The organism is Halococcus sp. IIIV-5B (genome assembly GCF_003602035.1).
GTDB classification, from domain to species: Archaea; Halobacteriota; Halobacteria; order Halobacteriales; family Halococcaceae; genus Halococcus; species Halococcus salsus.
In genome coordinates, this window is record NZ_QZWE01000004.1 from 1 (window position 1) to 111,351 (window position 111,351).

General features: G+C 66.8%; 121 protein-coding genes. 67 read left to right on the top strand and 54 right to left on the bottom strand.

What is annotated here, in order from left to right; translation table 11 throughout:
* From D3261_RS04100 to D3261_RS04110, 4 genes are all read right to left on the bottom strand, one after another.
* Positions 1–957: carboxyl transferase domain-containing protein (locus D3261_RS04100; RefSeq protein ID WP_304999773.1), on the bottom strand; the 957-nt coding region annotated here is incomplete at its 3' end.
* Between the two features lie 60 nt (positions 958–1,017).
* Positions 1,018–1,173, bottom strand: a complete 156-nt coding sequence (locus D3261_RS19940) for a hypothetical protein (RefSeq protein ID WP_233553882.1) — start codon at positions 1,171–1,173, stop codon at positions 1,018–1,020.
* A gap of 1 nt (position 1,174) precedes the next feature.
* Positions 1,175–2,026, bottom strand: a complete 852-nt coding sequence (locus tag D3261_RS04105; protein WP_120069288.1) for a class 1 fructose-bisphosphatase — start codon at positions 2,024–2,026, stop codon at positions 1,175–1,177.
* Complete coding sequence (locus tag D3261_RS04110; protein ID WP_120069290.1) at positions 2,023–2,820, bottom strand: class I fructose-bisphosphate aldolase; 798 nt, start codon at positions 2,818–2,820, stop codon at positions 2,023–2,025. Before D3261_RS04110 ends, D3261_RS04105 begins: the two co-directional genes overlap by 4 nt.
* A gap of 141 nt (positions 2,821–2,961) precedes the next feature.
* Between D3261_RS04110 and D3261_RS04115 the strand changes: the two genes are divergently transcribed.
* On the top strand, positions 2,962–4,401 hold the full coding sequence (locus D3261_RS04115) for a DHH family phosphoesterase (protein ID WP_120069293.1): 1,440 nt from the start codon (positions 2,962–2,964) through the stop codon (positions 4,399–4,401).
* Here D3261_RS04115 and D3261_RS04120 read toward each other — a convergent pair.
* The 3 genes from D3261_RS04120 to D3261_RS04130 form a co-directional block, all read right to left on the bottom strand.
* On the bottom strand, positions 4,398–4,694 hold the full coding sequence (locus D3261_RS04120; protein WP_120069296.1) for a PRC-barrel domain-containing protein: 297 nt from the start codon (positions 4,692–4,694) through the stop codon (positions 4,398–4,400). The genes D3261_RS04115 and D3261_RS04120 overlap by 4 nt on opposite strands.
* A gap of 89 nt (positions 4,695–4,783) precedes the next feature.
* Positions 4,784–4,972 (bottom strand): HEWD family protein, encoded by a 189-nt coding sequence (locus tag D3261_RS04125; protein WP_120069299.1) that lies wholly within the window; start codon positions 4,970–4,972, stop codon positions 4,784–4,786.
* Between the two features lie 97 nt (positions 4,973–5,069).
* Positions 5,070–6,701, bottom strand: coding sequence for a catalase (locus tag D3261_RS04130; protein ID WP_304999774.1), 1,632 nt, complete (start codon positions 6,699–6,701; stop codon positions 5,070–5,072).
* 227 nt (positions 6,702–6,928) lie between these two features.
* Between D3261_RS04130 and D3261_RS04135 the strand changes: the two genes are divergently transcribed.
* From D3261_RS04135 to D3261_RS04145, 3 genes are all read left to right on the top strand, one after another.
* On the top strand, positions 6,929–7,483 hold the full coding sequence (locus D3261_RS04135) for a class I SAM-dependent methyltransferase (protein ID WP_120069773.1): 555 nt from the start codon (positions 6,929–6,931) through the stop codon (positions 7,481–7,483).
* Between the two features lie 93 nt (positions 7,484–7,576).
* The gene (locus D3261_RS04140) at positions 7,577–8,167 is read left to right on the top strand and encodes a class I SAM-dependent methyltransferase (protein WP_120069302.1); all 591 of its coding nucleotides are present in this window, start codon (positions 7,577–7,579) and stop codon (positions 8,165–8,167) included.
* Between the two features lie 66 nt (positions 8,168–8,233).
* On the top strand, positions 8,234–9,013 hold the full coding sequence (locus D3261_RS04145; protein ID WP_120069776.1) for an SDR family NAD(P)-dependent oxidoreductase: 780 nt from the start codon (positions 8,234–8,236) through the stop codon (positions 9,011–9,013).
* 6 nt (positions 9,014–9,019) lie between these two features.
* Here the strand turns inward: D3261_RS04145 and D3261_RS04150 are convergent, their stop codons facing one another.
* Positions 9,020–9,877 (bottom strand): alpha/beta hydrolase, encoded by an 858-nt coding sequence (locus D3261_RS04150; protein WP_120069304.1) that lies wholly within the window; start codon positions 9,875–9,877, stop codon positions 9,020–9,022.
* A gap of 57 nt (positions 9,878–9,934) precedes the next feature.
* Positions 9,935–10,390, bottom strand: a complete 456-nt coding sequence (locus tag D3261_RS04155) for a hypothetical protein (RefSeq protein ID WP_120069307.1) — start codon at positions 10,388–10,390, stop codon at positions 9,935–9,937.
* 102 nt (positions 10,391–10,492) lie between these two features.
* Between D3261_RS04155 and D3261_RS04160 the strand changes: the two genes are divergently transcribed.
* From D3261_RS04160 to D3261_RS04170, 3 genes are all read left to right on the top strand, one after another.
* Positions 10,493–11,263 carry an NAD(+)/NADH kinase gene (locus D3261_RS04160; protein ID WP_120069310.1) on the top strand — a complete coding sequence of 257 codons (771 nt, stop codon included), beginning with the start codon at positions 10,493–10,495 and terminating at the stop codon, positions 11,261–11,263.
* A 23-nt stretch (positions 11,264–11,286) separates the two neighbouring features.
* Positions 11,287–11,736, top strand: a complete 450-nt coding sequence (locus D3261_RS04165) for a hypothetical protein (RefSeq protein WP_120069313.1) — start codon at positions 11,287–11,289, stop codon at positions 11,734–11,736.
* A 326-nt stretch (positions 11,737–12,062) separates the two neighbouring features.
* A complete protein-coding gene (locus tag D3261_RS04170; RefSeq protein WP_147464925.1) occupies positions 12,063–12,956 on the top strand; it encodes an NAD+ synthase in 894 nt (297 codons plus the stop codon).
* Positions 12,957–12,965: 9 nt separating this feature from the next.
* On the opposite strand, the gene D3261_RS04175 is transcribed toward D3261_RS04170, so the two are convergent.
* From D3261_RS04175 to D3261_RS04210, 8 genes are read right to left on the bottom strand one after another with little or no spacing between them, the layout of a single operon-like run.
* Complete coding sequence (locus D3261_RS04175) at positions 12,966–13,238, bottom strand: hypothetical protein (protein WP_120069318.1); 273 nt, start codon at positions 13,236–13,238, stop codon at positions 12,966–12,968.
* Positions 13,231–13,572 carry a hypothetical protein gene (locus D3261_RS04180; protein ID WP_120069319.1) on the bottom strand — a complete coding sequence of 114 codons (342 nt, stop codon included), beginning with the start codon at positions 13,570–13,572 and terminating at the stop codon, positions 13,231–13,233. The genes D3261_RS04175 and D3261_RS04180 overlap by 8 nt, the downstream gene beginning before the upstream one ends.
* Positions 13,573–13,576: 4 nt before the next feature.
* Positions 13,577–14,398, bottom strand: a complete 822-nt coding sequence (locus D3261_RS04185) for a cytochrome bc complex cytochrome b subunit (protein WP_233553883.1) — start codon at positions 14,396–14,398, stop codon at positions 13,577–13,579.
* Positions 14,398–15,192 (bottom strand): cytochrome bc complex cytochrome b subunit, encoded by a 795-nt coding sequence (locus D3261_RS04190; RefSeq protein WP_120069321.1) that lies wholly within the window; start codon positions 15,190–15,192, stop codon positions 14,398–14,400. Before D3261_RS04190 ends, D3261_RS04185 begins: the two co-directional genes overlap by 1 nt.
* On the bottom strand, positions 15,189–16,097 hold the full coding sequence (locus tag D3261_RS04195) for a ubiquinol-cytochrome c reductase iron-sulfur subunit (RefSeq protein WP_199693919.1): 909 nt from the start codon (positions 16,095–16,097) through the stop codon (positions 15,189–15,191). Before D3261_RS04195 ends, D3261_RS04190 begins: the two co-directional genes overlap by 4 nt.
* A 2-nt stretch (positions 16,098–16,099) precedes the next feature.
* Positions 16,100–16,489 carry a hypothetical protein gene (locus tag D3261_RS04200; RefSeq protein WP_120069324.1) on the bottom strand — a complete coding sequence of 130 codons (390 nt, stop codon included), beginning with the start codon at positions 16,487–16,489 and terminating at the stop codon, positions 16,100–16,102.
* Between the two features lies 1 nt (position 16,490).
* Entirely contained in the window at positions 16,491–17,051 is a 561-nt protein-coding gene (locus D3261_RS04205; RefSeq protein ID WP_120069326.1) for a plastocyanin/azurin family copper-binding protein, read from the bottom strand.
* A 57-nt stretch (positions 17,052–17,108) separates the two neighbouring features.
* On the bottom strand, positions 17,109–17,990 hold the full coding sequence (locus D3261_RS04210; protein WP_120069329.1) for a hypothetical protein: 882 nt from the start codon (positions 17,988–17,990) through the stop codon (positions 17,109–17,111).
* Between the two features lie 87 nt (positions 17,991–18,077).
* Here D3261_RS04210 and D3261_RS04215 point away from each other — a divergent pair, with 87 nt between their 5' ends.
* Complete coding sequence (locus D3261_RS04215) at positions 18,078–18,563, top strand: hypothetical protein (RefSeq protein WP_120069331.1); 486 nt, start codon at positions 18,078–18,080, stop codon at positions 18,561–18,563.
* A 185-nt stretch (positions 18,564–18,748) separates the two neighbouring features.
* Here D3261_RS04215 and nth read toward each other — a convergent pair whose 3' ends face one another.
* The 3 genes from nth to D3261_RS04230 are packed head-to-tail and all read right to left on the bottom strand — an operon-like array spanning position 18,749 to position 21,712.
* A complete protein-coding gene (gene nth / locus D3261_RS04220; RefSeq protein ID WP_120069334.1) occupies positions 18,749–19,432 on the bottom strand; it encodes an endonuclease III in 684 nt (227 codons plus the stop codon).
* A 48-nt stretch (positions 19,433–19,480) separates the two neighbouring features.
* A complete protein-coding gene (locus D3261_RS04225; protein ID WP_120069337.1) occupies positions 19,481–20,098 on the bottom strand; it encodes a DJ-1/PfpI family protein in 618 nt (205 codons plus the stop codon).
* 42 nt (positions 20,099–20,140) lie between these two features.
* On the bottom strand, positions 20,141–21,712 hold the full coding sequence (locus D3261_RS04230) for a DASS family sodium-coupled anion symporter (RefSeq protein ID WP_120069339.1): 1,572 nt from the start codon (positions 21,710–21,712) through the stop codon (positions 20,141–20,143).
* Positions 21,713–21,807: 95 nt separating this feature from the next.
* Here D3261_RS04230 and mvaD point away from each other — a divergent pair, with 95 nt between their 5' ends.
* A complete protein-coding gene (gene mvaD, locus D3261_RS04235) occupies positions 21,808–22,779 on the top strand; it encodes a phosphomevalonate decarboxylase MvaD (protein WP_120069342.1) in 972 nt (323 codons plus the stop codon).
* A 255-nt stretch (positions 22,780–23,034) separates the two neighbouring features.
* On the opposite strand, the gene D3261_RS04240 is transcribed toward mvaD, so the two are convergent.
* Both D3261_RS04240 and D3261_RS04245 read right to left on the bottom strand, forming a co-directional pair.
* The gene (locus tag D3261_RS04240) at positions 23,035–23,217 is read right to left on the bottom strand and encodes a hypothetical protein (RefSeq protein WP_120069784.1); all 183 of its coding nucleotides are present in this window, start codon (positions 23,215–23,217) and stop codon (positions 23,035–23,037) included.
* A 75-nt stretch (positions 23,218–23,292) separates the two neighbouring features.
* A complete protein-coding gene (locus D3261_RS04245; RefSeq protein ID WP_120069344.1) occupies positions 23,293–25,518 on the bottom strand; it encodes a CDC48 family AAA ATPase in 2,226 nt (741 codons plus the stop codon).
* Positions 25,519–25,631: 113 nt separating this feature from the next.
* On the opposite strand from D3261_RS04245, the gene larC reads away from it, so the two are divergent.
* Positions 25,632–26,996, top strand: a complete 1,365-nt coding sequence (larC, locus tag D3261_RS04250) for a nickel pincer cofactor biosynthesis protein LarC (protein WP_120069346.1) — start codon at positions 25,632–25,634, stop codon at positions 26,994–26,996.
* Between the two features lie 3 nt (positions 26,997–26,999).
* On the opposite strand, the gene D3261_RS04255 is transcribed toward larC, so the two are convergent.
* Together D3261_RS04255 and D3261_RS04260 are read right to left on the bottom strand one after the other, a co-directional pair.
* Entirely contained in the window at positions 27,000–27,620 is a 621-nt protein-coding gene (locus tag D3261_RS04255; protein WP_120069349.1) for an NUDIX hydrolase N-terminal domain-containing protein, read from the bottom strand.
* Positions 27,617–28,375 carry a hypothetical protein gene (locus D3261_RS04260; protein ID WP_120069352.1) on the bottom strand — a complete coding sequence of 253 codons (759 nt, stop codon included), beginning with the start codon at positions 28,373–28,375 and terminating at the stop codon, positions 27,617–27,619. The genes D3261_RS04255 and D3261_RS04260 overlap by 4 nt, the downstream gene beginning before the upstream one ends.
* 56 nt (positions 28,376–28,431) lie before the next feature.
* Here D3261_RS04260 and radB point away from each other — a divergent pair, with 56 nt between their 5' ends.
* Positions 28,432–29,127, top strand: coding sequence for a DNA repair and recombination protein RadB (gene radB / locus D3261_RS04265; RefSeq protein ID WP_120069353.1), 696 nt, complete (start codon positions 28,432–28,434; stop codon positions 29,125–29,127).
* Here the strand turns inward: radB and coxB are convergent, their stop codons facing one another.
* Positions 29,128–30,015: a cytochrome c oxidase subunit II gene (gene coxB / locus D3261_RS04270; protein WP_120069356.1), complete on the bottom strand. Its 888-nt coding sequence runs from the start codon at positions 30,013–30,015 to the stop codon at positions 29,128–29,130. It abuts the gene before it with no gap.
* A gap of 112 nt (positions 30,016–30,127) precedes the next feature.
* Between coxB and D3261_RS04275 the strand changes: the two genes are divergently transcribed.
* From D3261_RS04275 to D3261_RS04315, 10 genes are all read left to right on the top strand, one after another.
* Entirely contained in the window at positions 30,128–31,594 is a 1,467-nt protein-coding gene (locus D3261_RS04275) for a heme o synthase (protein ID WP_120069358.1), read from the top strand.
* Complete coding sequence (locus D3261_RS04280) at positions 31,591–32,265, top strand: hypothetical protein (protein ID WP_120069361.1); 675 nt, start codon at positions 31,591–31,593, stop codon at positions 32,263–32,265. The genes D3261_RS04275 and D3261_RS04280 overlap by 4 nt, the downstream gene beginning before the upstream one ends.
* 39 nt (positions 32,266–32,304) lie before the next feature.
* Positions 32,305–32,538, top strand: a complete 234-nt coding sequence (locus D3261_RS04285) for a SelT/SelW/SelH family protein (RefSeq protein WP_120069364.1) — start codon at positions 32,305–32,307, stop codon at positions 32,536–32,538.
* 76 nt (positions 32,539–32,614) lie between these two features.
* Complete coding sequence (locus D3261_RS04290; RefSeq protein WP_120069367.1) at positions 32,615–33,559, top strand: ABC transporter ATP-binding protein; 945 nt, start codon at positions 32,615–32,617, stop codon at positions 33,557–33,559.
* Positions 33,556–34,302: an ABC transporter permease gene (locus D3261_RS04295; protein ID WP_120069369.1), complete on the top strand. Its 747-nt coding sequence runs from the start codon at positions 33,556–33,558 to the stop codon at positions 34,300–34,302. Before D3261_RS04290 ends, D3261_RS04295 begins: the two co-directional genes overlap by 4 nt.
* A 30-nt stretch (positions 34,303–34,332) precedes the next feature.
* Positions 34,333–35,148, top strand: a complete 816-nt coding sequence (locus tag D3261_RS04300) for a class I SAM-dependent methyltransferase (protein ID WP_120069372.1) — start codon at positions 34,333–34,335, stop codon at positions 35,146–35,148.
* Positions 35,149–35,177: 29 nt separating this feature from the next.
* Positions 35,178–36,452, top strand: coding sequence for an FAD-dependent monooxygenase (locus tag D3261_RS04305; protein WP_120069375.1), 1,275 nt, complete (start codon positions 35,178–35,180; stop codon positions 36,450–36,452).
* A gap of 278 nt (positions 36,453–36,730) precedes the next feature.
* Positions 36,731–38,740 (top strand): hypothetical protein, encoded by a 2,010-nt coding sequence (locus D3261_RS04310; RefSeq protein WP_147464926.1) that lies wholly within the window; start codon positions 36,731–36,733, stop codon positions 38,738–38,740.
* Complete coding sequence (locus D3261_RS19675) at positions 38,740–39,357, top strand: hypothetical protein (RefSeq protein WP_147464927.1); 618 nt, start codon at positions 38,740–38,742, stop codon at positions 39,355–39,357. Before D3261_RS04310 ends, D3261_RS19675 begins: the two co-directional genes overlap by 1 nt.
* A gap of 200 nt (positions 39,358–39,557) precedes the next feature.
* Positions 39,558–39,923 (top strand): hypothetical protein, encoded by a 366-nt coding sequence (locus D3261_RS04315; RefSeq protein WP_120069380.1) that lies wholly within the window; start codon positions 39,558–39,560, stop codon positions 39,921–39,923.
* Positions 39,924–40,384: 461 nt separating this feature from the next.
* On the opposite strand, the gene D3261_RS04320 is transcribed toward D3261_RS04315, so the two are convergent.
* Positions 40,385–40,993 carry a DUF420 domain-containing protein gene (locus D3261_RS04320; protein ID WP_120069383.1) on the bottom strand — a complete coding sequence of 203 codons (609 nt, stop codon included), beginning with the start codon at positions 40,991–40,993 and terminating at the stop codon, positions 40,385–40,387.
* Between the two features lie 138 nt (positions 40,994–41,131).
* On the opposite strand from D3261_RS04320, the gene D3261_RS04325 reads away from it, so the two are divergent.
* The 8 genes from D3261_RS04325 (at position 41,132) to thsA (ending at position 48,520) form a co-directional block, all read left to right on the top strand.
* A complete protein-coding gene (locus tag D3261_RS04325; protein ID WP_233553884.1) occupies positions 41,132–41,587 on the top strand; it encodes a hypothetical protein in 456 nt (151 codons plus the stop codon).
* 60 nt (positions 41,588–41,647) lie between these two features.
* Entirely contained in the window at positions 41,648–42,064 is a 417-nt protein-coding gene (locus D3261_RS04330) for a cobalamin B12-binding domain-containing protein (RefSeq protein WP_120069385.1), read from the top strand.
* Positions 42,061–43,134, top strand: coding sequence for a methylmalonyl Co-A mutase-associated GTPase MeaB (meaB, locus tag D3261_RS04335; protein WP_120069388.1), 1,074 nt, complete (start codon positions 42,061–42,063; stop codon positions 43,132–43,134). The genes D3261_RS04330 and meaB overlap by 4 nt, the downstream gene beginning before the upstream one ends.
* The gene (locus tag D3261_RS04340) at positions 43,131–43,694 is read left to right on the top strand and encodes a hypothetical protein (protein WP_120069391.1); all 564 of its coding nucleotides are present in this window, start codon (positions 43,131–43,133) and stop codon (positions 43,692–43,694) included. Before meaB ends, D3261_RS04340 begins: the two co-directional genes overlap by 4 nt.
* 63 nt (positions 43,695–43,757) lie before the next feature.
* Entirely contained in the window at positions 43,758–45,086 is a 1,329-nt protein-coding gene (locus tag D3261_RS04345; RefSeq protein ID WP_120069394.1) for an aminotransferase class III-fold pyridoxal phosphate-dependent enzyme, read from the top strand.
* Between the two features lie 93 nt (positions 45,087–45,179).
* A complete protein-coding gene (locus D3261_RS04350; RefSeq protein WP_120069396.1) occupies positions 45,180–45,761 on the top strand; it encodes a pyridoxamine 5'-phosphate oxidase family protein in 582 nt (193 codons plus the stop codon).
* A gap of 66 nt (positions 45,762–45,827) precedes the next feature.
* Positions 45,828–46,820 (top strand): glycosyltransferase family 2 protein, encoded by a 993-nt coding sequence (locus D3261_RS04355; protein ID WP_120069399.1) that lies wholly within the window; start codon positions 45,828–45,830, stop codon positions 46,818–46,820.
* 134 nt (positions 46,821–46,954) lie between these two features.
* Positions 46,955–48,520, top strand: coding sequence for a thermosome subunit alpha (gene thsA, locus D3261_RS04360; RefSeq protein WP_199693927.1), 1,566 nt, complete (start codon positions 46,955–46,957; stop codon positions 48,518–48,520).
* Between the two features lie 30 nt (positions 48,521–48,550).
* Here the strand turns inward: thsA and D3261_RS04365 are convergent, their stop codons facing one another.
* The 3 genes from D3261_RS04365 to D3261_RS04375 are packed head-to-tail and all read right to left on the bottom strand — an operon-like array spanning position 48,551 to position 50,480.
* A complete protein-coding gene (locus tag D3261_RS04365) occupies positions 48,551–49,162 on the bottom strand; it encodes a trimeric intracellular cation channel family protein (protein WP_120069404.1) in 612 nt (203 codons plus the stop codon).
* Positions 49,162–49,926, bottom strand: a complete 765-nt coding sequence (locus D3261_RS04370) for an S-adenosyl-l-methionine hydroxide adenosyltransferase family protein (protein ID WP_120069407.1) — start codon at positions 49,924–49,926, stop codon at positions 49,162–49,164. The genes D3261_RS04365 and D3261_RS04370 overlap by 1 nt, the downstream gene beginning before the upstream one ends.
* 2 nt (positions 49,927–49,928) lie before the next feature.
* Positions 49,929–50,480: a nicotinamide-nucleotide adenylyltransferase gene (locus D3261_RS04375; RefSeq protein ID WP_120069409.1), complete on the bottom strand. Its 552-nt coding sequence runs from the start codon at positions 50,478–50,480 to the stop codon at positions 49,929–49,931.
* 167 nt (positions 50,481–50,647) lie between these two features.
* Between D3261_RS04375 and lonB the strand changes: the two genes are divergently transcribed.
* Complete coding sequence (lonB, locus tag D3261_RS04380; RefSeq protein ID WP_120069412.1) at positions 50,648–52,684, top strand: ATP-dependent protease LonB; 2,037 nt, start codon at positions 50,648–50,650, stop codon at positions 52,682–52,684.
* Between the two features lie 42 nt (positions 52,685–52,726).
* On the opposite strand, the gene D3261_RS04385 is transcribed toward lonB, so the two are convergent.
* The 4 genes from D3261_RS04385 to D3261_RS04400 form a co-directional block, all read right to left on the bottom strand.
* The gene (locus D3261_RS04385; RefSeq protein ID WP_120069415.1) at positions 52,727–53,968 is read right to left on the bottom strand and encodes a CaiB/BaiF CoA-transferase family protein; all 1,242 of its coding nucleotides are present in this window, start codon (positions 53,966–53,968) and stop codon (positions 52,727–52,729) included.
* Positions 53,969–54,145: 177 nt separating this feature from the next.
* Complete coding sequence (locus tag D3261_RS04390; RefSeq protein WP_233553885.1) at positions 54,146–55,063, bottom strand: ABC transporter ATP-binding protein; 918 nt, start codon at positions 55,061–55,063, stop codon at positions 54,146–54,148.
* A 137-nt stretch (positions 55,064–55,200) separates the two neighbouring features.
* The gene (locus D3261_RS04395) at positions 55,201–56,352 is read right to left on the bottom strand and encodes an iron ABC transporter permease (protein WP_120069420.1); all 1,152 of its coding nucleotides are present in this window, start codon (positions 56,350–56,352) and stop codon (positions 55,201–55,203) included.
* Between the two features lie 11 nt (positions 56,353–56,363).
* On the bottom strand, positions 56,364–57,581 hold the full coding sequence (locus D3261_RS04400; RefSeq protein WP_120069423.1) for an ABC transporter substrate-binding protein: 1,218 nt from the start codon (positions 57,579–57,581) through the stop codon (positions 56,364–56,366).
* Between the two features lie 245 nt (positions 57,582–57,826).
* Here D3261_RS04400 and dpsA point away from each other — a divergent pair, with 245 nt between their 5' ends.
* Positions 57,827–58,384: a DNA starvation/stationary phase protection protein DpsA gene (gene dpsA / locus D3261_RS04405; RefSeq protein ID WP_120069426.1), complete on the top strand. Its 558-nt coding sequence runs from the start codon at positions 57,827–57,829 to the stop codon at positions 58,382–58,384.
* A 61-nt stretch (positions 58,385–58,445) separates the two neighbouring features.
* Here the strand turns inward: dpsA and D3261_RS04410 are convergent, their stop codons facing one another.
* The 3 genes from D3261_RS04410 to D3261_RS04420 form a co-directional block, all read right to left on the bottom strand.
* A complete protein-coding gene (locus D3261_RS04410) occupies positions 58,446–58,625 on the bottom strand; it encodes a hypothetical protein (RefSeq protein ID WP_120069428.1) in 180 nt (59 codons plus the stop codon).
* Positions 58,626–58,706: 81 nt separating this feature from the next.
* Positions 58,707–60,140, bottom strand: a complete 1,434-nt coding sequence (locus tag D3261_RS04415) for an MATE family efflux transporter (RefSeq protein ID WP_120069431.1) — start codon at positions 60,138–60,140, stop codon at positions 58,707–58,709.
* Between the two features lie 521 nt (positions 60,141–60,661).
* Positions 60,662–61,123 carry an MGMT family protein gene (locus tag D3261_RS04420; RefSeq protein WP_120069789.1) on the bottom strand — a complete coding sequence of 154 codons (462 nt, stop codon included), beginning with the start codon at positions 61,121–61,123 and terminating at the stop codon, positions 60,662–60,664.
* Between the two features lie 94 nt (positions 61,124–61,217).
* Here D3261_RS04420 and trpC point away from each other — a divergent pair, with 94 nt between their 5' ends.
* From trpC to D3261_RS04440, 4 genes are read left to right on the top strand one after another with little or no spacing between them, the layout of a single operon-like run.
* A complete protein-coding gene (gene trpC, locus D3261_RS04425; protein ID WP_120069433.1) occupies positions 61,218–61,976 on the top strand; it encodes an indole-3-glycerol phosphate synthase in 759 nt (252 codons plus the stop codon).
* A gap of 29 nt (positions 61,977–62,005) precedes the next feature.
* Positions 62,006–63,244, top strand: coding sequence for a tryptophan synthase subunit beta (gene trpB, locus D3261_RS04430; protein ID WP_199693921.1), 1,239 nt, complete (start codon positions 62,006–62,008; stop codon positions 63,242–63,244).
* Positions 63,241–64,137 (top strand): tryptophan synthase subunit alpha, encoded by an 897-nt coding sequence (trpA, locus tag D3261_RS04435; protein ID WP_120069438.1) that lies wholly within the window; start codon positions 63,241–63,243, stop codon positions 64,135–64,137. The genes trpB and trpA overlap by 4 nt, the downstream gene beginning before the upstream one ends.
* Before the next feature lie 23 nt (positions 64,138–64,160).
* Complete coding sequence (locus tag D3261_RS04440; RefSeq protein ID WP_120069441.1) at positions 64,161–64,955, top strand: 2-amino-3,7-dideoxy-D-threo-hept-6-ulosonate synthase; 795 nt, start codon at positions 64,161–64,163, stop codon at positions 64,953–64,955.
* Here D3261_RS04440 and D3261_RS19945 read toward each other — a convergent pair whose 3' ends face one another.
* Positions 64,956–65,129, bottom strand: coding sequence for a hypothetical protein (locus tag D3261_RS19945; RefSeq protein ID WP_158589350.1), 174 nt, complete (start codon positions 65,127–65,129; stop codon positions 64,956–64,958).
* 65 nt (positions 65,130–65,194) lie between these two features.
* Positions 65,195–65,851, bottom strand: a complete 657-nt coding sequence (locus D3261_RS04445; protein WP_120069444.1) for an HAD family hydrolase — start codon at positions 65,849–65,851, stop codon at positions 65,195–65,197.
* 81 nt (positions 65,852–65,932) lie between these two features.
* On the opposite strand from D3261_RS04445, the gene D3261_RS04450 reads away from it, so the two are divergent.
* Positions 65,933–67,120, top strand: a complete 1,188-nt coding sequence (locus D3261_RS04450) for a 3-dehydroquinate synthase II (RefSeq protein WP_120069447.1) — start codon at positions 65,933–65,935, stop codon at positions 67,118–67,120.
* Position 67,121: 1 nt separating this feature from the next.
* Here the strand turns inward: D3261_RS04450 and rimI are convergent, their stop codons facing one another.
* Positions 67,122–67,586 (bottom strand): ribosomal protein S18-alanine N-acetyltransferase, encoded by a 465-nt coding sequence (rimI, locus tag D3261_RS04455; protein ID WP_120069450.1) that lies wholly within the window; start codon positions 67,584–67,586, stop codon positions 67,122–67,124.
* Between the two features lie 42 nt (positions 67,587–67,628).
* The gene (locus D3261_RS04460) at positions 67,629–67,946 is read right to left on the bottom strand and encodes a cupin domain-containing protein (RefSeq protein ID WP_120069453.1); all 318 of its coding nucleotides are present in this window, start codon (positions 67,944–67,946) and stop codon (positions 67,629–67,631) included.
* Between the two features lie 105 nt (positions 67,947–68,051).
* Between D3261_RS04460 and D3261_RS04465 the strand changes: the two genes are divergently transcribed.
* On the top strand, positions 68,052–69,017 hold the full coding sequence (locus D3261_RS04465) for an aldo/keto reductase (protein ID WP_120069456.1): 966 nt from the start codon (positions 68,052–68,054) through the stop codon (positions 69,015–69,017).
* 38 nt (positions 69,018–69,055) lie between these two features.
* On the opposite strand, the gene D3261_RS04470 is transcribed toward D3261_RS04465, so the two are convergent.
* From D3261_RS04470 to D3261_RS04490, 4 genes are all read right to left on the bottom strand, one after another.
* A complete protein-coding gene (locus tag D3261_RS04470; protein ID WP_233553886.1) occupies positions 69,056–70,096 on the bottom strand; it encodes a hypothetical protein in 1,041 nt (346 codons plus the stop codon).
* 72 nt (positions 70,097–70,168) lie between these two features.
* Positions 70,169–71,071, bottom strand: a complete 903-nt coding sequence (locus D3261_RS04475; RefSeq protein ID WP_120069461.1) for a ferritin-like domain-containing protein — start codon at positions 71,069–71,071, stop codon at positions 70,169–70,171.
* Positions 71,072–71,144: 73 nt separating this feature from the next.
* Entirely contained in the window at positions 71,145–71,864 is a 720-nt protein-coding gene (locus D3261_RS20640; RefSeq protein WP_233553887.1) for a hypothetical protein, read from the bottom strand.
* A gap of 135 nt (positions 71,865–71,999) precedes the next feature.
* Entirely contained in the window at positions 72,000–73,127 is a 1,128-nt protein-coding gene (locus D3261_RS04490) for an NAD(P)/FAD-dependent oxidoreductase (protein WP_120069464.1), read from the bottom strand.
* A gap of 142 nt (positions 73,128–73,269) precedes the next feature.
* Between D3261_RS04490 and cofD the strand changes: the two genes are divergently transcribed.
* The 7 genes from cofD (at position 73,270) to D3261_RS04525 (ending at position 78,919) form a co-directional block, all read left to right on the top strand.
* Positions 73,270–74,271 (top strand): 2-phospho-L-lactate transferase, encoded by a 1,002-nt coding sequence (gene cofD, locus D3261_RS04495; protein WP_120069466.1) that lies wholly within the window; start codon positions 73,270–73,272, stop codon positions 74,269–74,271.
* Complete coding sequence (locus tag D3261_RS04500; RefSeq protein ID WP_120069469.1) at positions 74,271–75,053, top strand: tRNA-dihydrouridine synthase; 783 nt, start codon at positions 74,271–74,273, stop codon at positions 75,051–75,053. The genes cofD and D3261_RS04500 overlap by 1 nt, the downstream gene beginning before the upstream one ends.
* Complete coding sequence (locus D3261_RS04505; protein ID WP_120069471.1) at positions 75,050–75,886, top strand: triphosphoribosyl-dephospho-CoA synthase; 837 nt, start codon at positions 75,050–75,052, stop codon at positions 75,884–75,886. Before D3261_RS04500 ends, D3261_RS04505 begins: the two co-directional genes overlap by 4 nt.
* Entirely contained in the window at positions 75,883–76,467 is a 585-nt protein-coding gene (locus D3261_RS04510; protein ID WP_120069473.1) for a DUF447 domain-containing protein, read from the top strand. Before D3261_RS04505 ends, D3261_RS04510 begins: the two co-directional genes overlap by 4 nt.
* Before the next feature lie 47 nt (positions 76,468–76,514).
* Positions 76,515–76,709 (top strand): 30S ribosomal protein S17e, encoded by a 195-nt coding sequence (locus tag D3261_RS04515; protein ID WP_007692526.1) that lies wholly within the window; start codon positions 76,515–76,517, stop codon positions 76,707–76,709.
* Between the two features lie 68 nt (positions 76,710–76,777).
* Positions 76,778–77,812 carry an aspartate-semialdehyde dehydrogenase gene (gene asd, locus D3261_RS04520; RefSeq protein WP_120069476.1) on the top strand — a complete coding sequence of 345 codons (1,035 nt, stop codon included), beginning with the start codon at positions 76,778–76,780 and terminating at the stop codon, positions 77,810–77,812.
* A 153-nt stretch (positions 77,813–77,965) separates the two neighbouring features.
* On the top strand, positions 77,966–78,919 hold the full coding sequence (locus tag D3261_RS04525) for an AEC family transporter (RefSeq protein WP_120069478.1): 954 nt from the start codon (positions 77,966–77,968) through the stop codon (positions 78,917–78,919).
* Positions 78,920–78,950: 31 nt separating this feature from the next.
* Here the strand turns inward: D3261_RS04525 and D3261_RS04530 are convergent, their stop codons facing one another.
* Positions 78,951–79,907: a D-2-hydroxyacid dehydrogenase gene (locus D3261_RS04530; protein ID WP_120069480.1), complete on the bottom strand. Its 957-nt coding sequence runs from the start codon at positions 79,905–79,907 to the stop codon at positions 78,951–78,953.
* 121 nt (positions 79,908–80,028) lie between these two features.
* On the opposite strand from D3261_RS04530, the gene D3261_RS04535 reads away from it, so the two are divergent.
* Complete coding sequence (locus D3261_RS04535; RefSeq protein WP_120069483.1) at positions 80,029–81,375, top strand: NAD(P)/FAD-dependent oxidoreductase; 1,347 nt, start codon at positions 80,029–80,031, stop codon at positions 81,373–81,375.
* Positions 81,376–81,855: 480 nt separating this feature from the next.
* Positions 81,856–83,316 carry a ribonuclease H-like domain-containing protein gene (locus D3261_RS04540; RefSeq protein ID WP_120069486.1) on the top strand — a complete coding sequence of 487 codons (1,461 nt, stop codon included), beginning with the start codon at positions 81,856–81,858 and terminating at the stop codon, positions 83,314–83,316.
* A 47-nt stretch (positions 83,317–83,363) separates the two neighbouring features.
* On the opposite strand, the gene D3261_RS04545 is transcribed toward D3261_RS04540, so the two are convergent.
* Complete coding sequence (locus tag D3261_RS04545) at positions 83,364–83,573, bottom strand: hypothetical protein (protein WP_120069488.1); 210 nt, start codon at positions 83,571–83,573, stop codon at positions 83,364–83,366.
* A 319-nt stretch (positions 83,574–83,892) separates the two neighbouring features.
* Between D3261_RS04545 and D3261_RS04555 the strand changes: the two genes are divergently transcribed.
* From D3261_RS04555 to D3261_RS04570, 4 genes are all read left to right on the top strand, one after another.
* Complete coding sequence (locus D3261_RS04555; protein WP_120069494.1) at positions 83,893–86,226, top strand: DEAD/DEAH box helicase; 2,334 nt, start codon at positions 83,893–83,895, stop codon at positions 86,224–86,226.
* A 168-nt stretch (positions 86,227–86,394) separates the two neighbouring features.
* Complete coding sequence (locus D3261_RS04560; protein ID WP_394337572.1) at positions 86,395–86,640, top strand: hypothetical protein; 246 nt, start codon at positions 86,395–86,397, stop codon at positions 86,638–86,640.
* 101 nt (positions 86,641–86,741) lie between these two features.
* Complete coding sequence (locus D3261_RS04565) at positions 86,742–86,909, top strand: DUF1931 domain-containing protein (protein WP_120069500.1); 168 nt, start codon at positions 86,742–86,744, stop codon at positions 86,907–86,909.
* A 481-nt stretch (positions 86,910–87,390) separates the two neighbouring features.
* A complete protein-coding gene (locus tag D3261_RS04570; protein ID WP_233553888.1) occupies positions 87,391–89,496 on the top strand; it encodes a DUF11 domain-containing protein in 2,106 nt (701 codons plus the stop codon).
* Between the two features lie 177 nt (positions 89,497–89,673).
* Here D3261_RS04570 and D3261_RS04575 read toward each other — a convergent pair whose 3' ends face one another.
* Positions 89,674–92,727, bottom strand: coding sequence for a PAS domain S-box protein (locus tag D3261_RS04575; protein WP_158589351.1), 3,054 nt, complete (start codon positions 92,725–92,727; stop codon positions 89,674–89,676).
* Positions 92,728–92,968: 241 nt separating this feature from the next.
* On the opposite strand from D3261_RS04575, the gene D3261_RS04580 reads away from it, so the two are divergent.
* Positions 92,969–94,153 (top strand): MFS transporter, encoded by a 1,185-nt coding sequence (locus tag D3261_RS04580; RefSeq protein WP_120069509.1) that lies wholly within the window; start codon positions 92,969–92,971, stop codon positions 94,151–94,153.
* A gap of 70 nt (positions 94,154–94,223) precedes the next feature.
* Here the strand turns inward: D3261_RS04580 and D3261_RS04585 are convergent, their stop codons facing one another.
* Positions 94,224–94,499, bottom strand: coding sequence for a 4a-hydroxytetrahydrobiopterin dehydratase (locus D3261_RS04585; RefSeq protein WP_120069512.1), 276 nt, complete (start codon positions 94,497–94,499; stop codon positions 94,224–94,226).
* Between the two features lie 446 nt (positions 94,500–94,945).
* Here D3261_RS04585 and D3261_RS04590 point away from each other — a divergent pair, with 446 nt between their 5' ends.
* Entirely contained in the window at positions 94,946–95,134 is a 189-nt protein-coding gene (locus D3261_RS04590) for a hypothetical protein (RefSeq protein WP_120069515.1), read from the top strand.
* 57 nt (positions 95,135–95,191) lie between these two features.
* Here D3261_RS04590 and D3261_RS04595 read toward each other — a convergent pair whose 3' ends face one another.
* Both D3261_RS04595 and D3261_RS04600 read right to left on the bottom strand, forming a co-directional pair.
* The gene (locus D3261_RS04595) at positions 95,192–95,401 is read right to left on the bottom strand and encodes a helix-turn-helix domain-containing protein (RefSeq protein ID WP_120069518.1); all 210 of its coding nucleotides are present in this window, start codon (positions 95,399–95,401) and stop codon (positions 95,192–95,194) included.
* 111 nt (positions 95,402–95,512) lie between these two features.
* Positions 95,513–96,019 carry an Lrp/AsnC family transcriptional regulator gene (locus D3261_RS04600; protein WP_120069521.1) on the bottom strand — a complete coding sequence of 169 codons (507 nt, stop codon included), beginning with the start codon at positions 96,017–96,019 and terminating at the stop codon, positions 95,513–95,515.
* 31 nt (positions 96,020–96,050) lie between these two features.
* Between D3261_RS04600 and D3261_RS19950 the strand changes: the two genes are divergently transcribed.
* Together D3261_RS19950 and D3261_RS04605 are read left to right on the top strand one after the other, a co-directional pair.
* Complete coding sequence (locus D3261_RS19950) at positions 96,051–96,224, top strand: hypothetical protein (protein WP_158589352.1); 174 nt, start codon at positions 96,051–96,053, stop codon at positions 96,222–96,224.
* Between the two features lie 61 nt (positions 96,225–96,285).
* Complete coding sequence (locus D3261_RS04605) at positions 96,286–98,004, top strand: formate--tetrahydrofolate ligase (RefSeq protein ID WP_120069524.1); 1,719 nt, start codon at positions 96,286–96,288, stop codon at positions 98,002–98,004.
* A gap of 33 nt (positions 98,005–98,037) precedes the next feature.
* On the opposite strand, the gene D3261_RS04610 is transcribed toward D3261_RS04605, so the two are convergent.
* Positions 98,038–98,520 (bottom strand): universal stress protein, encoded by a 483-nt coding sequence (locus D3261_RS04610; RefSeq protein WP_120069526.1) that lies wholly within the window; start codon positions 98,518–98,520, stop codon positions 98,038–98,040.
* Positions 98,521–98,892: 372 nt separating this feature from the next.
* Here D3261_RS04610 and D3261_RS04615 point away from each other — a divergent pair, with 372 nt between their 5' ends.
* The 3 genes from D3261_RS04615 (at position 98,893) to D3261_RS04620 (ending at position 101,618) form a co-directional block, all read left to right on the top strand.
* Entirely contained in the window at positions 98,893–100,155 is a 1,263-nt protein-coding gene (locus tag D3261_RS04615) for an NRAMP family divalent metal transporter (RefSeq protein ID WP_120069529.1), read from the top strand.
* 113 nt (positions 100,156–100,268) lie between these two features.
* Complete coding sequence (locus D3261_RS19955) at positions 100,269–100,439, top strand: hypothetical protein (RefSeq protein WP_158589353.1); 171 nt, start codon at positions 100,269–100,271, stop codon at positions 100,437–100,439.
* 135 nt (positions 100,440–100,574) lie between these two features.
* On the top strand, positions 100,575–101,618 hold the full coding sequence (locus tag D3261_RS04620; protein WP_120069531.1) for a pentapeptide repeat-containing protein: 1,044 nt from the start codon (positions 100,575–100,577) through the stop codon (positions 101,616–101,618).
* 63 nt (positions 101,619–101,681) lie between these two features.
* On the opposite strand, the gene D3261_RS04625 is transcribed toward D3261_RS04620, so the two are convergent.
* Positions 101,682–102,119 (bottom strand): MarR family winged helix-turn-helix transcriptional regulator, encoded by a 438-nt coding sequence (locus D3261_RS04625; protein ID WP_120069533.1) that lies wholly within the window; start codon positions 102,117–102,119, stop codon positions 101,682–101,684.
* Positions 102,120–102,611: 492 nt separating this feature from the next.
* Positions 102,612–103,373: an IclR family transcriptional regulator gene (locus tag D3261_RS04630; RefSeq protein WP_120069535.1), complete on the bottom strand. Its 762-nt coding sequence runs from the start codon at positions 103,371–103,373 to the stop codon at positions 102,612–102,614.
* 239 nt (positions 103,374–103,612) lie between these two features.
* Between D3261_RS04630 and D3261_RS04635 the strand changes: the two genes are divergently transcribed.
* The 10 genes from D3261_RS04635 (at position 103,613) to D3261_RS04680 (ending at position 110,920) form a co-directional block, all read left to right on the top strand.
* Positions 103,613–104,905: an extracellular solute-binding protein gene (locus tag D3261_RS04635; protein ID WP_120069794.1), complete on the top strand. Its 1,293-nt coding sequence runs from the start codon at positions 103,613–103,615 to the stop codon at positions 104,903–104,905.
* Between the two features lie 119 nt (positions 104,906–105,024).
* The gene (locus D3261_RS04640; RefSeq protein WP_394337573.1) at positions 105,025–105,816 is read left to right on the top strand and encodes a carbohydrate ABC transporter permease; all 792 of its coding nucleotides are present in this window, start codon (positions 105,025–105,027) and stop codon (positions 105,814–105,816) included.
* A complete protein-coding gene (locus D3261_RS04645) occupies positions 105,813–106,676 on the top strand; it encodes a carbohydrate ABC transporter permease (RefSeq protein ID WP_120069540.1) in 864 nt (287 codons plus the stop codon). Before D3261_RS04640 ends, D3261_RS04645 begins: the two co-directional genes overlap by 4 nt.
* Positions 106,673–107,395 carry a hypothetical protein gene (locus tag D3261_RS04650; RefSeq protein WP_120069543.1) on the top strand — a complete coding sequence of 241 codons (723 nt, stop codon included), beginning with the start codon at positions 106,673–106,675 and terminating at the stop codon, positions 107,393–107,395. The genes D3261_RS04645 and D3261_RS04650 overlap by 4 nt, the downstream gene beginning before the upstream one ends.
* Positions 107,392–108,606 (top strand): ABC transporter ATP-binding protein, encoded by a 1,215-nt coding sequence (locus D3261_RS04655; RefSeq protein ID WP_120069546.1) that lies wholly within the window; start codon positions 107,392–107,394, stop codon positions 108,604–108,606. Before D3261_RS04650 ends, D3261_RS04655 begins: the two co-directional genes overlap by 4 nt.
* Before the next feature lie 152 nt (positions 108,607–108,758).
* The gene (locus tag D3261_RS04660; protein ID WP_120069549.1) at positions 108,759–109,307 is read left to right on the top strand and encodes a hypothetical protein; all 549 of its coding nucleotides are present in this window, start codon (positions 108,759–108,761) and stop codon (positions 109,305–109,307) included.
* A gap of 165 nt (positions 109,308–109,472) precedes the next feature.
* Positions 109,473–109,832, top strand: coding sequence for a hypothetical protein (locus D3261_RS04665; RefSeq protein ID WP_120069552.1), 360 nt, complete (start codon positions 109,473–109,475; stop codon positions 109,830–109,832).
* A gap of 132 nt (positions 109,833–109,964) precedes the next feature.
* Complete coding sequence (locus D3261_RS04670) at positions 109,965–110,237, top strand: hypothetical protein (RefSeq protein ID WP_120069554.1); 273 nt, start codon at positions 109,965–109,967, stop codon at positions 110,235–110,237.
* Positions 110,180–110,479, top strand: coding sequence for a hypothetical protein (locus tag D3261_RS04675; RefSeq protein WP_147464928.1), 300 nt, complete (start codon positions 110,180–110,182; stop codon positions 110,477–110,479). Before D3261_RS04670 ends, D3261_RS04675 begins: the two co-directional genes overlap by 58 nt.
* Positions 110,480–110,506: 27 nt before the next feature.
* A complete protein-coding gene (locus D3261_RS04680) occupies positions 110,507–110,920 on the top strand; it encodes an alpha-L-arabinofuranosidase C-terminal domain-containing protein (protein WP_120069560.1) in 414 nt (137 codons plus the stop codon).
* A 58-nt stretch (positions 110,921–110,978) separates the two neighbouring features.
* Here D3261_RS04680 and D3261_RS04685 read toward each other — a convergent pair whose 3' ends face one another.
* Entirely contained in the window at positions 110,979–111,212 is a 234-nt protein-coding gene (locus tag D3261_RS04685; RefSeq protein WP_233553889.1) for a hypothetical protein, read from the bottom strand.
* Positions 111,213–111,351: the final 139 nt, after the last annotated feature.

Here is a 111,351-nt window from a genome sequence, read left to right on the forward strand (position 1 = left end):
GGCGCGTGGCGGTTTCTCGTCCGCGTTGTCCGGGAGGTAGGTGACGAGCTGGGCGACCAGCTCGCGGGCGTGTTCTTCGTCGCGGGCCACGAGATCCGCGCTCCCGGACTCGGTGGCGTGGACCTGCGCCCCGCCGAGCTCTTGGAGGTCGATCTTCTCGCCGGTGACCATCTCGACCATCCGGGGCGAGGCGATCGCCATCGCGGACATCCCCTCGACCATCACCGTGAAGTCCGCGAAGACGGGGGTGTAGGCCGCGCCCGCGATGCACGGCCCGTAGAGCACACAGATCTGGGGCACCCGGCCCGACAGCATCGAGTGGTTGTAGTAGTACTTGCCGATCCCCTCGCGGTTGGCGAAGAACCCGGTCTGCTGGTCGATCCGGCCACCCGAGGAGTCCATCAGGTAGAGCACCGGTTTCCCGGTCTTCAGCGCGCGCTGTTGCATCCGGAGGAACTTCTCGACGCCCTTGCCGGCCATGCTGCCTGCTTTGACAGTGAAATCGTTCGCCATCACGTGACAGTCCCGGCCCTCGAACTCCGCGGCCCCGGTCAGGAGTCCGTCGGCGGGCAACTGGTCGTCGGCGTCGAACTCGGCGAAGCGGCCGTCCTCGAAAGTCAAGCCACCGTCGAACCAGAGGTCGAGCCGGTCGCGGACGAACAGTTTGCCCTGCTCGTCGAGCCGGTCCTTGTACTTCTCGGGGCCACCACGCTCGATCTCGGCGATCTCCTTTCTGAGCTGTTTCTCGCGTTCGGTCGGGCCGAGGTCTCGCTCCGAGGCCGGCTCGTCCGTTCCGCTGGACGCGTCGGCCGCCGATTCCGGGGGGTCAGCGGTCGTCGCGGGCGTTCCGTCGTCGCCGACGTAGACGTCGACCGACTCGCCAACGTGTTCGGCGAGCGCGCTCCCGATGACGCGCGCTTCCTCGTCGCTCGCCCCGCCGCCGATACGGATGTCCATACTCTCCCTGCGCAAGAATTGCGGAAAGCGTTTTCCATGTTCCCGGCGATCGTTCGAGAACTATTCCGCGTCGGTGGGACCGTCGCCCCGCCGTCGGTCCCTGAGCGCGCGGTAGGCCTCGACCGAGAACGCGACCCCGCCGATCGCGAGCGCCCCGAGTGCCAGCACCCACGGTCCACGTTGGTCGTCCGCGGTTCGCGCGTCGTGGTCGGTCACGTCACTCACCGTCCGCGAGCGCGTCTTCGAGCCGGTCGATGAGGGCGCGGTTCCCGAGGTGGACGGGTACGCGGTCGTGGAGGTCGTCGGGCTCGACGTCGAGCAGCGAGCGCTCGCCGTCGGAGGAGGCCCCGCCCGCCGCCTCCACGATGGCGGCCATCGGGTTGGCCTCGAACTGGAGTCGGAGTTTTCCGTCGGGGTTGGATTCGAGCGCGGGGTAGGCGAACACCCCGCCGTAGGTGAGGACCTGGTTCACGTCGCCGATCATCGCGCCGCCGTAGCGGAGTTTGAGCTCCCCTTCGATCTCGCGGGCGTAGTCGGTGAACGCGGGGGTCCAGTCGGGCACCCGCCCGCCGAAGCCGTACACCGTCGGTTCGTCGGGGAGTTCGACGCCCTCGGTCGCGACGTGGCGCGCTCCGTCTTCGACGACGTACTCGGTCGTCTCGCCGTCGACAGCGGCCATCATCGTCGTGATCGGGCCGTAGAGGGTGTAGATCGCGGCCACGAGGTCGTGCCCGCTCGCGGGGAGCGGCGCGTCGTAGACCCCGACGATGGTGCCCATCGAGTTGTTGGGTTTGATGTTCGAGGAGCCGTCGAGCGGGTCGACCGCGACCGCGAGCCCCGAGCCGTCCTCGATGACCTCATCGCGTTCCTCGCTGGCGTAGCTCCCGATACCGTCGATGGCGAGCAGACGCTCTTCGAGCAACCGGTCGGCGTGGACGTCCGCCGCGAGCTGCGTCTCGCCACTGGGGTTCTCGCCGTCCTGGTACTCGCGCCGGCCGACCAGTCCCCCCCTGATCTCGGGGGCGGTTTCGGCGAGGGTGTCGAGGACCGCCTCGACGGTGTCGCTCATTCGGACAGCGCGGCGTCGACCGACGCGCCCTCGTGGATGACGGCCCCGAGCGCGTCGAGGATCTGGGTGGGGTTCTCGCGCTGCCAGACGTTCCGGCCGACGGCGAGCCCCGACCCGCCGGCGTCCATCACGGCCTTCACGTCGTTGAGGAAGGCCTCGTCGGAGACCTTCGACCCGCCGGACATCACGACCTCGATGCCGTTCTCGCCGCCGGCGGCCTGGACGGTGTGCTCCATCGCCTCGCGGCTGCCGGGATACTTGACCTTCGCGACGTCGGCACCGAGTTCGAGCGCCTCGCGGGCGGCGTAGGCGATGGTGTCGCCGCTCGTGTCGTTCTTGAGCCCCTGCCCGCGGGGATACGACCACATCACCATCGGCAGGTCGTGGTCGCGGGCGGCCTCCTGGGCGTCGCGGAACTCCTCGGCCATCGCGATCTCGTTGTTGGACCCGCCGTAGAGGGTGAAGCCGAGCGCGTCGGCCCCGATGTCGGCGGCGTACTCGACCGAGCAGTTCACCGCGCTGTCGGGCTCGCCCATCCAGAGGTTCGAGGTCCCGTTGAGCTTGACGAGCAGGGAGACGTCGTCCTCGTAGGAGGGGTAGTAGCCCTCGGCGAGCCCCTTCTGGACCGCGAGCGAGGTGACGGCGTCGTGAGTGGCGGCCTCGAACACCGTCTCCGGGTCCATCCGTTCCGGGAGGTCGGTGAAGTCCGAGGGGCCGTGTTCGAGCCCGTGGTCGTAGGCGAGGATCAGTATGTTGCCGTCGCGTGCGAGCGGCGAGTTCTCGAGCGGAAGCATCGGTCGGACGTCCGCCGAGGACCGACTAATAGTTTGTGTGAGCCCGCCGAATCCACGCCCCTGCTCCGGCCGGAAAACGATCGTGAGGAACGTCGGGAAACGGATAGGGTATAAGTGTCCCCGTCACAGACGGGACAGATAATGAGCACCGGCATCACGATGGCCTCGATGTCGACCTACGCCATTCTGGGGTGTGGAAGCGTCGGCTACGCCGTCGCCGAGGACCTCGTCGACGAGGGCAAGGACGTCCTCATCATCGACGTCGACGACGGTCGGGTCGAGGCGCTTCGTGACCAGGACCTGAACGCCAAGACCGCGGACATCGGCGACGAGGCGGTGCCGGAGGCGGTCGCCGACCGCGACGTCCTCCTGATCCTCTCGACGGACATCGAGGCCAACCGGGCCGCGATCGAGAACGTCCGGGCCGACGGCAGCGAGCAGTTCATCATCGCCCGGGCGTCGGACCCGGTGACCGCCGACGAACTTCGCGAGGCGGGCGCGGATGCCGTGGTCAACCCCTCGAAGGTGATCGCCGACGCCGCGCTCCGCGCGCTCGAGACCGGGGAACTCGAACACAAGGCCCGCCGGCTCGCCGACGTCCTCGACGACACCGAAGAGCAACTCGCGATCCTCGCGAACGACAACCCGGGCCCGGACTCGATCGCGAGCGCGGTCGCGCTCCAGGCGATCGCCGAGGCCCGCGGTATCGAAGCCGACATCCTCTACGACGGCGAGATCGGTCACCAGGAGGACCGCGCGTTCGTCAACCTGATCGGGGTCGAACTCCTCGCGCGCGACGCGGTGGAGTTCGATGCGTACGACCGCCTCGCGCTCGTCGACCACGCCCAGTCGATGGAGCGGGCGATCGAACGCCCGATCGACGTGCTGATCGACCACCACGAGCCCGAAGAGGAGTACGAGGCGGCGTTCGTCGACGTCCGTGCCGACGTCTCCTCGACCTCGACGATCCTCACGAAGTACGTCCAGGAGTTCGACCTCAACCTCGACGAGGCGGTCGCGACCGCCCTCCTCTACGGGATCCGGGCCGAGACCCTCGACTTCAAACGCGACACCACGCCCGCGGACCTCACCGCGGCCTCGTACCTCTATCCGTTCGCCGACCACGATACCTTAGAGCAGGTCGAATCGCCCTCGATGAGCCCCGAGACCCTCGACGTGCTCGCCGAAGCCATCAGAAACCGCGACGTCAAGGGGTCGCATCTCGTCTCGAACGCGGGCTACATCCACGACCGCGACGCGCTCGCACGCGCGGCCCAGCACCTCCTCAATCTGGAGGGGGTGACCACCTCGGCGGTCTTCGCGATCGACGACGAACGGATCACGCTCTCGGCGCGTTCGAAGGACATCCGGATCAACGTCCGGAACGTGCTCGAGGACGCCTTCGAGGAGGTCGGCGAGGCGGTGGGACACTCGACCGACGCCACGGTCACCATCCCGCTCGGCATCTTCACCGGGCTCGAGACCTCCGACGACAACCGCGAGACGCTGCTCCGGCTCACCGAACAGGCGGTCAGACGAAAGCTCTTCGCCGCGCTCGGCGTCGACGACAACGGGAACTAGGCGGCCGCCTCGGCGTCGCTCTCCTCGTCGGGTTCGCGGAGGCGCTCGATCACGTCGCTCACGAGCACGATGTCGCCCACCGACCGGACCCACCGGAACGGCACGATCACACCGGCAGCACCGCGTGCCCGCCCCGAGAGCGCCTCGCGGTTCAGCCCGCCGACCGCGAGCCCCGTGACGAACTCGGTGTCGAGGTCGAGCCGCACGTCCTCGATCTCGCCGACGTAGGTGCCGTTCGTGGAGTAGACGTCACGGCCGACGAGCGTCCCGATCTCCGTCTGTGTCGCATCCATATCCGGAAGTGCCCCGACGGGAACTTAACTGTTGGCGAGTCGCGGTCATCCCTCGATCGCTCGACGGCGTCCCGCTACGACCGCCGTGGCTACTCGGTCGCCCTCGAATCGTTCTGGAAGGGATTGTACGTGCCGTTGATGTCCCACTCGTGGATACAGTGGGCGTCACCCTCGCGCGCGATCCGCCAGTTGGTCTCCTCGTCGTTCCAGACGTCCTGCCGACCGCACAGCACGCACTCGCGCTCCTGGGGCGGGGAGAGGGGTTCCGGTTCGCTCATACTATCGAATCGGCGGCAGCGGACATTAATCGTACGGGCAGGAGGGCCCGGCGGCGCGATCGGGTCGGGAAATCGGAAGAAAGAAGCCGAGGACCGCTCAGTCGTCGTCCTGGGTCGGCGGCTGGGGCTCCGGCTGATCCTCGACGTCGATGTCGACGAGGTCGTCCACGACCGGGGCGTCGGGGATCTCGTCCTCGACCGCGAGGAGTTCGTCGGCGATGATCGATTCGGGCTCGAAGCCGAGCCCCTCCGCGAGACGGCGACCGATCCCGGGATCGGCCTTGAACCAGTGACGGATCTGGCGTTTCTTGATCGCATCCTCGCTCACGCCGTCCATGTCGCCGACGACGGCCTCGACGAAGCGGTCGCGCTGCTCGTCGTCCATGACCTCGCGAAGGAGGTCGCCGGGCTGTTTGTAGTTGTCAATTCGCTCGCGATGCTGGTACCGGTCGGCGTCGCCCGAGACCGTGAGCGGTGGCTTCTCGACCGCGGGCTGTTCGACCGGGCCGCGGAAGGAGTTCGGTTCGTAGTTCGGTCCGGCTCCGTTGTTGTCGCCCATCCGCATCTTCCCGTCCTGATGGTAGTTGTTCGTCTCCGTCTCCTTCGGCCGGTTGACCGGGATGTCCTCGAAGTTGACGCCGAGCCGGTAGCGGTGGGCGTCGTCGTAGGAGGGGATGCGCCCCTGGAGCATCTTGTCGGGACTGTGGGCGATACCGGGGACGACGTGAGCGGGTGAGAAGGCCGCCTGCTCGACCTCCGCGAAGTAGTTGTCGGGGTTCTCGTTGAGCTCCATCTCCCCGACCTCGATCAGCGGGTAGTCGTCGTGGGGCCACACCCGAGTCAGGTCGAACGGGTTGATGTCGTACTCCTCGGCCTCCGCCTCGGGCATGACCTGGACTTTGAGCGTCCAGGTCGGGTAGTCGCCGTCCTCGATGGCCTCCCAGAGGTCCTGTTTGTGGTAGTCGGGGTTCTCCCCGGCCTTCTCGATCGCCTCTTCCTCGGTGAAGTTCTCGATACCCTGGTCGGTCTTGAAGTGGAGTTTGACCCAGTAGCGCTCACCCTCCTCGTTGTAGAAGCTCAGAGTGTGGCTGGAGTAGCCGTTCATCGTGCGCCACGAGGCCGGGATCCCGCGATCCCCGTAGAGCCACGTCACCTGGTGGAGGGATTCGGGCGAGAGCGACCAGAAGTCCCACTGTGGGGTCGGGTCGCTGAGGTCGTTCGCCGGCATCTTCTTCTGGGTGTGGATGAAGTCGGAGAACTTCGATGGGTCCCGGATGAAGAACACGGGCGTATCGTTGCCCGTCATGTCCCAGTTCCCCTCTTCGGTGTAGAACTTCAGCGCGAACCCGCGCGGGTCGCGAACGGTGTCGGGCGAGCCGCGGGGACCCGCGACCGTCGAGAAGCGCGCGAACATCGGCGTCTCCTTGCCGACCTCGGAGAACATGTCCGCGATCGTGTAGTCGCTGATCTCGTCGTTCGTGACGGTGAAGGTCCCGTAGGCTCCGCCACCCTTCGCGTGGACGACCCGTTCGGGGATGCGCTCCCGGTTGAACTGGGCCATCTTCTCGAAGTAGTGGTAGTCGTCCATCAGCGCCGGCCCGTCCGGACCGGCCGTTCGAGTGTTCTGGTTGTTCGGGACTGCCTCGCCCGAGTTGGTCGTCAGTGCGTCGCGGTCCTCGCCGTCGAAGTCCGCCTCGCCCATCTGGTGTGTGGTTTCGTCGTCGGACATCTCGAATTCCTCTAGCACCACGTTGGTCGCTGAGTCACAAAAATCTGTTTCTCTCGACAACGAATCTTTTCTAATTAGCAAAATAAATTTGCGTGCCGGTGGCTCCAAGGCGGAGTACGTGACGGTCGGGCCGCCGGGTAGGGTTACCGTCCCCCACTACGAGCGCTACCTGGTGGTCGGTTCCACGCGACGACAAGGCTAACCCCGGCGCACGCATGGTCTCGCGCATGGGCTTTCACACGTTCCCGGTCGAGCGGGCCGACGACCTCGACGACGTCTCGCGGTACGCCTCGCTCTCGGTCGACGAACTGGTGTTCGCGCTCGACCCCGACCCCGAGGCGACGGTCGCGGACCTCGGCAGCGGCGTCGGTTTCTACACCGACGACGTCGCGCCGTTCGTCGGGCGGCTCCACGCGGTCGACGTCCAGCCCGAGATGCACGAGGGCTACCGCGAACGTGGCGTCCCCGCGAACGTCGAGCTCGTCACCGCGGGCGTCGACGACCTGCCGTTCGCGGACGACGAGATCGACACCGCGTTCTCGACCATGACCTATCACGAATTCTACAGCGAGGAGGCGCTCGCCGAGGTCGCCCGAGTGCTCCGGCCCGACGGACGGCTCGTGCTCGCCGACTGGACCGCGACCGGCGAGGGGGCCCGCGGCCCGCCGGTCGACGAGCGGTTCAGCGCCGCCGACGTCGTCGACCACCTCGAATCCCACGGCCTCACCGTCGAGCGCGCCGACGACCGTCCCGAGACGTTCGTAGTCACCGCGCGGGCCTGAGCAGAAGGCTCGGAGAACCGTTCGTCATTACCGGTCCAGTGGTCGTCGCGGACGCCGGCATAGCTATCCGTGGATCGAGCCTATCGGGTCGATATGGGAGCAGGAGAAACCGGGTTCGACGACGCCTACGACGGGACGCCGCCGTGGGACATCGGCCGCCCACAGCGCGAGCTCGTTCGGTTGGCCGAGGCGGGGAAGATAACTGGCGACGTCCTCGACGTGGGCTGTGGAACCGGCGAGAACGCCCTCTGGCTCGCCGACCAGGGCTACACCGTCTGTGGCCTCGATGCGTCCCCACGAGCGATCGAGAAGGCCGAGCGGAAGGCGCACGAGCGCGGGGTCGACGCGACGTTTCTGACTCACGACGCGTTCGATCTCGGGGCCCTCGACCGCCGGTTCGACACGGTGGTCGACTGCGGCTTGTTTCACGTCTTCTCCGGCGAGGAGCGCGTGTCGACGTACACCGCCGAACTCCACACCGTGCTTCGACCGGGCGGCCGCTGCTACGTGCTGGGATTTACCGGACACGAACCCGACCATCGAGGCCCCTCGATGACCAGGGCGGAGGTCCGGGCGGCGTTCGCGGACGGGTGGGAGATCGAGAACATCGACGAAGTGGTGTTCGAGACCAACTTCGAGTCGGGCGAGAGTCCCGCCTGGCTCGCCACGGTCACCCGTCGCTGATCCGCGTCGAGCGGAAGCGATCCACGAAGGCGAATCGCTTTGTCGCTGGTGTTCGAGGAGGGAACCATGACCGTCTTCGATGCGTTCAGTCTCGACGGCCGAACGGCGATCGTCACCGGCGGCAACCGCGGCATCGGCCGCGCCATCGCGACCGCGCTCGCGGAGGCCGGCGCGAACGTCGTCGTCGCGAACCGGAACGAGGACTCGGGCGCGGCCGCCGCCGAGGAGATCGCGGCGCGGACGGGGGTCGAGACCCTCGCGGTCGAGTGTGACGTCGCCGACGAGGCGTCGGTCGAGGCGATGGTCGGGGCGGCCGTCGAGCGCTTCGGCGACATCGACATCCTGGTGAACAACGCCGGGATCGTCGTCCACGAGGCGATGGAGGCGATGACCCTGGAGGAGTGGTACGCGGTCATCGACACCAACCTCACCGGGACCTTCCTCTGTTCGCGCGCGGTCGGTCGGGAGATGATCGCGGGCGACGGCGGCGTCATCGTGAACGTCTCCTCGATGTCGGCGTTCATCGCCAACCACCCCCAGCGACAGGTCGCCTACAACACCTCGAAGGCCGGGCTGGAGGGGTTCAAGAACCAGCTTGCCTCCGAGTGGGCGGAGTACGGCGTTCGCGTCAACAACCTCGCGCCGGGCTACATCGACACCGACAACGCCGACCAGGCAAGCGACGCGGTCGCGAACGCCGCCGATACCTGGCGCGACGAGATGCTCCACGACGCGATCCCCGCGCCCGAGACGCTCGGTCCGACGGCGGTCTACCTCGCGAGCGACGCCTCGGCCTACATGACCGGCGAGACCGTCGTGCTCGACGGTGGCTACACCGTCCGCTGAGGCCGCTTACTCCTCGATTAGACCGATTATCGCCGCACAGAGCCGGCTCTCGGGATCGAGGAACCCCTCGATCGCGGAGTAGTGGTCGGCCTCGGGCTGTGGCAACGACCGCCCGTCGAGGCCGTGGTCCCGCCACGCGGCCAGGAAGTCCTCGGACTGGCGGCGGAGTTCGGATGGTTCGTTCTCCCCATAGGTCACGACTAGCGGCGGCGCGCTGTCGGGGATGTGCCGGATCGGGCTGTGGTCTCTGACCTCGCGCCAGGTGAGTTGGAGCTTCGGCTGGAGCCACGTGTAGGGGAACGGTTCGAGGTCGTAGAGCCCGCTGATCGCACACGCGCCCTCGACGACGTCGGTGGGCTTGCCGTAGTCGTCCTCCCAGTCGGTCGTCAGCAGGCAGCCGGTGAGGTGGCCCCCCGCCGAGTGGCCGGAGACGAACAGGCGGTCGGGGTCGCCGCCGTAGGCCGCGATGTTCTCGTGGGTCCAGACGAGGGCCGCGCGGGCTTGGCGTACGATCTCGGAGAACGGAACCGCGGGACAGAGCGCGTAGTTCATCACGACGGTCGTCACGCCTTCCGAGACGGGTCCTCGGGCGACGAAGCTGAAGTCCTCGCTGTGACGGCTGTGCCAGTAACCGCCGTGGATGAAGAGCAGAACGGGTGCGTTCTCCCGGTCGGCAGGGAAGATATCGAGGCGTTCGGGGAGCGTGGGACCGAACGAGACGTCGCGGTGGACGTCGAGGTCGGCGCGGGCCTTCCGGCTCTCCTCGACGTAGAAGTCGGCGTAGCGCTCCGCGTCGTCGTTGCGCTCGCCTACGTTGTACTGTGCGTCGAGCTGGTCCTGAGTCTCGAACTCCCGGTAGAGCATGGAACCGCTATCGGGTAGTCGGTGTTCAGTGTTGTGCGCGTTCGGTGTTCGAGCGGTTCAGAAGTCGGGGAGGTCGTCGGGGGCCTCGTACTCGGCCTCCCAGTCGATGTAGTCGCTCTTGAGCACGTCACAGACCTCCTGGCCGAGTTCGGTGAGGCCGGCGTTGATCGACGACACCGCGTTCCACGAGTCGAGGTCGGGGTGGATGTCGCGTTCCTTCCAGTCCTCTGGGAGGCCGGGTGCGTGATAGCCCACGCGGTCGGCGAAGTCGTCCCAGAAGAAATCGAAGCGCTGGACGAGCCCGAGGTCGCGGACGATGGCGAACTCGCGCTCGGTCATCCCGGTCTCGGCGGCCCACGCGGTGAACGCCTCCTCCCACGCCCCCTCTTCGAGGAACGCTTCGAGCTCGTCGCGTCGGTACTCGTCGCCACCCACGTCGGCGTCGTCGTAGGCGTCGGCGTCGACGCCGGATTCGAGGCTCGGTGGTGACGGGGTCTCGACGGCGAGGGACATGGGGGAGGATGGTGGTCGCGCCGAATAAGCGTTCCCCGATTCCACTGTCACGGCTGCCCCGAGTCCGCAGTCTTTTGGCCTATCGGCGGTAACGATCGATGAATGACTACCAGCGGGCGGGAGCCGGAGGGGGACCGGCCCAGCGTCGGCGTCGTCGCGCCCGGCCGCGAGGCCGGCGGGGTCGTCGACCGGGTTCGCGACGTCGTCGGGGACGTCCTCACCGGGCCCGCGGCCATCGACGCCGAGGCCGTGGTCGCGGTCGGCGACGCCGCGCTCGCGGAACTCGCGGCCGCCGGCGTGTCGATACCCGTGCTCCCGGTCGAGACCCGACTCGACTCGCCGGGCGACCCCCTCGAAACCGGGATCGAACGGCTCCTCGCCGGTGCGGTGGACCTTCGGGAGTACCCGGTGCTCCGGGTCGAAACCCCGGTCGGGGACGGCTACGCCCTCTTCGAGGTGGCCCTCGTGGCCGACGAACCAGCGACCATCTCGGGGTTTTCGGTCGCGACGGCGGCCGGGGCCGACGACGCCGATCCGCTCGCCCGGTTCCGGGCCGACGGCGTGACGGTCGCGACACCCGCCGGCAGCCGGGGCTACGCCCGCGCCGCCGGCGGTCCCGTGGTCGCCGTCGGCACCGATGCCGCGGCGGTGGTCCCGGTCGCGCCGTTCTCGACCGACCCCGACCACTGGGTGGTGCCCCTCTCGGCCGTCTCGGTCACCGTCGAGCGCGAGGTCGACGTGGCGGTCACCGCCGACGGCCGCCCGCTCGGGACGGTCCCGCCGGGAACCGAGGTCGACCTCGTTCGCGACGGCGTCCTCCGGGTCGTCGCGTCCGGCGGGACCGCCGGGACCGGAAAATCAGAAACCTTCTAAAGGGATCCCGTAGAACGTTCGGTATGATCCCGCTGTCGGTGTTCGGGCCGGTGGATACGCTCCTCGCGGGGAGCGACCATCCGCCGATCGTCTTCGTGCTGATCGTGCTCGCGCTCGCCAACGTCGTCACGCGGGCGGTCGCCCATCGCTCGCACGTGAAACAGGCGGACGAGGGCGGTGCGGACGCCATCACGCAGCACCCGGTCCACATCGCGACCACCCTGCTCCTCATCCTCGCCTCGTTCTACCTCGCGACCGTCGAACTCCACTCGGGGATCGTCCTCTCGGTGCTCGTCGTCGGGACCTTCATCGCGGACTTCTTCGAGATCGAAGCCCGTCGGGTCGAGGTCCGCAACGACCGCCCGCTCGGCCGACCGAGCGGGGCCATCGCCGCCTCGGTGCTCATGGTGCTCTACGCCGCCTACATCTCGCTGTTCTTCGTGGTCTCGCCCATCTGGAACGCCGTCATCTGACCCGTCGATTCGCCCTCGACCGATCCGTCCGTCCCAACGCCCACAGCGACCGCCGTACGAGGCGTCCGGCAGCGCACTTTCGCCGGGGGCCGTCACGAGGTGTCGACGGACGGCCCGCCTACACGCTCTTCCCCGAACGATATCGCAAGAAATCAGAATATTCTATCTATTTTCGTCGAATTGCAACCGAGTACGGCGACCGTATGATTTCTTCGAAGGCTTTTTGCTGTGGCATACGCCAACTACGAAAGTGACGAGTGTAAGATACACAGCGATCTGCCCGGATCCAACGCCACCGTTCCGGTATCGTGCTCGGGGGGACGGGGATGATTAGCGCGGTCGACCGCCTTCCGACCGCGTCGTTCACGACCGACGAGGCGGGGCTTCGCTCGCACGCGGAGCGCATCGAGACGTTCATCGTCGAGACGGTCGTTGAGGCGGGGGCCGACGGGGTGGTCGTCGGGATGAGCGGCGGGGTCGACTCGACGCTGACCGCGACGCTCGCGGTCGAGGCGCTCGGCCCCGACCGCGTGACGGCGCTCGTGCTCCCCTCGCTCGGAAGCGGCGACCGCCACATCGAGGACGCCGAGGCGGCCGCGGCGGCGCTCGGGCTCGACGCGACCACGGTCGGGATCCGGCCGCTGGTGGACATGTTCGAGGACGTGGTCGCTCCGCAGGTCGGCGACGACACCGACGACCCCGCGCTCGACAACGCCACCGCCCGGCTCCGGATGACGTGTCTCTACTACGCCGCCAACCACCTGGGTCGGCTCGTCGTCGGCACCAGCAATCGGACCGAACTCCTCTGTGGCTACTGCACCAAACACGGCGACGCCGCAGCCGACCTCCGGCCGCTCGCCGGGCTCTACAAGACCGAGGTCCGCGCGCTCGCGAGCCAGGTCGGCGTCCCCTCTCCCATCATCCGGAAACCCTCGACCGCCGACTTCCGACCGGGACAGACCGACGAGGCCGACCTCGGTGCGCCCTACGGTCTGCTCGACATCATCCTCCACGAACTCGTCGACGAGAACCTCGGGATCGAGGGCACCGCCGACGAGCTCGGCCTCGACCCCGAGACCATCGCGGACTACGCCGACCGCCACCTCGACAGCCGTCACAAACGCCGGCAACCGCCGAGCCCCTCGTTCGAGCGGTCGCTGGAGGGCGAGCTGTTCCACGAACTCGAACACACGACGGACCGGTCGGAGACCCGGAGTTGACGGGACCGACTACGACGACTGTCGGTCGCTCCAGGCCGAGCGGGCCTGCCTCGCGGCGGGGATCACGACCCAGAAGGTGAGCGCACCGAAGATCGCGAACCAGAACAGCGCCTCGCGGGCGGTGAGCGCGATCCCGCCGTAGAGGCTCCCGAGGTCTGGCGAGGGGGCGATGAGCTGGGTGGTGCTCTCGAAGCTCTCGGTGTTGTACCAGCTCGAGAGAACCAGCCACCCGAACAGCCCGCCACAGAGCGCGAAGAAACCCTTGGCGAATTCGTCACTCATTCGTGAAGGATTCGTCGCCATCGTCTTGACTGTTTCCCATCCCCGGGGTCCGAAACCGCGTTCCGAGAACGTAGATCCCCGCACCGAACCCGATCAGAGCGAGCCCGAGGAGGGCGAGCACGAGCGAGACCACGCCCTCGGTCGAGACCCCGAGCGAGCTCAGCACGACCGCGAGCGGACCGACCTCGGCGGTGGCGGCGTCGAGGAACCCGAAGCCCGCGATCACGAAGACGACCGCGAACAGGGTCGAGAAGACGGTGATGGCTTTGTAGACCCGAAGCGGGACCGTGATCTCACGTGGGCCGTCGGAACGGGAGGTGTCGGTTCGGCTCACGACCTCAGCGCGGCGGGCGGAGCCGGTAGTACCGTCGGTTGAGCTCGTACATGTAGCCCTCGCGCATCGTCCGCAACACCGCGTAGGTGATGAAGCCCGCCACGAACGGCAGGAGGAACGCCAGGTCGAACAGGAGGTGGCTGTCGATCCACGTCGGGACGAGGTTCTTGACCGCGAGCGCGCTGATCATGATAGCGAACACGACGCCGAACACCCCGACCGACGCCCAGAACGGCTGCTCGACGGGCCGTCGTGCGCTCCCCTTGTTGAGGAAGGGCACGATGGCGATGATCCCGACGACCACGAGGTTGGCGAGCACGCCGAAGGTGGAGTCCTGCATCAGCTTCTGCCCACCGAGCACGGCGAGCTCGGGGTTGAGCGGCCCGAGTTTCAGGAGGCCGAACGACCAGTAGAGATACCAGTCGGGCAGGATGATCGCCGGGGTCGTGCTCGGGTCGGCCGGCGGGGCGATGTGCGGCGGAAGCGCCGCCGCGAGGAAGAAGATCATCCCCACGAAGAAGCTGGTCAACGAGAGGTTCCGGATCATCTCGTGGGGCCAGGTCGGGAACGCCAGCACGTCGCGCTCGACGTAGCTGGAGTCGGTCCGGAGGTCCTGGTCCTCGCGGCGCGAGCGCTCGAAGTACTCGTAGGTCAGCCGGGGCAGGCCCTGGCGGCGCTCCTTGCGCTCGCCCCACGTCGGCGTCTCGTCGTCGGGCGCGACGATCCCCGCGCCGTCGGCCACGGGGTCGGGTCCCGTCTCGGTGGCCGTTTCGTGCTCGTCGTCGGGTCGGTGCTCGGCGTCGTCGGTGGTGCTGTCTCGGGTCATTAGTGTGGCTCCGCGATCCCCTGCATCCAGACGATCCCGATGTGGACGGCGATCAGGCTCGTCACCACGAACGGGAGGAGGAAGACGTGGAGGATGTACATCCGCATCAGGGTGGCCTGGCTCAACGCGAACCCGCCGAACAGGAGCTGGGCGACCCACTCACCAACGAACGGGATGCTCAGGCTCATCTCGACGCCGATCTGGCCCGCCCAGTAGGAGAGCTGGTCCCACGGCAGGAGGTAGCCGGTGTAGCCGAACACCATCGTGAGGCTGATCAGGACGATCCCGAGGATCCAGTTGAGCTCGCGGGGTTCCTTGTACGCCCCGGTGAAGTAGACCCGGAGCATGTGGAGGAAGACCGCGGCGGTCATGACCTGGGCCGACCACCGGTGGAGGCTTCGGAGCATGAACCCGAAGTTGAGGTCGGTCATGATCATCGTGATGGAGGCGTAGGCCGCCGAGGGATCCCCTGCAGTGGCGGGGGCGTAGTAGAACCCGAGCAGCGCGCCCGAGAGCGCCGCGACGATGTAGGCGATGGTCGAGAAGCTCCCGAGCGCGTAGAGGGGATACCAGTACCAGAACTTGTTGTCGAGGTTGTACTGTTCGGTGTGGCTCTTCGGGAGCTGCATGTTGACCTTGTAGTAGAGGTTCTCGAGGATCTCGAGGTAGTCGACGATCCGCAGCCGCTTGTCGAGCCAGAGCAACACCGTGAGGTAGGTCTCCTCGATCGGGGTCAGCTCCTTGCCCTCCATCCAGTCGGCGTGGTCGCCCTCGTCGCGGGGTTCGAGGCTCATTCGCCCTCACCCGAACTGGTGCCCTCCGAGCCGCCCTCTTCCTCCTCGCCCACGTCGTCCGGCCGTGGGAGCGCGGTGAACTGGATGCGCTCGATGCTGAAGGGGTCGTAGGCCGACTGGTGACACGGACAGTAGACCTCGTTCGCCGCGCCGAAGCGCGCGCTCTGGTCCGAGGACTTGAATCCGGGGACACAGCAGAAGTGGGTGCACTTGTTGAGCCACGCGATGAACCCGTCCTGGGTGCTCGCGTTCACCCACTGGGCGTTCTCGCCACCCGAGGCGAGCTCCTCGATCCGGGTGCTCCGGAGGACCTGTACCGGGATCGTCTCCTGCGGGGAGAGGTCCTGGGAGCGCCAGGTCGCCATCGCGGGTTTGCCGACGCCGGCGGTCCCGATCTCGTTGTTCCAGGTCTCGTAGTCCTCGAAGTCGCTGACGTTGAGCCGGTCGCCGGCGCTCAGGTCGCTCATCCACTCGTAGCTCGACGACTCCGCCACCCGGAAGAAGTTGTCCTGGTCGGCGTCGGGGACGAGCCCCGGGTAGGTCTGGACCCCACAGTACTGGAACCACTCGCTGGAGTAGGTGTAGCCACCGAGCTGGCTCTGGGCGGTGCTGACCTGCTCGCCGTTGACCGTCTGGGTTCGAACTTCGGGCCAGACGCCCTTCAGATAGCCCTCGTCGTCGATCTCGATCGGGATCTGGGGCATCGGACGCGGGGCCGGCCCCGCGGTGTTCTCGATCCCGAAGTACTGGGTCGCACCACCGCCCTGTCCGGACGAGGAGGTGGTGAGCTGGATGGCGGAGGCACCCGTGATGCCCGTCGCGCCGAGCGCCGAGGCACCCACGACGCCCTTCACGAACCGCCTGCGTCCCGATTCGGATGGATAGTTGTCTTCGTCGTCTGGCATGGTTATCGCTTGTAATAGGGGTGGATCGCGCGTTTGATGCTCTCGGTCATCCCCTCGGAGGTCGCGCCGACCCCGTCGACTTGGTCCTCACGGATGTAGAGGTCCTCCCACTTGCGCCGGCGTTTCTTCACGATCATCACGTCGGGGAGGAACTCCTTGCGGTAGAGCAGGAGGATGAACGCGAGGTCGATGAACACCACCGCGAGGACCCCACCGAGGAACATGTTGCCGAGTTCGATGGTGCCCCAGGCGTTGATCAGCCCGTAGGCGAACAGCCCGACGAAGACCACTTCGACCAGCGTCAGCAGCACGATCGCGATCGCGGCCGCGGTGCTCTCGCGGGCGGGTTCGTAGCGGTGGATGTCGCCGTAGGAGCTTCCGGAGGAGGACATCTCAGTTCCCCCGCTTCGCGTTGGGTGATTCGCCGTACTTCACGAGGAAGAAGGTGTAGACGAGCGAAACCGCCATCATCAACAGGGTCGCGATCCCGACGAAGTGGGCCTGGATCGGCACCCCCATCTCCTCGGGGTCGACCTCGGTCGCGGCGGCGCTGGCGCTCGCACCGCCCTCTTGGACGATGACGGTGCCAACCATGCCGACCCCTTCGTGGGGCGCACAGTGATAGGGGAACTCGCCGGCCTCGGAGAAGGTGTGACTGAACGTGATGTCGTCGCCGTCCTCGGGGGGGCCGGAGTTGAACGCGCCGTCGTCGGCGACGACGTTGTGCGCGCCGCCCTCGCCGGTCCACTCCCACGTCACGGTGGTTCCGGGCGCGACGGTGAGTTCCTCGGGGTCGAACGACAACCCCGAACCCGAACCCACCGCCACCGTCTCCGAGCCACCGCCACCCCCGCTCGCGTTGCCGCCGCTCTCTTGGGCGGCGACGGTTCCGGTGGCGGCGGCTGACCCGCCCGCGACGGCGCTCGTTGCCACCAAGAAATCCCGCCTGTTCATACGTGATCGACCACAGGGCCGGGCTCGCATAAGTCCACCGGATACGGCCATCGGTCGCTACGCTGACGGGACCGAGTCGTCGGTTTCCTCGGCGTGGCTCGCGGGGTCGGTACGCGGGTCGTCGGCCCCTGCAGGCCGGTCGGATTCACCGTCCTCGTTGCCGTCCCTGTCCCCGTCGGCCGCCGAAGGCGGTTCGCGGTATCGCGCCGGCAGGAACTCGGGGCGGTCGTCCGAGCCGATCGCGCGGAGCCGATTTCGATACTCCTCCGACCGGAACCGGTCCGAGAGCCGTGCGTTCGCGACTTGGAGGAAGAGCAGGAGGGAGAGGCCAACGAAGATGATCCCGGCCACGGGGGCGAAGATGGTCTCTACCGGGACGACCACCCACGCGAGAACGAGCCCCACGCCCGTGAGAAACTGAGCCGCGGCCACGACCTGTAACATCCGGTTGCCGAGTTCGCCGGTTCCCTCGGGGACGTCGTCGGGGTCGGGAAGCAACTCCCCGTCCGGTGGCGGCGTCGGGATATCGTAGTCGTGCATCGAACACAACGCGACGGTCGGTTTCACGTCCCGAAGCACGGTTCCTCGTCCCTCGACGCTTCCATCGGGGTGGACCACCGCGTAGCCCTCGTCGGAGTACGCGAGCAGCCCGTCGTCGACGCGTTCGAGCCGGGCGAAGACGTCCCGGTCGGCGATCCGGCTCCGGAGGTCGGCTTCGACCCGACGGAGGAGCCCCTCGCCGGTGATCCAGGTTTCGGCGTCGAACGCCGCCTCCCACTCCGCTTCGCTCATCCGGGCCATGTCGCTCGGGCCGAACGAATCGAAGTCGTAGCGCTCGGCGACCTCCTGTCGGAACTCCTCGTCGGTGTCGGCGGCACGAACGTCGGCCTCGTCCGGGTCGTCGGCCCCGTCCGCTGACGGTGGTCGGGAGTCGGCCATCGACTCGCGTAGGTCGCGGGCGGGGTTAGATGTTGCGACCGGGACGGGTTCGGCAAGGCTTTAGCGCCCACGCGATGGAGGTCGTGTATGCTGGGGCTGACCGACGCGGCGATGGCGACGGTCGCCGCGGTCGCGGTCACGGTCAGCCTTCCGTGCTTTCTCTACGGCGCGTGGATAATGCTCGAAGCCGAAGCCGTCACGTGGAGCGTGCTCACCTACCACCTGAAGTTCATCGCCGTCGGGCTCACGCTCACCACGGTGCCGCTGGTGGGTTGGATGCTTCCCCGCCTCGGCGACCAGCTCGGTGGCGCGTCGGTACTCCACGCCTTCCTCGGGCTCCAGGCCTACGCGATGCTAGCGTTCGGTTTCACGGGGATCGTCCGGATCTTCCGGGCGAAGCGCGAGCACAACCTCTATCACGACTACGACGAGGACGTCCTCCTCTCCGAGATCGGCTCCGAACGGATGGACCACTGGCGGGGGCGGCTCCGGATCGGGGTTTTCGGCTACGTCCTGTTCTGGGTGCTGGCCTACCTCGTCGGTATCGCACGCTACGCGCTCCGATACCTCTGACGGCGGCGGGAACTACCGCCGCCGCCGAGAACGACGGTCCAGTCGGGAACCGTCGGGTGATGCCACGAGAACGGCTGCAGCCGGACGCTGCGTTCGACCCCGAGAGGTGGGGACTTGAAAATAGCCCTCGACCGTTCACCGAGTTCGAGCGCCGAAACGGGTCGGAACGATCCGAAACGGCGACCTCACCACGCCTCGCCGCTCGCGAGGTCGACGGCCGAATCGAGCGTCGAGGAGGGACAGATGTCTTCGAGCACGCAGTCCTCACAGTCGGGGTTTCGCGCGGTGCAGGTCGCGCGGCCGTGACTGATGAACAGATGTGTCGAGAGCTGCCAGCGCTCCTCGCGAAACAGATCCATGAGTTCGCGCTCGATCGTTTCGGGTCGGTGTTCCTCGGTGAGCCCGAGCCGGCGCGAGAGCCGCTGGACGTGGGTGTCGACCACCACACCCTCGACGACGTCGTGGGCGTGCTGGAGCACGACGTTCGCGGTCTTCCGACCGACTCCCGGGAGCTCGGTGAGTTCGCCCATCGTGTCGGGCACCTCCCCGTCGTGCTCGTCGACGATCAGCTGGGCCGATTCGCGGATGTAGCTCGCCTTGTTGTTGTAGTACGTGATGGAGTTCAGCGCCTCGGCGAGTTCCTCCTGTGGTGCGTTCGCGAACGCCTCGGGCGAGGGATAAGTCTCGAAGAGGCTCTCGGTGGTCTCGTTCACCCGTTCGTCGGTACACTGCGCCGAGAGGATCACCGCGACGAGGAGTTCGAACCGGGTCGAGAAGTCGAGCGAGATGGTGGTGTCGGGGTACTCGGCTTCGAGCCGGTCGAGCACCGCCGTGGCCTGGGCCTCGCGCGAGTCGAGCGGGGTTCCCATACTCGATAGCCGACCGACCCGAATTTGAGCCGTTCGATCGGAGCGAACCTACGTCGACCGATGTATCTCGCCGGAGCGGTCGTATTCGAGTTCGGTCGCGACGGTCTCGGCGACGTCGGCACCCACCTCCCGCTCGACCAGCCAGAGCGCGAGGTCGATCCCCGACGTGATCCCGCCCGCGGTGAGCACGTCGCCGTCGTCGACCACGCGCGCATCGACCACGTTCGCGTCGGTCTCGCGGAGGTCCGCGAGCGCGCCGTGGTGAGTGGTCGCCGGCCGACCGTCGAGCAGCCCCGCGGTGGCGAGGATCATTCCGCCGGTGCAAACCGCGGCAATCGTGGTACCGTTCTGGTGACGGCGTGCGAGTTCGTCGGGGAGCGCTCCCAGGGATTGGGCCCACGCGCCGCGACCCGCGCGGTCGTTCCAGCCGCCACCGGGGACCACCACGAGGTCGGGGTCGGTCCCGTCGAGCGGTCCCTCGGGTTCGACGACGGTGCCGTGGCTCGCGGTCACGCGCTCCACGGGGTCGAGGGTGCGAAGCGAGACGTCGAACCCGGCCCCGTGGTCGGCGGCGGTGGCGAAGACCTCGTACGGGCCGATGGCGTCGAGTTCGTCGAAGCCGTCGTAGAGGACGACGGCGATGGATTCGATCGGTTGCGCGTCCATGACACTGGATCGTTCAACCGGAGCAAAACCGTTGCCGTCGGATCAGAACAGCACGACCGGCCAGACGTAGGTGAAGAGCAACACGAACAGCCCGGTGAGGACTATCGTCATCAGGACGTTGAGTATCAGCCCCGCCCGGAGCATGTGGGACTGGTTCATGTGGCCGCTCCCGAAGACGATGGCGTTCGGCGGGGTCGCGACCGGGAGCGCGAACGCGAAACTCGCCGCGACGGCCCCGCTGACAGCGAGCACGATGCCGGCGGCGGGTTCCGTAACCCCAAGGGTGCCCGCGAGCACGCCACCGAGCCCGATGAGGATCGGGGCGATGATCGTCGCGGTGGCGGTGTTCGAGGTCATCTCGGTGAGGAAGATGATCGAGAGCACGATCACGCCGACCACGACGACGATGGGCATCCCGACGAGCGAACCGAAGACGGTGTCGGCGAACCACTCGGTCGCGCCGGTGGCTTCGAGCGCGTCCGCGAGCGCGATGCCGCCGCCGAAGAGCAGGATGGTTCCCCAGTCGATGTCCACGAGGTCGTCCCAGTCGGCGGTGTCGGCGAGCACCAGCGCCGGGATGGCGTAGAGCCCGACCATGACGTAGTAGAGGATACCTTCGTGACCCGTGAGCCCGCCGAAGATCGTCGGCCCGCCGTCGGCCCCGAAGACCGTGTTGAAGATGGGGGTCGGGATCAGTCCCTCGAAGAGGAAGCCGAGTCCGCCGAGTACCCACAGCACGGCCGTCACGGTGAAGATGATCGCGACGCGCCGTCCACGGGTGCTGAGTGCGCCCTCCTCGCGGAGGTACTCGCGGGCCTCCTCGCGCGCGCCGCTGACGTCGGAGACGTCGGGCGGGTAGAGCCGGAAGGTGAGGACGTACCAGACGATGGGGAGGGTGATGATCACGACCGGGAGCCCGATGAGGAGCCAGTCGAAGAAGGAGAGTCGGTAGCCGAGGATCGAATTGAGCTGGGCGGCGACGATGGCGTTCGGGGGGCTCCCGATGAGGGTGCCGACCCCGCCGACGCTGGCGGCGTAGGCGGTCCCGAGCAGGGTGGCGATCTGCATGTTCGAGAACGCCTCCCTGTCCTCGCCCTGTTCCTCGATCTCGTCGCGACCGATGACTTGGGCGAGCACCCCGAGCGCGATGGGGGTCATCATCGCCGTGGTCGCGGTGTTCGAGACCCACATCGAGAGGAAGGCCGTGGCGAGCATCACCGCGAGCACGAGCAATCGGGCGGAGGCACCGAGTCGGGCGATCATCCAGAGCGCGATCCGGCGGTCGATGTCGTACTTCTGGAGCGCGTTCGCCAGCATGAACCCGGCGATGAAGAGGAAGATGAACGGGTCGGCGAAACCCGCGAGCGCGGGGTCGAGCGTGGGATAGACCCGGAAAGTCGTCAGCAGTGCGGGGATGGAGAGCGCCGTGACCGCGAGCGGGAGCGCGCCCGAGACCCAGAGCACCGCCGCGAAGTAGGTCGTGGCGACCGCGAACTGGCCGCGCAACGAGAGGCCGGCGGGCGAGGGCGCGAGCGCGATCGCCCCCGCGCCGACGATGGCGACCGCGAACAGGACGAGTCGACCGCCGGCCGTGCCGCGTCCGGGGAGATTCATCCTCGGATGCTCCGAGGGCACCTACCTAAAACTGATGGTCGTTTACGACACCTGGGATTCGGGACGTTTATTCGGGCGTCGGCCGCCCTCTCGGTATGAAAGCCACCGCGCGGGCACATCCGATCCAGGGGCTCGTGAAGTACCACGGGATGCGCGACGACGAGCTTCGCCTCCCCTACCACGACTCGATCAGCGTCTGCACTGCGCCGAGCAAGACCACGACGACCGTCGAGTTCGACGAGAACCTCGACGAGGACTCGTTCGTCATCGACGGCGAGACGGTCGACGGGCGGGGTCGCGAACGAGTCGAGAGCCTGGTCTCGCACGTCCGGGACCTCGCGGACCTCGATGTACCTGTTCGCTTCGAGAGCGAGAACGACTTCCCCACGAACGTCGGCTTCGGGTCGTCGTCGTCGGGCTTCGCGGCGGCGGCGCGGGCGCTCTGTGCCGCGGCGGAGCTCGACCTCTCGCTTCCCGAGGTTTCGACGGTCGCCCGGCGCGGGTCGGCTTCGGCGGCGCGGGCGGTCACGGGCGGCTTCTCCGACCTCCACACGGGCCTCAACGATACCGACTGTCGGTCCGAACGGATCGAGAGCGACCTCGAAGACGACCTCCGGATCGTGGGCGCGCTGGTGCCGGCCTACAAGGAGACCGAGGAGGCCCACCGCGAGGCCGCCGAGAGCCACATGTTCGAGGCGCGGCTCGCCCACATCCACGAACAGCTCGCGGAGGTTCGCGACGCCCTCCGGGAGGGGGACTTCGAACGGACCTTCTCGACCGCCGAGCACGACTCGCTCTCGCTCGCCGCGACCACGATGACCGGCCCCGCGGGCTGGGTCTACTGGCAACCCCGAACCCTCGAGATCTTCGAGACCGTCCGTGACCTCCGCGAGGAGGGCCTCCCCGTCTACTTCTCGACGGACACCGGCGCGAGCGTCTACGTCAACACCACCGTCGAACACGTCGACCGGGTCGAGGAAGCCGTCGCCGATTGTGGTGTCGAGACCCGTGTCTGGGAGGTCGGCGGGCCGGCGCGCGTGCTCGACGCATCCGAAGCTCTCTTCTGAGAAAGTCGGTCACGACCCGATTTTGAATGGGGGCGGCGGGACGGCTGATGCGCGCTCGCGATCGGTGCGAACGGCGGATGAAGTGAGCCGTGAGCCGAGCGAACGAGGAGTGCAGTCGGCTGGGGAGACTCGTGGCTGTCGCGGGGCGGTGTGTGATTCTCTGTTATATCGTGGTCCGTCTGGTACGAACCAGTTGTCAGTCTCATCCCTCGTTTCCGCTGGCTCGTGCCCCGATAACTGATATCGGCTCCGCTACTACCCGTTCGAAGGGTGGTCCCGCCGCTGTTCTTCTTCGATCGCCTGTCGCTTCCCGCGCGTGTACATCAGATAGGCAAAGAGAATAGTCAGCGGAAAGAGTACGATCGCAAGGATCGCGAGCGGCGGAAACGCGAGAAACAGCAGGAACGTCTTCCACGAAACGATAGTGCCGTTCGACATACCGATATCGTACGGCCGCAAGACGAATATGTTTTGCAGAAGCGTAGGAAATTCGGTCATCCCTCCGTCAGCGGGTTATTGGAAGCCGATCCGCCCGCCGCTCCGACCGCGGCCGGGGTCGCTCGCGCCGCCCTTGAACTCGTCCTCCATCTTGTCGTAGTAGTCGAGGATGTCCTCGGTTATCGTCGGACGGACGGATTCGAGCGCCGCGCGGAAGTGGCGCATCTCGACCGTGTTGGCCTCGGGGTCGTCGCGGAGCGCCTGGATCGCGGCCTCGCGCGAGATTGATTCGAGATCCGAGCCGACGTAGCCGTCGGTGACCTCCGCGATCTCGCGCAGGCTGACGTCGGCCGCGAGCGGGGTGTCCTCGGTGTGGATGGTCAGGATCTTCTCGCGACCCTCGACGTCGGGCTGGCCCACCATCACGAGCCTGTCGAACCGGCCCGAACGGATGAGCGCCGGGTCGATCATATCTGGCCTATTGGTCGCCGCGATCACCATCACGTTCTTCATGTCCTCCAACCCGTCGAGCTCGGTGAGGAGTTGGTTCACCACGCGCTCCGAGACGTTCGAGCCGACGTCGCCACCCCGGGCGGGCGCGAGGCTGTCGAGCTCGTCGAAGAAGATCACCGTCGGGGAGACCTGCCGGGCCTTCTTGAACGTCTGACGGATCGCCTTCTCCGATTCGCCGACCCACTTCGAGAGGAGCTGTGGCCCACGAACCGAGATGAAGTTGGCATTGGTCTCGTTGGCGACGGCCTTCGCCATCAGGGTCTTCCCGGTTCCGGGTGGCCCGTAGAGCAACACCCCGGCGGGCGGTTCGATCCCGAGCCGGGAGAACCGCTCGGGGTTCGAGAGCGGCCACTCGACGGACTCCTTGATCTCACCCTTCGCGTCGTCGAGTCCGCCGACGTCGCCCCAGGAGACCTTCGGGAGTTCGACCAGCACCTCGCGCATCGCGCTCGGGTCGACCCCGCCGAGCGCGCCCTCGAAGTCCGCGCGCTTGATTATCATCCGGTCGATGAGGCTCGGCGGGATCGACTCCTCGTCGAGGTCGATCTCCGGGAGGTACCTCCTGAGGGCCTTCATCGCCGACTCCTTCGTCAGGGATTCGATGTCGGCCCCGACGAACCCGTGGGTCTCGTCGGCGAGGTGTGAGAGGTTCACGTCGTCCGAGAGCGGCATCCCGCGGGTGTGGATCTGGAGGATCTCCTCGCGGCCGCGTTCGTCGGGCACGCCGATCTCGATCTCGCGGTCGAACCGACCGGGGCGACGGAGCGCGGGGTCCACCGAGTCGACCCGGTTGGTGGCGGCGATCACGATGACCTGGCCACGGCTTTCGAGCCCGTCCATCATCGTCAGGAGCTGGGCCACGACTCGCCGTTCGACCTCCCCGGTGACGTCCTCACGCTTGGGCGCGATCGAGTCGAGTTCGTCGATGAAGATGATCGCCGGGGCCTCCTCCGAGGCGTCCTCGAAGATCTCCCGGAGCTGCTGTTCGCTCTCCCCGTAGTACTTCGAGATGATCTCCGGGCCCGCGATCGAGAAGAAGCTCGCGGAGGTCTCGTTGGCGACGGCCTTCGCGAGCAGGGTCTTGCCCGTGCCGGGCGGGCCGTGGAGCAGCACACCCTGGGGCGGTTCGATCCCCAGCTTCTGGAAGATCTGGGGGTGTTTCATCGGCAGCTCGACCATCTCGCGGACGCGCTGGATCTCGCTCTGGAGCCCGCCGATGTCCTCGTAGGTGATCCCGCCGCCGGTCTTCTCGAAACCCGAGATCGGCTCCTCGCGAAGTTCGACCTCCGTGTCCTCGGTGACGAGCGCCACGGCGTTCGGCTGGGTCTCGACGGCGATCAGCGGGATCGCCTGTCCTGGCGAGCGCATGAACGGGTGGTTGGTCGAGCTCATCACGGGCACGATGTCGCGTTCGACGACCGGTCGTTTCAGGATCTGGCGTTTGACCATCCCCGCGGCGTCGCTGCCGAACTGCACCGATGCATCCTTCGGCGGCGCGAGCACGAGCTTCTCGGCCTTCTCGGTCTCGGCCTTCCGGATCTCGACGCGCTCGCCGATGCTCACGTCGGCGTTCTGCCTGGTGAAACCGTCGATACGCACGGTGTCGGTGTTCCAGTCCTGTCGATCCGCGCGCCAGACCTTCGCGGCGGTGGTGTCGCCGCCTTCGATCTCGATGATGTCGCCCGGCGAGAGCTTGAGATGCAGCAGGGTGTCGGGGTCGAGGCGGGCGATGCCCCGGCCCGAATCGTTCGGGTAGGCCTTCGCCACCTCCAGTTGGACTTCGTTCATGGTCGGGAGGGGATACCACCCATCGGGTGTTGGCGGAGTTATGCCTTTTGCCTATCCCGACCCCTCACCCGAGCGACCGGACGGTTTTTCGCCCCCGCCGACCCCCATCCGATATGCGAACGCTGGCTTTCGACGGGCGGATGGGCGCGAGCGGCGACATGGTCTGTGCGGCGCTGGTCGCCGCGGGCGCGGAGCCCAGCGTGCTGGAGCCCGTCGAAGAGATACTCGACGCCCACTATCGGATCGGAACCACGGAGAAGAACGGGATCGCCGCGACGACGGTCGACGTGCTTCTCGACAGCGAGGATCGGAACCAGGACGAGCACGGACACGACCACTCGCACGACGGCCACGACCATTCTCACGAAGAGCACAGCCACGAGCACTCGCATGGCGACCACGCACATGGCGACCACGACCACGCACACGGCGACCACGACCACACCCACGGCGACCACTCCCACGACGGACACACCCACGCGGAGGGCGCGGGTCCGTCCCGGAGCTACGCCGAGGTGGTCGAACTGGTCGAATCGATGGGACTCCCCGCCGGCGTGGAGGCCGACGCGAAGGCGATCTTCGAGGTCCTCGGACGGGCGGAGGCCGCGGTCCACGGCACCGACCTCGACGAAACCCACTTCCACGAGGTCGGCGCGGACGACGCGATCGCGGACGTGGTGGGCGCGGCGCTGCTCCTCGCCGACCTCGACGTCGAGCGCGTGGTGACGACCCCGGTCGCGACCGGCGGTGGCGAGGTCGGGATGAGCCACGGGGTCTACCCGATCCCGGCTCCCGCCGTGGTCGAGGTCGCCGAACGTGCGAGTTGGGCGCTCCGCGGCGGGCCGGTCGAGGCCGAACTCCTCACCCCGACGGGCGCGGCGATCCTCGCCCACTTCGCCGAAGGCGTCGAACGGCTCCCGACGCTCGACGTCGACGGGGTGGGCTACGGTGCCGGTGACACGAACTTCCCCGAGCACCCCAACGTGCTCCGCGCGCTGGTGGGCGAGGAGCAGGGGAGCCTCGTGCCCGACGAGATCCGGGTGCTCGAAACCACGCTCGACGACGCCACCCCCGAACTCCTCGGTGGGCTCCACGAGCGCCTGAAGGCGGCGGGTGCGCGCGACGTCTCGGTGTTCCCCACGACGATGAAGAAATCCCGACCCGGCCACCTCGTTCAAGTCATCGTCAAACCCGAGGACGTCGAGCGGGTGGCGCGAAAGCTCGCCGTCGAGACCGGCACCCTCGGCGTGCGCGAGACCGGCGCGCGCCACCGCTGGATCGCCGAGCGCGCCTTCGAAACCGTCGAGATCGAAATCGACGGGACGGCTCACGAGGTCACGGTGAAGATCGCCAGTGATACCGAAGGTAGCGTCTACGACGTGAGCGCCGAGTACGACGACGCGGCCGCCGTCGCCGCCGAAACCGGGCTCCCGATTCGAGAAATCATGCGGCGGGCGGAGAACGTGGTTCGAGAGTAGCGCTCACTGCTTCTCTCGCCACGCTCGACGCGCATCGAGCGCCGGCTGATGGAAATCGAGCGTCCATTCTGGCACCTCTTCGACGTCCCAGTAGTCGAGTGCTGCCCCTTCGTTGGACAACTGGAGCGTGCCACCGGTCGCGCGACAGAGGTAGAGTAGCAGTACGTGTCCGTGTGGATTGAGCGGGTTCGGGTCCATGAAGTAGGCGTCGACCACTTCGACCGTCTCCACCGTGAGACCCGTCTCCTCTCGCGTCTCGCGTACCGCCGTTTCGTCCGGCGGTTCGAGCGGCTCGACCGCCCCACCGGGGATGTCCCACGTCCCGGCGACGTACGTCGAACCCTCGGGACGTTGCATCAGTAGTATGCGTCCCTCGTCGTCGAAGATTGCGGCTTTGACCCCGACGTTCGGCGTGGCGTAGCCGAGGTTCGCCGCGAGCCGCTCTCTGGTCTCCTCGGGTGGCAGCTCGACGGTTTCGGCGTAGTACTCGCCAACGAGTTCGAGCATCCGCTCGTAGCGCTCCCGGTCGTAGGGGTCCTCGACGAAGAACAGCCCCGCTTTCGCCATCACTCGAAGCTCGTCGAGCAACGGCAGAATATCGACGGTCTCCGATTCGTCCGTCATGGCTCCCGATGCTCCGCGAGCGCCTCCTCGATGCTCAACTCGCCGGTGGCCACCCGGCGCGCGAGCACCTCGTCGATCTCCCGATTCGTAGGGGAGCGCTCGCGCGAACGCGCCTTGATGACGTCGAGTTCGCCCGCCGTGGGTTCGACCGTGCGCTGGGTGACGCGCTCGCCCGCGAGCCGTGCGATGTTGACGGCGGCGAGCACGTCGCCCATCCCGCGCGCCCCGGTGCCGAGGTGCGGGGTCGTCCCGGTCTCGTCGACGAGCTCGACGGGCATATCGAGGTCGTCGATCAGCGACGCGCCGACGAGCCGTGCGCCGTCGCCGATCCGCACCACCGGGTCCACCGCGCCCTCGACTTCGTCCTCGATCACCGCGGCGGCGTCGGCGACCGGCACCTGGAACGCCGCGACACAGACCTCGCCCGAGAGCACCGCGATCCCGGGTTTGTTCCCCGGGTCGACGCCGATCACCGTTCGACCCCCGTCGCGTACGACCGACAGCGCCGCATCGACCCCTCTCCGCGGCGCGTCGGGGTCGGCCCGCACGAGGTCGATATCGGTCGCGTCGTCGGGTCGCGGGTCCTCGTCCGCGCCCGCGATCACGACGCGGGTCCGTTCGGGGAGGTCGTCGCCGGGCTCGACGGTGGTGAAGGTGACCCCGCGGTCGCGGAGCTCGGCGACGACCCCGTGGTAGAGCGCGAAGTCGGTGGTGGCGACGACGATCACGTCCCGCGATCCGACGCCGGGACGCATAAATTCCGACCCTCGCGGACGCGATCACTTTTGGTGGGTGGGGGAGAAGCCCGCCCGTGAGCGACCCGATCCCGACGGGCTGTCCCCCGCTCGACGACCTCCTCGGCGGCGGTCTCCCGCGCGGAACCGTCACCCAGGTCTACGGTCCGCCCGCCGCCGGCAAGACCAACCTCGGGCTGTCGGCGGCCATCGAGACCGCCGTGGCCGGCGAGACGAGCTACTACATCGACACCGAGGGACTCTCGGTCGACCGATTCGAGCAGCTCGCACGGGCACGCTCCGACGACGTCGAGACGCTCTCGTCGCGGATCGTGATCGCCGAGGCGCTCGACTTCGAGGAACAGGAAGAGGCCGTTCGGGACGCCGAGGAGCTCGCCGAGCGGGCCTCGCTGATAGTGCTCGACAGCGCGACCGGCTTCTACCGGCTCGAACGCACCGCGAACGACGACGGCGAGGCGCTCCGGCGGGTCGGCCGCCAGGTCACCCACCTGCTCTCGCTCGCGCGTCGATACGACCTCGCGGTGCTCGTCACGAACCAGGTGTTCGCCGACCCCGAGTCCGAATCGGGCCGCCCGCGTGGACTGGGCGGCAACACCCTCGCCCACCTCACCGGTGTCATCCTCCGATTCGAGCGGTTCCGGGCGGGGAACCGCCGGGCGACGCTCGAGAAACACGCGGCGAAGCCCGCCGGCGACACCGCTCGGTTCGCGATCACGGGTGCGGGGCTCGAAGCCGTCGAAGAAGAGGCGTGATCAGTTCGCGCGCGCCGGGACCGGTGCGACCGCGATGTCGGATTCCGTCGCGTTGCCGGCCGACGAGTTGCCCGAGGAGCTGTTCCCCGAGGCGTTACCCGACGAACCGCTGTTGAGGCTGTTGCCGCTCTGACGCTGCTGTTGGAGCCACGACTGGTACTCGTTCTGGGGGAGCACCGTCATGTTGGCGAGCATCCGCGAGTGGCCCGACCCGCAGTACTCCGCACAGTAGAGCTGGAAGCTCCCGGTCTGGGAGATGTTGGTCTGGATCGTGTCGTACTGCCCGGGGATGGTGTCCTGTTTCAGCCCGAGCGCTGGGACGTGGACCGCGTGGAGCACGTCGTCGGAGATCACGTGGAGGTAGACCTCGGTGTTCGCGGGGACCACCAGCGTGCCGGAGGAGGTGACGTTGTCGTCGGGATAGTTGAACGTCCAGCCCCACTGGTAGGCCCTGATCTCGACCTGCGCCGCGTCGGGTTCGGTCGGGGCGACCGCGCCCGAGACGTCGGGTTGTGTCACGGCGGGCTGTATCTGCTGTTGGGCCTGCACACCGTCGTCGGACGGCGCGACGTAGGGGCTTCCCATCACGAGGAAGGAGCCGAGACCGACGAACAGCAGGATGACCGCGGTGGCGACCGTCCACGTGATCTCGAGGCGGCGGTTCTCGCGGGTCGGCGTCGGGTTGTCGTTGTTCCGGTACTTCCAGACGGTGTAGATCAGGATACCCTCGACGAGGATCGTGATCGGGACCGCGACCCAGAGGAGCTTGCCGTTGAGGCCGTTGATGAGCTCCTCGTTGATCGAGGACTGCGCCAGCACCGGCTCGGTCGCGGCGAGAAGAAGCGCGACCGCGAGGGCGGCACAGAGCCCGATGCGCTTTCGGTTCATCTATCGTTGCCTCCGATTGTGGGGCATAAATACCTGCTGACTCCCCGCCCGGTGGCCGAAAGCGCGGAGCCTAAGTACGGCCGCAGCGAACCTCGGGTCGAACCATTCCATCGTGACTCTCGAGAGCTCTACCGGCCGCGAACGGGTGACGACGCTGCTCGCGTTCGCCGTCATCGGCGTCTATCTCCTCATCGTCATCGGCGCGACGACGTCGCTCACCAACGCCGCCGGGGCGTGTTCGACGTGGCCGGCCTGCGGCACGAACCTCGACGACACCCGGCTCCTGATCGCGTGGGGCCACCGGATCGCCGCGCTCGTGGTCGGGCTGGTCGTGCTCGCGGCGGTCGTCGCCGCGTGGCGCGCCGAGGTCCCCGGTCGGGCGAAGGCCGCGCTCGCGGTCCCGCTCGTCGGCTACCCGGTCCAGATCGGCATCGGTGCCCTCGCCGCCACCACCACCATCGGCTGGATAACGAACCTCCACCTCCTGTTCGGGATGGCGATCTTCGCCGCCCTCGTCGCCGCGCTCGCCTGGACCCTCGAAACCGTCCCCGAGCGCTCACCGGTCGATTCGACTCCCGCAGAACCCCCGGAAGCTGCCCCGTCCGCCACCGAACCGCCCGCGACGGCTGCTGAACCGTCCGCGACGACCACCGAATCGGCTTCCTCCGGGACCGTTGCCGCCACCGATACGACGACCCGACCGGGACGGCTCTCGCGACTCAAGACGCTCGCTGGGGCGTACTTCCAGCTGATGAAGCCCCGGCTGATGTGGCTGCTCTGTCTCGTCGCGGCCGCCGGGATGGCGCTCGCGGCGGGGCCCGCGCTCGACGCCACCACGGTCGTCTCGGTCCTCCTCGGTGGCGTGCTCGCGATCGGCGCGAGCGGCACCTTCAACCACGTCCTCGAACGTGACATCGACCGTCGGATGAACCGGACCGCCGACCGACCGCTCGCCACCGACGAGGTGGGGGTCCGCAACGCCATCGGCTTCGGCGTGGTCCTCGCGGTCGCCTCGCTCGCGATATTCTCGACCGTGAACCTCCTCGCCGCCGCGCTCGGGCTGTGTGCGATCCTCTTCTACAGCGTGATCTACACCCTCGTGCTCAAACCCAACACGGTCCAGAACACGGTCCTCGGTGGCGCTGCGGGCGCGCTGCCGGCGCTCATCGGCTGGGTCGGCGTGACGGGAAAGATCGGCGTGCCGGGTCTCGCGCTCGCGGGCGTGATCTTCCTCTGGACGCCAGCGCACTTCTACAACCTCGCGCTGGCGTACAAGGACGACTACGCGCGCGCCGACTTCCCGATGATGCCCGTCGTGCGCGGTGACCGCCTCACCCGCAAACACATCGTCTGGTACCTCGCGGCCACCCTGCTCGGCGCGAGCGTTCTGTCGGCCGTCACCTCGCTCGGCTGGCTCTACGCGGGCGTGACGGTGGCCTTCGGTGGGCTCTTCCTCTGGGCGGTGGTCGGCCTCCACCGCGAGCAAACCGAACAGGCCGCCTTTCGGGCGTTCCACGCCTCGAACGCCTACCTCGGCGCGCTGCTGTTCGCCATCGTCGTCGACGCCATCCTGCTATGAGCCACTCCCCGTTGGCCCGCGAGCGCCTCGCCCGATTCCGCCCCGAGCGCGGCACGCTCCTCTGGGGTGCAGTGATACTCAACGCCGAACTCCTCGCGGTCCTGCTCTACGTCGCGCAGCCCTCGGTTACACCGACCGCGTTCCAGTACTACGTCTACCCGTTCGTCTGGATCAACGTCGGGCTCTGGGCGCTGTGGCGAACCCGCCCGCGGGCGGCGGACCGCCGTCGGAAACTCCTCGTCGGGGGGCTCGCCGTGGCCTACTTCGCGGTGCTGGCCTACGCCGGCGGGCTCGTCGGTCCGGGGATGGGTTCGATGGCGACCGGGTTCCGGCTCGCACCCCTCCCGCCCGGACTCGGCCCCGCGCTGGTCTACAGCGGCGCGTCTGTCCAGTTCGCGCTGTTGCCCTACAAGGTCGTGGGCTATGTCGCGCTCGCGTACCTCGTCTACGCGACCGCCCTCGACGTCTCCGGGTCGGCCGTCTCGGGGATATTGGGACTGTTCTCGTGTGTGAGCTGTACCTGGCCCGTCATCGCCTCGGTCGTCAGCGGTGTCGCGGGCAGCTCGTCGGCGGTCGCGGGCGCGGCGCTCACCAGTTCCTACGGGCTCTCGACCGTCGTCTTCGTCGTCACCGTCGGGCTGCTCTACTGGCGGCCGTTCGGTGACCGATAGCGACGACAGGGCTAACCCCGCGGCGCTTCGAGGGGATCCATGACCGATGTCGAGATCGAATACTGTGTCCCGTGTGGCTTCCTCGACCGTGCCGAGGCGATCCAGCACGCCCTCCTCACGAGTTTCGGCGACCGACTGGACAGCGTCGCGCTCGTCACCGGCGACCACGGCGTGCTCGAAGTCCGCGTCGACGGCGAAGTGGTTTTCGAGAAGGCGGAGGACGAGTACGACGTCGACGGCATCGTTCGCGAGGTCCGCGGCCACCTGACCTGAGCCACGACCAGTCAGGACGACGACACTCCGCCGGCGGAACGCAACCGCTTAAGCCGCGGCGAGGTTCGGGTTCGACATGCCAGCGGCTCTCCTCGCCGACGGCGTTCGTCGGGAGTACGGCGATACCGTGGCGCTCGATGGGGTCTCGCTCTCCATCGATGCCGGCGAGGTGTTCGCGCTCGTCGGGCCGAACGGCGCGGGCAAGACCACCCTGGTCCGTGCCCTGACCGGCACGACCGACGTCGACGGCGACGTCTCGGTGTTCGGCGAGCCACCCACCGAGGTAGCGCGGACGCGCCTCGGGGTGCTCCCACAGGACTTCTCGCCGGCCGACCGCCTCACCGCACGCGAACTGATCACCTACTACGCGGGGCTCTACGACGACCCGCGCGACGTCGAGACGGTGCTCGACGAGATGGGGCTCGCCGACACCGCCGACACGTGGTACGGCAAGCTCTCGGGCGGCCAGCAGCGCCGGACCTGCGTCGGCGCGACGTTGGTAAACGACCCCGACCTCCTCGTGCTCGACGAGCCGACCACCGGGATCGACCCCGCGGGCCGGCGCGCCCTCTGGGAGCTCCTCGAAGACCTCGCCGCGGGTGGCACTACGATCCTCCTCACCACCCACTACATGGCCGAGGCCGAACGCCTCGCCGACCGGGTCGGCCTCCTCGCCGACGGGCAGGTGGCGGCGGTGGGGACCCCTGGCGAGCTCGTCGGGGAGTACGGCGGGGAGACGCGGCTCGAGATCGAGACCGACGCCGAGCTCGCAGCTCTAGAGTCGACCGACCACCGTGTCGACGCACGCGGCGGACTGCTGGTCGTCGAGGACGTCTCGGCCACCGAGATCAGCGCGGTGGTGGCCGAGCTCGACCGGAACGGGGTCTCCTACGGGGAGCTCGCGTGGCGTCAGCCCGACCTGGAGGACGTCTACCTCGCCGTCACGGGTCAAGCGGTCGGCGGCGGCGGTGACCCCGTCGAGGAGCCGGCCAGGGGTCCCGAGGCGGGGGTGGCCCAGTGACCACGACCGGTCGGGTGCGCGCGGAGTTCACGGCCGCCGGTAAGTCGTTCCTCCGGCGGCGGACCGCGGTGTTCTTCACCTTCTTCTTCCCCGTGCTCCTGATCGTGATATTCGGCGTGCTCGTCGGCACCCAACCGACGGGCGGCGGGTTGTTCTCGAAGGCACCGGGCTACTACGTCCCGGCGTACCTCGCGGTGGTCGTGTTGCTGACGCCGCTCTCGCGGGTCGGGAGCACGGTCGCGCGGTTCCGCGACGGCAGTCGGTTCGAGAAGCTCGCCACCACGCCGCTGACCCGTCCCGAGTGGCTGCTCGCGCACACCCTCGTCAACGTCGTCGTCATCGGCCTCGCGAGCCTGATCATCCTCGTCCTCGTGGTGTTCGTCACGGGCGCGAACATCTCGCTCTCGCTCGCCGTGGTCCCGTTCGTCGCGGTGGCGGTCGCGCTGTTCTGCGGGCTGGGCGCGCTGATCGGTAGTCTCGCGGGCTCGACCGACGGCGTGATAGCCGCGAGCAACGCCATCGGGTTGCCTCTCCTCTTCCTCTCGGAGACGTTCATCTCGCCGGACCTCCTCCCCGGCTGGTTTCGGCCGGTCATGAACCTCTCCCCGCTGACGTACTTCGCGCGTGGCGTGCGGAACCTGACCTTCGCCGACGGGCCGTGGACGTTCGACTTCGTGGTGCTCTGCGCCGTCGCGGTCGTCGTCTTCGCGCTCGGGGCCTACGCCCTCCCGGAAACCGACTGAGCTTTCCTCCCGCCGGTGTTCCCCCGTCGAATGGCCGACGAACGAGCCGAAACCAACCGCGAGATGTGGGACGAACTCGCGAGCATCCATCCCGAGACCGACTTCTACGACGTGAACGGCTTTCTGGCTGGCGAATCGACGCTCCACGAGCCCGAACGCGATCACCTTGGTGACGTCGCGGGCGAGTCGTTGGTCCATCTCCAGTGTCACATCGGTCTCGATACGCTGTCGTGGGCGCGCGAGGGGGCGGACGCCGTCGGGGTCGATTTCGCCCCGGAGGCGATAGCGGCGGCGCGTGACATCGCCGACGAAGCCGCCGTCGACGCCGAGTTCGTGTGCTGTTCGGTCGACGAGGCACCCGAAACCCTCGACCGCGAGTTCGACGTGGTGTTCACGTCCTATGGCGCACTGGTCTGGCTCCCCGATATCGAGGCGTGGGCGCGGACGGTCGCGGCGCTCCTCCGTCCCGGCGGTCGGCTCTGTCTCGCGGAGTTCCACCCCGTGACGGACGTCTTCGACGTGGCGTTCGAACCCGAGCGGTCGTACTTCGATGGGGGAGCCCGCCGATTCGAAGGGACCGGGTCCTACGCCGACCCCGACGCTGACACCGACCACAACGTCTCCTACGAGTGGACCCACGGTCTCGGCGAGGTGTGCACCGCACTCGTGAACGCGGGGCTGTCCATCGAACGGGTTTCGGAGTATCCCTACACCTTCTTCGAGCGGTTCGAGGGGATGGTTCGCGACGACCGAGGTCGTTACCGGATCGGCGACGGTCGACCCGAGATCCCGCTGGTCTACGCCATCAGCGCGAACGAACCCCGTCGCGACCGCAAGCAACGCTAAGCCGATCCCCGACGTAGCCTTCGGTTGCTATGCACGGGGGCGACGAACACGAGGTAGACGTGGTGGTGGTCGGTGCGGGACCGGGCGGCGCGGTGCTGAGCTACCTCCTCGCACGCAGTGGCGTCGAGACGCTCCTCTTGGAGCGCCATCGCGACCTCGACCGGGAGTTCCGTGGCTTCGGATTCCAGCCCGACGCGCTCCGGCTGTTCGACGAGATGGACCTCCTCGACCCGATACTCGACCTCGACCACCGGGAGGTCCGCGTCGGCGAGGTCTCGGTCTACGACCGCTCGTACGAGGTGTTCGACTTCGACGACATCCCCGGCCCCTACGACTTCGCGCTCCTGATGGAACAGCCGCCGCTGCTCGAAACCATCATCGAGGCGGCGAGCGCGTTCGAGTGCTTCACCTATCGACCGCACACGCCGGTTCGTGACCTCGTCAACGAGGCCGGACGGGTCGTCGGCGTTCGCGCGCTCGACCACGAGACCGGCGAGGAGTTCGTGGTGCGGAGCCGGCTGGTCGTCGGTGCCGACGGGCGATTTTCGACGGTTCGAACGGCGGCCGGCATCGACCCCGGGCTCCTCGATTCGAGCATCGAACTCCTCTGGTTCAAACTCCCGGACACCGTCGCTCAGAACGCTGCCCAGTCCCGGCTCAACGAACACGGCCTCCTGCTCTACTTCGGCGTCGGTGGCGGTGAGGTCCAACTGGGCTGGTTCGTCGAGAAGGGCACCTATCCGGAGCTCCGGGCCGAGGGCATCGAGGCGTTCCGCCGGCGGCTCGTCGCGGTCGACCCGAGCCTCGACGCCGTCTTTCCCGAGGCGCTCCCGAGCTTCGAGGCGTGCTCGCTGCTCCACATCGAACCCGGCCTGTCCGAAACGTGGGTTCGGGATGGCCTCCTCTTGCTCGGCGACGCCGCCCACGTCGCCTCGCCGATCGGTGCCCAGGGCAACGTGCTGGCGATCCAGGACGCCGTGGTCGCCCACGCGGTCGTCGCGGAGGCGCTCGACCGTGGCGATGGGCCGCTCTCGACGGGGACGCTTCGGCGGTACGAGCAGCGGCGACGGCCCGCGGTCGAGCGCGTGTTGCGTGGGCAGCGACTCGCCGAACGCGGGCTGTCGTGGATCGTTCGGCGCAGCGACGGGCTCCCCGATGCCGTCACGCGCTCGCTCCTGCGAACGCTGTTCGCGGTTCCCGCGCGGATCCCGATAGCCCGGCTTCCGTTCGGACGACGGCTGCTCACGCGGGCGATGTTCGGTCCAGAGCCGGTACACGTCGACAGGACGCGGTTTCGAGAATAACGGTTGGGCTCTCAGCACTCCCGGCTTGGCTCGTCTCAGCCAGCTATAGCTGAACGCGAAACACCGTCAACTGCATCTATCCGACATCGCTATTTTGGGGAATCACACTACGTTTCAAAATCAGATGCTGCGGATCGATGAATCGCTTCGGGTACCTTTATCTATCATAACGAGGCCCAGAATGCCTTGGGTTTCAAATGAAACACAGGGACCACACTGATGACGGGATCCATGCCACCGATGAACGGCTGCCGATCCAACGACGCGACTATCTGCGATTGACGACCACTGCGGGCGTGGTGGGTCTGGGCACATCGGCCTTCGCTGGCCAAGTTAGTGCTGCAGACGAGGAACCGAAACGGACGCTCACTATCGAGGCCACGGGTAGCTCAGCGGACTACCGATTCAGTGTCGATGGGAAGGTCGTCCGAAGCCAAGCGATGGGTGCTACGATCGGCGGCGACGACGTCTCCGGTAACAGTGTCGACGGCCACGTTGCCGGTAGTGGACGTGATTCTTACACACTCTCTGGTGAGCTCACCTCATTCGACGTGGATGGTGATATACGGATGTATCTCAACGGGGAACCGCTTTCGGATACTGTCACCATCGAGGACGACCCAGAAGGTGAGGCTACCCACTACGAACTCCGCGTCGACGGGGAAGTGCTCAAGAGCACCGCGATGGCGGCAACGATCGACGAAAACGACGAGATCTCGCCACGGGACCATCCAGATGAGGTCGAACCGCTCACGAGTGCCGAACCGCTCGCTGGCGAGACCTATGCGCTCGGGCAGGTCAACAACGGCACGGATAGCTACGTCATCTCGGGCGATATCACCGGTTTCCACGCCGACGGACGAGTCGACCTTTACGTGAATGAAGGGAAGGTCGACTATCCCGCACAGTTCGTTCGAACGACGCTTACCTTCGAGAGTACCAACGGGGACCACGCTACCTATGAATTCTCGACGAGTGGGGATATCTCCAAATCGAGAGCAATGGGGGCGTCGATCTCGGACAGTGATACCGCTGGGGATGGCGGTGCAAGTGGCGCTGTTGGTGGCAACGGTCGCGACAGTTACGCGTTCACGGGTGAAATCACGGACTTCGCCGGTGACGACAACCTTCGAGTGTTCCTGAGTAGAGAGGAGGTCGATAAATCCACACTTGCGGCCGAGCCGCAGTTCGAGAACACGGTGACGATCGAAGGGAACGGTGGTGAAACCGAATATCGGTTCTCGGTAGAGGGCAGCCTCGAAGAGAACTACGGACTCGGTCCCGAGGACGACCTCGATGGGGAGACCGCTGATGGGGCTGTGACCAGCGGCCAAGACAGTTACACGTTCTCGGGCGATATCTCGACGTTCAGCACCCGTGGAAATGGTTCATTCACGACGTACCTCAACGGGAACGAGGTAGATCCCGAAACGCTCGGGCACGTCCGAACTGGGCCAGATCCTGATACACTACCGAACGAAGTTACGGTCAGAGCACTGACGGATGCCCGAACGGAGTACAGCTTCGGCGTGTCCGGCACGCTGGCGACGGGCGACCGCTCGAACACTTACAGTGGCGACAATGCCGCCTATGAGTATGCCCGTGGATGGGTCTCCGGTGGCGGGCTGGACAGCTACATGTTCTCCGGTGAAGTCACGACGGTCACTGACTTCGAAAATTCACAGGTCAACGTAGACCGTGAGGACCAGACGATCAGTATCGAGGACTTCGATTCGGACGGAGTTACCGAGTACGAGATCGTGGTAAGCGGTGAACTGAACACGACGTCCTCAAGCAGCGAAGGGAACGTCTCAGGTAGGACTGCAACCGGTGCAATAGCCGACGGAACTGACGTGTACGAATTCACGGGGGACGTTCGAAAGATCATCCTCGAAGGCGTCATTATGGTAGAATCCGCGACCTCATATCCCAGAGTAGTGGATAATCCCTATCCCGACTCAACGGTGGGCGAGCTCGCGTCGGAGTTCGCTCTCGCTCCGGGGGGTTCCCGAGCCGCGTTCACAACGAATGCTATTGGAGATGGGGACGATCTATACATTGCCAGAGGAGTTGCTTCCGACGGAGAGCTTCCTTCGGAGATACAGCTAGTGAGTGAAGGCATTATTGCCGGTGTTGCGGATCTCGACTGGCAGGACGAAAACACAGTCACGTTCTGGCGCGATGGGTTTGAATGTGAACAAACGATGGTCGAACCAAACGTGATATCCAAACCGATTGCTGTGAGCGAGAAACCGTATCCTGAATCCGATGATGGAGGTGAAAACTGATGGCCGGACTCACATTTCACAAATGCGAAGTTCTCTCAGATCCACTTATTAGGGAGTACTACGGAGATGAAGCGGCGAATTTCGGCGAATACGCCGCTAAAGTTTGTGGTAACCTATCTAGTCCGGTCAACTACGGAACAAAGCAGTGTGACGGTTTCACGACGCCCCCACTTACATGGTACTCATTTTCGGTATTGTCTCAAGAGCTCCCTGCTCACTACAGTGCAAGCATTGATATGTGGTTCGGCTACGAGGAGCCGTCCAGTGGTGGCTTCTGTTTGTGGGTAGGGCTTAACGCAGGTGAAGGCAGTAAAATTTGCGCGAAATCCGCATGCTTTGACAGCAAGGAGACCTCCTATGATGCGATTATTTCATTGGTACGATCGTTCATAGGCGACCTTCATGATGAAGCTACATCAGGATCCAATGTCGATCTCATTCTCAAGGTAGCTATTGGTCTTGTTGTCGCAATTGTGGGCATCGTTATAGCATATATAATTGTGGACACATTTGGCGCCGCTGCGATTGTTGGTGTTGTAACAGAGGCCGCAATTAGTGGCGCGACCCTCGTCGGGAAGTACTTACCAGAAGCTCCAAAAGTGATACCACAAGTATAAAAGGCAAATCCGTAGACTACCTCTGTCCGAAGTAATAACAACAACACAGCTACAAGAATCAAATGAGTACGTTTGAGATATCGTGAGGATACGTCGAGATAAAGGATGGAGTATTTCGAGTAGATACGAGCCCTCTCGAAGGCTTGAATCGTCTGTATCGTCATAGAAAACCACTCCTGTTCTCCTCCATCATCGTATGGGTGACCACAGTCTGGCTGCTCTTCACAGAGTCGGTTTATGACAGTGGGATGAGAAACCTCTCCGTGGTTTTCACAGTATTGATAATCTTGCTACTATCTATAGAAAAGATACGTATTGCCACGGGGAACAAAAAACACACGGAGATCCCTCTCTCGTCCATCGAAAGAATTGAGTTCGACGAATTCACTGCCACCAAGCTCTCACGGATCAATGTCATATATGCTGAAGATGGCGAGAAAAAGACACACAACGTGTGGATACGGGTATTTGGTATCGGCAGTGCAAAACGGTTAGAGAACGCAATTTCTGTGATTCAGTCCGCTGGTATCGAGATAGAACAGGGAGAACGTGCTGAGAATATCTGAATTCGATAATGTCCGAGAGTAAACATCGTCGGTCAAGGTGGTGGTACGGAGTAGCAATTCCTCCTGTTCTGTCGATCGTGGGTTGGGGAGGCTTTCGGCTAATCGTCTCCACAATCGGTTTTCGTCAAGGAGTTCTCGGCATAGTCCCTTTTGCAGGGGCTGTGATACTCTCGTTGGTATTATCCCCGCTTCTAGCTGTTTCTCTCTATATGGATTCACGCTCAATTCGTGATAGCGAGCTAGAGTGGGATCCGAACCCACTTCTCTGGGGTGGGATCGGCATCCTTCTAGTCGTACTGGTGTTCTTCCCTTCGGTTACTACTTCAATACCCATGTACCTCGTAGCAATTGGCTACTTGTTTCAAAGACGAAGACTAGCCGGCCCATTCTTCTCATAGACGACACTTAACACACAGCTAAGAATTATATCTCGCTTGTCCTTCGTGATCGCTAGCTCGGCTTTACCTCGGCACCCAGCTATAGACGTGATTCAAGAGGAAGTAGGTCACGACCCCCAAGAACAGGCTCAGCGACCACGAGGCCACCGCGACCCGGCCGACGCGGGCGTGGGCGGTCTCCTCGATCTCGCTCGGGGTGTGGGTGAGACCGACCACGACGGGGTAGATAACGACTGGGACCGCGACCGCCGAGAGCAGGATGTGGATCGCGAGCATCACGAGGTAGGCGGGTCTGACGACCCCCGCGTAGGCGGCGAGGAACTGGCCCTGCTCGATGACGATCTCCTTCTCGAAGCCGCCGCCGACCTTCCAAAGATAGCAGACGAGGAAGACCATGATCAGCCCGAAGGCGGTCAACATCGCGGCGCGGTGTTTCCTGATCTGGCCGGTGCGGATGAAGTAGAAGCCGACGAGCAGCGCGGTGAGCGCGCAGGTGTTGATGACCGCGATGAGGTCCGAGAACAGGATGACGGTGTCGTTGCCGATCGGCGGAAAGAGGTTCACGAACCCGGCGAACGTCCCGAGCACGAGCACGTAGCCAATGACCGAGAGCACCGCGGTGGTGAGGAGCGGATGTGACTTCACCGGCCCCTGCGTGCTGACGGTTGCCATTACCGGCGCTCGGGGCGTCCGCCCAATGCGTCTTCTGGTTCCCGCCTCTAGTCTCGAAATCCATCCAGGAACTGAAGCTGCTGGTTTTGAGAATAAGTTGTCGGAAAATATTTATCAGTAGCCGATTTCACCCGGGATATGGTTCGGTCGCTCCTCCACAGCTCGTTGCTCGAACGACACTCCGCGCTTCGATTCACGCTGATGCTGCTCGGGGTCTGTGTCCTGCTCGCCAGCCTCCCGGCCTGGCTCGGAACCGCCGACTTCGACTACCACTTCTCGTACAACCACCAGATCCAGGACCCGACCTTCGAGCAGGAGCGCGAGACCACGCCGTACGACCAGCTCTCCCCGGAGGAGCGCCAGTACGTCGACGCGGCCCTCGACGGGGAGCGCTTCGACTTCGAGGACGACTCGCGGACGATGCCGTCGATCGTCGAACGCCGCGGGACCTACTACGCCTTCGACTCGGGCCGGTCGGTCGACTGGTTGAACCCCGGGAGCTTCGGGCCGGTCCTCGTCGGCCTCGCCGGGTTCTGGCTCGTGTTCGAGGCGGTCCAACACGAACGTGCCCACCTCGGCCCGCACGGGGTCTAAGCGGTCGTCGATCCCGAAGCATCGATACACACAAACCGGCGGCGGTCGTAGCGGGTCGGTATGAGTGCAGAGCAGGCCCAGCGCCCGATCCGGTGTCTCGTCGCCAAGGTGGGGCTCGACGGTCACGACCGTGGGGCCCACGTCATCGCGCGCGCGTTCCGGGACGCGGGCTTCGAGGTGGTCTACTCGGGCCTCCACCGCTCGCCCGACGAAGTCGTGCAGGCCGCCGTCCAGGAGGACGTCGACGTCCTCGGGATCTCGATCCTCTCGGGGGCGCACAACACGCTGGTCCCCAAAATTCTGGAGGGGCTCGACGGGTACGGCGCGCTTTCGGACACCCTCGTGATCGTCGGCGGGATCGTCCCCGACAAGGACAAACAGGGCCTCAGGGACCAGGGGGTCTCGGCGATCTTCGGACCGGGCGCGTCGATGGAAGAGACCATCGCGTTCGTCCGCGAGAACGCCCCCGAGCGATGACCGACGACGACCTCCTCGCGCGCCTGCTCAACGGCGACCACCGCGCGCTCGCGCGGGCGATCACCACCATCGAGAACCGCGCGCCGGGCCACCGCGACCTCGTCTCGGGCCTCTACGACCACACCGGGAACGCCGAGGTCATCGGCATCACCGGCAGTCCCGGCGCGGGCAAGTCCACCCTGGTCGACAAGGTGGCGAAGACGTACCGCGACCAGGGCCTCACCGTCGGGATCATCGGCATCGACCCCTCCTCGCCGTTCACCGGCGGCGCGGTGCTCGGCGACCGGATCCGGATGGCCTCGAACATCGGCGACATGGACGTCTTCTTCCGGTCGATGAGCGCCCGCGGCAGCCTGGGCGGGGTCTCGATCGCGACCGCCGACGCCGTGAAGGCGCTCGACGCGTTCGGCAAGGACCGGATCATCGTCGAGACCGTCGGTGCGGGTCAGAACGAGGTCGACATCATCAAGACCGCCGACACGGTCACTGTCCTCCTCCAGCCGGGGAGCGGCGACGACGTCCAGATGCTGAAGGCCGGCATCCTCGAGATCGCCGACGTCTTCGTGGTCAACAAAGCCGACCTCGACGGCGCGAACAGGACGGTGCAGGAGCTCTCGGAGATGATCGGACTCCGGGGGAGCGCCGGGAACGAGTCGACCGCCCGTCACGCGGGCCACCACGCCAGCGAGGAGGCGGTCGCGCTCCAGCGAGCCGATAGCGATTCCGAGGCCGAAGACGAGAGCGGCTGGACACCGCCGATAATCGAGACGATCGCCACCCGCGGCGAGGGGGTCGAGGAGTTCGTCGAGGCGCTTTCCGACCACCGTGCCCATCTCGAATCGACCGGCGAGATCGAGGCCAAGCGCCGTACGCGCTACGCCGAGGAGATCCGGACCCTGCTCCGCGAGGACACCGCCGACCTCCTGGCCGAGGAGATCGACGCCCGCGGGGGTATCGACGACCTCGCCGCGGCGGTCGCGGCGGGCGAGACCGACCCCTACGAGATCGCCGACGACCTCCTCGACCCGATAGCGGAGTGTGCTCGACGGAACCGCGATTCCCACGCGTGAGGACGACGCACGCCGCACTGTGGGCGACGCGCGCTGCCTGTGTCGTCGCTGGCCTTCTCATCGCCGTAGTCCCGGCGCTCGCCGACCTGACGACCATCGCGTACCGTGTGCTTCCGCTCGTTCCGCCCCTGTTCGCCGCCGTGCTCGTCGGGTCGTACTTCGCCACCGACCGCGGCGCATCGCTTCATCGAAGCGCCCTCGTTGGGGCTGGGATCGGGGTCGTGGTGATGCTCGTTCCGGCCGTTTTGGCCCTCGGGGGCGGGCCGATGCCGGCCGTTGGAATACTCATCCTCGGCGTGCCGGCGGTCGTTGGGTTCACCGTGTTCGTCCTGTTCGTGGCGTATCTCCTGTGGAGTGCCTCCGGTATTCGTGTCCCGCGATGGATCCCGCTCGGTCTCGTCGTCGTTCCAATCCTGGACCCACTGGTGAACGGCGTCCTCGTCGGCATCCTTCCGGTCGGCATCTCGGTAACGGGACTCGTATGGATCGCGACTGGCATCACGCTCGAATCGAGCCGCGGTTCTCCCGAGGATCCGTCGAAACCCGCCCCGTCTGGGTGACATTCGTTGCCTTACGGCCGCTGGAGTAGCATTCATTAAGAACCCCTCGGCCATACCCACGACATGAACCGCGAGACGGCGGAACCGCGGGTGGCAAAAATCCCCGGGAAGCGAGCACGCGAGTGGGTCGAGTACCACACCGAGCGCGCCGCGCCGAGCACCTACGTCTACGATTTCGTCTGGGACCGCACCGCCCCCGCCGAGGGCCCCTTCTGCACCGACGTCGACGGCAACGTCCTCCTCGACTTCACCAGCCACGTCGGGGCCGCACCGCTCGGCTACAACAATCCCCTCATCCTCGACCCGATGCGCGAGTTCGACCTCGTCGACCCGCTCAAGATCGCGGGCCAGGACTTCTACGTCAGCGGCGGCGGATCGCCCGAGAACCCCGACCTCCCGGGGCCGACGGGGCTGATGGATCGTCTGCTCGACATCACCTCGCAGTACGGGATGGACAAGGTGTTCCTCTCGAACAGCGGGGCCGAAGCCGTCGAGAACGCGATCAAGATCTGCTACGACCATACGAAAGGAAAGTACGGAATCACCACCGAGGGCGCGTTCCACGGTCGCACGCTCGGCGCGCTCTCGCTCAACCGCTCGAAGTCGGTCTACCGCCGCGACTACCCCGAGATCCCGAGCGTCCACACGATCCCGTTCTGTGACGACCGGCACTGCGAGGCCGAGACGTGTTCGTGTGGCTTCTTCGGTGGCGAGACGACGGGCCTCGAACGGATGGTCGGGCCCGGCGGGTTCGTCGACCCCGAGGACGTGGCCTACCTGATCCTCGAACCGATCCAGGGCGAGGGCGGCTATCGCCTCCCGAGCGAGGCGTTCATGGACGAGGTCGCGCGGGTGTGTGAGACCTACGACCTCACGCTGGTCGCCGACGAGATCCAGTCGGGGATGGGCCGAACGGGCGAGATGTGGGCCGCCGACCACTACCCGATCGAGCCCGACGTGATCACCGCCGCGAAGGGACTCAGAGTAGGGGCCACGATCTCCCGCTCGGACGTCTTCCCCGAGGAGCGCGGCCGGATCTCCTCGACCTGGGGGGCGGGCGACGTCATCGCCTCGCTCCAGGGCGCGCTCACGATCGACGCCATCCACGAACACGACCTCCTCCACAACGCGACCGAACGCGGTCGGCAGTTCGTGGAGTACCTCTCGGACGCCGATCCGGAGGGCGTCGTCGACGTTCGCGGCAAGGGCCTCATGCTCGCCGTCGAGTTCGACACCCCCGAGCGCCGCGACGACGTCCTGCAGGCGGCGTTCGAACGCGGTCTGCTGACGCTCGCCTGCGGGCGGAAGGCGCTCCGGATCCTCCCGCCGCTCGACGTGACCTCGCGCGAGATCGACCTCGGCGTGAGCCTACTGTGTGAGGCGATCGAGTAGGCTCGTTCAGGAGGAGCTGCTCGGCCTCGATCTGTTCCGAATCCCGTCTCTCTCGGTCGTCAGGGCTTTGCTCGTCGCTTGCCTTCCTCCCACATGAGCGACGACGCCGACGGTCGTCCGGGAAGCGACGGCGAACACGACCTCCAGGAACGGTTCGGTACGAAGGCCCGCGCGCTCGCGTTCTACGACGGCAGCGTCTCCGACCGGCTCAACGACGTGATGACGGCGTTCGTCCGCGAGCGGATCATGTTCTTCCTCTCCACGGCCGACGGCGACGGCAACACCGATTGCTCGCCCCGGATCGGCCCGCGGGGGTTCGTGACGGTGCTCGACGACCGCCACCTCGCCTACCCCGAGTTCCGGGGCAACGGGGTCCAGGCCTCGCTCGGCAACATCCACGAGAACCCCCACGCGACGTTCCTGTTCGTTGATTGGTGGGACACGACGGTGGGGCTCCACGTCAACGGCCGCGCGACGCTCCACGACGAGGTCGACGGGGCCCACGACCCGACCGACGTGAACCGAACGAAGACGTGGGTCGAACTCGAAATCGAGGAGGCCTACATCCACTGTGCGAAACACGTCCCACGGCTGTCGATCGAGGAATTCGACCCGCCGTGGGGCACCGACGACCCGAGCGCCAAACGGACCGGCTTCTTCGCCGACGTCGACTGACCCCTCGATACCGGCTGTAGCGGGTAAAACAGGGGTTTTTATAGCGAGACGGGGTATCGGTCGTTCATGCAGCTTTCGGTGGTCGTGCCGACGCTCAACGCTCGGCGACGGCTCGTGGCGTGTCTCGACGCGCTCGCTGCGGTGGCCCCCGAGAGCGAGGTGGTCGTCGTCAACGGCCCGTCGGCCGACGGAACCACCGGTATCGTTCGCGAGCGCGAGGACGTCGACGTGCTGGTCGAGGTCGCCGACCGGAACGTGAACGTGATGCGCAACGCCGGGATCGAACACGCGGACGGCGACCGGATCGCGTTCGTGGGCCAGGGTCGAACGGTCGCCGCGGGCTGGCTCGCCGCGCTCGCCGACGGTTTCACCGGCGACCACGTCCACCCTCGAAATCACACGTTCGCCGAGGGCTACTCGCTCCCCGAACGCTCCTCGATAGGGGCGGTCACGGGTCCCACGCTGCCGACCGAGGGGCCGGCCCCCGAGACCCGCGCCATCGCGGGCCGGGAGGTGACCTACTTCGACGGCTTCAACGTGGCGTTCTCGTGCGAGGCGCTCGACGGGCTCGACGGCTTCGACGAGTACCTCGAAACCGGCGGCTCGCGCGACCTCGCCCACCGGCTCGCCGCCGCCGGCTACGACGTGGCCTGGCGCGACGGCATGGCGGTCCGACGGGGCGTGAAAGCCCCACAGCGTGGCGACCCGGGGACGCCCGTGCCGCACGCCCTTTCCGACGGCGGGCAGGCCGAGCGCGACTGGTACTGGAAGTACCGGGCGCTCGCCTACCGCCTCGTCAAGAACTACGGGCTCCGGCCGACCACGGCGCGACGGTTATTGAGCCACGCCGGCAGCGACGCCGCGGCGGAACTCCGCGACATCGTCAGTGGGGAGGCGACCCCCTCCGGCTGGGCCGCCACCGGTCGGGACGTGATAACCGGCACCGCCCGGGGGCAAGCCGGGGGCGTCCTCGCCCGGTGGCGCGACCGAGGCCGACGGAACCCCCGCGGGGTCTCCTCGCGGTCGGACCGCGCGGTGGCGGTCTACGACCGTCGGTGAGTGCGGGGCTCGCGCCACGCCGTGTCACACCATCCCGCCCACGTCCGGCGCTTTTTCGAGCCGGGTTGAAAAAATTTATATAGAACCGCAAACGACCCACTGGTGAGGATTCCATCATGGCACAGCAACAGCGAATGGGTGGACAGCCCATGTTCATCCTGAGCGAGGACACGCAGCGCACCCGCGGACAGGACGCCCAGAGCTCGAACATCGCCGCCGGGAAGGCGGTCTCGCAGGCCGTACGCACGACGCTCGGTCCGCGCGGCATGGACAAGATGCTCGTCTCGGACGCCGGCGACGTCGTCATCACCAACGACGGCGCGACCATCCTCGGCGAGATGGACATCGAGCATCCCGCCGCCCAGATGATCGTCGAGGTCGCCGAGACCCAGGAGGACGAGGTCGGCGACGGGACGACGACGGCGGCCGTGCTCTCCGGTCAGCTGCTCGCGAAGGCCGAGAACCTGCTCGACGACGACGTCCACCCGACGACGATCGTCGAGGGGTACAACGAGGCCGCCGCGCTGGCCAACGAAGCGGTCGAGGGGCTCGTGCTCGACGTCGACGACCTCGACGACGACCGGCTCCGAGCCGTGGCCCGCACCTCGATGACCGGGAAGGGAACCGGCGACGTGAACGCGGAGGCGCTCGCCGAGACGGTCGTGGACGCGGTTCGCCAGGTCGAGGGCGACGACGGCGTCGCGCGAAACGAGATCTCGGTACGAACCCAGACCGGTGCGGCCTCCAGCGCCACCGAACTCGTCGAGGGCGTCATCAGCGAGGAGGAGCCGGTCCGCGAGGACATGCCGACCAGCGTGGAAGACGCCTCGATCGCCGTGCTCGACGTCGAGTTCGACATCCGTGAGTCGAGCGTCGACGCCGAGTACGACGTCACGAACATCGACCAGCTCAACGCCGCGCTCGACGCCGAGGAGAAACAGTTCAAGCAGTACGCCGAGAAGCTCGCCGACCTCGACGTCGACGTCGCGTTCGTCACCGAGAGCATCGAGGACCGCGCGGCGGCCTCCCTCGCCGAGGAGGGCATCCTCGCCTTCGAGTCGGTCGGCGACGACGAGGCGAAGTCCATCACCCAGGTCACCGGCGCGAGCCGCGTCGGCGCGATCGACGACCTCGAGAGCGACGACCTCGGCAACGCTGAGTCGGTCAGCGTCGAGTCCTACGGCGACGACGACCTCGCGTTCGTCGAGGGCGGTGCGGCCGCCGAGTCCGTCACCGTCTTCGCCCGCGGCAGCACCGACCACGTCACCGACGAGCTCGAACGCGCGCTCAACGACGGGCTCGACGTCGTGACCGCCGCGCTCGACGCCGGCGGTGTCGTCCCCGGCGGCGGCGCGAGCGAGATCGCGATCGCCGACCACATCCGCGACCGCGCGGCCAGCATCGAAGGTCGCCGCCAGCTCGCGGTCGAGGCGTTCGCCGACGCGATCGACGTCCTCCCGCGCACGCTCGCCGAGAACACCGGGATGGACCCGATCGACGCGCTCGTCGACCTCCGCTCCCGTCACGACAGCGAGGGTCGCGCCGGCATCATCTCCGAGGGTCAGACCGGCCAGGTCACCGACCCCGTCGAGGCCGGCGTCTTCGACCCCGCGGCCGTGAAGTACGAGGCGCTCGAGTCCGCCACCGAGGCCGCGACGATGATCGTCCGGATCGACGACGTGATCTCGGCCGACAACTGACGCGAGCCGAACGACCAACCACGAGATTTTTCACCCGATAGTCGGGAGCCGCCAGTCCCCACGGAGCGCGAGCACCCGAAGCGCGAACACGACGACGGCGCACCCGAGCGTCGCGGAGCCGGTGGCGACGTCGAACCGGGTCGCAATCCAGAACGCCGCCCCACCGACCACGGCGGGCGTCGCGTAGAAGTCCTCGTGGAGAACGGCGGGCACGCGCCCGAGGAGGACGTCGGCGAGGCTCCCGCCACCGACCCCCGTGAGCGCCGCGAGGACCACGACACCGAACGCCGAGAGGTCCGCGTCGATGCCGACGAGCGCCCCGGTGGCGGCGAACGCCGCGAGACCGATCGCGTCCGAGAGGGCGACGACCGGGTGGCCCCGGACCCGTCCGCCGAGCAGCCACGCGAGAACGACGGCGATGACCACGCCCGCGAACGCGAGACCCACGTCGGTGGTCGTCCGAAGTGCGACCGGGATCCGGCCGACGAGGACGTCCCGGACGATACCGCCGCCGAGCGCGGTCAGGGTCCCGAGAACGGTCACGCCGAACAGGTCGAGGTCGGCGTCGACCCCCTTCAGCGCCCCGGCGGCGGCGAACGCGAGCAGGCCCACCGCGTTCATCGCCCCGAACGCGTCGACCATCACACGAACGCGAGCACGACCGGGTCACCCACTCCGACGCCGAACGCCTCCGCACCCCGACCCCGATTCACGGCGAGTTCGACGTTCCCGTGACTGCCGACGGTGACGAGCCGGTCGCCGGGCTCGATGTGAGCGTACGACCGTTCGACCCGTACTGACTCGCCGTCGAGTTCGATCTCCTCGCCGAACCGGCCGTCGAGCACGCTCCCCGGAACGTTCGTGATGGCGTTCCCGAAGCCGTCGACCACGAGGATCGCTCCCGTTGCGGTTCCGTCGTCGACCGTCGGCTCGGGGAACGCCAGTGGCTCGATCTCGTCGACCGGTTCGTAGCCATCGAGGCTCTCGATAGCGTCGATATCGGCCTCGTGGACCGCCGCCGCGGCGGGCGCGAACACGTCCCGACCGTGGAAGGTCGCGCTCGCGGCGTCGTCCTCGATCGCGAACGCCTCGAAATCTTCATCTCCTTCGGCGAGCCGTCGGGCGGCGGGAACGAGCACCCCGTTGTCCGGGCCGACGAGGACGTGGTCGCCGGCACGGACCACCAGTGCCGCGCGGTCGGTGCCGACGCCCGGGTCGACCACCACGAGGTGGACGGCGGGCGGGAAGGTCGGGAGCACCTCGCGGAGCCAGAAGGCGGTCGTGCGAACGTCCTGCCGTGGGAAGTCGTGGGCGACGTCGACGAGTCGGGCGTCCGTCCGACCGAGGATCACGCCCTTCATCGCCGCCGGGTAGGGCGAACCGAAGTCCGAGCTCAGCGTGATCACGGTTACTCGGGGTCGGTGGAGCCGCTGGGGTTGGGCTGTGCGGCGGCTCCGTCGGTGTCGCTCACCCGTTGGATACGCTCGACACCGTCGATCTCCGCAACGATGTCGACCACGGCGGGCGGCACGAGTTCGCGCCAGCCCTCGTCGACGATCATCCGTTCCCTGATCTCGGAGCCTTCGAGCTTCTCGCGATCGAACATCGGCGACTGCTGGACCTCCATACCGGCCTCCGAGAACAACTGGACGACGAGCGGGTTGTTCGAGTAGGCGACGTCGAAGGTCGGCGACATGCTTCTCACGTGGGAGACCCAGACCGCGTTCCGGTTGAGGTCCTCGATCGGCACCGGATAGATCACGAGGTCCGAGTCGGCGAGCGATTTCGTGATCATCATGATCCGTTCGCCCGCGGTGAAGGGGTCGTGACGGGTGTGGGAGTCGTCGGCGCTCCCGATCCCGAGCACGAGTTCGTCGACCTCCTTCGCGATGTGTTCGACCATCCGGTGATGGCCGTCGTGGTAGGGCTGGAATCGACCGATGTAAAAGCCCCGTCTCATATCCGTTCGTGGGACGGCGTGTATTTAAGTCCGTTCAGTCGTCGGTCGGGGTGGGAATCCCGTCGAGCGAGGCTGTCGGGACCGGGGACGGTGGTGTGACGCCGGTCGCCGAGGGGAGAAAGTATATCAGTAAACGTGCCCTCCGATCGCTTGTTAGAGCCAGTCACATGAGTAATGAAATGGACGCCGACGACGCGTTCCCGACCCAGTCGGAAACGGAGTCGGAGTCGGACCCTGAGCCGGAGGACGCGCCGTTCGAGGAGGACCTCGGGAGCGACATCGCCGAGGCGGCGATCATCGAGGAGAACGAGGACGGGCTGCTCGGCGGTCTCGACATCGAGTCGACCGCCGACATCGAGATCCCGGACCGCCTCGTCGACCAGGTGATCGGGCAGGACCACGCCCGCGACGTGGTGTTGAAGGCCGCGAAGCAGCGCCGCCACGTCATGATGATCGGCACGCCCGGGACGGGGAAGTCGATGCTGGCGAAGGCGATGAGCCAGCTCCTCCCGAAGGAGGACCTCCAGGACGTGCTGGTGTATCACAACCCCGACGACGGCAACGCGCCGAAGGTCAGAACCGTTCCGGCCGGGAAGGGCGAACAGATCATCGACGCCCACAAGGAGGAGGCCCAAAAGCGCAACCAGATGCGCCAGTTCCTGATGTGGATCATCATCGCCATCGTGCTGGGCTACTCCTTCCTGATAGCCAACCAGCTCCTGATCGGTGGCGTGCTCGCGGTGCTGATCTATCTCGCCTTCAAGTACAGCTCGCGAAGCACGGACGCGATGATCCCGAACCTCCTGATCAACGCCGCCGAGGACCAGACCGCGCCGTTCGAGGACGCGACGGGTGCCCACGCCGGCGCGCTGCTCGGCGACGTCCGCCACGACCCGTTCCAGTCGGGCGGGATGGAGACGCCGAGCCACGACCGCGTCGAGGCCGGCGCGATCCACAAGGCCAACAAGGGCGTGCTGTTCGTCGACGAGATCAACACGCTCGACATCCGCAACCAGCAGAAGCTGATGACGGCAATCCAGGAGCGCGAATTCAGTATCACGGGTCAGTCCGAGCGTTCCTCGGGTGCGATGGTCCAGACGGAGCCGGTTCCCACCGACTTCATCATGATCGCGGCGGGGAACCTCGACGCGATGGAGAACATGCACCCCGCGCTGCGCTCGCGGATCAAGGGCTACGGCTACGAGGTCTACATGGACGACACCATCGAGGACGAACCCGAGATGCGCCGGAAGTACTCGCGGTTCGTGGCCCAGGAGGTCGAGAAGGACGGCCGCCTGCCCCACTTCACGCGGAAGGCGGTCGAGGAGGTCATCCTCGAAGCCCGCCGTCGTGCGGGCCGGAAGGGCCACCTCACGCTCAAGATGCGCGACCTCGGTGGGCTCGTTCGGGTCGCGGGCGACATCGCCCGCGCCGAGGACGCCGAGTTCACCACCCGCGACCACGTGCTCCAGGCCAAGCGCCGCTCGCGCTCGATCGAACAGCAGCTCGCGGACACGTTCATGGAGCGCCGGAAGGACTACGAGATGACGGTGGCCCAGGGCGAGGTCGTCGGCCGTATCAACGGTCTCGCCGTGATGGGCGAGGACTCGGGCATCGTCCTGCCCGTGATGGCCGAGGTCACGCCCTCGCAGGGTCCGGGCGGCGTGATCGCCACCGGCCAGCTCAAGGAGATGGCCGAGGAGGCGGTCCAGAACGTCTCGGCGATCATCAAGAAGTTCTCGGACCAGAACATCTCCGAGAAGGACATCCACATCCAGTTCGTCCAGGTGGGTGAGGGCGGCGTCGACGGTGACTCCGCATCCATCACCGTCGCCGCGGCGGTCATCAGCGCGCTCGAAAGCGTCCCGGTCGACCAGAACCTCGCGATGACGGGGTCGCTCTCGGTCCGGGGCGACGTGCTGCCCGTCGGCGGCGTGACGCACAAGATCGAGGCCGCCGCGAAGGCCGGGCTCGAACGCGTCATCATCCCGGCCGCGAACGAACAGGACGTGATGATCGAGGACGAGTACGAGGACCAGATCGAGATCATCCCGGTCTCGCACATCTCGGAAGTCCTCGAAGTCGCCCTCGCTGGCGAGGGCGAGAAGGACGGGTTGGTCGACCGCCTCAAGTCCATCACCGGCAGCGCGCTCGACCGCCAGCCGGTCAACCAGCAGGGCTCCGGCAGCCCGAGCCCGCAGTAGAAGCCCGAACTTTTCGAGTCGTTGTTTCGACTTTTCGATGTCCTACTCGTCGAGCGGCGCGACGACGTCGGCCTCGACCAGATCCTCGATAGCTTCATCCTCGTAGCCCGCCTCGTGGAGGAGTTCGCGGGTGTGTTCGCCGAGCCGCGGCGGATACTGACGAATGGTCGTCGGGGTGTTCGAGAAGTGCATCGGACTGCCCGGCATCTCGACGGAACCCGCGGTCGGATGCTCGATTTCGCGGTGCATTCCTCGGGCCTCGACCTGTGGCGTCTCGAAGATATCGGCCATGTCGTGGACGTCACTCGCGGGCACGTCGTGGTCGTCGAACAGCGAGAGGACCTCGTCCGTTCCGTACTCGCCGATCTCGTCGGCCAGCAGCGAGTCGAGTTCCTCGCGATTCGCCACCCGGTCGGCGTTGGTCGAGAAGCGCTCGTCCTCGGCGAGGTCATTCCTGTCGAGCGCGGTACAGAATCGCGCCCAGATCGCTTCGGAGCCGACCGCGACCACGACGTAGCTATCCTGCGTTTCGAACGCCTGGTAGGGCACGATGGTCGGGTGTCTGCTCCCCATCCTGGTCGGCGGGTCGCCGGTCGCGAAGTAGTTCGAGGCCATGTAGGTCATCCAGGCCACCTGCCCGTCGAAGAGGCTGATGTCGACCTTCTGGCCGCCGGAGTTCCCGAGTTCGCGTTCGAGTAGCGCCGCGAGGATGGCCTGGGTGGCGTACATCCCCGCACCGATGTCGGCGAGTGCGACCCCCACTCGGACGGGGGTTCGGCCCTCCTCGCCGGTGATGCTCATCAGCCCACCCTCGGCCTGCATGATGATGTCGTAGGCCGGGCGGTCCGCATCGGGGCCCCACTCGCCGTAGCCCGAGAGCGAGCAGTAGACGAGCTCCGGGTTCACCTCGGCGAGGTCGTCGTAGCCGAGCCCCCAGTCGTCCATCTTCCCCACTCGAAAGTTCTCAACGAGGACGTCGGCCTCGCGCGCGAGCGCCCGGAAGACCTCGCGGCCGTCCGCCGAGGCGAGGTTCAGCGCGATCGAGCGCTTGTTCCGGTTGATGCTCATGTAGTAGGCGCTCTCGTCGCTCTCACCGTAGGACGGGGGTTGCCACCCCCGGGTCTGGTCGCCGCCGTCGGGGCGTTCGACCTTGATGACCTCCGCCCCGAGGTCGCCGAGCTGCATCGTACAGAACGGCCCCGCGAGCACCCGCGAGGCGTCGAGCACCGTGAGCCCGTCGAGCGGGCCGGTCTCGCCGTCGGCCTCGCGCGCCTCGCCGGTCATCGGTTCGGCCCCCGAAGCGGTGCGTCGAACCGACGCGATGGGATGCTGTCGAGCGCGGGCCACGCCGAGGCTTCGAGACCGCTGCCGTCGCCGGATCGAACACGGCTGTGCATACGGTCGCGTGGCTGGCCGGCGTGAAAAGTGCACACGTCGTCGGGCTGGTCCCGAGAGCGAGGACTACGTCGAGGGTGTGTTCAGGTCGTTGCCGTCGGCGTCGTGGACCGCGTTGTGGGCGGTGACGCGCGGGCCGCGGTCGGTGTGCTCGACGGTGGCCGCGACCCCGAAGACGTCGTGGAGGAGGTCCTCGGTGATGACCTCCTCGGGGGGGCCGCGGGCGTAGATCGAGCCGTCGTCGAGCGCGAGCACGTGGTCGGCGTAGCGGGCGGCCTGGTCGATGTCGTGGAGCACGAGCACGATCGTGACCTCTGAGTCGGCCTTCAGGGTCTCGATGATCTCCATGACTTCGAGCTGGTGGTGGAGGTCGAGGAAGGTCGTCGGCTCGTCGAGCAGGAGGACGTCGGTGTCCTGGGCGAGCACCATCGCGATCCACGCGAGCTGTTTCTGGCCGCCGGAGAGCCCGCCGACCTCGCGGTCCCTGAGGTGGTCGACGCCCGCGAGGCTGAGCGCGTCCGCGACGGCACACTCGTCCTCGTCGGTCAGCGAGTCGAAGAAGCCACGGTGAGGGTACCGACCGTGCAGCACGAGGTCCTCGACCGTGATGCTCGACGGCGAGACGTTCTCCTGTGAAAGCAACCCGAGCTTCCGTGCGAGCTCCTTGGTGTCGAGGCTCTGTATCGCCCGGCCGTCGAGCCTGACGACGCCGTCGTCGGGCGTGAGCTGGTTCGAGAGTCCCCGGAGGAGCGTGCTCTTGCCCGAGCCGTTCGGGCCGACCAGCGCCGTCACGCAGCCCTGGGGGATCGAAACCGACTCGCCGTCGATGACCGGCTCGCCCTCGGGGTAGCCGAGGACGACCTCCTCGCATTCGAGCGTGGTGTCCCGCTCGGCGGGAACGTCAGGTTCGTCCGTGGGTCCCGACGCGTCGCCGCGCTCGACGAGCGTGCCGCCGTCCGTCCGGAGCGGTTCGTCGTCGGTCATCGGGGCTCGCCCTCCGTCGGTCGCAGTCGTGTGTCGAACGCCGACCACGCGTTCGTCCACCACGAAGCGCTCGCGTCCATATCTGTTTAGGCACTCCTAAAACGCATAAACGTTTTCGTTGGGGCGAGATCCTCCCCTCAGACCTCGCCGATCGAGCCCTGCTTTCGCATCAGGTAGAGGAAGTAGGGCCCGCCGATCAGCCCGGTGACGATCCCGACGGGGATCTGGACGGGGTTGAGCGCGAGGCGCGCACCGACGTCGGCGGCGACCATCAGCGCCGGGCCGGCGAACACACAGCCCACCATGAGGCGTTTGTAGTCGCTGCCGACGAGGTTGCGGACGACGTGGGGGACGATGAGGCCCACGAAACTCACGATGCCGGCGACCGAGATGCTCGCCGCCGCCGCCAGGATCGCGATACCGGAGAGCGCGAAGCGGACCCGCTCGACCGACATCCCGAGCGACTTCGCGGTGCGCTCACCCAGTAGTAAGACGTTGAGCTGGCGTGCGCCCGCCAGCGCGAGCACCGTCGCGAGGATCGTCCACGGCAGCGCGATCCGGACCTGCTCCCAGTCGGTGCCCGTGAGCGAGCCCGTGGTCCAGGAGATCGCCTGCTGGACGATCCCGAGGTCGTCGGCGAAGAAGAACAGCCCCGTCTGGAGCGACTGGAACACCGTGCTGACGATCACGCCCGCGAGGACCAGCCGAACCGGCGAGGTGCCGTTCTGCCAGGCGATCGCGTAGACGATCAGGAAGGCGACCGCGCCGCCGAGCGACGCCGTCACCGGCAACAGCGCCGTGAGGCCCGAGAAGACGACGAGCGTGAGGAGGATCGCGAGCCCAGCCCCCGAGGAGACCCCGAGGATGAACGGGCTCGCGAGCTCGTTGCGGGTCACGGCCTGGAAGATCGCCCCCGAGATCGCGAGGTTCGTGCCCACGAACGCCGCGACGAGGACGCGCGGCAGGCGGATGTTCCAGACGATCAGCGCGCGCTGGGGGAGGTCGACGGCCGCCGTCGAGAGACCGAGCGCCGAGAAGAGGCCGTTCGCGAGACCTTCACCGAGCAGGAAGGTCGCGATCACCTGTGGGTGGGTCCAGACGACCGGGTCGAACACCGCGCCCCAGGCTTGACCGATGGTCATCGAGTACGACCCGAAGCTCACCTGGACCAGCCCTGCGACCGCTACGATCGCGACGCTCGCGAGGATCAGCGAGACCAGCGAGCCGTCGACCCACTCGAACCAGCCCTCGTCCTCACTGACGGTCGTCGTCGACCCGCTCCCGGCCATCTACGCCCCCCTCACGACGACCCCGTGACGATGTCGGCCACGCGTTGCCGGTCGAACAGCTGGTCCGAGGCCCCGTAGACCTGCCGGGCGGCGCGCTCGGTCAGCACGAGGTTCGTGATCGGGCCCTGATAGAGCGGGCCGCCGCGGTAGACGTCGCCGTTCTCGACCGCGGTCAGCGCGCTCGCGGTGTCGTTGCTTTCGAGATACGACACCACGGTGTTTTGGAACTGCTTTCGGGTCTTGTCCTCGTGGCCCCGAAGCAGGAGGACGTCGGGGTCGACCTCCAGCAGCGTCTCGAAGTCGACCTCGCTCCGGTCGGCGTGGAAGTCCCGAACGGACGTGTCGGCGAACGCGTCCCGGACTTCGAGGTCGCGCCACTGCTTGAAGCTCGTCCCGGGGCTGATGAGATACGGGGAGAACGTATCCGGTTGGTCGCTTCCCGCCCACATGATCGCCACGGCGGGTTTCTCGCCCGAGGGGACGACCTCGCTCACGTTCGACTGGAAGTCGTCGTGGAGACCGGCGAAGGCCTCGTAGCGTTCGGTCTCCTGGAACACCTGCGAGAGCTTCTCGAATGCCTCGTAGAGCGAGAGGTACGGGTAGTCCTCGTGCCAGTCGTAGCCCCGCGAGAAGATGCTGTTGCCGAAGAAGGGCGCTATCTCCGTCTCGATCTCCTTGATGTCGGTCTGATTCCAGCCCTTGTACCGGTTCAGGAGGAAGTTGGGGTCGATGACGTGGACGTCGCCGTCGAGTTCGTAGAACAGCTCCTTGCTCACCCCGTCGCTGTAGAGGCTCTGCATCCCGCTCTTGTCGACCGAGACGCCGGGGATCTCGTCGTAGTACTGGGTGTGGTACCGCTCGGTGAGCCAGACCGCCTTCGGAGGCTGCTTGCCGAGCGCGACGCCCATGTCGGCCCAGCTCCCGTTGTTGGCGACCCACGTTTCGGGAACGCTGTCGAAACTCACCGTGCCCACCGGCGGCATCGTGACGCTGTAGGACCCGCCCGATGCGGTTCCCGTTTCGTCGGTGGCCTCCGAGCCCGTCCCCTCGGCCGCGGTGGATCCGGACTCGGTCGCGGCTCCCGCGCCGGTCGTCCCGTCGCTCGCGGCGGTCCCGGTCCCGTCGCCGGCACCAGCGGTGCTCTCGTTGGTTCCGCCGTCGCTCCCGGTACAGCCGGCGAGCAGTCCGCCGGCGACCGCCGTGGTTGCGAGGAATCGTCGTCGTCGCATACGAGTTAGGCCCGCCGAAAGAAGCTAAAGCCTTCCGATTTCGGTCGGCCTAAATCGAAACCCGCTCCGCCCGTGACTTTTCGATCGAGATCGATTGCAACGATCACTCATCCGCCTCGCTCCGCCGGACGATCCCCCGTGCGATGCCATCGCGTGTTCCGATCCGGAAACCGGATTTTCGGGATCCCAAAGAAAACTTCTCGCGAGGGGAATGTTTAAGTGGCTTGTCGTCCTACACAGAGGTGATGAGTCTCCAAGAATCCGACTCCCGTCTCCAGCAGGAGTTCGGCACGGTCGACGAATCGCCGGCGACCCGCATCGAGGCCGAGCGCGCCGAACAGGTCATCGACGCGCTCAACGCCGATCTCGCGGCGTCGTACGTGCTCTATCACCAGCTCAAGAAGCACCACTGGAACGTCGAGGGTGCCGAGTTCCTCGAACTCCACCGCTTCTTCGAGGAAGCCTACGAGGACGTCGAGGAGCACGCCGACGCGATCGCCGAACGCGCCCAGGCGCTCGGTGGTGTCCCCGTCGCGGGTCCCGTCAACCTCGACGAGCGGAGCTACGTCGAGTTCGAGGGCGAAGACGTCTACGACGTCCGGACCTCGGTTGCCAACGACATGGTGATGTTCGCCGACATCGTCGAGCGGTTCCGCGACCACATCGAGCTCGCCAACAACCTCGGCGACTACACCTCCGAGGAGGTCCTGCGCCACGCGATCACGGACTACGAGGAGTACGCCCACCACCTGGAGCACTACCTCGAGGACGACACCCTCGTGCTCGAAGAAGCGACTCACTGAGGCGTCGTCTCCGAAAACTCGTTCTTTTTCGATTCCCTCCGAGAGCCATCAGCCCCGCAGTTCAGCGTTCGAGGTCGACGGCGAGGTCCGTCGCGATCCACCCGTCGGTGTTCCCCGCCTCGACGAAGACGCGACGGCCGGGGCGGGTGGTGTGCACCGAGACGCCGTGGTCGAGCCGCGATCCGCCGTGGTCGTCGGTCGCGGTCGTGTCGGGGCCCAGTTGGTGGGAGGGAACGGCCATTACCCGAGTTAGGCAACCCTAAAGTCATAAGCATTTTGGTCGGCCTAATCGGTTCCGGATCGGGCGGTCCCTCTCGCGTCGTCAGTCGCCGGGCTGGGTCGCGGGGCGGTAGTTCCGGGCGATCACCTTCCATCGGCCGGTCGAGAAGCGGTAGTAGCTGACCGCGGCGGGCGCGACCATCACGGCGACGACGGCGACCACGAGCCCCGAGAGGCCGAGGTCGGTCGTCGCGCCGAGGTACGCGAGCGGGAGGCCCACGACGTAGCCGAGGACCTGACCGTAGAACGGCCACCGGGTGTCGCCGCTCGCGCGGAGCGGGCCGGTCGCGGTTCGCGAGAGGCCCTTGAAGACGATCCCGACGCAGGTCGCCCTGACGAGCATCGTGGCGATCGGGAGCGCGTCGCTCGCGGGGTCGCCGACGAACGCGAGCGCGATCGGGTCGGCGAGGACGAACACCACGGCCGCGAGCAGGAAGTAGACCGCGACGCCGAAGCGGATCACCTCGGTGCCGTAGGCCTCGGCGGTATCCTCGTCACCGGTGCCGAGCTCCTGGCCGACGAGGCTGGAGGAGGCGAGCCCGAAGCCCCAGCCGGGGGTGTTGAGGAGGTCTCGAACGCGCTGGGCGACCACGAACGCCGCCACGACCGTCGTCCCGAACAGCCCGACGATCCAGAGCATGGCGAAGCCGCCGAGCCGCCAGGCGACGTTCTTGCCGATCAGGGGCGTTCCGATCTTCACGAGTTGGCGGGTCGTCCCGCCGTGGAGGTAGGTGCCGAACGGATCGACGGTGATGGGGAGTTTCCCGACGCCCGGGAGCCAGCCCGCCGTCAGTCCGTAGACGAATGCGATCGTGACGGCGACGTTCGCGAGCACGGTGCCGACCGCCGCGCCGACGACGCCGTAGCCCAGCCAGAATATCAGGGCCGCGTTGACGGCGACGTTCAGGACCGCGCCGGCGGCCCGGACCACCATTGGCGTCCAGGCGTCGTCGGCCCCCACGAGCGCGCGGCTCGCGATCAGGTTGAGGCCGGCGAAGGGGACGCCGAGGCCCATGAGTCGGAGGTAGTTCGCGCCGAGTTCGACCACGCGCGGGTTGTCGCTGAGGAGGCCGAGGAGCTGTGTCGGGAGGAACCAGAACAGCGCGGTGACCGGGACCGTGAGGCCGAGCACGACGAGGATGCTCGACCGGACGGGTTGGCCGACGGGTTCGTCGGCCCCGTAGCGTTGGGAGACGAGTGCGATGGTGCCGCTGGCGAGGCCGCCGCCGAGCGCGAACGCCATCCCCCAGTAGGGGGCGACGAACCCCACACCTGCGATGGCGGCCGTGCCCACTGCGAGACCGACCATCGCCGTGTCGGCGGCGTTCTTCGACATCCGTGCGAGGCCCGTGACGATCCGGGGCCACGCGAGGTCGGTGGTTCGGCGCGCGCGTTCGGGTTCGATGAGGTCCGCCCGAACCAGCGCCGTTCCCACCCAGGCGACCACCAGTCGAACCGGATTCGGCACTCGTTCCAAGACTCCTGCGCGTTGCCGTCACGGCATAAAATGGCTTGCGTCATCGGCAGACCGGGCTGGTTTTTCAGCCGATCCAACCATCGAAAACAATCGTGTTGGAACTCTTGCCGCGCGGTGCGGCGCGGCCGCGGCGCGGTTGCGGTGCGGCGGCGCGGCGGTGGCGGTCGCGGTGCGGTTGCTGGCCTGGCGGATGAAGGGCGAAGCACTCGAACGAGGCCGTAGGCTGAGTGAGTAGCGAACGAAGTGAGCGGGTGCTGAGGGCTTCGGCGGTGCGGTTGTGGTTTGCGGAGGCGGTTGCGGTGCTGTGCGGTTTGTGGAGGCGGAGTTGGTTAGTCGTTGTACCGCGAACGAGCGCGAAGCGCGAGTGAGTGGGCCGACGACTGACCGCAGTTCTCGTGAGCGACCAGAGGGAGCGAACGAGAGCACGGAAGAGCGAAGTTCTTCCGGTGGGAAGGAGGAGGCTTTTGATCCACATTTTGCCAGGGAGGCCGCTTCGCGGCCGACCGCAGCAAAAGGTGGTTTCAGAGCCCTTCCAGCGATCGCAGCCGCTGTTCGACCTTCGGGGGAGCGGCGCTCGGGCCGTCCCGAACGCGGTGGTCGGGGATGATGATCGGGATCGGGTTCTCGTCGAGCGCGGTGCGCACGCGGTCGCGGTCGTCGTCGTCCTCGGGGTCGAAGCCGGGGATGCGACCCGTGAGCGGCTCGACCGAGGTCTGAGTGCCGTAGGGGAGTTCGCGAACGGCTTCGAGCACCGACCGCTGGTCGGTGGGAACGGTGAGGCCGATCTCGACGTCTCGGAACTCGTCGTGGTCGCCTTCGAGGTACTCGAATATCCGGTCGAGCACCTCGTGCTGGGCGTCGGCCCCGGACGCGAAGTTCCGTGGGAACGACACCGAGACGACGCGGTCGCTCGCCACCCCGACCTGGACGCAGCGGTCGAGGTAGTTCGACTCCCGCGCGTAGATTCCGGCGACCTCGCTCATGACGATCATAGGGCCGTGCGGGTCTTTAACATTCTGTCCGCCTCCGTTGGGTGACGCAAGTCTTATGTACAGAACAGTCCATTACTGTACACTAATGAACGAAACCGAGGGAGTAGCCCCCGAGGTCGAATCGATCCTGGCGGCCGCGGCCGAACGCGAGGGCGGCACCGATCGGCTCGCCGTCTCGGCGCGGTCGTTCCCGGAAGCGTTCGCCGCGGCCGAATCCGAGGGTCGAGTGCCGGTGATCGCCGAAGTCAAACCCACCAGTCCGACGACCGACGGCGAGCGCGACGAGGACCCCGTGGCGCTCGCGGAGTCGATGGTCGCCGGCGGCGCGGCGGCGATCTCGGTGCTCACCGAACCCGACCACTTCGGCGGCTCGCTCGACGCGCTCACGGCCGTCCGCGAGGCGGTTTCGGTACCGGTGCTCCGGAAGGACTTCGTACTCCGTGAAGAACAGCTCGACGCCGTCGCGGCGGACGCCGTCCTCCTGATCGCGCGGTTCGTCGACGACCTTCCGAAACTCGTCGAGGCCGCCCGCGACCGCGGTTTCCAGCCGCTCGTGGAGGTTCACTCCCGCGCCGAACTCGACGCCGCGCTCGATGCGGGTGCGGACCTGGTCGGTGTGAACAACCGCGACCTCGCGCGGCTGGAGGTCGACCTCTCGACCTTCGAAGCGCTCGCGCCGCGGGTTCCGGACGACGTGACCCTCGTGGCCGAGAGCGGTATCACGAGCTCGGAGGACGTCCGGCGGATGCGCGAGGCGGGGGCCGATGCCTTGTTGATCGGCACGGCGATCATGGACGGCGACCCGGAGGCGAACGCCCGGCGACTCACGACGCAAGACCAATGAGTGAGACGAACCGAGGGACGAACAAGCCAATGGCAACGGACGAGAACGGGAAATTCGGGCGGTACGGTGGCCAGTACGTCCCCGAGGCGCTGATGGCAGCGGTCGAGGAACTCGACGACGCCTACCGGCGCTACGTCCTGGAGAACGAGGACGGTTTCGTGGACGAGTTCCGCGAGCGGCTCCGGGACTTCGGGGGCCGGCCGACACCGCTTCAGCACGCCGACCGACTGAGCGAGCGCTCCGGCTTCGACGTCTACCTCAAACGCGAGGACCTCCTCCACGGCGGCGCGCACAAACTCAACAACGCGCTCGGGCAGTGTCTGCTCGCGAAGTACATGGGCAAAGAGCGGATCGTGGCCGAGACCGGGGCGGGCCAGCACGGCACCGCGACCGCGATGGCCGCGGCTCACCTCGGGATGGAGTGCGAGGTCTACATGGGCGAGCGCGACATCAACCGCCAGCGCCCCAACGTCTTCCGGATGCGTCTCAACGGCGCGACCGTCAATCCGGTGACGACAGGAAGAGGGACCCTGAAAGAAGCCATCAACGAGACGATGCGCGAGTGGGCGACGACTGTGGAGGATACCCACTACGTCATCGGTTCGGTGGTCGGCCCACATCCCTTCCCGGCGATGGTTCGCGACTTCCAGTCCGTCATCGGCGAGGAAGCCCGTCGGCAGACACAGGAGAAGATCGGCGAGCTGCCCGACAGCGTGGTGGCCTGTGCCGGCGGTGGCTCGAACACGATGGGCGCGTTCGACGCGTTCGTCGAGGACGAAAGCGTCTCGCTTGTCGCGGTCGAGGCGGGCGGCAGCAGCCTCGACGTCGACGAGGAAGCGGGCGTCGCGCCGAACTCAGCCTCGCTCGCCACGGGCCAGGAGGGCGTGCTCCACGGCGCGCGCACGAAACTCCTCCAGGACACTGCGGGCCAGATCCTCGAATCCCACAGCGTGAGTTCGGGGCTCGACTACGCCGGTGTGGGACCCGAACTCGCGAACCTCGTGGACGAGGGACGCGTGACCCCCGTCTCGGTCGACGACGACGCCGCCCTCGAAGGTTTCCACCGGCTCTCCCAGCTGGAGGGGATCATCCCGGCGCTCGAAAGCGCCCACGCGATCGCCTACCTCGACCGTGCCGACCCCGCCGACCTCGGGGACAGTGTCGTGGTCAACCTCTCCGGGCGCGGCGACAAGGACCTCGAAAGCGTCGTCGAGGAGACCGAGAAACGCGAGATCGAGAACGCGCCCGAGATGGGGGTCTTCAAGTGAGTCGCATCGACGAGGTCTTCGAGGACACCGAGGCCGCGTTCGTCCCGTACCTCGCGGTCGGCGACCCCGACGCCGAATCCAGCGTCGCGTACATCGAGGCGCTCGCGCGCGGCGGGGCCGACGTCATCGAACTCGGCCTCCCCTTCTCCGAACCGATCGCCGAGGGGCCGACGATCCAGCACGCAGTGGTCAGATCGCTCGACGCCGGGATGACCCCCGAGAAGTTCTTCGAGGTGGTCGAACGCCTCGACGTCGACGTGCCGCTGGTCTGTATGACCTACTACAACCTGGTCTACCAGTTCGGACAGCGCGAGGCCCGCCAGGCCTCGGAAGGAGCGAGTGGCGACACCGCGAGCAGCGGGGAGGAGCCAGGGCCCGAACCGTTCGTCCGGCGCGCGGCCGAGGCCGGCATCGACGGCTTCGTCATCCCCGATCTGCCTGTCGAGGAGAGCGGGCCGCTGCGAACCGCGTGCGACGAGCACGGCTGTGATCTGGTCTTCATCGCCGCGCCGACGACCCGCGGGGACCGGCTCACGGCGGCCGTCGAGGAGACCTCGGGTTACCTCTACGTCCAGGCCCGCCTCGGGGTCACGAGCGCCCGCGACGACGTCTCCGACCAGACCACCGAGAGCCTCGACCGGCTGGCCGAGTACGACATCCCGAAGGCGGTCGGGTTCGGGATCAGCTCGGGCGAGATCGCCCGCGAGGTGGTCGCGGCGGGTGCCGACGGCGTGATCGTCGGGAGCGCGCTGGTCGACATCGTAGCCGAGGGGTACGAGAACGGGGAGAGTACCACGGAAGTCGCCGAACGGCTCGAAGCCAAAGCCCGCGAACTCAAAGAGGGCGCACTCGCGGGGGCCACGCAACGTGCGCCGCGACCGGAACGTCCATAACCATCGTGGGACGGAGTGACAGTATGAACACCGGTATTCAGGCACGTCTCGACCGTATCGGCACCGACGGGAAGTTCCTCACCATCCCGATGGACCACGGCCTCACCCTCGGTGCGGTCCGGGGGCTGGTCGACATCGAGTCGACCGTCGACGCGGTGACGCGCGGTGGGGCCGACGCCGTGTTGACCCAGAAAGGGGTGGCTCCGCGCGTCCACCCCAACAAGAACGACGCGGGTTACATCGTCCACCTCAACGGCTCGACCGCCGGCGGCCCGGACGCCAACGACAAACGGATCACCGGGACCGTCGAGGCAGCGGTCAAGGCCGGCGCGGACGCGGTCTCCTTTCACATCAACGTCGGCAGCGCGTCCGAACCCGAGCAGATCACCGACCTCGGCGAGCTCACCGAGCGCGCCGACGAGCTCGGGATTCCAGTACTGGCGATGGCCTACGCTCGCGGCCCCGGCGTCGACGGGGCCGACCCCGACCGCCTCAGCCACGCCGTCCGCCTCGCCGAGGAGCTCGGTGCGGACGTCGTCAAAACGGGCTACTCCGGCGACGCCGGGAGCTTCGCACAGGTCGTCGACGCGACCCGACTGCCCGTGCTGATCGCGGGCGGCGAACCCGCGGGCGACAAGGCATCGCTCGAAGCGGTCCGCGGCGCGATGGACGCGGGTGCGGCGGGCGTCTCGATGGGCCGCACGGTGTTCCAGCACGACGACCCCGAAGCCATGACCCGCGCGGTTTCGGGCGTGGTCCACGACGACCGCACGGCCGAGGAGGCGCTCGACCGGGCCGGCCTCGCAGTCGAAGCGTAATTATCGGTAGATGATGGCGAGTCCGATAGCCGCCGAAACCACACCGTAGGTCAGCGCACCCCACGCGAGCAGGTTCGTCGCGCTCACGAAGACGAACAGACTGGCCACTCCAGCAACCACGATCCCAACGAACAGGATCAGATGACCCGGGAGGCGCTCCAGCAGGCTCGACATGGTTCGTGTGTGATGTGACTCTATGAATTCATTTCGGAAACAATGTGCATCGTGCTTCACGCCGTTTACAGCAGGTCGGGGAGCCCCGTGGGCGAGTCGATGGTGTGGTCCGGTCGAATATCACCGACCGATTGGTCCTCCCCGTGTGAAACCCAGACCGACCGGATGCCGAGCGCGTTCGCACCGGCGACGTCCGCGCGGAGGGAGTCGCCGACGTGTACCGTCTTTCGGGGATCGACATCCAGCTCCGAGAGCGCGTGCTCGAACGGTGCTGGATCGGGTTTGATGCCGCCGGTGTCGGCGAACACCCGGACCTCGAATCGGTCGGCGATGCCGAGCGCGTCGAGCTTCGCACGCTGGGTCGCCTCGCTGCCGTTCGTGACGAGTCCGAGGGGCGTGTCGACGGCGCGGAGGGCGGCCTTCGCACCGGGAACGAACTCGACGTCGGCGTAATCGATGGCGCGGTGGTACGAGCGAGCGACCGCCTCGGCACGTTCGGGGGTCGCGTTCGTGCGCTCTGCGGCCGCTTCGAGGCAGTTGGTGTAGAACGCCACGTCGTCCTCGGCGGTCGGCACGTCGTTCACGACCGCGTTCATCTCGCTCGCGGTGGTGTACGGCGTCACGCCAACCTCGTCGAACGCCCCCGAGAGCACCGTCTCGGGCGACCAGCGCCGTCGACAGAGGGTAGCATCCAGGTCGAACAGCACTGCGTCGGGCTCCATTATGCGGATGATGGGTCGTCGCATCCGAAAACCTTCCGGGGTTTCCGCCACGTTCAAGCCCGACGGCTTCGAGCGCCCCGTATGACACGCACGGTCTGGCTCAAAGCCGACGACTCGGTTGGCGACTGGGAGGAGCGGAAACGACGGATCACGGCGGGGCTCGAAGCCGGCGTCGACTGGGTGCTCTGCGACGAGGCCGACGTCTCGAAGGTCCGCGACCTCGGCGCGGTGTCGGTCGCGGCGTTCGCGAACGGCGGCATCGACACCATCGGCGACGAGGGCGAAGGGCCCGACGCGACGGTCGTCGGGAAGGGCGGCGAGGGCGACGGTACGGCCGACCTGCCACCCGACCTCTCGGGGTCGGCCGACCTCTCGGCGATCCGCCGTGACGACGCCGACGGCGCGTACGTCAGGGTGTTCAACCAGGACTACGAGTCCTTCGCCGAGGCCGCCGCGGGCGAGGCCGACTACACCTTCATCATCGGCGAGGACTGGACCATCATCCCGCTCGAGAACCTGATCGCGCGTATCGGCGAGGAGACCCACCTCGTCGCCGGTGTCGAGACCGCCGACGAGGCCCGGACGGCGTTCGAGACGCTCGAAACCGGCTCCGACGGTGTGCTGCTCGATTCGGGCGACCCCGACGAGATCCGGCGCACGGTCGAGATCCGCGACGAGGCCGAGCGCGAACACCTCGACCTCCAGTGGGCCGAGATCACGGGGATCGAACAGGTCGGGTCCGCGGACCGGGTCTGTGTCGACACCGGGTCCCTGCTCTCGGACGACGAGGGGATGCTCGTGGGCTCGATGAGCCGCGGGCTGTTCTTCGTCCACGCCGAGACCGCCGAATCGCCCTACGTGGCCTCGCGGCCCTTCCGGGTGAACGCCGGCGCGGTCCACGCCTACGTCCGGACGCCGGGCGGCGGCACCCAGTACCTCTCCGAAGTCAAGAGCGGCGACGAGGTTCAGGTGGTCGACACCGACGGCCGAACCCGCGAGGCGCTGGTCGGGCGAGCGAAGATCGAGCGCCGACCGATGTTCCGGGTCGAGGCGACGGTCGGCGCGACGGTCGACGACGCCGAGAGCGGCGAGATCGACGGCGACCACATCGAGACCCTGCTCCAGAACGCCGAGACGATCAAGGTCGCCACCCCGGACGGGCCGAAGGCGGTGACGGACCTCGCGGTCGGCGACGAGGTCAAGGTCTACCACGAGGAGACGGCGCGCCACTTCGGCGAGGCGGTCGACGAGCGGATCGTCGAGAAGTGAGTCAGTCCCGAACCATGACCAGCGCGTTCTCGCCGTCGGCGTAGTAGCCCGGTGCGGTCTTCCGGTGGACGAAGCCGAACCGTCGGTAGAGCGACTGTGCGCGCTCGTTGCTCGCGCGGACTTCGAGCTTGACCGAGGTGGCACGCCGGCCGTCCATGACGTCGAGCGCGCGGGCGAGCAGGGTCGCGCCGACCCCGCGTCCGCGATGGTGGGGGTCGACCGCGAGGTCCTTGACGTGGCCGAGCCGCCGGCCGTGGTTCGGCACGTCGTCGGCGACGATGTAGCCGACCACCTCGTCGGTGACGGCCACCAGAAAGCCCGGGGTTCCGAGGAACCGTTCGAACGCGCGGAACGGCCACGGCTGGGGGAAGGAGGCTTTTTCGATCCGGAACACCGAGAGGAGGTCGGCCCGGACGGTCTCGCGGGTCCGCACCGCCGGCCCGTCGGCATCGGTCGCCGTCGTCATCGACGGTCGTACGGTGCGAGCGTACTTATCGCCACTGCGGGGTCAGGGCGCGCCGCTGATCACGAACTGGGCACCCTCATCGCCGGTCGTGATCTGCCGTGTGGCACCGGGTGAGACCCGGAGCGCGTCGCCGACGTCCATCGCGACGTCCTCGTCGTCGACGGTGATCGTGGCCGCGCCGTCGACGAGCACGTAGACCTCCTCCTCGCCCTCGTCGGCGTGGTCGTGTTCGAAGCCGTCCCAGTTCGGCTCGGCGTCGAGCACGCTGACGCCGTGGTCCTCACAGCCGAGCGGGTCGCGAAGGAAGTGGAGTCCCTGGGTCGACTCGGTCTCCTCGTAGTTGACTTTGGTGTACGACATCGTCGGGACCCACGGGACGGCGAGGGATACGCGTTTGGCTCCCGTATCGAAGTACCAAAATGTTGCCACAAAAGGGCTATTCATCTCCCACCCGAATCGGTGCGGATGGAGTACACGACGCTCGGCGACACCGGCACGACCGTCAGCAAGATCTGTCTCGGCTGCATGAGCTTCGGGGAGGGTGGCGACGAGATGTTCGATTGGACCGTCGACGAGGAGCAGGCCACCGAGGTGATCGACCGCGCGATCGATCTCGGGATCAACTTCTTCGATACCGCGAACGTCTACTCCCACGGCGACAGCGAGCGGATCCTCGGCAACGCGCTCGCGGAGTACGACCGCGACGAACAGGTGGTCGCCACCAAGGTCTGGGGCGAGATGCGCGACGACGACCCCAACTCGGGCGGTCTGTCGCGAAAGACCATCGACCAGGAGCTCGACAACTCCCTCGATAGATTGGGCATGGACACCGTCGACCTCTATCAGATCCACCGCTGGGACGACGACACGCCGATCGAGGAGACCCTTCGCGCGCTCGACGACGCCGTGCGAGGGAACAAAACGCGGTATATCGGCGCGAGCTCGATGTGGGCCCACCAGTTCGCCGACGCGCTCCACACCAGCGATTCGCTCGGTCTCGAACGGTTCGTCACGATGCAGAACCACTACAACCTCGTCTACCGGGAGGAGGAACGCGAGATGAACCCGCTGGCGGCGAAGGAGGGCGTGGGAGTGATCCCCTGGAGCCCGCTCGCGGGCGGCTACCTCGCGCGCCCCCACGAACGGGCCGACGAGATGCGCGACATGACGGAGGACCGATACGACACCCCACAGGCCCGCGAGATCAACGAACGCGTCCAGGAGGTCGCCGACGAGGCGGGCGTGAGCATGAGTCAGATCGGCCTCGCGTGGCTGCTCTCGAAGGAGGGCGTGACCGCGCCCATCTACGGTACGTCGAGCGTCGAACACCTCGAAGACGCCGTCGAGGCGGTCGAACTCGACCTCGCCGCGAGCGATATCGAGTACCTCGAAGAACCCTACGAGCCGATGGCGGTCCTCGGCCACGAGTAGCTCCCGTTCGTCACACCGAATTCGGTCGGGGCGGTGGGTCAACCGACCGGTTCGCCGTCCGCGACCGCACGGGTGAGCTCGAAGACGGTGTTGCCGTCGGCGTCGGTCGCCTCGATCCGGAGTTCGTAGGTCGAGCCAGCGCCGTCCGGCACGGTGAAGCTCGTCTCACCGGTCGAGTCGCTGCCGCCCGCGTCGAACGACCGCTCGGCGACGGTCCGAGCCTCCCCGTCGGGGTCGGCGACGAGGCCGACGGTGACGCCCGAGAGGTCGTCGTCGGGGTCGGCGACGGTCCAGGCGACGTCGAAGACCGCCACGGTACCGTTCGACGCGTCGGTGACTTCGAACGACTCGACGACCGGCGAGCGCGACGCCGGGGTCGCGGTCGGGCTCTCGTCCCCGTCCCCCGCATCCGACCCGTCGGCGTCTGTCGGCGTGTCCGCGTCACCGGATGCCGCCGTGTCGGTCGGTGTCTCCCCCTCGTCCGATTCGCCGGTCGCATCCGACGCATCAGCCTCGCCTGACGCATCAGCTTCGCCTGATGCATCAGCCTCGCCCGATTCGTCCGCCTCGTCCGACGCAGCCGTCGCGGTCGGCGTGTCCGCCTCGTCCGCTGCAGGCGTGTCGGTTGGGGTTCCGGAGTCGGCTGCCGCCGGGGGTTCCGGTGCCGACGGCGCTCCCGACTCCGTCGGGGGCTCCGACGTCGGCGTCGCGGTCGGTGTCGCGTTCCCCGCCGTCGCGTTCCCCGTTGTCGTGTTCGGGAGTGCGGTCGCCGTTGTCCGGACCGTGCCGAGGTCGGTCGTGGTGCCCCCGACGGTCGTCCGGGTTCCCGCGGTCGTCGGCTGCTCGGTCGTCCCTCCAGCGGTACTCGTCGTCGAGCCCTCGGCTCCCGCGCCGCCGTCCGCCAGCCCACCGAGGAACGGGAACCCGATGACGAACAGCACCGCGCCGAGCACGACGACGACCACGAGGATGGCGACGACGCTCTCGGCACCGAGGCTCCTGTCGGTCGTCCCGCCGGGTTGCTCGTCACCGAAGACGAACCGGCCGTCGTCGGGTCCCGTTCGGTCGTCGTCGGCCATTATTCGTCTCCTGAGTGTGGGTTCGGTTCGTCAGTGGTGGCCACGGTTGGGTCGATCGGTCTCACGGTGGGGTCAGGGATACGACCGCTGGAGGACCACCGTTCCGCTCGCGTCGCGCACCGTCATGGTGTCCGCGCCGTTGTCCCAGACCTCGTTCGCCCGACCCCAGTAGCGCTCCGTCGCGGTGTCGGTGCCGCTCCCGGTGTAGAGGGTGACCTGCGCCCCCGGCGCGAGCGAGACACCTCCCGGGAATGTGTAGGTCGTGCCGGAGCTGTCCGTGACGGTCCAGCCCGAGAGGTCGAGGCCCGCGTCGCCGGTGTTCTCGTAGGTGACGTACTCGTCGTTGAGGTTGTTCGCGTCGGCGCCGTCGGCGTCGGCGCTCAGCCCCGCCACCGAGAGCTCGCCCTCCCCCGAACCGTCGTCGCTTCCGTCGCTGTTCGCGCCCGCGACGAACTGCTTGGCGATCGGTCCCACCTGGTCCTCGTTTCGCGCCGGGTCGAACGCGTTCGGCGCGGGGCGCTGGAGGTGGAGCAGTTGGAAGTAGGTCGCGTGGTTGGCCTCGACGCTGTGGATCGAGAGCGCGGCCGTGAGGACCTCCTCGCTGTCGATCATGGGTGCCGCGCCGGCGTAGGCCGAGACCCCGACGGCTTCGATCCGGTCGGCGAGCGCGACGAACTCCTCCATCGAGTCGTAGGGGAACTCGTAGTCGGCGGGTTCGACCGGTGTGCCACCGAGCTGCTCGATCGTCTCGGTGAGCGCGTCGACGTGGGCCTTCTCGTGGTCTCGAACGTCCTCGATCTGCTGATAGACCGAGTACTGGAGGGTCGGGCGGGCGAAGTAGTTCGCGACCGCCGAACGCTCGACCTCGCGTTCGGAGTGGTTGGCGAGGAACTCGTCGTAGAACGCGTATTCGAGGTGTTCGAGCCCCAGTGCGTAGTTCAGCACGTCGACATCGCTCGGGTCGGATCCGTCCATACCGACGACAGACAGATGAGGGATAAAAGAGTATGCCAAATTCTCGCCGGAGAACCGGCGAGCGCGTCCCGGGTTATCCGAGGTCGGTCTCCTCGCCGTCGATGTAGACCGAGACGTTGCCGTCGGCCTCGAAGCTCGTGATCTCGCCGGTGATGTGGTAGGCGTCGCCGCCGCCGCCGAGCCGTCCGTCGACCGTCGAGCCGCTGATGGTGTCGATGTCGGGGTCCTCGGTCACGCTGCTGTCGTCGATCGGCGCGCCGTAGCTCTCACCGCGGCGCTCGATCGACCCCGATACCGTCAGCCGGTAGGTGACTTTGTCCTCCTCCGATCCGCCGATGAGGACGATGTCACGCTCCTGCTGCGGAGTGGTCTCCGTCGGGGTCGATGTCTCCGTCGGTGTTGGTGTCGGGGTGTCCGTCGGGGTCGGTGTTGGTGTTGCGGTCGGTGTGAGCGTCGGTGTCGGGGTGTCCGTCGGCGTTGGTGTCGGGGTGTCCGTCGGAGTCGATGTTGCGGTCGGTGTAGCTGTTGGCGTCGCGGTCGACGTTGCAGTGGACGTCGCCGTAGACGTCGTGGTGTCCGTCGCGTTCGAACCGGCGGTCGTCGTCGACGCCGCCGTCGTGGTGTTCGGTGCCGGCGGACTGGTCGGCGAGCCCGTTGCGGTTCCCGTCTCGTTTCCGGACTCACCGGACGTCGGAGCCGGTGTCTGGTCCGCGGGTGCCGACGCGAGCTGTGAGCACCCCGCGAGCAACAGCAGCGCGACACACACGACGGCGATGGCGGCTCGTTGCCTCATGCTCCTAACCAGCTAGCTTCTCGACCATAACTCCCCCGATAGGAGAAACGGGGCGTTTCAGCCCCTATCGAACCGATATCTCTGATTTCGGCCGAGATCGTGTCGACTCACCGACCCGGTTCGTGCGTCGGTCGGTCAGGGTTCGTCTCGGACTAGCCCGACGGCGTTGCTCGGCGCGCCGACCACCGAGAGATACGTCGCGCCGACGGTGCTCTTCAGCGTGTTCGCCGCCGCACCGCGAACGACGCGCGGGCCGACTTGGCCGACCGCGCCGTCGCCGACGCTCACCAGCCAGCCCGGCGCGTCGAACCGGAACCGTTCGGGTCGCGGCTCGAAGACGCCGTCGCGGTCGTCCTCGACGATCCGGGTGATGGATTTCGCCACGGTGAGCGCCTCGCGGACCGCCGCCGCGGCGCTCGCGGGCACCGCCGCTCCGTCGGTGTCGGTGACCCGTGCAGCGTCGCCGACCACGAAGGTCCCGTCGCCGAGTTTGAGGGTGTCGGGGATCAGTGGGCGCTCGCCGCCGAGCGCGTCCGGCCCGCGGAGCCCGCCGGTCCAGACCAGCTGGTCGTAGTCGAGCGCCTCGCGGTCCTCGAACTCGACCGCGGTGTCCGTCGCCCGCTCGACGGTCCGCCCCGTCTTCACTACGACCCCACACGATTCGAGCTCGTCGCGGACCGCGGTCTGGAAGTCGGCATCGAAGTTCGGCGCGACCGCGTCGGCCTGTTCGAGGAGGGTGACCTCACAGCCGAGGGCCTCCTCGTCGGCGAGCGCGGCGAGTTCGCCCGCGACCTGTACCCCCGACAGCCCCGCGCCGCCGACCACGGCCCGGTCTCGGGAGCCGAGGTCGAGGAACTCCTTTCGAATGCGTGCAGCGTCCGGCAGGCGTTTCAAGGGGATGCTGTGCTCCTCGATCCCAGGCAGGTCGTAGTAGGCCGTCTCGGCCCCGAGACAGACCGCACCGACGTCGTAGTCGAGTGCCGACTCACCCGTCTCGTCGTCGAGGTGGGCGACGCCCGCCTCGTGGTCGACGTCCGTGACGCGCGCGACGCGGACCTCGGCACGGTCGAGCACGTCGTCGAGATCCACGGTGATCCGGTCGGCGAGCGCGGGCCGGCGAACCACCCGGTGGAGTTCGTGCTGGACGAGGTGGTCGGGTCGGTCGTTGACCACGACGATGTCGGCCGACGACGGCAGGCTCCGTTCGAGCCGGCGGGCGAGCATCAGCCCGGCGTAGCCGGCACCGAGAACGGCGACGTTCATGCGCGGGGCTTGGTTTCGCAGGGCTAAATCCTTTGAGAATACCGAAGCACGAACGGTCGGAGTGGGTGTCTCTGAAACGAATCCGGGTGGCTACCGACGTGGGAGCAGAAGGGTTTAGCCCGAAGCCGGTCGAACCCGGGCTATGGTGACGTTTCTCTCCGGCGGCACCGGTACGCCGAAGCTTCTCTCCGGTGCCGATTCGGTTTTCGCCCCCCGCGAGACCACCGTGGTCGCCAACACCGGCGACGACGTCGAACTCGGTGGCCTGCTGGTCTCGCCCGATCTCGATACGGTGCTCTACGACCGCGGCGGCGTGCTCGACCGCGAGCGGTGGTGGGCGGTGGCCGACGACACGACCGCGACCCACGACGAACTCCAAGCACGCTCGGCGGCGGCTGGATTCGAGCCCGGCCCGCGCTACCTCCCTGACGAAAAACAGACCGCGGGGCGCGATATCGCGCGCTGGCGGCGGTTCTCGGGGGTGAGTGAGTTCATGCTGATCGGCGACCGCGACCGCGCCACCCACCTCCTTAGAACCAGTCTCCTCGACGAGGGCAACTCGCTCACCGAGACGACCCGTCGACTCGCCGATTCCTTCGATTTGGACCTCGACCTCCTGCCGATGAGCGACGATCCGGTCGCGACGATGGTCCACACCCCAGAGGGCGAAATTCACTTTCAGGAGTTCTGGGTGGCCGAAGGCGGTGAGCGCTCGGTCGAGGACGTCGAGTTCCGGGGCGCGGAATCCGCCGACCCCACCGACGCGGTGCTGGAGGCGCTCGCCGATCCCGTCGTGATCGGTCCGTCGAACCCCGTGACGAGCATCGGGCCGATGCTCGCACTCGACGGTGTTCGGGAGGCGCTCACCGAGACCACCGTGGTGGCGGTCTCCCCCTTCATCGGCGACGAGGTCTTCTCCGGGCCGGCGGCGAAGCTGATGGAAGCCGTCGGATTCGAACCGAGCACCGCAGGCGTCGCCGAGGCCTATCCGTTCTGTGACGCGTTCGTGATCGACGACGGCGACGACACGCCGCTCGACCGGCCGACGGTGAAGACCGACATCACGATCGACACCCCCGAGGACTCGGCACGGGTCGCACGCGCCGTCGCCGACGCGCTCGAACTCGGGCGGGAGGAGAGCTGATGGTCGACCTCGACTTCGAGCCACGGGTGGCGCTGGCGAGCCTCAGCGGGGAATCCGACGCCGCGTGGGCGGAACACGCGGCGAACCACGTCGGGCTGGCGTTCCTCGGCGGGGTCGCGATCGACGAGGGCTCGCGACGGGCGGCCGAACGGCTGGTCGAGCGGGGTCGGAACGAGTTCCTGCCCGCGGATCCCTTCGCGTTCGTCGACCGGCAACTCCGCGCGCTCGACGATATGCCGATTCGGTCAGGAGTCAACGTCCGGAGCGCCTCGCGCGCGCCGATCCGGGACGTCGCCGAGCTCTGTGCCGACCACGACGCTATCCTCGAAGTCAACGCCCACTGTCGCCAGCCCGAACTCTGCGCGGCGGGCTGTGGCGAGACGCTCCTCAGGGATGCCCACCGGCTCTGTGAGTACGTCGAGACCGCCGCCGCGACGGGCGCGGTCGTGAGCGTCAAACTCCGTGCGGAGGTGCCTGGCGTGCCGCTCCCCGAGACGGCCGGCTGGGTCGCGGCCGCCGGCGCGGACGTCCTCCACGTCGACGCGATGGACTCGGAGGGGATCGTTCGAGAGATCGCCGACACCACCGACGCGTTCGTGGTCGCCAACAACGGCGTTCGCGACGCGGCGACCGTCACGGAGTATCTCGATTACGGTGCGGACGCGGTGAGCGTCGGCCGGCCGAGCGACCGTCCGGCCGTGCTTCGACGCGTTCGCGAGGCGACCGATGCGTGGTTCGCGACCCACGAGACGGGTATGACAGAGCCGGGGACCGGCGGATGAGGACGACCGCGGAGAACGCCGAACTCGCCCTCCTGCTCGAAGTCACGAGCACGCCGAAACCCGGCAACGTCGACCGGACGCACGACCACGACGACCTCCGCTTCGAGCACTTCGTGGCGGGCGCGGTGGGTGCGAGCGAGGGCCTCCGAATGGCGGCAGCGGGCGATCCAGTAGGAAAATCGTTCGAGCGCGCGGTCGCGGGGATGGTGAACCAACGCGGCGGCAACACCCAGTTCGGCGCGTTGCTGGTTATCGTACCCCTGGTCGCGGCGGCACGCGCGGAGGGCGGGGTCACATCGGAGCGCGTCGCGAACGTCGTCGAATCGACCACCGTCGAGGACGCGGCGGGGTTCTATCGGGCATTCGAGCACGTCGACGTCGCGGTCGACGACCCGCCCGACGGGATGGACGCGCTCGACGTCCGGCGCGGGGCGGACGCGGTTCCCACGCTCGAAGAGCGGGAACTGACCCTCTACGACGTGCTCGCCGAGTCGACCGAGCGCGACGGCCTCGCGCGCGAGTGGGTCTCGCGGTTCCCGCGGAGCTTCGAGACCGCCGAACGGATCGAGTCGAGCGACGGGCCGGTGCCCGACCGCGCCGCGCGCGCGTACCTCGAACTCCTCGCTAGCGAGCCCGACACGTTCGTCGCGACCGTCCACGACGCGGCGACCGCGCGCGAGGTCTGCGAGGCCGCCCGCGCGGTGCTCCGCGGCGAGGCGAGTTCCGAGACCCTCGCCGACCAGCTCGTCGAAGCCGGGGTGAACCCGGGCACGACCGCCGACATCGTCGCCGCCGGGCTGTTCGTCGCGCTCGAACGCGGGCTCGACGTATGACCGGACCCAGGGAGTGGCCGGTCGACCTCGACGGCGTCACCGAATCCGTGGTGGCGACGCGCGGCCCCGGGGGAGCCTGGAACTTCGCGGCGCTCGGGCTCCACGCCGGCGAGCCCGCGACGGCGCGGACTTGGGGTCGCACCCGAACGCGACGCAACTTCGAGCGCGAGGGCAGTGGTATAGTTCAGTTCGTCCACGACCCGGTGGTGTTCACCGAGTGCGCGCTCTCCGTGCTCGAACGCGACTCGCCGGTCCACCCCGCGGCCGCGGCGTGGGCGCGCGTCGATGTCGAGCGGGTCCAGACGGGCGAATCCGGGGACACCGAGTGGGCCGAGTGGGAACTCGTGCCCACGGAGTCGGCGGTCGAATCCCGGACCGTGCCGACCACGAACCGTGGCTACGGGGCGGTCATCGAGGCCACCGTCGCGGCCTCTCGACTCGACGTCTCGGGCTACGATACCGCCGACCTCCAGGATCGGTTGGCGTTCTTCGAGGACGTCGTCGCGACCTGCGGCGGTGAGCGCGAGCGGGCCGCGATGGCGCTGGTGGGCGACCTGTCGGCGTGGGACGGGGCCGACTGAGCGGGCGAGAGCGCGTCGTTTATACGCCGCGCGAAAAAAGTCGGTCCATGGCCATCAAACCCGCCTACATCAAGAAGACGGCGAACGAGCTGCTCGAACGGTATCCCGACGCGTTCTCGACCGACTTCGAGCACAACAAGGAGAGCGTCACCGCGCTCACCAACGTCCAGTCGAAGGGTGTCCGCAACCGGATCGCGGGCTACGTCTCCCGCAAGCGCCAGTCAGAAGCCGCGGCCGCCTGAATCGGTCGGGCTCGGCGTGATTTACGCCGACCAGAACCGTTTTCCCCTGGTTTGTCCTACCGCGGGGAATGACAACGCGAGTCGGTATTCTCGGTGCGACCGGAGCCGTCGGCCAGCGCCTCATCCAGCTTCTCGACCCCCATCCGGAGTTCGAGATCGCCTGCGTCACCGCCAGCGACGACAGCGCCGGTCGCCCCTACGGCGAGGCCGCGAACTGGCGGATCGACGTCCCGATGCCCGACGCCGTCGCCGACCTCGACGTGGCTCGAACGGAGCCCGACGCGATCCCGAACGACGTTCCACTCCTGTTCTCCTCGCTCCCGTCGTCGGTCGGCGAACGTGTCGAACCCCCGCTCTGTGAGGCGGGCTACGTGGTCTCCTCGAACTCATCGAACGACCGGATGGCCGAGGACGTCCCGCTCACGATCCCGGAGGTCAACGGCGACCACCTCGACCTCATCGAGGTCCAGCGCGACTCCCGGGGCTGGGACGGCGCGCTGGTGAAGAACCCCAACTGCTCGACCATCACGGCAGTGCCGCCGCTCGCGGCGCTCGCCGAGTTCGGCCTCGAAACCGCCCACGTCGCCACGATGCAGGCGGTTTCGGGCGCGGGCTACTCGGGCGTGGGCTCGATGGAGATCATCGACAACGTTCTCCCCCACATCGGCGGCGAGGAGGAGAAGGTCGAGACCGAACCCACCAAACTCCTCGGCGAGTTCGACGGTGCGGCGGTCCAGCGCCACGAAGTGGATATCGCCGCCTCCTGCAACCGCGTCGCGACGGTCGACGGCCACCTCGAAAGCGTCTGGGCCGACACCGCGGAGGACATCACGGCCGACGACGCCGCCCGCGCGATGCGCGAGCTCCCCGCCCTCGACCTCCACAGCTCGCCCGACCAGTTCGTCGAGGTCTTCGAGGAGCCCGACCGCCCGCAGCCCCGGCTCGACCGGATGGTCGGCGGCGGGATGAGCGTCGCGGCGGGCGGCCTCCGCGGAACGACGCGTGGCGTACAGTTCAACTGCCTCGCCCACAACACCCTCCGTGGCGCGGCGGGCGCGAGCGTGCTGAACGGCGAACTCCTCGTCGAGCGCGGCTGGGTCTGAACGCCCTTCCCGCCGTCGGCCCGTCGTCGTTGTTCCCGAACCAGCATGAGCCGGTCATTATCGACGGATCCACGCCGTATTTGACGTCGGCCCGACCACGACCGATATGACCCCACACGCCCGCTCGAACGTTCGCGCCACCAGTGGCGCGAGATGAGCGGCGTCGTCGCGCCGTTCACCGACGCGATCCTGCCGATCGTCGCGATCGCCGCCGTCGGCTACCTCCTCGGTCGCCGGACGGGGCTCTCGGTCGAGCCGCTCAACACGGTGGCGCTCACCTTCTTTTTGCCCGCCCTCGTCTTCCACGGGATCGCCACCACCGACCTGAGTGGCGGGACGGTCGTCAAACTGGTCGGTGGCGTGCTCGCCTACACCTTCGTCCTGATGGGGATCGCCTACGTCGGCGGCCGCGCGCTCGACGTCCCCGAGGCACTCCTGCCGGCGATCGCTCTCTCCAGTGCCTTCCCGAACTCGGGGTTCGTCGGGATCCCGCTCACGGGCTTCGTCTTCGGCGAGATCGGGCGCACCACCGCGACCCTCTTCCTCACGACCCAGAGCGTGGTGCTCTACACCCTCGGGGTCTACGTCGTCTCCTCGGACGGCGAGAACGCCGCCATGGAGGCGGTTCGCGAGGTCTTCCGGCTCCCGCTGGTCTACGCGGTGATCGCCGCGGCGGCGCTCCGCGCGCTGGGTCTCGTCCCGCCGACCGACGGGACGTTCATGACCACCGTCGACTCGGTGGGGTCGGCGTCGATCCCGTTGATGCTCACCGTCGTCGGCATCCAGCTCGCGGAGGTCGAGCTCGGCGCGCTCCGGCGCACCCTCCTCCCGGCGGGGCTCAAACTCGCCGTCGCGCCCGTCGTCGGCGCGGCGCTCGCGCTCGCGGTCGGCTTCTCCGACCCACGGGTGAGCAACATCTTCGTCATCGAGTGTGCGACCCCCGCGGCGGTGACACCGCTCGCGCTCATCATCGCCTACGGCGAGACCCCGGAGGAGGGGCTCTCGGCAGCCGAGTTCACGAGTACGGTGATCTTCGTGACCACCATCCTGAGCGTCGTGGTCCTCACCGCGCTCGTCGTCGCGGTTCGGAACGGCTGGCTGTTCTGACCCGACCCGGCCCGACCCGTACGAAACCGACTCAGCGAACCTGGTTCTTCAGGTCCTCGTACTCACCAGTTCGATCGACCCGTTCGACGTTCTCGGCCACGATGTCGGCCAGCCGGTCGTAGTATCGCGGGGTGTTGCCGGTGTTGTGCGGCGTGATGAGGACGTTCCCGAAGTCCCAGAGTTCGTGGTCGGCGGGCAGGGGTTCGGGGTCGGTGACGTCGAGCGCCGCGCCGCCGATGGCGTTGTCCTGGAGCGACGCCACCAGCGCGTCGGTGTCGACCACCGGCCCGCGCGCGACGTTCACGAGGAACGCCTCGGGCGAGAGCGTGGCGAACTCCTCCTCGCCGATCAGGCCTTCGGTCCCTTCGTTTAGCGGCACCGCGAGCACGACGCTGTCGGTCCGCGCGAGCGCGTCGTGGAGTTCGTCGGTCCCCAGCACCTCGTCCGTCGGGCCGCCTTTCTCGGGCGAGTGACGCACGCCGATGGTGTGGACGTCGAAGCCCGCGAGGCGCTCGACGATCGCGCTCCCGATCGCGCCGAGACCGACGACAGTCACCGTGGAGCCCGCGAACTCCTGGGTGGGGTAGGCGCGCCACTCGTTGTGTCGCTGTCGTCGCCAGCCCTCGTAGTGGCGGCGGGTGAGGGTCAGGAGGAAGCCGAGGACGTCCTCGGCGATGTTCGGGCCGTGAACCCCCGAGGCGGTCGTCACCGCGACGTCGCGCTCCTCGAAGGCCGCCAGCGGGAGGTGGTTGTAGCCCGCCGAGAAGCCCGCGAACAGCTGGAGGCTCTCGGCGTGGTCGAGCAGCGACTCGTCGATGGTCTGGCCGGCGACGACGGGCACGCGCTCGACGAGGGCCCGCTCCTCGGCGGGCGTCGTCGCGCGCTCGACCTCGTGGTCGGGCAGGCGCTCCGCGAGCGCCGTCGCGAACTGGCCGCTCGACATCCCGTGAATGCCCTTTCGTAGCACGGCGACGTCCGGGTTCGTCATGGCTCCTCCCTGTGATCCATACCCGTGGGTCGGCGGCTACGGGTGTTATATCTCCCGGAAATCGGCCGGGGGGGCCGACCACAACGGGTAGACATTTATTCACGGCGGCAGGCGGTTCGGTATGGAGCGGATCGACGTTGCGGTCGTCGGTGGTGGACCCGCCGGAAGCTCGGCGGGGCGAGCCGCGGCCAGGCAGGGAGCCGAGACGGTGGTGCTCGAAAAGGGGGTCCCGCGCGAGGACCGCGACCGACCGGGGCCGGACTCGACCGACGCCGCCGGGATGTTGGACTACTGGGTCGACCTGATGGACCTCCCCGAACCGGTCCCCGACGACGTGATCCTCCGGGAGCTCGACGGCGCGACCTTCGCGGGACCCTCGGAGCGGATCACGATCCGGGAGACGGGCATGAAAAGTTCGTACCCGAACTTCGGGTTCACCTTCCACCGCGCGCGCTTCGACGACTGGCTGCGCGAGCGCTGTGAAGCCGCCGGTGGGGAGTACCGCGTTGGCAAGAGCGTCCGGAACGTCGAGGTCGACCCCACGAACGGCCACGTCCTGACGCTCGCGAACGGCCACGAGATCCAGGCCGAGTATCTCGTACTCGCCGACGGGCCACAGCGGACGGTCACGCGCGGTGTCCTCTCGGAGTTCGTTGGCGAGAGTCGGTTGGAGGGGCTCTCCTCGCGCCGGGCGAACCACATCGCCTATCAGGAGTATCGGGAGTTCCCGCCGGAGCTCTTCCCCGAGGACCGCATCGTCTTCTGGTGGGGGGCGATGCCGGGCCACACCGCCTATCCGTGGGTGTTCCCGAACGACGGCAACGTCGCGCGCGTCGGGCTGACGATGCCGATCGGGCTCGACATCGACGAGGTCGAGAACAGGGAAGACTATCGCCTCCTCGAACCCGACGACGACTCGATCCCGTCGGGTTCGGAGTACATCCGCCGCCTTCTCGAGAGCGAGTATCCCGACTACGACCTCGAAGACTTCCCGATAGTCGAAGACCGTGGGAAGCGCAAGGGCGTCGAGTCCTACCCGATCTCCTCGACGAAGCCGATCGACTCCCCCGTCGGCGCGAAGGTCGCCGTCGCGGGCGGCGCGATGGGCACCACCTCGGCGTTCCACGAGGGCGGCGACCACGTCGCGGTTCGGACGGGCAAGATCGCGGGTTCACTCGCGGGCGCAGGCGCGCTCTCGGCCTACAACCGCGAGTGGAAGCGTGCGGTCGGCGACGAACTCGGGCGGAACGTCGCGATGGCCGACGTGGTCGGCGGGTTCGGGCCCGACGACTGGGACCGGACCTTCGGGGCGGTCGGCCGGATGATGAAGGACGGGACGTACAGCCCGCTGCGGGTGCCCCGAGCGGGGCGTGCGGGGCTGTCGGTGTTCGCGAAGTACGAACGCGCTCGGTTCGGCTACCGCAACGGTGGCTACGTCCAGATCGAGGAATCGGAGTACGCGATATAGCAAAGGGATTTGAGGTGGCGGCGGCAAGGACCCCTGCACGCCGTTGTCCCCGCCCGAGCACGTCCACACGGGCACGATGACGCGCGGCGAACCCCGGCGTGCGATAGTCGGTACAGGTCGTGCACCGCACGACCGAACGTGGAGTCGGCGGAAGCCGACGACACAGGTTGCGTCACGCGCAACCCACTGCGAGGCCGGCACGCACCGGCCGAGGTTGGTCACCGACGACCCGCCCGGCATAGGGTTTTCCGGCCGAGACGGCACACCGCCCGCGATGAGGCCGGTGGTTAGTGTTCCGGGCGACACTCCACCTTCAGTAGCGAACGGCTCGTCGCTTCTCGAACGCGGGAGTCCACGACGTGCTCTCCGCCGAACGCTCGTCCGTCGTCGTGTGGGTCACCGTCCCTCCCAGCAGGCGGACCCCATGAGCCACGCTCAAGTCGTTCCCGCCCGAAGACGGAACGAGTCCACACCCTCGCCATGCCCCACGCTCACTCGACGGCGAAACTGCTCGTCATCCCCTCCGTGGTCGCGCTCCAGCTCTCACCACCGGAGTTCGAGGACGCGCTCTCGTACTTCGAACCGGACGCCCTCCTCGTTCTCGGTCCCCAAGAACACGCCTACACGACGGCTGCCTTCGACCACCTCACCGACGAGTCCGTCCCCGTCGTGTTCGACCCGCTCGACGCCACCCTCCCCGACGACTACCGACCGTGCACGCTGCACGGCGTCGACGTGGTCTTCGCGAACACCACCGCCGACATCGAATCCCTCCACGAGAGCGAGGCGGACGGTTCGATCGATGTCGACACGGAGACCTACGTCGTGAGCGGGCTCCTCGGTCTCGACGTCGATACCGACGCGCTCTCGACCACCCTCGCCGGTCGTTCCGACTACCGGAGAGCACTCTCGCCGAGCGAGCGTGACGGGTCCTACACGCATCTCGCCACGAGGATCGAGGCCGGCTACGCCTACACCTGGGACGACCTCCGGGTCCGTGGCATCGGCCTCCCGGACGGGGCTGGGTTGCCGCCGCTGACCTGTTTCACCCTCGATACGGAGGGGCACACGACCGCGGAATCCCTCGACCCCGGCAAGCTGGGGCTTCGCGCGGTCCACGGTGTCGGGCCGACGACCGAGGACCGGCTCCGGACGGCGGGGCTCGCCACCACCGAGGATATCGCCGCCGCGACCGTCGAGGAGCTGACCGAGATCCGGGGCATCGGCGCGAAGACGGGCGAGCAGATCCGCTCGAACGCGCGGGCGTTCTCAGAGGGTCGGGTCATCCGAACCAGCGAGACGCCGCTTCCGGGTCGAGACCCCGTCTTCGTCGATATCGAGACGGACGGGCTCAACCCCACGATCGCGTGGTTGATCGGGGTTCAGGACGGCATCGACGGCGACTACGTCTCGTTCGTCCAGCCCGACCCGGACGACCCGGGGAAGGCAGTTCGGGAGTTCATGGGCTGGTACACGGCGACCGCAACCGGTCGAACGCTCATCGCGTGGAACGGCTGGAACTTCGACTTTCCCGTCCTCCGAGAGCAGATCACCGCCCACTGTCCGGAGTATCTCGACGCCTGGAAACGCGCCTCGAAACGCGACCCGCTCCGGTGGGCCCGCGACCACGACAACGCCGTGCTCCCCGGTCGGACGAACAAACTCGAACACGTCGCGGGCGCGCTCGGCTGGGAGCACGACGACACGGGTCTCTCGGGGGCCGCCGTCGGGCGCGCCTATCGTCGTTGGATAGAGACCCGCAGTCCGGAGGACGAACTCGACTGGGAGCGTCACGAGCGCTACTGCGAGGACGACGTCCGCTCGCTCGCGTTCATCTACGCGGCGATGCGCGAGGCGAACCGGCTCGCGGCGACGAACGACGACCGGTCCCCACCTGTCGACGAAACCACCGAGCAGGGGACCTTCGGGGACGTCTACTGAACGTTCGAGAACGGCTTTCACCGGACCGGTCGGGACGCTATCGGCCGCTACCTGAACTCCCGGGAATACAACCGGGCGAGCGTGAGCAACGCGACCCCGAGGCAGACGAGCCCGACGAGCAGCCCTATCGGTGGCCCGAGGGTGAGCCCCGCACCGACGAGCGCGACCAGGAATATCAGGAGGTCCAGCTGTGTCCGCGTTTCGAACTCGAACCCCGAACGGTGTCGGTCCGCACCGAACGTCGTGCGCTGCGCCATACCGCGTCGTTTCTCCCGGGAACGCGTTACGTCTTGTGGGCCATCGAAGGAGGCGACGGGACGGGGCGGACGTCGTGACCGAGTTCCCACTTCCCTCGGAACCGGTGGGCGAGTCGAAGTGGGTCGACCGATGCTTTATAGCCGAAAATCACCAACGGGTCGTATGACCAGCTGTCGAGCGCTCGGTTTCCGACGGGACAGCCATCCCGGTATTCCATCGCATCGGAGTGGACACTGCTCCCAGTCGGCGGGCCGTCGCGACCGATGACACCCGCCGGCCGTTCGCCCACCACGGTCGTCCCGCTATCGGCTCCAGATCATGAGTGACAGCCAGACCCCCGACGCGAGCTCGCTCGCGAAGACCTACCCCCGCTACGCCGGGCAGGTCGCCTACGACCACACCCAGCCCGCCGTCGAGGCCGAGACGGTTCCCGCCGCCGACGTGCTCGAACCCGGTCTCGCGGACCGACTCCCGCACGACCTCTACACCCACCAAGCCGAAGCCCTCTCGTTGCTCGAAGCTGGCGAGAACGTCTGTGTCGCCACGTCGACCGCCTCCGGCAAGACGTTCGTCTACGGGCTGCACATCGCCCGCCAGCACTACCGAGGGGAGGACTCGACGGCACTGTTGGTCTATCCAACGAAAGCGCTCAGCCGCGACCAGAAACAGGCGCTGGATGAACTCTATGCCACTCTAGGATTGGACATCGACGTCGCCGTCTACGACGGGGACACCCCGTCGAACGAACGCCGACGTATCCGCGAGGAGTCGGACGTCGTCATCAGTAACTTCTCCGGGGTGAACGTCTACCTCTCCGACCACGCGCTCTGGGCGGCCTTCCACACCCGATTGACCCTCGTCGCGATCGACGAGAGCCACTCCTACACGGGGATCCAGGGGATGCACGTCGCCTGGGTGATCCGTCGTCTCTGGCGGGTGCTCGATCGATACGGCGCGGACCCCCAGGTGACCCTCACCTCGGCGACCATCGGCAACCCGAAGGAGCACGCCGAGTCGCTCACAGCCAAGTCAGTTCAGGTCGTCGACGAGGACGGCTCGCCACACGGTGACCGCGAGATCGTCTTCTGGGACCCACCAACCGAGATCGACGAGAACGGCGAGGAGGTCAAACGCTCCGCGAACGAGGAGGCCAGCGACGTCCTCGCCCACCTCGCCGACCGGAACCTCCAGACGCTGATGTTCACCCGGTCGCGCAAGCAGACCGAGCTCAACGCGCGCCGGGTTCGGAACGCCGACGCGGACCTCGTCCCGACCGGCGGGCTCGACGTCGAGGCCTACAACGCCGGTCACGGGAAGGACACTCGACGGCGGGCCGAGGACAAACTCAAGAGCGGGCGGTTGGACGGGATCGTCTCGACCAACGCCCTCGAACTCGGTATCGACATCGGCAGCGTCGACGCGACGATCCTCACCGGCTACCCGGGAACCCGCCAGTCGTTCTGGCAGCAGGTGGGTCGTTCGGGGCGCGGGCTCTCGGACGCCCTGGGCGTCTTCGTCGCGAACTACGACTCGATCGACCAGTACATCCTCGACCACCCGGAGTACGTCCTCGGCGACACCATCGAGGACGCGGTGGTCGACACCACGAACGACCCCGTCTACGCACGGCACCTCCTCTGTGCCGCCGAGGAGATCCCGCTCACCCACGACGACGGCCGGTGGTTCGGTGACGACCGGCTCGAACGCGCCGTCGAGATGTGGCGTCGCGCCGGGCGGATGGTCGGCCGCCTCGAATCCGGTGTCCAGTACGACGGTCCACACCGCCCGCAGATGGACATCTCGATGTACGCGACGAAGAGCGAGCAGTTCGAGGTCCGCGTCGCGAACGGCGATATCGACATGGAACCCATCGACAAGGTCCGTGCCTACCGGGACTTCCACGAAGGGGCCGCGCACCTGCACAAGGGAACCGAATACGAGGTCGTCGAGTTGAACGAGGCGGGTGCTCACCCGTACGTGCTCCTGGAACGGACGAACGCGGACTACTACACCCAGACCCTCTCCGAGATCACCATCGGCGACCTCGACCGACAGGACTCGCGTGCCCTCGGGAACGACGTGACCCTCTGCTACGGCGAGGCGACGGTCACCGTCGACTACTACGCCTACAAGAAGGTCGAGTACGGTCGCGGGGACGGTGGCCTCCAGATCCCGACGGGGCTCGACCCGATCGAGATGCGGACCCAGCTCACGTGGGTGGCCTTCCCCGAGGGAACGATGGACGACCTCGACGAGCGAATGGAGCTCGCCGTCGATCCCGAAGTGTTGCTCGGCGGGCTCCACGCCGCCGAACACGGGACGATCGGGATGGCACCGCTCGAACTTCGACTGGACAAGGGCGACCTCGGCGGGCTCAGCCAGTGTCGACACCCGGAGCTCGACGGACCGGTCTGGTTCGTCTACGACGGTGTCGCCGGTGGACTGGGGTTCAGCCGGGCGATCTTCGACAGCTACGAGACGATCGCGGCGCACACCCGGGACATGATCCGCGAGTGCGGCTGCGATGGCGAGGACGGCTGTCCGGCCTGCGTGATGGACAGCAACTGCGGCGACGACAACAGCCCGCTTCATCGGAGTATGGCGGTCGAGCTACTGGAACGAACCCTCGCCGAACGGCCGACTCCCCGCTGAGACGACTCGACCGTCTCCCCACGAAGCCATCGCAACCTCCTGTTCGATGCCGTGGTCCTCGTGGGCCGTCCGTCCCTCCGTCCGAGATCCGTCCGACGGACGTCGGACGTAGGTTCATGTTGCTCGGGACGAACATCACGTATGGGCTGGGAGCGTCGACTACCGCCGATGGCCGAGGACGCTCTCGAACGCCTCTCGACAGCGGCCGAGGACTCGACCGAGCCGGAGGGTGGGGAGAACGGTGAGAGCGGGCGTTCGCACGGGGGGTTCACGAAGGAGGAGGCCACGGCGGTTCTCGTGGCCGACGAGGAGTTCACCGAGGCCGACGCGGAACACGCGTTGGAAGTCCTCTTCCAGCGTGGCCACATCTACTACGTCGGGGACGACGTCTACATCACGCCGACCGACGACTGAGCGCCGCTCGGGGGAGCGCCGAGGAACCGGCGGCGCTCGGTCACTTCCACTTTCAGTCCGCTTCGATAGGGTATAGGTTCTCTTCAGTACGAGTTCCGGACGTGGCAGACCTGATCGTTCAATCGGCCGTCAAGGAACAGCTCGAAGGAATGAACGTCTCCTCGGATTTCTACGATGCGCTCGACGAGGTGGTCGCGGACCAGCTCGACGACGCCGCCCGGCGTGCGGAGGAGAACGACCGAAAGACCGTCCAGCCGCGCGACCTCTGAGTCGGCGTCCGGCTCGGCCGGACCACGGCGTCGTCGTGGTTCCGGCACGGCGGTGTATTTCACCCGTCGAGAGCGGAGTCCGTTCACAGCGGTGCTCCGGTGGGGCTCGATCGACCCCACAGCGAGGAACGACCCCATCGAGCTCCATAGTTCTCTCTCAGAGCGCGACTCCGCTCGGGCGGGGAGAGCTCGCGAGGCACTGCCACCAGCCGACTCGGGAGCTATTACCGAACAATATCAATTGACACAATCATCTTCCGACGAAGATCAATAGAGTAAATCTAGTAATTTTGTACGAGTTATTATTATCTAAGTTGCAAAGTTGGGAAAAGAACTAAGTAGCAATTGATTATGTGTGTTAATGATGGGGAGAAGACTTCCACGGCTCGGGATGGGGCCCGTCCTTGTTGCGTGTCTCATCGTCGTTCTCGGTACGACGATGATACCCGCTTTCGCGGCAGGAACTGGCAATCAGGCCGATATGACCGAACAGAACACGACGAACTGCGGTTGCGGTGCCGGTGAGGACAACGATGTCGTCGATATCGACGGCGACAACAACACCGTCGAGATCGTCATCAACGGCGAGACCGGCGAGGTCAGCGACGTCGTCACCGAAGACGCCGGCGATGGCGGTGATTCGGGGGCCGACTCCGCCGATGACGGTGACAGCACCGGAACCGACGAGAGCGCCAGCGTCGACGTCACTGTCGACGACGGCGACGTTCGCGTCAACGGTCAGGACGTCGCGAACGAGGAGAACGACGGAATGAGCAACCAGGAGGCGCGTGACTCCGTTACCCGGATCGTCACCAACGTCGAGGGAACCTCGGTCTCCAACGACGACATCGACCGGATCGTCGACGAGAACGACATCAACGGTGGCGACACCACCGGTCTCAACGTCGACGCGCTGGTCGAGGCGCTCAACGCGGCTGACGACGGTGCGGATGGAGCGGATGGTGCGGACGGGGCCGACGGCACTGACGGTGCGGACGGAAGCGACGGCGACGACGGTGCGGATGGAACGGACGGTGCGGATGGGAGCGACGGCGATGACGGCACCGATGGCTCGGACGGAGCGGATGGAGCTGACGGCGCGGATGGAACGGACGGTACTGACGGCTCGGACGATGCGGACGGGAGCGATGGCGATGACGGTACGGACGGCTCGGACGGTACGGATGGAACGGACGGAAGCGATGACGGCTCGGATACCGATGCACCGACCGACGATGGCTCGGACACCGACGACGGGTCTGACACCGACGGCGACGACGGCGACAACAGCCAGACCGTCGGCGACATCGACGACAGCACGCTGTTGCAGATCCTCCTCGACCTGGGCTACCTCGACCTGAGCGAGGTCAACTCCGCGATCGAGAACAACTCGATCGACAACAGCACGATCATCGACAACGCCGTCAACGGCGACCAGACGCTCAACCTGAACAGCATCTACGTCGATAGGAGCGTCACCAACATCGACAACAGCACGACGATCACCCAGATCATCCAGAACTCGACGGTCGGTGACGACTCCGGCAACATCGACACCGGCGACGGGAACGGAACCACCGCGCCTGGGACGACCGATGTCGGTGACGGCGACGGTGCCCCCGACATCAGCGTCTCGAAGAGTACGGACACGGACGAAGTCGAGGTCAGTCTGCTCGACGGCGGCGGCCTCCTGCAGGCGAACGAACCCGCGACGTTCACCGTGACGGTCACCAACGACGGGGACGCGACCGCCGATGACGTCGTGGTCAACGACGACGACGTGATCGCCGACATCGCGAACAGCGACATCCTCGACACGACGGTGTTCCTCGTGACCGATTCGAGCACGAGCCAGGGCGACTTCAGTGCCGCCACCGGCGACTTCGAGGTCGGCACGCTCGAACCGGGCGAGACCGCGACGCTGACGTTCGACGCGCTCGCCGTCTCGACGGATGCTGGCCTGCTCGATGGCTCGCTCGCGGACCTCAACGCGACCAACGACGCCGAACTGACGTCCGCCTCGCCCGATGACTCGAACGCCGATAACGACGCCGATAGCGCGACGATCACGCTGGTGAGCGCGCTCGACGGTGGGCTGACGGACGACCAGCTCGCCGCGCTGAACGACGCGTTCACCGACGGTCAGGTCGACGACCTCCAGGTCGAGCTCACGACCGACCAGCTCGTGACGCTGCTCGACTCGACGAGCGACCTGGAACTCGCCTCGATCGGCGACGCGCTCAACAACGACGAGACCACGATCGAGGACCTCGGCGACGCGATCGACGGCGACACCCTCGATAGCTTCCTCGACGGGCTCTCGGGCGGCGGATCGGTCGGCGTCAGCTCGGCTAACGACACGTCCGAGACTGCTACCGACGCCACCGACGGCGATACCAACACCAGCGACGACACCACTAATGCCTCCAGTACGGCCGCTGGCACCGACGGAACGGCCGCCACGGCGAACGTAACCACGGACACGCAGTCCGCGGTCGGCCCGCTCTCGACCGGCGGGTTCGCGGTCGGCGGCGTGACACTGCTCGGGCTCCTGGGGAGCGTCGTGCTCTTCAGGCAGAACCGGTAACGCCGGCTTCCGCCGGCACCTCGTTTTTCGTTCCCTTCGTTTCGGAGAGCATCAGCTCCACTTACCGGGGGCGACGGATCGCTCGGCGATTTTCGAGGAAGCAGGGCGACGTTCCCGCGACGGTTCCGACGGGGACGGCGACCGGTTGTCGAGACCCGGAGACGGTCGACGACTCGTTCACCGTGGGGTCGGCAACGGAGCCTCCGGCGAGAAGTTCACCTCGAAGCGAGCTCCCGCGGTGCCGTCGGCGACCGTCACCTCCCACCCGTGGGCTTCGGCGAGCGTGTCGACGATCGCCAGCCCGAGCCCGGTCCCGGCCTCGTTCGTGGAGTAGCCACGCTCGAACACCGCCTCGCGTTCCGATTCGGGGATCCCGGAGCCATCGTCGGCGACGTAAAAGCCCGGTGCGTCGTCGAGCGGCCCCACCCGGACCGCCGTGGCGTCGCCGTGTTCGATCGCGTTGCGGAACAGGTTCTCGAAGAGGGTCCTGAGGCGGTCGTCGTCGGCTTCGACGGGGTCGAGGTCCTCGACGGTCAGTTCGGTCCCACCGGTCTCGACGGTTCGCCACGCCCGCTCGGCGGTCGCCTCGACGTCGACCCGGGTCGAGTCGGTCACTATCTGGCCCTGCCGGGCGAACGTGAGACACTCTTCGATCAGGGTGTCCATCCGGTCGAGCGCGTCGGCGATGGGCCGTGTGTGCTCGCTGTCGGTCTCCGTTTCGAGGAGTTCGAGCCGGCCGCTCGCCACGGCCAACGGGCTGCGCAGGTCGTGGCTCAACACGCTCGCGAACGCCTCCAGTTGGTCGTTCTGGCGTTCGAGCAGACGCTTTCGGGCCGCACGTTCGTGCTCGCGTTCCGCGCGTTCGAGGGCGGCCTCCACGGTGGTGGCGAGGAGTCGTGTGAGCGCTTCGTCGGTCTCGTCGAACTCGCCCGGCGTCGTGGTGCCGACGTTCATCACGCCGTACTCGCCAAGCGGGAGGACCATCCCCGACTGGACCGGCGTCTCCGAGCGGCAGTCGTCCGTGTCGTCGGCGTCGTAGCTGTACGCGTCGCCGGTCTCGAAGACCTCCCACGGGCGGCCATCGCCGGACCCGTAGGTCGGCAACGCCTCGACCGCCGTCCCCTCGTCGTCGGTCAGGGCCGCCGGACGGAGCGTCCCGGTGTCCTCGTCATACAGCCAGAGGCCCGCCACGGAGCGGTCGAGCAGGTCCTCGGTCGCGTCCATGGCGATCGACGCCACGGCCGCGGGCCCCTCGGCCCCCATCATCTCCCGCGTCCGGTCGTGGAGGTCGAGGAGCACACGCTCACGGCGTTTCTGGGGTGTGATATCGGTGTAGATGGCGTACTGTGACCCCTCCGGCGACTCCTCGTCCGGTCCGCTGATCGGGACGTTCCGTAACAGGAAGGTCCGACGGCCAGTGGCCGTGAGCCGTTCGACTTCCGCGTCGAGCGACGCCCCGGACTTGGACGCGGCCACGAGCTGTCTGTGCTTTTCGACCCGGTCGGCGGGGACGATCGTCTCCGTGACCGGGCGGTCGAGGACGCACTCCGGTTCGTAGCCGAAGACCTCCTCGAAGGCGGGGTTGACCTCCTTCGGGACGAGCACGTCGTCGTCGAGGTCGTGACGATACACCGGGTCCGGGATGTTCTCGAACAGCGCCGCGAGGGTGTTGCGCTCGCGTTGGAGGTCCCGTTTGTCCTCCCTGCGCTCGGTGATGTCGGTCAGGATCGCGTAGCCGGCGACTCGCCCGTCCTCGGCCGTCTCCGTCATCGAGGCGTTTCGCAACAGGAAGGTCCGTCGCCCGGTCGCGGTCTCGCACTCGACCGCCACGTTGACGAGGTCGCCCGTTCCCGCACGCGCCACGACGTCCTCGTACTCCGCCAGACGATCGGCGGGGACGATCGTTTGGGCGATCCGTTCGCCGACGACCTCGTGCTCGTCGTACCCGAAGACCGACTCGAACGCCGGGTTGACGGCTCGGATCCGTCCCGCTTCGCCCGCCGCTTCGAACTCGTATCGGAACACCGCGTCCGAGACGTTCTCGAACAGCGCACTCAGCCGGTCGCGTTCGCGTTCGAGGGCGCTCTCGTAGCGGTTGCGTTCCGTGACGTCCTGGCCGACGAGGACGGCTCCGCGGAACTCGCCGTCGGAGGGCAGCAGCGAGACGTGGATCCGCAGCACGCGTTCGTCCCGTTCGGGGTGTGCGATGGGGATCGTATACTGGCCGGTGGTCCGGTCGGACGACGCCGACAACAGGTCGCGCAACACCGCTCGGTACTTGGAGATGGCGGCCTCGGGCACGATCCCCTCCTCGATCAACGAGACGAACGGGTCGCCGGTGAGCTCCGCGGCGGTGTGCCCGACGAGCGCGGTCGCACGTTCGTTACACCACGTGATCGTCCCCTCGGCGTCGAGCACGAACACACCGACCGGGGCGACCTCCATCACCGTCTCGTAGCGTTCGAGCTCGTGTTCGCGCTCCCTGTGCTCGGTGACGTCGGTCAGGACCGACTGGACGGCGGGCTCGCCCTCGTAGGTGATGGGCGTGCTCGCCACTACCGCGTGTCGCGTCTCGCCGTCGAACCCGACGAAGCGCTGTTCGATGGGCTCTCGGGATTCGCTCTGGCGACTCCCCGCCCAGCGCTCCCGGAGCGTGGCCTCGTCCTCGGGGTGGACCAGGTCGAGCGTCGACAGGCCGTGAAGCGCCTCGGGGCCGTCCGCGCCGATGAACGACGCGGCCGCCTCGTTGGCGTAGACGATGCTGTCGTCGAGGGAGGTGATGACGACGCCGGCGGGCGAGGACTCGACGAGGTGCTGGTAGCGCTCCTCGGAGCGTTCGAGCTGTCGCTCCGCATGGCGTGCCTCGATCGCGTTCTCGATCCGGTTCGCGAGCACCTCGTACTGCTCGGTGCCGGTCTCCTTCTGGAGGTAGTCGGTGACGCCGAGCGAGATGGCTTCACTCGCGACCTCTTCGCTCCCCTTGCCGGTGAACAGGACGAACGGGGTTCCGGGCTCGCGCTCGGTGATCGCCTCGAACAGCGCGAGTCCGTCCATTCCGGGCATGTTGTAGTCGCTGACGATACAGTCGACGTCCAGCTCCTCGAACAGGTCGAGCGCCGCGTTCGGGTTCGTCGCGGTCGTGACCGTCACGTCGTCGCTCGCCCGTTCGACGAACGCCGCTGCCGTGTCGACCATCCCCGGGTCGTCGTCCACGAGGAGGACCGTTGCCATCTCTCTCATAACTGAATCCTGCGCTCGTGTCTTCGAACGATCGTCGGGGTAATATAAATGCCCCACTCGACGGTCGAAAACTGGGATCGGCGAGTTAGCGCCCACTACGTCCGTTTCGTGGTTCTACCGAGGGCCGACGGGGACGCGCTCTCGCTGGAGGCAACTGACGAGACGAAGGCGGCACCGACTGGACGACAACGGATGGCTTAGGAAGCGCGAGTCGGAACGGTGAACAGAGTAAATGAGAGTCACGCGGATCCTTCGGTCCTCGCCCGTCGTCGTCGTGATATTTGCGAGCACGCTCGTCGCGGTGATGGGTGTCTCCCTCATCAGCCCCGTACTCCCGGCCGTTCAGGAGGCGTGGGGTATCTCGGAGGGCCAGGCCAGCCTGCTGCTGTCGGCGTTCACGCTCCCGGGGATCTTCCTCACCGTTCCGATCGGGGTCGTCGCCGACCGGATCGGCCGGAAACCCGTCCTGATCCCGGCGCTCGCCGTCTTCGGCCTCTGCGGTGGTGTGATCGTCCTCGTCCCCGATTTCACGCTGGTTCTCGTGCTTCGGGGCATCCAGGGCGCGGCCAGCAGCGCGATCATGATGGTCACGATCACGCTCCTGGGCGACCTCTTCACCGGCGAGGAGCGGCGTGTCCTAATCGGGACCAACGCCGCGATCCTCGCGATCGGTGCCGCCGGCTACCCGCTTCTCGGCGGTGCGCTCGCGACGATCGCTTGGTCGGTTCCGTTCGCCTGCTTCCTCCTCGCGCTCGTCATCATCATCCCCGGGATCACGGTACTTCAGGAGCCGGACCGAAGCGAGAGCGACGCCGAACCGAGCGTGTACGCCTTCCTCACGGGACCGACCCCGCTACGACCGTTCGCGGTTCTCTACACGGCGATATTCGGGATCTTCGTCGTTCTCTACGGGGCACAGCTCACGTTGCTACCCTTCCTGCTCGACAACAGCTACCAGCTCTCGTCGGCCGGTATCGGTCTCCTCCTCGGGCTGCCGGCGCTCGCGATGGGGGCCACCGCGACACAGAGCGGTCGGATCCTCCGCCGGTTCACGAGCTTCCAATCCATCGCGCTCGGGTTCGTGAGCTACGGGGTCGGGCTCGCCATCGTCGCACACGCCCAGTCGCTCCCCACCGTCGCCGGCGCGCTCCTCCTGTTCGGACTCGGGCAGGGGCTCGCGGAGCCGATCACGGACACCGCGCTGAACGAACTGGCTCCGGACGACTTCCGTGGTAGCATCATGAGCGTGCGAACGAGCGTGCTCCGACTCGGGACGACGGTCGGGCCACCGCTGAGCGTCGCTGCCACCGGCGTCGTGGGCTACCGAGGAACGCTGTTCCTCTCCGGTATCGCTGCGTTCCTCGTCGGTGCGGTCTGGTTCACGGTCAGAACGATCCCCCGAAGCGACGAGCACTGACCGTCGGCTGTCGAGGTGGGGTTCGCGTTCGACGGGGGTGGACAACCGGACGGCCCCGGTGCCGACCTCGTCAGTACTGGTCGTCGAACTGCTCCGCCATCTCCACGTCCTGCTCGGTGACACCGCCCTCCTCGTGGCTCGTCAGCTGCACTTCAACCTCGTCGAATCGGATCGTCATCTCCGGGTGGTGGACCTCCTCGTCGGCGAGCTCGGCGACGTCGTTCGCGAAGGCGACGCCGTCGAGGTACTCCTCGAACTCGTAGGTCCGAACGATCGCCTCGCCGTCTCGGCTCCATCCGTCGGGTGCACGGTCGTCGATCTCGTCGTCCGAGAGGGTCTCGGCCATGTCACCACAACCGGGGACCAGGTGAATAAGGGTTTGCCAGGCTCGTTCAAGCAACACCGTCCCACGGACGTCGTCGAAGCCATCGGTCCACTCGAACGAAGAGACCTATCGAGGAGCGCCCGACAAACGGTCTCTAGCCGACTACCGCGCGTCGGTTGTTCCCAGGACGTCGTACGAAGACGCTCCTCTGGCTATCCTCGCTACGTCGTGTCCATGGAACCCGATGGGTGCTCCGTTGGTACGTCGGGGGTGAGGGCCATCCAGTGAGCACTATCAAGCACCTGAGCAACACTGCGGGGAGTATAGGGGACCGCATCGTCTCTTCGCCGACGGAGTACGTTCCCGACCGTAATCTATACCCACTTCGGGACGCCATCCGTCCCCTACCGACGCCATCAGACGCGAAACACCGCCCGAAATACGGCCTGTGATAGAAAACCAATCCTATGACGACCCCATATCACCCCGACGACCTCGCCGACAGGGACGATTTCGAAGCCCACCTCCAACACCTCGTCGCCGTGGCGCGCGACAACGACATCCCGATCGAGGGTGCGTATCACGTCCGTTCGTCCGAGCCCGAGGAACCGGACTACCAAGTCGAGATCAGCGAGATAGCCCCGGGGAACACGTAGAACGAGCTCCTCGGTCGATCGGTAACTCGTCCGAGGCGCGTCGAGACGGCGACCGACTCACTCCTCGACGGTGGTCTCGCGGACCAGCGTATCGATCTCGCTGCGCATTCGCTCGGAGTACTCTCGGTCCGAGATGCCACGCTGGTTCGCCAACTCCACCAGCGAGGTCTCTCGTGGCACTTTGAAGTACCCCTCGCGGACCGCAATGTGCAGGAGGTCTCGGTGGGTGCTCGACGCTTCCGATTCCCCTTCGTCGCTTGAAGCCATTGGTCTTCTCACGTCGTAGTTGGCCGGAAGCGCCAAAGGTATTGCGATGATCACAGTTTGAGTGCCGGATTATCCGCACAAATGAAGTTATTTGCTGTGTTTATCGCAGTGTCAAAACGATCCCGACGAACCGCTCGGCTCGGCGTCGGTCTCGTCGTCGTACTCGAAGTGGCTCCACGGGCGCGTGTAGTGGTTCGCGATTATCTCCGAGGTCACGAGCTCGATGCCGGTGGTGGCGAGGTCGTTGGTGATCGTGGTGAGGTCGTGAGTGTCGATGGCGACGGCCTCGACGTAGAGGTTCTGTGCGCTGGTGAGCATCTCGCGAACGTCGACGACGCCCCTGGTCGAGAGCGCCTCCCGCGCGAGTCGTTCGCGCTGGTCGGCCGGCGCGGTGCAGATGAACAGGACGTGGAGCGGGAACGCCGCTCGCTCGTAATCGACCTTCGGGTAGTACGATTCGATGATCCCCGTGTCCTCGAGCGCGTCGAGCCGGTTGCGTACCGTACTCGACGAGACCTCGACCTCGGCGGCGATCTCCGCGATCGTGGTGTTGCGGGCGTCGCGTTGGAGCGCGAACAGGATCCCCCGGTCCACGTCGTCAAGCGTCTCGGGCCCCATAGGATGAGTAGGCCCCTTCCGCAAATAAATAGTGCCGGCGACCACCGAACTCCGACGCACCGACGGTGCAACGTCGTCCGAGCGCGCGACACTCGTCGTGAACACGGCAGAGCGGAACCCGCCGACGGAATCGGTGGTGCTCTCACGGAGCCCGAACGTCCCCGATGTCCCGAGCGAGGACGACCGCGACCGACTCCCACTATAAAAAGGCGGGGTTCACTACACACGAAAGTTGAAACGGGGCTCGGGATAAGTCACGGATCGTCATGGCGTCGTCAGACGAACCCACCGAGGTACCGACGGACTACGAGATCGCCCAGCAGGTCGAGACGCGGCCAATCACCGAGGTCGTCGAACCGGTCGGGCTCACGGCGGACGACCTCGAGCTCTACGGCGACGAGACCGCGAAGCTCACCTTCGACGCCATCGAGCGGCTCCGGAACTCGGACCGCGAGGACGGCGACGTGATCCTCGTGACCGGGATGACGCCGACCCCGATGGGGGAGGGAAAGACCGTCACGACCGTCGGCCTGACGCAGGCGTTCAACCACCTCGGCGAGAACGCGCTCGCGGCGGTCCGCGAACCCTCGCTCGGACCGGTCTTCGGTGTCAAGGGCGGGGCGGCGGGCGGCGGCTACTCGCAGGTGCTCCCGATGGAGGACATCAACCTCCACTTCACCGGCGACCTCCACGCGCTCACCTCGGCGCACAACCTGGTCGCCACGATGCTCGACAACCACCTCAAACAGGGCAACGACCTCGACATCGACGTCAATCGGGTGCAGTGGCCCCGGGCGGTCGACATGAACGACCGCGCGCTTCGCGAGACGGTCATCGGGCTCGGCGGCGAGGGCACGGGCGTCCCCCGCGAGGACGGCTTCATCCTGACGGCCGCCTCCGAGATGATGGCCGTACTGTGTCTCGCCGACGACCTCACCGACCTCAAGGAACGCGTCGGGCGCATCATCGTCGCGTACGACGAGGACGGCGATCCCGTCACCGCCGACGACATCGAGGCCACGGGTGCGGTCACGATCCTCCTGAAGGACGCCCTCAAACCGAACGTCGTCCAGACAATCGAGGGGACGCCGGCGTTCGTCCACGGCGGCCCGTTCGCCAACATCGCCCACGGAACCAACTCGTTGATCGCCGACGAGGCGGCTCGAAAGCTCTCGGACTACCTCATCACCGAGGCGGGGTTCGGCTCGGACCTGGGGGCCGAGAAGTTCATGAACGTCGTCTGTCGGCTCGGGCGGATGGAGCCCGCGGCGGTCACGCTCGTCGCCTCCGTCCGCGCGCTGAAGTACCACGGCAAGGACATGTGGCCGGCCGACCTCGACGCGCTCGACGAGGCGGACGTCGAGGCGGTACGTGGGGGGTTCGAGAACCTCGACGCCCACGTCCGCAACCTCCAGGGGTTCGGCGTCCCGGTCGTGGTGGCGTTGAATCGGTTCCCCGGCGACACGTCGGAAGAAGTCGACGCGGTGCTCGACCACTGTCGGGAGGACCTGGGGATCGAGGCGGCCGAGTCGACGGTGTTCGAGGAGGGCGGCGCGGGCGGTGCGGACCTCGCCGAGAAGCTCATGACCGCCATCGAGACCGACGAGGGGACGTTCGAGTTCCTCTACGACGAGACGGCCCCGATCGAGGCGAAGATCGAGACGATCGCCACCGAGATCTACGGTGCGGACTCGGTCTCGATCGGGAGCGACGCCCGCGACGACATCGAACGCATGAACGATCTCGGCTTCGGGGACCTCCCGGTCGTGATGTCGAAGACCTTCCACTCGCTCAGCGACGACGCCTCGAAGAAGGGTGCGCCGACGGGCTGGGACCTCGAAATTCAGGAGGTCTACCCGTCCGCCGGGGCGGGCTTCCTGGTCGCGCTCACCAGCGACGTGCTCACGCTACCGGGGCTGCCCGCCGACCCCGCCGCCGCCAACATGGACATCGACGACGACGGAACCGTCTCGGGGCTGTTCTGAAGCGACCGACCTCGGAGCCTGTTCTGGGACTGCTCAGTCTGACTCCTCGTCCACCTGTCGGTCGTGGACGACCGTCACCGGGGAAACCGACCGGCGCATGACCGTCTCGGAGACGCTCCCGCGCAGGATTCGCGCCAGTCCGGACCGGCCGTGACTCCCCATGACGATGTGGTCGATCCCGTTTCGCTCGGAGTAGCTCACGATCGAGCGCGCCGGGTCACCGAACTCGATGACCGTGCCGAGGGTGAGGCCACGTGCGTCGGCCTTTCCCTGTGCCTGTGAGAACCGTTCCCTGATGCGCGCTTTCGTCGGCTCGTACCACTCCTCGCTGTACCCCGGCATCCCCGCCCTGCCGACCGGGGAGTGATAGCCGGTCTCCTCCGGTCTGGTGTCGAACGGGTCGATGACCGTGAGCAGCGTGATGGTGACGTCAGGCAGTGTGAGTGCGTGGACGAGCGCGGCCTCGGCTTGTGGGGACCCGTCCATCGGGACGAGGACCTTTTCGGTGGTGGACATGTGACATCAGTGACTCCGTCGTGCGCCCGTGACCGACCCCTCGGGAGTCGTCACGAGGCGACCGCTCCGTACGGTTCGTTCACGTCCCACATGCTTAACGACTGAGCAGGAGTACGCAGGCAGCCTCGGTGGAAAACGACCTAGACGGGGACGATCTGGACGGGGATCCGGCGCTGTTTCGTGGGGTCGGACCCCGAGCGGTCCGCGTAGGGGTTTCTCGGGATTCGAGCGCGCTCGAAAGCTCAAGGTTTATGCGCGGGTATCGCGTCCGTTCGACTCGAAACTACCCGGCCCTGGCGACCGACGGCGTGGGTCGGGATGGTGGTGGCGGCTCGTTTCTATTCGGCTCTCGAATCAAACCCAGACGATACCATGAACCTGATAGAGAACACGCCGTTGGAGGGGTTCTTCGACGAGTACGGCCTCGGGTTCGTGATGGTCGCGAGCTACTTCGGGTCGGGGTCGGTCTTCATCGCGAGCTCGGCCGGGGTCCAGTACGGCTACGCGCTGTTGTGGGCGGTGGTCGCGGCGGTCGTGCTCGGGTTCATCGCCCAGTACATCAGCGCACGGTGTGGGATCTTCGGGAAGCCACTGATGGTGTTCGTCCACGACCGGCTCGGAGCCCCGACCGCCACCGCCATCGCGGTCGTGCTCTCGCTTGGCTGTGTCGCGTGGGGGCTCGAACTCACGGCCGCCGTCGGGAAGGGCATCTCAGTTCTCCTCGGTGGCGCGGGCTACTCCGTCGGCTGGATGCCCCTCGCGGTGCTGTGTGCCGTCGTCGCCGTCGTGGTCGGGATCCTCGGCTACGACGCGGTCGAGAAGGTGATGGTCGCGCTGATGTTCGGGCTCCTGATCGCCTACGTGGTCGTCGCCGGCGGGAGCTCGCCGTCCGTCGCCGGGATGGTGGGCGGAATGATCCCCCGGATCCCCGAACTCGGCGCGCTCGCACTCATCGCCGGGATCCTCGGGACCACCGCGCTCTGGCCAAACTTCTTCCTCGAATCGATCCTGGTTCGGGAGAAGGGCTGGACCGACGAGTCGGCGCTGCCGGCGATGCGCCGTGACCTCGGGATGGGCTACGCCATCGGTGGGATCGTTACGGTCGCGATCGTCGTCGCGACGGCGGCCGTGCTTCGACCCGCTGGGATCACCGAGATCACGACCTACATCACGCCCGGACGCGCGCTCGCCGACATCCTGGGCGAGTGGGCGCTGGTCCTCTTCCTCGTCGGCTCGATCGTCGCGGCGTTCAACAGCATCGTCCCCATCATGTGGACGCCCGCGTACATCATCCCGCAGGCCACCGGGCACGAGATCGACGACACCGACCGGGTCTTCCGGGCGATCTACGCGGTCGGGACCGCCGTCACCGGTCTCTCGCCGCTCGTCTCGATACTCTTCGGGCTGAGCGTCGTCGACATGATCCTCCTCTTCCCCGCCGTCAACGCGGTCGTCGGGCTCCCGATCACGACGGTCTGCCTCCTCTGGGCGGCGAACAGCTCGACGTTGCTCGACGAGTACGTCAACGGCTGGATACTGAACGCCGTCGGCGCGATACTCGTCGTTCTCTCGGTCGTGCTCGCGGTCTCCTCGGCCCAGAGCGTCGTCGGTGCCATCACCGGCGGTGGCCTGTAGCTTCCCGGAAATCGTCCGCTGGAAGGGAGCCGCTAAAGCGACCAAGCACCCCCTCGAAGTTACCATGCCAGAGCAAGGCACACACGTATTCCGATACGGGGCCTCACTCGGTCATGGGGCCACAGTACCAGGGATGTCCGTTCTGTGACCGCGTCTTCGAGATCGGGTCGACCGACGTCCGACCGATGAAGCGGCACATCCGTCTCGAACACGCCGATCCGGAGACCGATCACACCCGGGACGACCGGCTCCCCTCGAAGCGTCCGTCGTTCGGCCGCGCCTGAGTAGCGGCCGGACCGAGGCGGAGCCTCGATGGGGTGGTGCTCGTTCTTCGCCGCGAGAAACGGCTGGTGGGAGGAATCCACGGACGGCACACGCCGGGCGCAGGGCTATCTCGTCGAGCGGGCAACTGAGTCACGATGGCGACGCCGCCCGACCGTTGTGGCTACGAACAGCCCGTGATAACACGGGAGAACGTCGGTGCCGTGTGTTGCTGGCGGCCGGTGTGGACGGGCCGCGAGCATTGTATCTGGCACGCCGACGAGGACGAGAAACCCCGCGCGGCGTTCGAAGCCCACCCCGCCGAGCACGGCGAGCGCCTCGACGGGGCCGTCCTCCGCGGGGCCTTCCTCACCGGTGCCGATTGGTTCGTCGGCGGGACGCTCATCGGTGCCGACCTCTCGGGGGCGATCCTCAGAAACACGGATTTCACCGGGACGGACGTCCGCCGAGCGAATTTCCGGAACGCCGATGCACGCGGCGCGGTCTTCGACGGGGCGAACGTCGAGGACGCCGAGTTCGTCCACACGGAGGTGCAGGGGGCGAGCTTCGAGAACGCGCTGTTCGACCGGGCGGTCTTCCGGGAAGCCCACGTCGACCGGAACACCCGCTTCGGCGACCGGGTCGCCTACGACGACGGGCTCGAAGCGGTCGAGGGGGAGGCGCTGGTGGTGACCGCGGAGGCGGGGATCTGGACGTACAAGGAACTCCAGCGGCTCTTCGGCGAGAACGCGCTCCCCGAGGTCGAACGGCGGTACTACCTCCGCGAGAAGGACCTCAGACGCCGCGTCGCCTGGCTGAGCGGCCACTACGGCCGAGCGGTGCGCCTAGAGGCGGCCCGCTGGGTGACTCACTACGGAACCAGCCCCTCACGGGTGGTCGCCACCTCCCTCGTCCTCATCGTGGCCTGTGCGCTCCTCTATCCCTTCACCGACGGGATCCGGGAACCGGCCACCGGAACGGTGATCGCCTACGGACCGGCCGACCCGATCGGCATGACCCTCGGGGAGCTGTTCGCGACACTGTTCACGAGCCTCTACTTCAGCGTGATCACGTTCGGAACGCTCGGTTACGGGGACATTCAGCCGGTCGGTACCGCGGCCCGCGCGCTCGCGAGCGTGGAGTCGCTGCTCGGTGCACTGCTGCTCGCGCTGCTCGTCTACGTGCTCACGCGCACGCTCTAACCACCGATTCGTGCTGTACTGCTCCGATACACAAACCATTAGCACACTAACGAAACGACAGGGCTATCGATAGATGTTCTCGCTCGTATCGCCCATGTTCTCCGCGATACGATCGAGCATCCGCACGAGATCGGCGACGTCCGTGTGGCTGAACCCGTCAAGAAACGCTTCGGTGAAGGCCTCACCCTCCGCTTCGGTCAGGTCTCGAACCACCGCCGTACTCCGGTCTGAGAGCGAGACGACGTTGATGCGGGCGTCCGTCGGGCTCTCCGTACGCGTGACCAGACCGCGTTCCTCGATGGCGTCGAGGATCCGAGCCAGCGTGGGGCCCGATACGCCGAGCGTCTCCGCGAGAGCGTGCTGTTCGACATCGGAACGGTAGTACAGGGCGACGAGAACGTCGTTCTGAGTGGCGGTGAGGTCGTACCGAGCCAGCCGCCCGTCGAGCCGTCTTCGTGTCGCCTGATGTGTACGTTTGAGTGCAAAGACGGCCGGATGCATGGTTCCTTATTTATTTAGCAAGCTAATAAACTTACTTCCTCCCCGTAACCGATGTTTCCGAGGAGGAAGCATAACTCGATGCGCTGAAACCAGTGTCGGGGGAGTTCATCGGGGCCGCCGACCGCCGACCGATTCGTTCTCGACTTTTTCGCCGGTACTCTCCTCCGATCTCGAGTCCGACTCGATCGAAGCGGGCGATTCCACAGCGGATCGACTACCGATGTCGTTCGCCCTCCGGTTTCCCCCTGTCGCTCAAACTTCCGGTGCCACCGGAAGATTTTGCGCGGACGTTTCGTTTCCCATACAATTTCATGGAGAGGGGCGACCGGAATTTCAGCTCGTTGGTGTGTAACACATGTATGATTGTTCTATAGTTGGGTTCGACCGAGAAACGGAGGCGACGAACACGGGCCATGTTCCCCGTGTAACCACCGATTTCCTGCCTTCGTCGTCCGGCCAGCCGCATCCTTTGAATCCGGTGGTGCCGGATGACTACTGGTACTTCATATTCACCTCGATGACGTTCGCCGTCCGGAGGACGAGGTCGGGGATCGTCTCCTCGAACCGGTCCCGTCGCATACCGCTTTTCGGACCGGAGATGCTCACGGCCCCGATGACGCCGTCCTCGCCATCGCGAAGCGGTGCTGCGACACACCGGACACCCTGGATCCGTTCCTCGTCGTCCGTCGCGAACCCCCGCTTTCGGATCCGACCTATCTCCTCGAACAGCCGCCCGCGGTCAGTGATGGTCGCTGGCGTGACCGCCGGGAGACCGTGTCTGTCGATTATCTCGTCGACACGCTCGTCCGGGAGACACGACAGGATAGCCTTCCCCGCAGATGTGGTCTGGAGGTTCACCCGTTTGCCGATGTAGGTGTCGAGCCGGAAGGCGTCCTCGCCCTTGACCTTCGCGAGGAACACCCCTTTGCCGAACTCCTCGACGACCAGGTTGGCGTGTTCACCGGTCTTGTACGCCATCTTCGCTATCTCCGGCTCCGCGACACGGTAGAGTTCGTCCGTGCTTCGATGGCGACCGCCGATACTGAGGAACCGCGTGCCGAGCCGATACTTCCTGTCGTTACCGACGACGAACTCGTGGTGTTCGAGCGTCTTGAGGTGGTCGAAGGCCGTGCTGGTCGGGATGCCCACGTGGTCGGCTATCGCCGAGACGCCGGCGGGTTCGAGATCCACCAGCGCTTCGATGACCGCTATCGTCGTCTGCGTCGTTTGCACCGGGGCGGGTCGTTCGGTCATACCTTTAGCTTCCGTCATCGAAAGGCATGTGTTTTCCGGTTCAACCGGAAGCATTTCATCATGCAATAGTACAATCAGCGGCGCGAACCGACGGGATGAGTGGGTTTCGTCGTTATCGACGGCGGGATCCGTCCCCGACGGGACGGTCGGCGTCGCGCTGGAGTGAGGGCCGTGGGCAGCCGACTTCCTTCTCAAACGACCGTTAAGAATATGTATGTCCATCATTATAGTTGATACGCATGGGTAACGCAGAGGTGAACGCGAAGCACCCAGGGCCGGACCGGCCCGCCAGCAGACGACGGTTCCTCGGCGCGGTCGGGGCCGCTGCTGGCGGGGTTGCCCTGTCCGGGTGTACCAACGTTCTCGCGACGTCCGACAGCGACCCCGATACCGTCGAGTATTGGACGCTGTTCGGCGGCGGGGACGGCGACGTTATGGCACAGATGACGGACCGGGCGGTCGCCGAGCACGACATCACGGTCAACCGCCAGCGTTCGGCAACCGACTACTACACACGGCTGTACACGTCGCTCGTCGGGAACCAGGCTCCCGACGTCGCGATCGTTCACGCCACGCGGCTCCGGGAGTACGAGGACCTCGTCGAGCCGATCGGCAACGAGATCCCCCTCGATCCGTACCTCGATACGATCGCCGAGCGTGTCGTTCGAAACGGAGACCAGCTCGCGACCCCGCTCGACGCCCACCCGTACGGCCTCTACTACAACAAGGAGATCTTCGAAGAGGCGGGGCTCAACCCGAACGAGCCACCGAACACCCCACAGAAGTTCCGCCAAGCCGCCGAGGCGATCAAGAAGGAGACGGACCACTGGCCGATGCACTACAACGGTGCCGATATCGTCATCAACACGCTGGTGGTGTTGATGAACAGCCTCGGCGGCGTACTCCTCACGGACGAGGGCGAGCCACGAATCAACAACCGAAACGGGTTGGCGGTCGCCCGGACCCTCAACGAGTGGGTGCACGAACGCGGCTGGTGCCCGGTCGACGACTCGACCGGCTGGGACGCCTGGAACCGCGGCGAGGTCGGCATGATCTTCGAGGGGACGTGGCACGTCAGCGTCGTCCAGGAGGCCGGCTTCGACTTCGGGCTGACCCAACCGTTCGTGATGCCGAACAGCAAGACCCCGAAGACGTTCGCGGACAGTCACACGTTGGTCATTCCGAAGAGCGACACGCGGTCTGCGTCGGTTCGAGCGGATGCAGTCACGCTCATCAAGGCGCTGACACAGGAGTACAACGCGTACTGGGCGCGCGAAGCCGGTCACGTCCCGGCCTACGAGGCGGCCGGGAGCAACGACGACCTCCGGTCGAGCCGGATGTGGAACCAGACGCTCGAAGTGTTCTACGGCATGGCTGAGAACGACCATCTCGCGTACCCGCCCGCGACGGACAACAATCAGGACTACATCGAACAGCTCTCGCGGTACTTCCAGGGCCTCCGTCTCGGTTCGTTGACGCCGAAACAGACGATTCGACAGTCCGCCGAGGGGCTACAGCAGGTGTACCTCTGATGGCGAGCGTCGACGAACCCGACCGCGGTCGGAGCTATCTGCCCTCGTTCGACACCGACGCCAGCCGCGGCGAGCAGCTCTTCGGTATCGGCTTCTCGCTGCCGTACCTCGTCCTCGCGATGGGATTTCTCTTCGGCCCGCTCCTGCTCGGGTTCTACATGAGCTTTCACGACTGGCAGCCGCTCGCGCCGCTCCAGTCCGAGTTCATCGGGCTCGAGAACTACCGCACCCTTCTCTCGGACCCGCGATTCTGGCAATCGCTCGGCAATACGGTGTGGTTCGTCGTGCTCACGGTACCGACGATCGTGGTGCTTTCCCTGTTGCTCGCACTCGGGGTCAACCGCGAGGTCAAGGGCAAGTGGCTCCTCCGAACGATCTTCTTCAGCCCCTACGTCCTCACCGTCTCGGTCGCCGCCCTGCTCTGGGCGGACCTCTTCTCGGGAACCGGGCTCGTCCCCTACTACACTGGAACCAGCAACTGGCTCACCTCTGAGGCGCTCGCCATGCCGGCCATCGCCATCACGACCGTCTGGTGGCAGCTCGCGTTCAACTTCGTTATCCTCACCGCCGCGAGACAGAACGTACCCGAGCGACTCTACGAGGCCGCCAAGCTCGACGGGGCGAGCAGCTGGCGCATGATGCGTGACGTCACGATCCCACAGCTTCAGAACCCGCTGTTGTTCGTCGTGATCACCACCTTCGTCGGCTCGTTTCAGGTCTTCGGTCAGCCGTACATCATGACCGACGGCGGCCCCGCGTTCTCCACGAACACGATCGTGATGTACCTCTATCAGACCGCCTTCACCGGCCACGAGTTCGGCTACGCGGCCGCCATCGGCTACGTGCTGTTCATGATCCTCATCGCCGTCTCGGCCATCAACTTCTACTACCTCGGGGGATCGAGCGAATGAGCACCAACCGTCCCTCACTGACCGACCTCTCGTTCGACACCGACCAGCTCCGCTCGTTGGGCGTCTACGTCGGCCTCTACGGCACCGCGTTCCTGTTCTTGGTGCCGTACATCTGGATGGTCTCGACCTCGCTGAAGCCACGCGCGGAGATCTACTCGGCGGTCCCGAACCTCATCCCCGAGGAGCTCACCCTCTACTGGTACCGCTATCTCTTCGCGAACTCCGAGATAATCACTTGGACGGTCAACACGTTCGTCCTCGCCGGGATCACGACGGTCGTAGTGTTGTTGATCGACTCGATGATCGCCTACTCGCTGACACGGCTCGACTGGCCGGGCCAGCGGCTCGTCTTCGGCGTGATCCTCGGGAGCTTCCTGGTGCCGGGGATCATCAACCTCGTCCCGGTGTTCATCATCACCTCCGAACTCGGGCTCGTCAACAGCCTCCTCGGCGTGGTGCTACCGAGCGTCGTCAACCCGCTCGGGGTGTTCATGCTCTATCAGTTCTTCCGGGACATCCCGGTCGAGCTGGAGGAGGCCGCCCGTATCGACGGTTTCTCGCGGCTACGGATCTTCATCCAGATAATCCTCCCACTGATGCGCTCGGCGCTGGTCGCGCTGGGGTTGTTCATCTTCATCTGGACATGGAACGCGTTCGTCTGGCCGCTGTTGATCCTCCAGGACGAGTCGCTGTACACGCTCCCGATCGGGCTGGTCAACCTCCGTGACAACATGGGCGTCGCCGAACCCGGCATCGTGCTGACCTCGGCGGTCGTGGCCTCGATACCGCTGCTTCTCCTGTTCCTGTTGTTGCAGCGCCAGCTCGTTGAAGCCGTCGAACTACAGGGGACGGTCAGATGAGTCACGACGTGCGACACCGTGGGGAGGACACGTCCGAGGGGCAGGAGATCGACCCGCTCTACGCGAGCCTGCGCTCGACGGCGGGTTTCGCCTGGCGACATCTCGACGCCGTCGTCGTGGTCAGCGTCGCGTGGCTGCTCTGCTCGCTGCCGGTCGTGACGGCCGGGCCGGCGACCCTCGGCGGCTACCGGGCGATCGTTTCGCTTCGCGAGAACGGCTCCATCGACCGGCGAGCGGTGTCGACGACGGTTCGCGAGCGGTTCGTCCACGCTGTCGCGCTGGGGCTGTTCCCGGTTGTGCTGGCGGCGATCGCGTTGATCTACGGACTGACGCTCCTCGAAACCGGGGCGGTCACCGCCGCCGTGCTCACGGTGGTCACCGCCGTGGTGACGGGCTACGGCTGGCTTGTCTCGGTGGCGGCGTTCGCCGCGCTGGCCGACGGAGAGAGGCCGGTCGTCGCGCTGCAGCGCGGTGCGCTGTGGACCGCGCGTCACGCGGTCGCGGCGGGCGTGCTCGGGATCGTGACCGGGCTGCTGCTCGCCGGGCTGGCGCTGACGACCGTCGGGGTCGGGCTGTTGTTCGGCGGGCTGGCGTTCGTCTTCCACGATGACCTGTTGACGCGAACCGGGTATCGATCGGCGACCGCGACCGGCGACGGGTCGCCCGAACCGGCGGCGGACGGAGCGACATCGATCGACGACACCGGAGCCTACCAATGAGCAAATCAAACGACAACACCGAAACGACGACGTGGACGAACCGGCGGGGGAACGAGGCGGACGCGGTACCACAGCGTGGGGACCGCGAGAGCGCCCCGGTGACGTTCGAGAACGTCCGGAAGGTCTACGACAACCGGATGGTGGCGGTCGCGGACTTCAGCGCACGGATCGAGGGCGGGGAGTTCATCACGATCGTGGGCCCCTCCGGCTCGGGGAAATCGACGCTCCTCCGAATGATCGCGGGTCTCGAATCGATATCGGGTGGCGACATCCTGGTCGGTGGCGAGAGCGTGAAGGGTGTCGACCCGCAGGACCGCGGGATCGCGATGGTGTTCCAGAACTACGCGCTCTACCCCCACATGAGCGTCCGCAAGAACATGTCATACGGGCTGAAGCTGACGTCGGACCTCGATAGCGAGGAGATAACTCGACGCGTCGAGGCCACCGCCGAGATGATGGGTATCGGGGACTACCTCGACCAACGACCGGGGACCCTCTCGGGCGGCCAGCAACAGCGCGTCGCGACAGGACGGGCCATCGTTCGTGACCCGGCGTTGTTCCTCATGGACGAGCCGCTCTCGAACCTCGACGCTAAGCTGAAGATACACATGCGGACCGAGCTCCAGCGGATCCAAGACGACCTCGGAACGACGACGATCTACGTCACCCACGACCAGCACGAGGCGTTGACGATGTCCGACCGGATCATCGTGCTCGACGAGGGCGAACTCCAGCAGTTCGCCTCACCGAGCGAGGTCTATGACCAGCCGGTCAACCGGTTCGTCGCGGACTTTATCGGGGAGCCGTCGATGAACTTCTTTGACGTGACCCTCGACGGCCACCGACTGTTTGCCCCGGGGTTCGAGTACTCGCTTGGCCCGGACGTTGCGGAGACGGTTCGCGGCCGACAGCGCGACGAGGCGCTTGAACTCGGGGTCCGTCCGGAGGACATCTCGCTCTCCGAACGGGGTGACATCACCGCGCGGGTCGAGGTTGTCGAGAACGCGGGCAGTGACAACTACCTCTACCTCGACGTGGGCGGCTCCGAGTGTACGGTTCGGGTCTCCGGAAACGTCGACGTCACGCGGGGTGCGGAGCTCTCGATCTCCTTCGAACCCGACGACATCCACATCTTCGACAGGGCGACTGGGGAGAACATCTCCCCGTACATCGACTCGAAGGCGGCGACCACGCGCTCGACGACACAGTAGGCGGGACGTGGGACCGCCACACCCCGTGACGGCTGCTCGATTCGAACCATCGGCGATACCCGAAAGCGAGGATACCCCCCGTCGGCGAAAGGAAATGACAGCAAACCGACTCGATTTGAGACATTGATGCGAGACGGTGGTGAAGGTAGGAGATGGTCGATAGTGATATTTTGGTTCACACTGGGACGACCGATCCGACGACGGCCACGCTGACCGTCGACCCAGACATCCGCGGTGAGCCCGTCGAACCGATGCTCTTCGGGAAGTTTTGTGAACACCTCGGGAACAACGTCTACAACGGGATGGAGGCACAGGTCCTGTTCAACCCGACGTTCGGCAAGTGGCACTTTCGAGCACCTCAGCGACGTCGATGGGGCGGGTACGCGAGCGACGTCGACATGGACCAGATACGCGAACGAGCGAGGGCTCACGACCGCCCGCTCGCGTATCCGGCGACGGTCGACCCGGATGCACTGGTCGTGGCGTACGACGATGGGCTGGCGTTCGGCTGGTTCCCAACCAGCAAGGTCGTCTGTAGCCCCGACACCGGCCCGAACGGCGATCGTGCACAGCGGCTCGAGGTTCGGAACGCCGACGGCGGCGTTCACCAACGAACGAAGCTCCCGTTGCATCGGACTCGCCGCTACGAGTTCCGCCTCAGGGCGCGCGACGGACGAAACAACGGTCAGTGTCGGGGTTAGACCGACTCCCGATGACCCCCACGAACTCCCTTCGAGGGTTTCGACTACCGTCATCGAGCTTTCGAACAAGTGGCGAACCGTCGATGGGATGTTCGAGCTCCCCGACGGGGCGGATGCCGACGCCGTTACGACCTCTCGCTAACGGCTCCGTCGCCCGCGGCCGTCGTGGTTGACCGCGTGCTGGTCTACCCCGACGACCACATCGACCACGCCGACCCGGAGGTCGTGAACCACCTCCGACGGTCCGGCCTCCCGCTGCTACGCTGGCCGGGGGGCAACTTCGCCTCGGGCTACGACTGGCGCGACGGCGTCGGTACCGTCGACGAGCGACCGGTATGGCCGAACCCCGTTTGGGACGGGCTCGAATACAACCTGTTCGGGACCGACGAGTTCATGCGGTTCTGTGAGAATGTCGGCTGCGAGCCCTCGCTCTGCGTCAACGCCGGTGACGGGACGCCCGAGGAGGCCGCGGCGTGGGTCGAGTACTGCAACGGTTCGACGGAGACGCCGCTGGGTGCGCTTTGAGCGGAGAACGGTCATCCGGAGCCCTACGACGTCACATACTGGGAGATCGGCAACGAACCTTACGGGGAGTGGCAGGTCAACTGGACGACCCCCGCCGGCAACGCGGACCGCTATCAACGCTTCCGGGCGGCGATGCTCGCGGTTGATCTCGAGATATCGGTCACCGCGTGCGGCCACGAACCCACCGAGGACGGCCGATGGAACGACGTCCTCCTCGAACGCTGTGGCCGGGACGTCCGTGCGGTCTCGACACACGTCCTTGACGGCGGTGTGGTCGACGCCGATACCGACCCGGACGAGCTCTACCACGCGTTCGTGGGATTCGCCGCACAACTGGGGGGACCTTTGTGGACCTCCACGACCGGATGGTCGCTGCTGGTATCGAGACCGCGAAACTCGACATGACCGAGCTGCAACTGTTCGCGAGCTTCGAGCGCGACGAGGAACTGGATCGGGACGACCCTGAGAGGGAGGCCGGAGCCCTCACACCGGCGACGATGCCGACCCCGGCGACGATCGCTGAGGCGATATACGACGCGACGATACGTCACGAGTGCATCCGGCACGGGAGCTTCGTCGAGATGCTCACCCACTCCGCGACGGTGAATCACGTCGGCGGGCTCGAAACACGGGGCGAGCGGGTGTGACCCAACCCGTGTCACCACGGGCGCTCGATGACGGTGATGTTGGCGGGGAGAATCTCCGTTGGCCTCGGGTTGTCGTGTGGAACGATCTCGACCGAAACGATCTTCGGCGGGATCCGGCCGGTCGACGGCGTCCCGACACTGGATGCGATGGCCGTCGTGGATGACGACGCATCCGAACTGGTTGTGATCCTGATCGACCGGCGGAGCGGCGGTGCCCCGGTCGAAGTGACTATCGATACCGGCACGTTCGACCCGGACGCCACGGCCAGTGTGACGACGCTCTCGGGCGAGACCATGTACGTGGCGAACACCCACGATAGGCCAGACCGGGTCACGTCGGTCGAATCGACGGCGACGTTCGATGACGACCTGACGCTGGACCTCAACCCGTACTCAATGACGCGCGTCGTGATACCGCACGCGGACCGCCTCTCCAAGTGACCACGACGAAGGATCGGACGCCTCACCGAGGCTCGTCGTGGGAAACACTACGCCGGGGCTATGCCTGTGGTTCGACCGTTCGCTGGTCGAGCGGCAGACTGTGGACTGCATCGCCCTCTTGGTCGAATAGATGGACCCGCTCCGTATCGAGCGAGACGCCGACGTCGTCCCCGACGACGAGCCGTACCGACGCGCCCGTCTCGGCGATCATCGTCTCGCCCTCGATCCCGAGGTAGACGATGTTCGAGGAACCGACCTGCTTGAAGACTAAGGGTCGCGGAGACGTCCCCACCGGTCGCGATCGGCGCCACCGAGACGTCCGCCGGTCGGACCCCGAGTTCGGAGGGGGGTCCGAGACGCGATCGGGGGCTGGAATACTCTTCGCACTCACCCAGGAACGGTTCACTCAGAGGATCACGACCGGCTACGAG

Bases quoted from the DNA above. Each gene is read 5' to 3' on its own strand.
- D3261_RS04125 (WP_120069299.1), bottom strand. From the start codon at position 4,972: ATGAGCGAACCGGAACCCCTCTCCCCGCCCCAGGAGCGCGAGTGCGTG.
- D3261_RS04320 (WP_120069383.1), bottom strand. From the start codon at position 40,993: ATGGCAACCGTCAGCACGCAGGGGCCGGTGAAGTCACATCCGCTCCTC.
- D3261_RS04660 (WP_120069549.1), top strand. From the start codon at position 108,759: ATGGTCGATAGTGATATTTTGGTTCACACTGGGACGACCGATCCGACG.
- D3261_RS19945 (WP_158589350.1), bottom strand. From the start codon at position 65,129: ATGTCGAGCCTGCTGGAGCGCCTCCCGGGTCATCTGATCCTGTTCGTT.
- D3261_RS04215 (WP_120069331.1), top strand. From the start codon at position 18,078: ATGCTGGGGCTGACCGACGCGGCGATGGCGACGGTCGCCGCGGTCGCG.
- D3261_RS04470 (WP_233553886.1), bottom strand. From the start codon at position 70,096: ATGGCCGACGACGACCGAACGGGACCCGACGACGGCCGGTTCGTCTTC.
- D3261_RS04245 (WP_120069344.1), bottom strand. From the start codon at position 25,518: ATGAACGAAGTCCAACTGGAGGTGGCGAAGGCCTACCCGAACGATTCG.
- D3261_RS04440 (WP_120069441.1), top strand. From the start codon at position 64,161: ATGAACACCGGTATTCAGGCACGTCTCGACCGTATCGGCACCGACGGG.
- D3261_RS04395 (WP_120069420.1), bottom strand. From the start codon at position 56,352: ATGGCCGGGAGCGGGTCGACGACGACCGTCAGTGAGGACGAGGGCTGG.
- coxB (WP_120069356.1), bottom strand. From the start codon at position 30,015: ATGAACCGAAAGCGCATCGGGCTCTGTGCCGCCCTCGCGGTCGCGCTT.
- dpsA (WP_120069426.1), top strand. From the start codon at position 57,827: ATGAGTCTCCAAGAATCCGACTCCCGTCTCCAGCAGGAGTTCGGCACG.
- D3261_RS04255 (WP_120069349.1), bottom strand. From the start codon at position 27,620: ATGACGGACGAATCGGAGACCGTCGATATTCTGCCGTTGCTCGACGAG.
- D3261_RS19675 (WP_147464927.1), top strand. From the start codon at position 38,740: ATGGCCGGACTCACATTTCACAAATGCGAAGTTCTCTCAGATCCACTT.
- D3261_RS04560 (WP_394337572.1), top strand. From the start codon at position 86,395: ATGGCCGAGGACGCTCTCGAACGCCTCTCGACAGCGGCCGAGGACTCG.
- D3261_RS04160 (WP_120069310.1), top strand. From the start codon at position 10,493: ATGACTACCAGCGGGCGGGAGCCGGAGGGGGACCGGCCCAGCGTCGGC.
- D3261_RS04195 (WP_199693919.1), bottom strand. From the start codon at position 16,097: ATGCCAGACGACGAAGACAACTATCCATCCGAATCGGGACGCAGGCGG.
- mvaD (WP_120069342.1), top strand. From the start codon at position 21,808: ATGAAAGCCACCGCGCGGGCACATCCGATCCAGGGGCTCGTGAAGTAC.
- D3261_RS04490 (WP_120069464.1), bottom strand. From the start codon at position 73,127: ATGAACGTCGCCGTTCTCGGTGCCGGCTACGCCGGGCTGATGCTCGCC.
- D3261_RS04420 (WP_120069789.1), bottom strand. From the start codon at position 61,123: ATGAGCGAGGTCGCCGGAATCTACGCGCGGGAGTCGAACTACCTCGAC.
- D3261_RS04225 (WP_120069337.1), bottom strand. From the start codon at position 20,098: ATGGACGCGCAACCGATCGAATCCATCGCCGTCGTCCTCTACGACGGC.
- D3261_RS04210 (WP_120069329.1), bottom strand. From the start codon at position 17,990: ATGGCCGACTCCCGACCACCGTCAGCGGACGGGGCCGACGACCCGGAC.
- D3261_RS04595 (WP_120069518.1), bottom strand. From the start codon at position 95,401: ATGGCTTCAAGCGACGAAGGGGAATCGGAAGCGTCGAGCACCCACCGA.
- cofD (WP_120069466.1), top strand. From the start codon at position 73,270: ATGGTGACGTTTCTCTCCGGCGGCACCGGTACGCCGAAGCTTCTCTCC.
- D3261_RS04150 (WP_120069304.1), bottom strand. From the start codon at position 9,877: ATGCTCTACCGGGAGTTCGAGACTCAGGACCAGCTCGACGCACAGTAC.
- D3261_RS04410 (WP_120069428.1), bottom strand. From the start codon at position 58,625: ATGGCCGTTCCCTCCCACCAACTGGGCCCCGACACGACCGCGACCGAC.
- D3261_RS19955 (WP_158589353.1), top strand. From the start codon at position 100,269: ATGGGGCCACAGTACCAGGGATGTCCGTTCTGTGACCGCGTCTTCGAG.
- D3261_RS04375 (WP_120069409.1), bottom strand. From the start codon at position 50,480: ATGAGACGGGGCTTTTACATCGGTCGATTCCAGCCCTACCACGACGGC.
- D3261_RS04475 (WP_120069461.1), bottom strand. From the start codon at position 71,071: ATGGACGGATCCGACCCGAGCGATGTCGACGTGCTGAACTACGCACTG.
- D3261_RS04170 (WP_147464925.1), top strand. From the start codon at position 12,063: ATGATTAGCGCGGTCGACCGCCTTCCGACCGCGTCGTTCACGACCGAC.
- thsA (WP_199693927.1), top strand. From the start codon at position 46,955: ATGGGTGGACAGCCCATGTTCATCCTGAGCGAGGACACGCAGCGCACC.
- D3261_RS04570 (WP_233553888.1), top strand. From the start codon at position 87,391: ATGACCGAACAGAACACGACGAACTGCGGTTGCGGTGCCGGTGAGGAC.
- D3261_RS04445 (WP_120069444.1), bottom strand. From the start codon at position 65,851: ATGGAGCCCGACGCAGTGCTGTTCGACCTGGATGCTACCCTCTGTCGA.
- D3261_RS04130 (WP_304999774.1), bottom strand. From the start codon at position 6,701: ATGTCCGACGACGAAACCACACACCAGATGGGCGAGGCGGACTTCGAC.
- D3261_RS20640 (WP_233553887.1), bottom strand. From the start codon at position 71,864: ATGAGGCAACGAGCCGCCATCGCCGTCGTGTGTGTCGCGCTGCTGTTG.
- D3261_RS04365 (WP_120069404.1), bottom strand. From the start codon at position 49,162: ATGGTCGACGCGTTCGGGGCGATGAACGCGGTGGGCCTGCTCGCGTTC.
- D3261_RS04610 (WP_120069526.1), bottom strand. From the start codon at position 98,520: ATGTCCACCACCGAAAAGGTCCTCGTCCCGATGGACGGGTCCCCACAA.
- D3261_RS04240 (WP_120069784.1), bottom strand. From the start codon at position 23,217: ATGTCGAACGGCACTATCGTTTCGTGGAAGACGTTCCTGCTGTTTCTC.
- D3261_RS04450 (WP_120069447.1), top strand. From the start codon at position 65,933: ATGACACGCACGGTCTGGCTCAAAGCCGACGACTCGGTTGGCGACTGG.
- D3261_RS04145 (WP_120069776.1), top strand. From the start codon at position 8,234: ATGACCGTCTTCGATGCGTTCAGTCTCGACGGCCGAACGGCGATCGTC.
- D3261_RS04525 (WP_120069478.1), top strand. From the start codon at position 77,966: ATGAGCGGCGTCGTCGCGCCGTTCACCGACGCGATCCTGCCGATCGTC.
- D3261_RS04630 (WP_120069535.1), bottom strand. From the start codon at position 103,373: ATGACCGAACGACCCGCCCCGGTGCAAACGACGCAGACGACGATAGCG.
- D3261_RS04190 (WP_120069321.1), bottom strand. From the start codon at position 15,192: ATGAGCCTCGAACCCCGCGACGAGGGCGACCACGCCGACTGGATGGAG.
- D3261_RS04540 (WP_120069486.1), top strand. From the start codon at position 81,856: ATGCCCCACGCTCACTCGACGGCGAAACTGCTCGTCATCCCCTCCGTG.
- D3261_RS04350 (WP_120069396.1), top strand. From the start codon at position 45,180: ATGAGCGACGACGCCGACGGTCGTCCGGGAAGCGACGGCGAACACGAC.
- D3261_RS04600 (WP_120069521.1), bottom strand. From the start codon at position 96,019: ATGGGGCCCGAGACGCTTGACGACGTGGACCGGGGGATCCTGTTCGCG.
- D3261_RS04635 (WP_120069794.1), top strand. From the start codon at position 103,613: ATGGGTAACGCAGAGGTGAACGCGAAGCACCCAGGGCCGGACCGGCCC.
- D3261_RS04465 (WP_120069456.1), top strand. From the start codon at position 68,052: ATGGAGTACACGACGCTCGGCGACACCGGCACGACCGTCAGCAAGATC.
- D3261_RS04260 (WP_120069352.1), bottom strand. From the start codon at position 28,375: ATGCGTCCCGGCGTCGGATCGCGGGACGTGATCGTCGTCGCCACCACC.
- D3261_RS04585 (WP_120069512.1), bottom strand. From the start codon at position 94,499: ATGGCCGAGACCCTCTCGGACGACGAGATCGACGACCGTGCACCCGAC.
- D3261_RS04305 (WP_120069375.1), top strand. From the start codon at position 35,178: ATGCACGGGGGCGACGAACACGAGGTAGACGTGGTGGTGGTCGGTGCG.
- D3261_RS04140 (WP_120069302.1), top strand. From the start codon at position 7,577: ATGGGAGCAGGAGAAACCGGGTTCGACGACGCCTACGACGGGACGCCG.
- D3261_RS04580 (WP_120069509.1), top strand. From the start codon at position 92,969: ATGAGAGTCACGCGGATCCTTCGGTCCTCGCCCGTCGTCGTCGTGATA.
- D3261_RS04545 (WP_120069488.1), bottom strand. From the start codon at position 83,573: ATGGCGCAGCGCACGACGTTCGGTGCGGACCGACACCGTTCGGGGTTC.
- larC (WP_120069346.1), top strand. From the start codon at position 25,632: ATGCGAACGCTGGCTTTCGACGGGCGGATGGGCGCGAGCGGCGACATG.
- D3261_RS04165 (WP_120069313.1), top strand. From the start codon at position 11,287: ATGATCCCGCTGTCGGTGTTCGGGCCGGTGGATACGCTCCTCGCGGGG.
- lonB (WP_120069412.1), top strand. From the start codon at position 50,648: ATGAGTAATGAAATGGACGCCGACGACGCGTTCCCGACCCAGTCGGAA.
- D3261_RS04640 (WP_394337573.1), top strand. From the start codon at position 105,025: ATGGGATTTCTCTTCGGCCCGCTCCTGCTCGGGTTCTACATGAGCTTT.
- D3261_RS04120 (WP_120069296.1), bottom strand. From the start codon at position 4,694: ATGGATGCGACACAGACGGAGATCGGGACGCTCGTCGGCCGTGACGTC.
- D3261_RS04110 (WP_120069290.1), bottom strand. From the start codon at position 2,820: ATGCTTCCGCTCGAGAACTCGCCGCTCGCACGCGACGGCAACATACTG.
- D3261_RS04330 (WP_120069385.1), top strand. From the start codon at position 41,648: ATGAGTGCAGAGCAGGCCCAGCGCCCGATCCGGTGTCTCGTCGCCAAG.
- asd (WP_120069476.1), top strand. From the start codon at position 76,778: ATGACAACGCGAGTCGGTATTCTCGGTGCGACCGGAGCCGTCGGCCAG.
- D3261_RS04530 (WP_120069480.1), bottom strand. From the start codon at position 79,907: ATGACGAACCCGGACGTCGCCGTGCTACGAAAGGGCATTCACGGGATG.
- D3261_RS04605 (WP_120069524.1), top strand. From the start codon at position 96,286: ATGGCGTCGTCAGACGAACCCACCGAGGTACCGACGGACTACGAGATC.
- D3261_RS04645 (WP_120069540.1), top strand. From the start codon at position 105,813: ATGAGCACCAACCGTCCCTCACTGACCGACCTCTCGTTCGACACCGAC.
- D3261_RS04655 (WP_120069546.1), top strand. From the start codon at position 107,392: ATGAGCAAATCAAACGACAACACCGAAACGACGACGTGGACGAACCGG.
- D3261_RS04650 (WP_120069543.1), top strand. From the start codon at position 106,673: ATGAGTCACGACGTGCGACACCGTGGGGAGGACACGTCCGAGGGGCAG.
- D3261_RS04105 (WP_120069288.1), bottom strand. From the start codon at position 2,026: ATGAGCGACACCGTCGAGGCGGTCCTCGACACCCTCGCCGAAACCGCC.
- D3261_RS04175 (WP_120069318.1), bottom strand. From the start codon at position 13,238: ATGAGTGACGAATTCGCCAAGGGTTTCTTCGCGCTCTGTGGCGGGCTG.
- D3261_RS04345 (WP_120069394.1), top strand. From the start codon at position 43,758: ATGAACCGCGAGACGGCGGAACCGCGGGTGGCAAAAATCCCCGGGAAG.
- D3261_RS04670 (WP_120069554.1), top strand. From the start codon at position 109,965: ATGCTCGCGGTTGATCTCGAGATATCGGTCACCGCGTGCGGCCACGAA.
- D3261_RS04575 (WP_158589351.1), bottom strand. From the start codon at position 92,727: ATGGCAACGGTCCTCCTCGTGGACGACGACCCGGGGATGGTCGACACG.
- D3261_RS04185 (WP_233553883.1), bottom strand. From the start codon at position 14,398: ATGACCCGAGACAGCACCACCGACGACGCCGAGCACCGACCCGACGAC.
- D3261_RS04355 (WP_120069399.1), top strand. From the start codon at position 45,828: ATGCAGCTTTCGGTGGTCGTGCCGACGCTCAACGCTCGGCGACGGCTC.
- D3261_RS04285 (WP_120069364.1), top strand. From the start codon at position 32,305: ATGACCGATGTCGAGATCGAATACTGTGTCCCGTGTGGCTTCCTCGAC.
- rimI (WP_120069450.1), bottom strand. From the start codon at position 67,586: ATGACGACGGCGACCGATGCCGACGGGCCGGCGGTGCGGACCCGCGAG.
- D3261_RS04300 (WP_120069372.1), top strand. From the start codon at position 34,333: ATGGCCGACGAACGAGCCGAAACCAACCGCGAGATGTGGGACGAACTC.
- nth (WP_120069334.1), bottom strand. From the start codon at position 19,432: ATGGGAACCCCGCTCGACTCGCGCGAGGCCCAGGCCACGGCGGTGCTC.
- D3261_RS04510 (WP_120069473.1), top strand. From the start codon at position 75,883: ATGACCGGACCCAGGGAGTGGCCGGTCGACCTCGACGGCGTCACCGAA.
- D3261_RS04325 (WP_233553884.1), top strand. From the start codon at position 41,132: ATGGTTCGGTCGCTCCTCCACAGCTCGTTGCTCGAACGACACTCCGCG.
- meaB (WP_120069388.1), top strand. From the start codon at position 42,061: ATGACCGACGACGACCTCCTCGCGCGCCTGCTCAACGGCGACCACCGC.
- D3261_RS04135 (WP_120069773.1), top strand. From the start codon at position 6,929: ATGGGCTTTCACACGTTCCCGGTCGAGCGGGCCGACGACCTCGACGAC.
- D3261_RS04205 (WP_120069326.1), bottom strand. From the start codon at position 17,051: ATGAACAGGCGGGATTTCTTGGTGGCAACGAGCGCCGTCGCGGGCGGG.
- D3261_RS04390 (WP_233553885.1), bottom strand. From the start codon at position 55,063: ATGACCGACGACGAACCGCTCCGGACGGACGGCGGCACGCTCGTCGAG.
- D3261_RS04460 (WP_120069453.1), bottom strand. From the start codon at position 67,946: ATGTCGTACACCAAAGTCAACTACGAGGAGACCGAGTCGACCCAGGGA.
- D3261_RS04280 (WP_120069361.1), top strand. From the start codon at position 31,591: ATGAGCCACTCCCCGTTGGCCCGCGAGCGCCTCGCCCGATTCCGCCCC.
- D3261_RS04615 (WP_120069529.1), top strand. From the start codon at position 98,893: ATGAACCTGATAGAGAACACGCCGTTGGAGGGGTTCTTCGACGAGTAC.
- trpB (WP_199693921.1), top strand. From the start codon at position 62,006: ATGGCAACGGACGAGAACGGGAAATTCGGGCGGTACGGTGGCCAGTAC.
- D3261_RS04680 (WP_120069560.1), top strand. From the start codon at position 110,507: ATGACGGTGATGTTGGCGGGGAGAATCTCCGTTGGCCTCGGGTTGTCG.
- D3261_RS04200 (WP_120069324.1), bottom strand. From the start codon at position 16,489: ATGTCCTCCTCCGGAAGCTCCTACGGCGACATCCACCGCTACGAACCC.
- D3261_RS04590 (WP_120069515.1), top strand. From the start codon at position 94,946: ATGACGACCCCATATCACCCCGACGACCTCGCCGACAGGGACGATTTC.
- trpC (WP_120069433.1), top strand. From the start codon at position 61,218: ATGAACGAAACCGAGGGAGTAGCCCCCGAGGTCGAATCGATCCTGGCG.
- D3261_RS04620 (WP_120069531.1), top strand. From the start codon at position 100,575: ATGGCGACGCCGCCCGACCGTTGTGGCTACGAACAGCCCGTGATAACA.
- D3261_RS04555 (WP_120069494.1), top strand. From the start codon at position 83,893: ATGAGTGACAGCCAGACCCCCGACGCGAGCTCGCTCGCGAAGACCTAC.
- D3261_RS04535 (WP_120069483.1), top strand. From the start codon at position 80,029: ATGGAGCGGATCGACGTTGCGGTCGTCGGTGGTGGACCCGCCGGAAGC.
- D3261_RS04400 (WP_120069423.1), bottom strand. From the start codon at position 57,581: ATGCGACGACGACGATTCCTCGCAACCACGGCGGTCGCCGGCGGACTG.
- D3261_RS04500 (WP_120069469.1), top strand. From the start codon at position 74,271: ATGGTCGACCTCGACTTCGAGCCACGGGTGGCGCTGGCGAGCCTCAGC.
- D3261_RS04290 (WP_120069367.1), top strand. From the start codon at position 32,615: ATGCCAGCGGCTCTCCTCGCCGACGGCGTTCGTCGGGAGTACGGCGAT.
- D3261_RS04625 (WP_120069533.1), bottom strand. From the start codon at position 102,119: ATGCATCCGGCCGTCTTTGCACTCAAACGTACACATCAGGCGACACGA.
- D3261_RS04505 (WP_120069471.1), top strand. From the start codon at position 75,050: ATGAGGACGACCGCGGAGAACGCCGAACTCGCCCTCCTGCTCGAAGTC.
- D3261_RS04515 (WP_007692526.1), top strand. From the start codon at position 76,515: ATGGCCATCAAACCCGCCTACATCAAGAAGACGGCGAACGAGCTGCTC.
- D3261_RS04385 (WP_120069415.1), bottom strand. From the start codon at position 53,968: ATGACCGGCGAGGCGCGCGAGGCCGACGGCGAGACCGGCCCGCTCGAC.
- D3261_RS04230 (WP_120069339.1), bottom strand. From the start codon at position 21,712: ATGAATCTCCCCGGACGCGGCACGGCCGGCGGTCGACTCGTCCTGTTC.
- D3261_RS04155 (WP_120069307.1), bottom strand. From the start codon at position 10,390: ATGTCCCTCGCCGTCGAGACCCCGTCACCACCGAGCCTCGAATCCGGC.
- D3261_RS04115 (WP_120069293.1), top strand. From the start codon at position 2,962: ATGAGCACCGGCATCACGATGGCCTCGATGTCGACCTACGCCATTCTG.